This window comes from Aerococcus mictus (genome assembly GCF_003286595.3).
GTDB classification, from domain to species: domain Bacteria; phylum Bacillota; class Bacilli; order Lactobacillales; family Aerococcaceae; genus Aerococcus; species Aerococcus mictus.
The window spans coordinates 978,679-1,094,021 of sequence record NZ_CP132985.1 but is presented as its reverse complement, the minus strand read 5'-3'; the positions used below and the strand labels follow the sequence as shown (position 1 = coordinate 1,094,021).

99 protein-coding genes, 2 tRNA genes, 1 pseudogene and 2 other annotated features (2 of these 104 only partly in view) are annotated in these 115,343 nt (G+C 39.4%); of the genes and pseudogenes, 7 read left to right on the top strand and 95 right to left on the bottom strand.

Annotation, left to right across the window (positions count from 1 at the left end):
* The 52 genes from DBT49_RS05100 to fabG form a co-directional block, all read right to left on the bottom strand.
* Positions 1-593, bottom strand: the 5' portion of a protein-coding gene (locus tag DBT49_RS05100; protein ID WP_070560206.1) for a tyrosine-type recombinase/integrase. 337 nt of this gene lie to the left of the window's left edge; only the first 593 of its 930 coding nucleotides appear in the window; its start codon is at positions 591-593; the stop codon falls past the left edge of the window.
* A gap of 165 nt (positions 594-758) precedes the next feature.
* A complete protein-coding gene (gene topA, locus DBT49_RS05095; RefSeq protein WP_111846231.1) occupies positions 759-2,849 on the bottom strand; it encodes a type I DNA topoisomerase in 2,091 nt (696 codons plus the stop codon).
* Between the two features lie 87 nt (positions 2,850-2,936).
* Positions 2,937-3,821, bottom strand: a complete 885-nt coding sequence (gene dprA, locus DBT49_RS05090) for a DNA-processing protein DprA (RefSeq protein WP_070560211.1) — start codon at positions 3,819-3,821, stop codon at positions 2,937-2,939.
* A gap of 49 nt (positions 3,822-3,870) precedes the next feature.
* Complete coding sequence (locus tag DBT49_RS05085; RefSeq protein WP_070560213.1) at positions 3,871-4,647, bottom strand: ribonuclease HII; 777 nt, start codon at positions 4,645-4,647, stop codon at positions 3,871-3,873.
* Positions 4,640-5,521, bottom strand: coding sequence for a ribosome biogenesis GTPase YlqF (gene ylqF, locus DBT49_RS05080; protein WP_284779189.1), 882 nt, complete (start codon positions 5,519-5,521; stop codon positions 4,640-4,642). The genes DBT49_RS05085 and ylqF overlap by 8 nt, the downstream gene beginning before the upstream one ends.
* A 72-nt stretch (positions 5,522-5,593) precedes the next feature.
* Positions 5,594-6,121 carry a signal peptidase I gene (gene lepB / locus DBT49_RS05075; protein ID WP_070560217.1) on the bottom strand — a complete coding sequence of 176 codons (528 nt, stop codon included), beginning with the start codon at positions 6,119-6,121 and terminating at the stop codon, positions 5,594-5,596.
* A 17-nt stretch (positions 6,122-6,138) separates the two neighbouring features.
* On the bottom strand, positions 6,139-7,755 hold the full coding sequence (locus DBT49_RS05070) for a S41 family peptidase (protein WP_224783868.1): 1,617 nt from the start codon (positions 7,753-7,755) through the stop codon (positions 6,139-6,141).
* A gap of 18 nt (positions 7,756-7,773) precedes the next feature.
* Positions 7,774-7,995, bottom strand: a complete 222-nt coding sequence (locus DBT49_RS05065) for a YozE family protein (protein WP_070560219.1) — start codon at positions 7,993-7,995, stop codon at positions 7,774-7,776.
* Position 7,996: 1 nt separating this feature from the next.
* Positions 7,997-8,629, bottom strand: a complete 633-nt coding sequence (locus DBT49_RS05060) for a YpmS family protein (RefSeq protein WP_070560221.1) — start codon at positions 8,627-8,629, stop codon at positions 7,997-7,999.
* A gap of 18 nt (positions 8,630-8,647) precedes the next feature.
* Positions 8,648-9,148 (bottom strand): dihydrofolate reductase, encoded by a 501-nt coding sequence (locus DBT49_RS05055; RefSeq protein ID WP_101560456.1) that lies wholly within the window; start codon positions 9,146-9,148, stop codon positions 8,648-8,650.
* A gap of 41 nt (positions 9,149-9,189) precedes the next feature.
* Complete coding sequence (locus tag DBT49_RS05050) at positions 9,190-10,131, bottom strand: thymidylate synthase (protein WP_101560457.1); 942 nt, start codon at positions 10,129-10,131, stop codon at positions 9,190-9,192.
* 74 nt (positions 10,132-10,205) lie between these two features.
* On the bottom strand, positions 10,206-12,122 hold the full coding sequence (locus DBT49_RS05045; RefSeq protein WP_070560227.1) for an ABC-F family ATP-binding cassette domain-containing protein: 1,917 nt from the start codon (positions 12,120-12,122) through the stop codon (positions 10,206-10,208).
* Between the two features lie 72 nt (positions 12,123-12,194).
* Positions 12,195-13,877 carry a formate--tetrahydrofolate ligase gene (locus tag DBT49_RS05040; protein ID WP_070560229.1) on the bottom strand — a complete coding sequence of 561 codons (1,683 nt, stop codon included), beginning with the start codon at positions 13,875-13,877 and terminating at the stop codon, positions 12,195-12,197.
* Positions 13,878-14,125: 248 nt separating this feature from the next.
* The gene (locus DBT49_RS05035; protein WP_070560231.1) at positions 14,126-15,196 is read right to left on the bottom strand and encodes a baeRF3 domain-containing protein; all 1,071 of its coding nucleotides are present in this window, start codon (positions 15,194-15,196) and stop codon (positions 14,126-14,128) included.
* A gap of 101 nt (positions 15,197-15,297) precedes the next feature.
* Positions 15,298-15,639 carry a type II toxin-antitoxin system PemK/MazF family toxin gene (locus DBT49_RS05030; protein WP_070560232.1) on the bottom strand — a complete coding sequence of 114 codons (342 nt, stop codon included), beginning with the start codon at positions 15,637-15,639 and terminating at the stop codon, positions 15,298-15,300.
* The gene (locus DBT49_RS05025; RefSeq protein ID WP_070560234.1) at positions 15,639-15,860 is read right to left on the bottom strand and encodes a type 2 periplasmic-binding domain-containing protein; all 222 of its coding nucleotides are present in this window, start codon (positions 15,858-15,860) and stop codon (positions 15,639-15,641) included. The genes DBT49_RS05030 and DBT49_RS05025 overlap by 1 nt, the downstream gene beginning before the upstream one ends.
* Positions 15,861-15,929: 69 nt before the next feature.
* A complete protein-coding gene (gene lepA, locus DBT49_RS05020; protein ID WP_070560366.1) occupies positions 15,930-17,756 on the bottom strand; it encodes a translation elongation factor 4 in 1,827 nt (608 codons plus the stop codon).
* Between the two features lie 214 nt (positions 17,757-17,970).
* Positions 17,971-19,131, bottom strand: coding sequence for a molecular chaperone DnaJ (gene dnaJ / locus DBT49_RS05015; protein WP_070560236.1), 1,161 nt, complete (start codon positions 19,129-19,131; stop codon positions 17,971-17,973).
* A 71-nt stretch (positions 19,132-19,202) separates the two neighbouring features.
* On the bottom strand, positions 19,203-21,020 hold the full coding sequence (gene dnaK, locus DBT49_RS05010) for a molecular chaperone DnaK (RefSeq protein ID WP_070560238.1): 1,818 nt from the start codon (positions 21,018-21,020) through the stop codon (positions 19,203-19,205).
* Between the two features lie 21 nt (positions 21,021-21,041).
* Positions 21,042-21,704, bottom strand: a complete 663-nt coding sequence (gene grpE / locus DBT49_RS05005) for a nucleotide exchange factor GrpE (RefSeq protein WP_083300516.1) — start codon at positions 21,702-21,704, stop codon at positions 21,042-21,044.
* Between the two features lie 4 nt (positions 21,705-21,708).
* Positions 21,709-22,779, bottom strand: a complete 1,071-nt coding sequence (gene hrcA, locus DBT49_RS05000) for a heat-inducible transcriptional repressor HrcA (protein ID WP_111872351.1) — start codon at positions 22,777-22,779, stop codon at positions 21,709-21,711.
* 307 nt (positions 22,780-23,086) lie between these two features.
* Entirely contained in the window at positions 23,087-24,043 is a 957-nt protein-coding gene (gene ribF, locus DBT49_RS04995; protein ID WP_013669069.1) for a riboflavin biosynthesis protein RibF, read from the bottom strand.
* Between the two features lie 27 nt (positions 24,044-24,070).
* Positions 24,071-24,982, bottom strand: a complete 912-nt coding sequence (gene truB, locus DBT49_RS04990) for a tRNA pseudouridine(55) synthase TruB (RefSeq protein WP_070560240.1) — start codon at positions 24,980-24,982, stop codon at positions 24,071-24,073.
* A 14-nt stretch (positions 24,983-24,996) separates the two neighbouring features.
* Positions 24,997-26,787 (bottom strand): DNA helicase RecQ, encoded by a 1,791-nt coding sequence (gene recQ, locus DBT49_RS04985; RefSeq protein ID WP_070560242.1) that lies wholly within the window; start codon positions 26,785-26,787, stop codon positions 24,997-24,999.
* Positions 26,788-26,990: 203 nt separating this feature from the next.
* Complete coding sequence (locus DBT49_RS04980) at positions 26,991-28,472, bottom strand: aldehyde dehydrogenase family protein (protein ID WP_070560244.1); 1,482 nt, start codon at positions 28,470-28,472, stop codon at positions 26,991-26,993.
* 87 nt (positions 28,473-28,559) lie between these two features.
* Positions 28,560-29,366, bottom strand: coding sequence for an ABC transporter ATP-binding protein (locus DBT49_RS04975; RefSeq protein WP_070560248.1), 807 nt, complete (start codon positions 29,364-29,366; stop codon positions 28,560-28,562).
* Positions 29,367-29,382: 16 nt separating this feature from the next.
* The gene (locus DBT49_RS04970; RefSeq protein WP_070560250.1) at positions 29,383-30,267 is read right to left on the bottom strand and encodes an ABC transporter permease; all 885 of its coding nucleotides are present in this window, start codon (positions 30,265-30,267) and stop codon (positions 29,383-29,385) included.
* Positions 30,268-30,348: 81 nt separating this feature from the next.
* A complete protein-coding gene (locus DBT49_RS04965) occupies positions 30,349-31,314 on the bottom strand; it encodes an ABC transporter substrate-binding protein (RefSeq protein ID WP_101560458.1) in 966 nt (321 codons plus the stop codon).
* Between the two features lie 811 nt (positions 31,315-32,125).
* A complete protein-coding gene (rbfA, locus tag DBT49_RS04960; RefSeq protein WP_013669767.1) occupies positions 32,126-32,479 on the bottom strand; it encodes a 30S ribosome-binding factor RbfA in 354 nt (117 codons plus the stop codon).
* Between the two features lie 21 nt (positions 32,480-32,500).
* Positions 32,501-34,765 carry a translation initiation factor IF-2 gene (gene infB / locus DBT49_RS04955; RefSeq protein WP_070560254.1) on the bottom strand — a complete coding sequence of 755 codons (2,265 nt, stop codon included), beginning with the start codon at positions 34,763-34,765 and terminating at the stop codon, positions 32,501-32,503.
* Positions 34,766-34,836: 71 nt separating this feature from the next.
* The gene (locus tag DBT49_RS04950; protein WP_070560256.1) at positions 34,837-35,118 is read right to left on the bottom strand and encodes a L7Ae/L30e/S12e/Gadd45 family ribosomal protein; all 282 of its coding nucleotides are present in this window, start codon (positions 35,116-35,118) and stop codon (positions 34,837-34,839) included.
* Positions 35,111-35,407: an RNase P modulator RnpM gene (rnpM, locus tag DBT49_RS04945; protein ID WP_070560258.1), complete on the bottom strand. Its 297-nt coding sequence runs from the start codon at positions 35,405-35,407 to the stop codon at positions 35,111-35,113. Before rnpM ends, DBT49_RS04950 begins: the two co-directional genes overlap by 8 nt.
* 11 nt (positions 35,408-35,418) lie before the next feature.
* Positions 35,419-36,786: a transcription termination factor NusA gene (nusA, locus tag DBT49_RS04940; protein WP_070560260.1), complete on the bottom strand. Its 1,368-nt coding sequence runs from the start codon at positions 36,784-36,786 to the stop codon at positions 35,419-35,421.
* A gap of 12 nt (positions 36,787-36,798) precedes the next feature.
* Positions 36,799-37,272: a ribosome maturation factor RimP gene (gene rimP / locus DBT49_RS04935; protein ID WP_013668712.1), complete on the bottom strand. Its 474-nt coding sequence runs from the start codon at positions 37,270-37,272 to the stop codon at positions 36,799-36,801.
* 106 nt (positions 37,273-37,378) lie between these two features.
* Positions 37,379-38,038 carry a P-II family nitrogen regulator gene (locus DBT49_RS04930; protein WP_224783873.1) on the bottom strand — a complete coding sequence of 220 codons (660 nt, stop codon included), beginning with the start codon at positions 38,036-38,038 and terminating at the stop codon, positions 37,379-37,381.
* Positions 38,039-38,070: 32 nt separating this feature from the next.
* Positions 38,071-39,531 carry a DUF1538 domain-containing protein gene (locus tag DBT49_RS04925; RefSeq protein WP_060778210.1) on the bottom strand — a complete coding sequence of 487 codons (1,461 nt, stop codon included), beginning with the start codon at positions 39,529-39,531 and terminating at the stop codon, positions 38,071-38,073.
* Between the two features lie 24 nt (positions 39,532-39,555).
* Positions 39,556-39,867, bottom strand: coding sequence for a P-II family nitrogen regulator (locus tag DBT49_RS04920; protein ID WP_049776761.1), 312 nt, complete (start codon positions 39,865-39,867; stop codon positions 39,556-39,558).
* A 211-nt stretch (positions 39,868-40,078) separates the two neighbouring features.
* Positions 40,079-44,392: a PolC-type DNA polymerase III gene (locus tag DBT49_RS04915; protein ID WP_070560262.1), complete on the bottom strand. Its 4,314-nt coding sequence runs from the start codon at positions 44,390-44,392 to the stop codon at positions 40,079-40,081.
* A gap of 51 nt (positions 44,393-44,443) precedes the next feature.
* Positions 44,444-45,706, bottom strand: coding sequence for an RIP metalloprotease RseP (rseP, locus tag DBT49_RS04910; protein ID WP_070560264.1), 1,263 nt, complete (start codon positions 45,704-45,706; stop codon positions 44,444-44,446).
* A gap of 12 nt (positions 45,707-45,718) precedes the next feature.
* Positions 45,719-46,510 (bottom strand): phosphatidate cytidylyltransferase, encoded by a 792-nt coding sequence (locus tag DBT49_RS04905; protein ID WP_111872350.1) that lies wholly within the window; start codon positions 46,508-46,510, stop codon positions 45,719-45,721.
* 15 nt (positions 46,511-46,525) lie between these two features.
* Entirely contained in the window at positions 46,526-47,266 is a 741-nt protein-coding gene (locus DBT49_RS04900; protein ID WP_070560268.1) for an isoprenyl transferase, read from the bottom strand.
* A gap of 252 nt (positions 47,267-47,518) precedes the next feature.
* Positions 47,519-48,079 carry a ribosome recycling factor gene (gene frr / locus DBT49_RS04895; RefSeq protein ID WP_013669985.1) on the bottom strand — a complete coding sequence of 187 codons (561 nt, stop codon included), beginning with the start codon at positions 48,077-48,079 and terminating at the stop codon, positions 47,519-47,521.
* A 4-nt stretch (positions 48,080-48,083) separates the two neighbouring features.
* Positions 48,084-48,800 carry a UMP kinase gene (gene pyrH, locus DBT49_RS04890; RefSeq protein WP_013669226.1) on the bottom strand — a complete coding sequence of 239 codons (717 nt, stop codon included), beginning with the start codon at positions 48,798-48,800 and terminating at the stop codon, positions 48,084-48,086.
* A gap of 82 nt (positions 48,801-48,882) precedes the next feature.
* Positions 48,883-49,758: a translation elongation factor Ts gene (tsf, locus tag DBT49_RS04885; protein WP_060778204.1), complete on the bottom strand. Its 876-nt coding sequence runs from the start codon at positions 49,756-49,758 to the stop codon at positions 48,883-48,885.
* 147 nt (positions 49,759-49,905) lie between these two features.
* Positions 49,906-50,691, bottom strand: coding sequence for a 30S ribosomal protein S2 (gene rpsB, locus DBT49_RS04880; RefSeq protein ID WP_060778203.1), 786 nt, complete (start codon positions 50,689-50,691; stop codon positions 49,906-49,908).
* A 174-nt stretch (positions 50,692-50,865) separates the two neighbouring features.
* On the bottom strand, positions 50,866-51,444 hold the full coding sequence (locus tag DBT49_RS04875) for a sugar O-acetyltransferase (protein WP_070560270.1): 579 nt from the start codon (positions 51,442-51,444) through the stop codon (positions 50,866-50,868).
* Positions 51,445-51,457: 13 nt separating this feature from the next.
* Entirely contained in the window at positions 51,458-52,672 is a 1,215-nt protein-coding gene (locus tag DBT49_RS04870; protein ID WP_083300517.1) for a CapA family protein, read from the bottom strand.
* Between the two features lie 37 nt (positions 52,673-52,709).
* The gene (locus DBT49_RS04865; protein WP_070560273.1) at positions 52,710-55,928 is read right to left on the bottom strand and encodes a DEAD/DEAH box helicase; all 3,219 of its coding nucleotides are present in this window, start codon (positions 55,926-55,928) and stop codon (positions 52,710-52,712) included.
* Positions 55,929-56,122: 194 nt separating this feature from the next.
* Entirely contained in the window at positions 56,123-57,370 is a 1,248-nt protein-coding gene (locus DBT49_RS04860) for a thiolase family protein (RefSeq protein ID WP_070560275.1), read from the bottom strand.
* 50 nt (positions 57,371-57,420) lie between these two features.
* The gene (locus DBT49_RS04855) at positions 57,421-58,998 is read right to left on the bottom strand and encodes an acyl CoA:acetate/3-ketoacid CoA transferase (RefSeq protein WP_013669534.1); all 1,578 of its coding nucleotides are present in this window, start codon (positions 58,996-58,998) and stop codon (positions 57,421-57,423) included.
* Positions 58,999-59,034: 36 nt separating this feature from the next.
* A complete protein-coding gene (locus DBT49_RS04850; RefSeq protein WP_070560277.1) occupies positions 59,035-60,375 on the bottom strand; it encodes a GntP family permease in 1,341 nt (446 codons plus the stop codon).
* Positions 60,376-60,452: 77 nt separating this feature from the next.
* A complete protein-coding gene (fabG, locus tag DBT49_RS04845; RefSeq protein WP_013669418.1) occupies positions 60,453-61,190 on the bottom strand; it encodes a 3-oxoacyl-ACP reductase FabG in 738 nt (245 codons plus the stop codon).
* A gap of 220 nt (positions 61,191-61,410) precedes the next feature.
* On the opposite strand from fabG, the gene DBT49_RS04840 reads away from it, so the two are divergent.
* Positions 61,411-62,358, top strand: a complete 948-nt coding sequence (locus DBT49_RS04840) for a LysR family transcriptional regulator (protein WP_064292385.1) — start codon at positions 61,411-61,413, stop codon at positions 62,356-62,358.
* A 72-nt stretch (positions 62,359-62,430) separates the two neighbouring features.
* Here DBT49_RS04840 and DBT49_RS04835 read toward each other — a convergent pair whose 3' ends face one another.
* Positions 62,431-63,219: an enoyl-CoA hydratase/isomerase family protein gene (locus tag DBT49_RS04835; RefSeq protein ID WP_060778196.1), complete on the bottom strand. Its 789-nt coding sequence runs from the start codon at positions 63,217-63,219 to the stop codon at positions 62,431-62,433.
* Between the two features lie 167 nt (positions 63,220-63,386).
* Here DBT49_RS04835 and DBT49_RS04830 point away from each other — a divergent pair, with 167 nt between their 5' ends.
* Positions 63,387-64,523, top strand: coding sequence for a pyridoxal-phosphate-dependent aminotransferase family protein (locus DBT49_RS04830; protein ID WP_070560279.1), 1,137 nt, complete (start codon positions 63,387-63,389; stop codon positions 64,521-64,523).
* Positions 64,524-64,606: 83 nt separating this feature from the next.
* Here DBT49_RS04830 and DBT49_RS04825 read toward each other — a convergent pair whose 3' ends face one another.
* The 17 genes from DBT49_RS04825 to DBT49_RS04745 all read right to left on the bottom strand — a co-directional run bounded on the left by DBT49_RS04825 (position 64,607) and on the right by DBT49_RS04745 (position 84,061).
* Positions 64,607-64,936, bottom strand: a complete 330-nt coding sequence (locus DBT49_RS04825; protein ID WP_070560281.1) for a branched-chain amino acid transporter permease — start codon at positions 64,934-64,936, stop codon at positions 64,607-64,609.
* The gene (locus tag DBT49_RS04820) at positions 64,933-65,616 is read right to left on the bottom strand and encodes an AzlC family ABC transporter permease (protein ID WP_070560283.1); all 684 of its coding nucleotides are present in this window, start codon (positions 65,614-65,616) and stop codon (positions 64,933-64,935) included. The genes DBT49_RS04825 and DBT49_RS04820 overlap by 4 nt, the downstream gene beginning before the upstream one ends.
* Positions 65,617-65,806: 190 nt before the next feature.
* The gene (gene hpt, locus DBT49_RS04815) at positions 65,807-66,343 is read right to left on the bottom strand and encodes a hypoxanthine phosphoribosyltransferase (RefSeq protein ID WP_070560285.1); all 537 of its coding nucleotides are present in this window, start codon (positions 66,341-66,343) and stop codon (positions 65,807-65,809) included.
* Positions 66,344-66,454: 111 nt separating this feature from the next.
* On the bottom strand, positions 66,455-66,994 hold the full coding sequence (thiW, locus tag DBT49_RS04810) for an energy coupling factor transporter S component ThiW (protein ID WP_070560286.1): 540 nt from the start codon (positions 66,992-66,994) through the stop codon (positions 66,455-66,457).
* 279 nt (positions 66,995-67,273) lie between these two features.
* Positions 67,274-68,323 (bottom strand): PTS transporter subunit IIC, encoded by a 1,050-nt coding sequence (locus tag DBT49_RS04805; RefSeq protein ID WP_070560288.1) that lies wholly within the window; start codon positions 68,321-68,323, stop codon positions 67,274-67,276.
* A gap of 669 nt (positions 68,324-68,992) precedes the next feature.
* Positions 68,993-69,958: an ABC transporter substrate-binding protein gene (locus tag DBT49_RS04800; protein ID WP_070560290.1), complete on the bottom strand. Its 966-nt coding sequence runs from the start codon at positions 69,956-69,958 to the stop codon at positions 68,993-68,995.
* A gap of 976 nt (positions 69,959-70,934) precedes the next feature.
* Positions 70,935-71,591: a lysophospholipid acyltransferase family protein gene (locus tag DBT49_RS04795; RefSeq protein WP_070560292.1), complete on the bottom strand. Its 657-nt coding sequence runs from the start codon at positions 71,589-71,591 to the stop codon at positions 70,935-70,937.
* A 94-nt stretch (positions 71,592-71,685) separates the two neighbouring features.
* Entirely contained in the window at positions 71,686-71,904 is a 219-nt protein-coding gene (locus tag DBT49_RS04790) for a YneF family protein (protein ID WP_013669734.1), read from the bottom strand.
* A 92-nt stretch (positions 71,905-71,996) separates the two neighbouring features.
* Positions 71,997-72,944: an RluA family pseudouridine synthase gene (locus tag DBT49_RS04785; RefSeq protein ID WP_101560461.1), complete on the bottom strand. Its 948-nt coding sequence runs from the start codon at positions 72,942-72,944 to the stop codon at positions 71,997-71,999.
* Between the two features lie 4 nt (positions 72,945-72,948).
* Entirely contained in the window at positions 72,949-73,398 is a 450-nt protein-coding gene (gene lspA, locus DBT49_RS04780) for a signal peptidase II (protein ID WP_070560296.1), read from the bottom strand.
* A 22-nt stretch (positions 73,399-73,420) separates the two neighbouring features.
* Positions 73,421-74,011 carry a ribonuclease H1 domain-containing protein gene (locus tag DBT49_RS04775; protein ID WP_070560298.1) on the bottom strand — a complete coding sequence of 197 codons (591 nt, stop codon included), beginning with the start codon at positions 74,009-74,011 and terminating at the stop codon, positions 73,421-73,423.
* A gap of 67 nt (positions 74,012-74,078) precedes the next feature.
* Positions 74,079-74,149, bottom strand: a tRNA-Gly gene (locus DBT49_RS04770).
* Between the two features lie 74 nt (positions 74,150-74,223).
* Positions 74,224-78,072, bottom strand: coding sequence for a helicase-exonuclease AddAB subunit AddA (gene addA / locus DBT49_RS04765; RefSeq protein ID WP_168163210.1), 3,849 nt, complete (start codon positions 78,070-78,072; stop codon positions 74,224-74,226).
* A gap of 2 nt (positions 78,073-78,074) precedes the next feature.
* Positions 78,075-81,683: a PD-(D/E)XK nuclease family protein gene (locus DBT49_RS04760; protein ID WP_070560302.1), complete on the bottom strand. Its 3,609-nt coding sequence runs from the start codon at positions 81,681-81,683 to the stop codon at positions 78,075-78,077.
* A gap of 23 nt (positions 81,684-81,706) precedes the next feature.
* Entirely contained in the window at positions 81,707-82,831 is a 1,125-nt protein-coding gene (locus tag DBT49_RS04755; RefSeq protein ID WP_111818470.1) for a Nif3-like dinuclear metal center hexameric protein, read from the bottom strand.
* A complete protein-coding gene (locus DBT49_RS04750; RefSeq protein ID WP_070560306.1) occupies positions 82,821-83,531 on the bottom strand; it encodes a tRNA (adenine(22)-N(1))-methyltransferase in 711 nt (236 codons plus the stop codon). Before DBT49_RS04750 ends, DBT49_RS04755 begins: the two co-directional genes overlap by 11 nt.
* The gene (locus DBT49_RS04745; protein ID WP_070560308.1) at positions 83,528-84,061 is read right to left on the bottom strand and encodes a GDSL-type esterase/lipase family protein; all 534 of its coding nucleotides are present in this window, start codon (positions 84,059-84,061) and stop codon (positions 83,528-83,530) included. Before DBT49_RS04745 ends, DBT49_RS04750 begins: the two co-directional genes overlap by 4 nt.
* Before the next feature lie 107 nt (positions 84,062-84,168).
* Here DBT49_RS04745 and DBT49_RS04740 point away from each other — a divergent pair, with 107 nt between their 5' ends.
* Positions 84,169-84,480 (top strand): hypothetical protein, encoded by a 312-nt coding sequence (locus DBT49_RS04740; protein WP_070560310.1) that lies wholly within the window; start codon positions 84,169-84,171, stop codon positions 84,478-84,480.
* A 62-nt stretch (positions 84,481-84,542) separates the two neighbouring features.
* Here the strand turns inward: DBT49_RS04740 and glgA are convergent, their stop codons facing one another.
* The 8 genes from glgA to DBT49_RS04700 all read right to left on the bottom strand — a co-directional run bounded on the left by glgA (position 84,543) and on the right by DBT49_RS04700 (position 93,357).
* Positions 84,543-85,985 (bottom strand): glycogen synthase GlgA, encoded by a 1,443-nt coding sequence (gene glgA / locus DBT49_RS04735; RefSeq protein ID WP_070560312.1) that lies wholly within the window; start codon positions 85,983-85,985, stop codon positions 84,543-84,545.
* 43 nt (positions 85,986-86,028) lie between these two features.
* Positions 86,029-87,183 (bottom strand): glucose-1-phosphate adenylyltransferase subunit GlgD, encoded by a 1,155-nt coding sequence (gene glgD, locus DBT49_RS04730; RefSeq protein WP_070560315.1) that lies wholly within the window; start codon positions 87,181-87,183, stop codon positions 86,029-86,031.
* On the bottom strand, positions 87,170-88,309 hold the full coding sequence (locus DBT49_RS04725) for a glucose-1-phosphate adenylyltransferase (RefSeq protein WP_070560317.1): 1,140 nt from the start codon (positions 88,307-88,309) through the stop codon (positions 87,170-87,172). The genes glgD and DBT49_RS04725 overlap by 14 nt, the downstream gene beginning before the upstream one ends.
* A 74-nt stretch (positions 88,310-88,383) precedes the next feature.
* A complete protein-coding gene (gene glgB / locus DBT49_RS04720) occupies positions 88,384-90,372 on the bottom strand; it encodes a 1,4-alpha-glucan branching protein GlgB (protein WP_070560319.1) in 1,989 nt (662 codons plus the stop codon).
* Between the two features lie 250 nt (positions 90,373-90,622).
* Positions 90,623-91,003 (bottom strand): lactoylglutathione lyase, encoded by a 381-nt coding sequence (gene gloA, locus DBT49_RS04715; protein WP_060778174.1) that lies wholly within the window; start codon positions 91,001-91,003, stop codon positions 90,623-90,625.
* A gap of 315 nt (positions 91,004-91,318) precedes the next feature.
* Positions 91,319-91,403 (bottom strand) — tRNA-Leu (locus DBT49_RS04710).
* Between the two features lie 156 nt (positions 91,404-91,559).
* Positions 91,560-92,438 (bottom strand): DegV family protein, encoded by an 879-nt coding sequence (locus tag DBT49_RS04705; RefSeq protein WP_070560321.1) that lies wholly within the window; start codon positions 92,436-92,438, stop codon positions 91,560-91,562.
* A 178-nt stretch (positions 92,439-92,616) separates the two neighbouring features.
* Positions 92,617-93,357 (bottom strand): esterase family protein, encoded by a 741-nt coding sequence (locus DBT49_RS04700; protein WP_070560323.1) that lies wholly within the window; start codon positions 93,355-93,357, stop codon positions 92,617-92,619.
* A 340-nt stretch (positions 93,358-93,697) separates the two neighbouring features.
* On the opposite strand from DBT49_RS04700, the gene DBT49_RS04695 reads away from it, so the two are divergent.
* The 4 genes from DBT49_RS04695 (at position 93,698) to DBT49_RS04680 (ending at position 98,147) form a co-directional block, all read left to right on the top strand.
* Positions 93,698-94,057, top strand: coding sequence for a YolD-like family protein (locus tag DBT49_RS04695; protein WP_070560325.1), 360 nt, complete (start codon positions 93,698-93,700; stop codon positions 94,055-94,057).
* Between the two features lie 117 nt (positions 94,058-94,174).
* Positions 94,175-94,606 carry a MarR family winged helix-turn-helix transcriptional regulator gene (locus tag DBT49_RS04690; RefSeq protein ID WP_070560326.1) on the top strand — a complete coding sequence of 144 codons (432 nt, stop codon included), beginning with the start codon at positions 94,175-94,177 and terminating at the stop codon, positions 94,604-94,606.
* Between the two features lie 14 nt (positions 94,607-94,620).
* Positions 94,621-96,348 carry an ABC transporter ATP-binding protein gene (locus tag DBT49_RS04685; protein WP_070560328.1) on the top strand — a complete coding sequence of 576 codons (1,728 nt, stop codon included), beginning with the start codon at positions 94,621-94,623 and terminating at the stop codon, positions 96,346-96,348.
* Positions 96,348-98,147, top strand: a complete 1,800-nt coding sequence (locus DBT49_RS04680; RefSeq protein WP_070560330.1) for an ABC transporter ATP-binding protein — start codon at positions 96,348-96,350, stop codon at positions 98,145-98,147. The genes DBT49_RS04685 and DBT49_RS04680 overlap by 1 nt, the downstream gene beginning before the upstream one ends.
* Positions 98,148-98,208: 61 nt before the next feature.
* Here the strand turns inward: DBT49_RS04680 and DBT49_RS04675 are convergent, their stop codons facing one another.
* The 17 genes and pseudogenes from DBT49_RS04675 to rpoD form a co-directional block, all read right to left on the bottom strand.
* A complete protein-coding gene (locus DBT49_RS04675; protein ID WP_070558005.1) occupies positions 98,209-99,249 on the bottom strand; it encodes a class I SAM-dependent methyltransferase in 1,041 nt (346 codons plus the stop codon).
* A 73-nt stretch (positions 99,250-99,322) separates the two neighbouring features.
* The gene (gene rpmA / locus DBT49_RS04670) at positions 99,323-99,604 is read right to left on the bottom strand and encodes a 50S ribosomal protein L27 (RefSeq protein ID WP_013669098.1); all 282 of its coding nucleotides are present in this window, start codon (positions 99,602-99,604) and stop codon (positions 99,323-99,325) included.
* Between the two features lie 18 nt (positions 99,605-99,622).
* A complete protein-coding gene (locus tag DBT49_RS04665) occupies positions 99,623-99,958 on the bottom strand; it encodes a ribosomal-processing cysteine protease Prp (protein WP_070558008.1) in 336 nt (111 codons plus the stop codon).
* A gap of 2 nt (positions 99,959-99,960) precedes the next feature.
* Positions 99,961-100,269 (bottom strand): 50S ribosomal protein L21, encoded by a 309-nt coding sequence (rplU, locus tag DBT49_RS04660; protein ID WP_013668659.1) that lies wholly within the window; start codon positions 100,267-100,269, stop codon positions 99,961-99,963.
* Positions 100,270-100,284: 15 nt separating this feature from the next.
* Positions 100,285-100,364, bottom strand: a sequence feature (ribosomal protein L21 leader region).
* 85 nt (positions 100,365-100,449) lie between these two features.
* On the bottom strand, positions 100,450-101,361 hold the full coding sequence (locus DBT49_RS04655) for a dihydroorotate dehydrogenase (protein WP_070558010.1): 912 nt from the start codon (positions 101,359-101,361) through the stop codon (positions 100,450-100,452).
* Entirely contained in the window at positions 101,354-102,652 is a 1,299-nt protein-coding gene (locus DBT49_RS04650; protein ID WP_070558011.1) for a dihydroorotase, read from the bottom strand. The genes DBT49_RS04655 and DBT49_RS04650 overlap by 8 nt, the downstream gene beginning before the upstream one ends.
* Positions 102,652-103,566, bottom strand: a complete 915-nt coding sequence (locus tag DBT49_RS04645) for an aspartate carbamoyltransferase catalytic subunit (protein WP_070558013.1) — start codon at positions 103,564-103,566, stop codon at positions 102,652-102,654. The genes DBT49_RS04650 and DBT49_RS04645 overlap by 1 nt, the downstream gene beginning before the upstream one ends.
* Before the next feature lie 48 nt (positions 103,567-103,614).
* On the bottom strand, positions 103,615-106,791 hold the full coding sequence (carB, locus tag DBT49_RS04640; protein WP_070558016.1) for a carbamoyl-phosphate synthase large subunit: 3,177 nt from the start codon (positions 106,789-106,791) through the stop codon (positions 103,615-103,617).
* 42 nt (positions 106,792-106,833) lie between these two features.
* Positions 106,834-107,913: a carbamoyl phosphate synthase small subunit gene (locus tag DBT49_RS04635; RefSeq protein WP_070558018.1), complete on the bottom strand. Its 1,080-nt coding sequence runs from the start codon at positions 107,911-107,913 to the stop codon at positions 106,834-106,836.
* 287 nt (positions 107,914-108,200) lie between these two features.
* On the bottom strand, positions 108,201-108,872 hold the full coding sequence (locus tag DBT49_RS04630; protein WP_070558020.1) for an amino acid ABC transporter ATP-binding protein: 672 nt from the start codon (positions 108,870-108,872) through the stop codon (positions 108,201-108,203).
* A gap of 27 nt (positions 108,873-108,899) precedes the next feature.
* Positions 108,900-109,529: an amino acid ABC transporter permease gene (locus DBT49_RS04625; RefSeq protein WP_070558147.1), complete on the bottom strand. Its 630-nt coding sequence runs from the start codon at positions 109,527-109,529 to the stop codon at positions 108,900-108,902.
* A gap of 39 nt (positions 109,530-109,568) precedes the next feature.
* Positions 109,569-110,273: pseudogene (locus DBT49_RS04620) on the bottom strand (amino acid ABC transporter substrate-binding protein); the annotation flags it as partial.
* A 175-nt stretch (positions 110,274-110,448) separates the two neighbouring features.
* Positions 110,449-110,661 (bottom strand) — a binding site (T-box leader).
* A gap of 72 nt (positions 110,662-110,733) precedes the next feature.
* On the bottom strand, positions 110,734-111,255 hold the full coding sequence (mreD, locus tag DBT49_RS04615; protein WP_070558021.1) for a rod shape-determining protein MreD: 522 nt from the start codon (positions 111,253-111,255) through the stop codon (positions 110,734-110,736).
* 14 nt (positions 111,256-111,269) lie between these two features.
* Positions 111,270-112,208, bottom strand: coding sequence for a rod shape-determining protein MreC (gene mreC, locus DBT49_RS04610; protein WP_070558023.1), 939 nt, complete (start codon positions 112,206-112,208; stop codon positions 111,270-111,272).
* 247 nt (positions 112,209-112,455) lie between these two features.
* The gene (locus tag DBT49_RS04605; RefSeq protein ID WP_101560462.1) at positions 112,456-113,190 is read right to left on the bottom strand and encodes an amino acid ABC transporter ATP-binding protein; all 735 of its coding nucleotides are present in this window, start codon (positions 113,188-113,190) and stop codon (positions 112,456-112,458) included.
* Positions 113,191-113,419: 229 nt separating this feature from the next.
* Positions 113,420-114,784: an aspartate kinase gene (locus DBT49_RS04600; RefSeq protein ID WP_070558027.1), complete on the bottom strand. Its 1,365-nt coding sequence runs from the start codon at positions 114,782-114,784 to the stop codon at positions 113,420-113,422.
* Positions 114,785-114,967: 183 nt separating this feature from the next.
* Positions 114,968-115,343, bottom strand: the final stretch of a protein-coding gene (rpoD, locus tag DBT49_RS04595) for an RNA polymerase sigma factor RpoD (RefSeq protein ID WP_070558029.1). 830 nt of this gene lie beyond the right edge of the window; 376 of the gene's 1,206 nt are visible here — the last part of the coding sequence; its start codon lies off the right edge, out of view — the gene reads right to left on this strand; its stop codon occupies positions 114,968-114,970.

Below are 115,343 nucleotides of genomic sequence, written 5' to 3'. Positions count from 1 at the left end.
CGGCCAGAATCTAAGTATTCCTCCAATGCCTTTTTACAATAGGAACCAAAAGGAACATAGCGATCTTTGCTCCCCTTACCATGCAGTAAGGCAATAGAATTTTTAAGATCCACTTGCTTTATGGTCAAATTCGTACATTCACTCACCCGAGCACCAGTCGCATATAAGAATTCTAACAGCGCTATATTTCGCTTATCCAGGGCTCGCGGCCCCTTAGCCGCCTCAAACAAGGGATCTAACTCAGCTTCATAAAAAAAATCGGGTAATTTTAGTCCCGTTTTAGCTGCTTGAACATAGGTAAAAGGATTATCTTCCAGCAGACCTTGGTCAAGAAAACGATTGAAAGCGGTTCTCAAACTGCTTAAATGACGAGCTAAACTTTTACGACTCAATCCCTTTCTTTGCAGATGACTTAAATAGAGGCGAATATCTCGGTAGCTTAACTGCTCGAAATCGCTTATTAATAGTTCGTCCCTAAGAAAGGAGATAAAATCGTCAAAATCGCTTAAATACGCCTTTAAGGTCTGATCACTATAATGTTTCTCATCTTTTATATATTCTTTTAACCTTTTTCGATAACTTTCAAAAGTCATAAAATCCCTCTTAGCTCATATAATCTACCATATTAAAGGGCTTTTTTCAAGTAATTGTCGGAATTTTCAAAACATTTATAAAGTTAATTTACCTTTTACTGAGTGAAAATAAAAAACCTGTAATCCTTTTTGATTATCAGGTTTCGTATTCTGTCAGCAAAAGCTCTAATCATCGCCTTTTTGGACATCTTCTTTATAGTCACAATTGCTACAAATCACTTGTTTAGAGCCGCGTTTTTTCTTTTCAACCAAGTAATGGTCACATTTAGGACAGGACCGCCCCACCGGTTTATCCCAGGAAACAAAATCACAATCAGGATAACGGGAACAACCGTAAAAGATTCGTTTTTTCTTCGATTTCCGTTCGACAACTTGTCCTTCCTTACAGGTTGGGCAATTCACGCCGATTTCTTTAACAATGGCCTTAGTATTACGGCAATCAGGAAAATTACTACATGCATAAAATTTCCCATAACGTCCTAATTTAATTACCATTGGATGACCACAGACGTCGCAATCAAAGCCTGCTGGTTCGTCTTTAATTTCGATTTTTTCCATTTCTTTGTCAGCTTTTTCAATATCCTTACTAAAAGGTTGATAGAAAGCATCAACGACGTCTATCCAATTCTTATTACCGTCTTCTACATGGTCTAATTCATCTTCCAAGTTAGCGGTAAATTGTGGATCAACGATATCAGGGAAAAATTCAGAAATTAAACTATTAACAATCTCACCTAATTCAGTGGGTTCAAAGCGTCTAGCTTCTAATTTAACATAGTAGCGCTTAATCAGGGTTTCTAAAGTTGGAGAGTAAGTAGAAGGACGACCAACCCCTAATTCTTCTAGAGTCTTAATTAAGCTTGCTTCAGTGTAACGAGCTGGTGGTTGGGTAAAATGTTGGTTAGGAGTTAATTCTTTACTCTTTACCTTTTCACCGTTTTCTAGTTCTGGCAAGAGATTATCCTTTTCATTATTATCCGGATAAACTCTAAGGTAACCAGTAAATTTAATTTTTGATCCATTTGCCCTAAAGCTCACATCATTTTGAACCAGATCACAGGCCACCGTATCATAGACAGCTGGTGCCATTTCGCTAGCCATAAAGCGAGACCAGATAAGACTATATAGCTTGAATTGGTCTTTACTGAGATAAGCTTCAACGCTATCGGGATGACGAAAGGCAGAAGTCGGTCGAATAGCCTCATGGGCATCTTGGGCTCCTTGTCCGCTAGCCCCGCTAGTCCCCTTACCGATATATTCCTTACCGTATTTGTCTTGGATAAATTGGCCGGCTTCTTGTTTAGCACCATCAGAAATCCGGGTGGAGTCAGTACGCATGTAGGTAATTAAACCCACTGTCCCTTCACTGCCTAATTTAATCCCTTCATATAACTGTTGAGCAACCATCATGGTCTTTCGCGTTCTAAAGCGTAAGCGTTTGGAAGCTTCTTGTTGGAGGGAAGAAGTCGTAAATGGCTTTTGCGGATTTCTTTTTCTTTGCTTTTTGGTCAAATTTTGAACTTCAAATTGATCACTAGTGATATTAGCCATTAATGCTTTGACATCATCTTCATTTTTTAGATCAATCTTTTTCCCTTTAAATTTGGAGGCATTGGCCTTGAAAGTTTCTTTTCCTTTTTGGAATACGCCTTCAATGCTCCAATATTCTTCAGGCACAAAGTTACGGATTTCCTCTTCGCGGTCAACGACCATTTTTAAGGCAACGGATTGCACCCGACCAGCGGATAAGCCCTTCTTGACCTTAGCCCATAAAATGGGGGACAAGTTATAGCCCACCAAGCGGTCTAAGATCCGTCTAGCCTGCTGAGCGTCCACCAAGTCCTTATCAATGGCGCGTGGATTGTTGATCGCTTCTTTAACCGTATCCTTGGTAATTTCATTATAAGTGACCCGGATATCTTCTTCGGGATCTAATTTTAAAATATGGGCTAAGTGCCAAGCAATCGCTTCTCCTTCTCGGTCCGGGTCAGAAGCTAAGTAAATATTATTTGCTTTTTTTGCCTCTTTTTTAAGATCTTTGATCGTATCTCCCTTACCACGAATTGTAATATAATGGGGATCATAATTATTTTCAATATCTATTCCCATTTTACTTTTAGGAAGATCTCGTAAGTGGCCCTTACTTGCCACCACTTTATATTTACGTCCTAAGTATTTCTCAATCGTTTTTGCTTTCGTTGGTGATTCGACAATCACTAAATCTTTTTTAGGTGTTTTCTTTCTTTTTGTAGCCAATAATATGCTCCTCTCTTCTTGGGAGATTTAAACGCTTCATATCATAGGCGAATTTTTTAACCTTGTCAAATATAAGATTTTTAGCTGTTAAATAAAAAAAGGATAACGATAAGTCTCTAAGATATCATCCGCTTCGCTAATCAGCTTGGCCCCTGCCTGAATTAAAGCATTAGTGCCTTGAGAACGGACACTAAAAATATTACCTGGAGTAGCCAAAACCTCGCGATTGGCCTGTAAGGCATAGTTAGCAGTAATTAAACTGCCCGATTTTTTCTTAGCTTCAACAACCCAGGTGGCTCTAGACAGTCCCGCAATCACTTCATTTCGATATGGGAAATGCCACTTTTTTACCCCGGTAAAACTAGGCAGTGGAGAGACCAGCAGGTGATTTTTAGCAATAAAATCTTGCAAAGCGCGGTGTTCTTTAGGGTAAACCTTAGCTAGACCGGTCCCTATCACAGCGATGGTTCTTCCTGAATTTTGAATACTGGAGCGGTGGGCAAGGCTGTCAACGCCACGAGCCAAACCGCTCACGATAACTAAAGAGTTAACAAGATTTGGCATCAGCTTATCAATAACTTTTTGGGCATAGTTACTACAATCTCTCGCCCCAACTATAGACAAACAATCAGCTTTTAACCAGTCAATATTGCCTTGACAAAATAAAACCAAAGGCGGCTTATGACTTTCTTTTAAAAGGTCTGGGTATTGAGGGTCAAAGTAAGTGATGGGAAAAATTTTCTCTTTTTCATAATAGTTTTGATAGAAAGACCAAGGTCTATGACTCAAAAAGCGAAGGAGTTTTGGATAATATTTTCTTCCTTTTAAATAATGTCTCAGCACCTCTTGATAATCAGGATTCTCTAATAAGCCTTTAAACACCTGGACTCGGTCCTCATAACCCACTATGGCAGACTCCGTTAAATGAATGAGTACTTGCCTAGCGCCATGATAATTCCTTTCATCATACATATAACCACCCTTTCATAGCCTATTCAGCCGGAAAAGGATGACAATTTCATTAGAAATAGTCCTTAATTGGTGCAAAACTTCTCCGATGGATGGGACAGGGGCCATAAGTCTCTATTGCTTTAAGATGTTCCTTGGTTCCATAACCGACATTGCGGTCGAAGCCATAAGCTGGATATTGCTTAGCATAATCACGCATGATTTGGTCACGATATTCTTTAGCGATAATGCTAGCAGCAGCGATTGCGCTTACCCGGTCATCCCCCTTAATTAGACTACTATGAGGAATATCTAAGGACAAATCGACAGCATCAATTAAAACATATTCTGCTTGGGGACTTAATTTCTTTATACTATTCATCATTGAGCGTTTGGTGGCATTTAAAATATTGTAGCGATCAATAGCCTCATTATCTTGAACATTGATAGCTATAGCGACACTATTTTCTTTAATCAGAGGAATTAAGTTTTGCCGTTGGACTTGACTAAGTTGTTTAGAATCGCGCAAATCAAACAGGGGGCGCTTAGGCTTTAAAATGACTGCGGCAGTGACCACTGGCCCTGCTAAGGGACCACGTCCGACCTCGTCTACTCCGGCAATATATTGAAAGCCCTTAGCATGTAAGTCAGCTTCAATTTGGTTCATATAACGTATATGTTCTTGACGCTCTGACTCCTTAGTCAAACGACGATCATACTGGCTTAAAGCCTTGATAACGCCCTGTCGCTGGTCTAATCGCCAGCTAGCCACTAAGTCAGTATCAATGGCTGATAGGTCCTGTTTCAGGTAGTCTTTTATCGCTTGTACAGTTAGCTTATCTTTAGTCATCAGCCGATCCTTTCTCAGCTTGTTCCAGTCGATAATCTTCATAACGATCAAGGGTCATTGGCGCAATTTTTCCACTACGAAATTCACGAATTATCCAGTCGCTAAAGCGCTCATAGTCATCTTTCATTCCCATTTTACTTGTCAATGACATCATTAATTCAGGATAAGGCGGTTGGGCTTCCTCTTCTGATAAATTAAAGAACTGACAAAAGTCTTCCATATAATAATCCATCATAAATTGCATGGCATAAAGGGCAATGTCATCACTATAGTAATGGGTGTCTTTAATAGCTCCTGTCAGAGCGAGATTCATCCCCACCAGTGGGTCTTCAAATTTAGGCCAGAGGATGCCAGGGGTATCCAATAAGGAAAAATCTTTATCAATTTGTACCCATTGCTGTCCTTTAGTAACACCAGGGCGATTCCCTACTTTTGCTGTTTTCTTATGGGTCAGTTGATTGATCAGGGTAGACTTACCCACGTTGGGAATCCCTAGTACCATTAAACGTATCGTTTTTTGTTTCATGCCCTTGTCTAGCCATTTTTGCCGCTCGCTATCAGTTACTTCCAAGAGGTAGTGACGTAACTTCTTAATTTCTTTATTATTTTTACTGTCGATAGCAATGGCATCGGTATCTTTGTTTCTTAAGTAATTTAGCCACAGTTTATTTTGAATCGGATCAGCTAAATCAGCTTTATTTAAGACAATTAAATGTTTTTTCTGTTGAATAATTTGATCAATCAAAGGGTTTTTACTGGCAATGGGAATACGGGCATCACGAATTTCTACTACCCAATCCACACTCTTTAATTGTTCTTGAACTTGTCTTTTAGCCTTGGCCATGTGGCCAGGAAACCATTGTATTGTGCTCACTTTCTTCACCTTCCTCATAAGAAAAGGCAGCTACATCTTTGAAACTGCCTTCTCATCCATTCAATTATTCTATTACTCAATTCGGCCAGCTTCATCAAAAGGCCAAATCCTCCAATTAACTTCTCCGTAAATGAGATCACCAGCTACTGGCCCAAAAGCACGGCTATCCTTTGAAACTGGTCGATTATCTCCCATTACAAAATAGGAATCTTCGGGAACTTTTTCAATGGTAAAATTCTCAGTCACTAATTTTCCGGGATTTTCGGCTTTTAATTCATTGAGATAAGGCTCATTATAGGCTTGGTCATTAATATATAATTGATTATCACGATATTCCACCTTATCTCCTGGCATACCTATAACTCTTTTGATATATTTGTCCCCGCTATTATCCGGAGCATCTAATACAACGATATCAAAACGATCCACATCTCCCAGACGGCTAACGATGAGATGCTGGCCATCCTCCGTTGTGGGATTCATAGAGGCCCCTCTAACAGTAAATTGAAAACCGATGAAATGGCGAATCCCTAGATAGAGTAGGAGGGCAACCGCTACAATAATAATGATTTCTCCAATACCACTAAGAAATTTCTTCATTAATCTAAAACCTTCTTCTATTGTGCATGCTCAAGTAAATAGTCAACAGCTTTATCTTTTTGGGTATCGTGGGCTAGAATATAGTCTCTTAGCGCACGAGTTAAGGCTTGCGCAGTTTCATCATTCACTTGACCGGTTTTTTCAAGCTCATGATCTGCTTGGAAAGCACCCAGGGCTGTCTGAGTCTGTTCATCAAATTTTCCTTGTACTTGATCAGATTCCAGATAGCCTAATAAGGCAAGTTGCGCTTGGATATTTTTTATTTTATCAGATTCTTCCCCTAATTGGTAATTTTGACTGCCATCAACTAAGGAAAGTTCTGAGTAATCTGGTAATTGGGCTTCGATATCTGGACTAATGCCTTGCTTATGAATCCAGGAACCGTCAGGAGTTAGCCAATGGGCATAAGTTATTTTTAATTGGTCCTTATCATCCAATTTGACCACTGTTTGGACGGTACCCTTACCAAAACTTTGACTGCCAATGACTGGAATATGGGCAGATTGCTGTAAGGCACCTGCTAGAATCTCAGAAGCACTTGCACTCCCCTTATCAATCAAGATGACACTGGGTTCATCAATTTTAAAGTCCCCCATCTTGCTTTTATCGGCTTGAATCTTCTTCCGATTGCCTTGGCTATCTTCAATTTGAACAATAGTATCTCCGTCGGCTAAGAAGTAATTTGAAATTTGAATTGCTGAACTGAGTAATCCCCCAGGATTGCCACGAACATCGAAGATAAAGGACTTAACGCCTTCTTCACGCATACTCTTAATCGTTTCCTGGACATCTTTAGCGGTAGGTTCAGAGAAAGAAGAAATTTGAATGAGACCAATTTCGGGATGGCCTTCAATTTTGTGACTATAGACCGTCTGCAAGGGAATCTCTGCTCGAGTTAAGGACAGCTCTTGTTGGTCGCCACCACGTTCAATCACTAGTTGAACCTGGCTTCCCGCTTCTCCTCGGATCATATTAGCCGCTTCTTGGGCGTTTTTCCCTTCCAAGGATTCACCGTTAACACTTTTAATGATATCGTCGGTTTGTATGCCTGCCATTTCAGCTGGGCTGCCCTTAATGGGGCTAATGACCACAATTTGATTATCCCTTACTGTAATTTGCGCGCCAATGCCTTCAAAATTAGCCTCAATGGTTTGATCTAATTGAGAAGATTCATCGCCATGCAAGTATGTCGTATAGGGATCATCAACGGCTTCTGTCATCCCTTTTAAGGCACCATCGATTAATTTTTCACGGTTCACATCACCAATGTAGCCATCAGTAATTAATGAAAATGTTTTTTGTAGCTTACTAATTTCCTGGGTAGACATGGTATTTTGGGCGTGGATTTGCCAAGGCAATCGTCCTGTGGTCAAATAATTGGTGGCAAAAAAGGTCAGTATGGCTGTTAGAGCAATGACTAATAAGCTTGATAAGAATCGCGTCCAAGGGGGTTTAGTGCTAAATTGACCCTCGGCCTTTGCCTCATCAGTGTTTTCTTCCTGCTCTAGCAAAATTTTCTCTTTTATTTCAGAGTCTGCTTGAGCTTTTGAAGCATGGGAGGATTGACCATCTTCTGCTTTATTTATTTCATTATTGTCTTGATTATCTGCTGGTTTTTTATTTTCATCCGTCATATTTTCACTTCCTAGTCATTAGTCATTGTTGAGATAAGCTTGCCACAATTCATCAAATTGAGAAACCCACTGAGAGTAGCGACTATTTAACTCAATATAATCACTAATACTAGCAAAATCAGTAGCAGTTTTGGGGAAATCTCCATCAAGATAGATTAATTCAGCCAATTGGCTCTTGGGATCTTGACTTGTCCCACTACTATTGCGGTGTTTTTGAATATATTGATAAAATGGCTTCACTTTAATCTTTCTCTCCCAACTGGTCTAAGATTTGGCTAATTTTCTGCTCAGGAATTGCTAATTGTAAAACAATTTGATCATTAGTCAAATCGATTGTTTCAACTTCAAAGGCAATGCCTTCCTTAGCTAGTAATTCTTTTAAAGAAATAATGATCGATTCTGATGCAGTATCAATCGCTAAAGGCAGGTCACTAGGAATAATCTTGGAAAGAATGGGTAAAAAGAGATTTAAAGGAAGATCTAAGGATAGTATTGAAAAATTAACTACTTTCAAACTAAGATTGCCACTGGAATGGATCTCAGGGCGAGTAGTTAAGGTGTAAGCAAGGAATTGGTTTAAAAGCTGAATTTTTCCTTTAATAACGATTGCGTCCTGATTATTTTCCAAAAGAAAAGGCAGGTCTTCTTGGTTGAGAAGATGAACCAAGTGGTCAACAGTCATCGCTAGTTTAACTGGAACCATTGCCTGGTCAGAACTCTTGGGCTGATTTACTTGGACTTGGTCTTGGTAGGTATTTGCTTGACTATTTTGATAGATATAAAAATATACAGAAGCAAATAAAATCGCCAAAAAGGTAAGCAAGCTTAGAAATGCAATTTTCCATGGATTTCTTTGCTTCTTTTTATTCTCCACCGTAGAACCTCCCTAGTCTCATTTCTTTCTTTCCCAGAATTCGAACTGGTAATGATAATTCGATTCGCTATTAAGATCTTGGTCAACAACCGCATAGCGCCTAAATTGACTCAGATCAGGATTAAAGCTAGTATCCCCCTCAACATTTTCAGCGATATTAGTAATCCGAAGCTCGTCCAAATAAGGCCAGAACAAGCGGTAGATTTCTGCGCCTCCGATAACCATAACATCTTCGTCTTTAGCTAGCTCGATAATCTCATCCTTCTGATTAATGATTTGAACCTGATCCTCATTATTAGCGTTAACCCCCGGCAAGCTTTTCTTACGGGTCAGAATGTAATTTTTACGTTCTTTTAATGGGCGGTTTCCCATCGACTCGAAGGTTTTTCGGCCCATAACTACAGTCTTATGCAGGGTTTCTTGCTTAAAAAATTTCATATCTTCGCTAATATGCCAAGGAAGTTGGTTATTTTTTCCTATAATACCATTAGCCGCATGGGCCCATATAGCTATTAACATGATAGCCTCCTTTTATCCATACACTTTCAATCAGCCTAAATCTATACAGCCACTGGAGCCTTTATCGGAGCCTGAGGGTGATAATTATTCAATACGATATCATCCTTTTCAAGGTCAAACATGGATTTATCACTTTTTATTTCAAGCTGAGGTAATTGACCTGGTTGACGACTTAATTGTTCTTTTACCTGGTCGAAATGATTATTATAGATATGAACATCACCAAAAGTATGAACAAAGTCTCCGACTTCCAAGCCAACTTCACGGGCAATTAAATGAGTTAATAAAGCATAGGAAGCAATGTTAAAAGGAACCCCTAAAAAGACATCGCCACTTCTTTGGTAGAGTTGGCAGGAAAGCTTGCCGTCATTAACGTAAAATTGACTTAAGGTATGGCAGGGAGGCAGGGCCATATTAGGAATATCTTCTGGATTCCAGGCAGATAAGATAATCCGGCGAGAATCAGGGGTATTTTTAAGCTGCTCTAGAATATTAGCAATTTGATCGATAGAACCTCCATCACGAGTTTCCCAATCCCGCCATTGTTTGCCATAGACATTACCTAATTCACCATATTCTTTAGCAAAGTCTTCATCATTAAGAATCTTTTGACAAAAGTCTGCTTTAACGTTTAAATATTCGGCTTTAAATTCTGAATCCTTTTCTGCCCGCAAACCAAAATTGGTCATATCTGGGCCCTGATAGTCCTCACTGTTTATCCAGTTTTCAAAGGCCCACTCATCCCAAATATGGTTATTATTTTCTAATAAATAACGAATATTGGTATCTCCTCTTAAAAACCATAGAAGTTCACTCTTTATCAGTCCAAAGGCCACCTTCTTAGTCGTCAAAATCGGAAAACCTTCTCTTAAATCAAAACGCATCTGATAACCAAAAATTGAACGCGTGCCAACACCAGTACGGTCGGACTTGTCATGGCCCTTTTCTAAAATGGTCTGTAACAAGTCTAAATATTGCTTCACTACTTTTCCCTCCAATAATTATATTAAGGCTTCATAGTACCACAGAGTATCTCTCAAAATTTTCGTATCTTAGCTTAAGGTTTCAATTCACTCAAATAATCCCAATATTCCATTTTTTCTAGCAAATCATTTTCTTTGCTTTCTTTTTCTTTTTGCAGCTCAGATAACTTTCCGTAGTCGGATCCATTTGCTAGCATATCATTTTCTATTCTTTGGATATCAGTCTCTAACTGATCGATTTGACTCTCAATAACTTGCCAATCTTGCTTTTCTTTATAGGTCATTCTTTTCTTACTACTTTGACTAGTGTCAGAAGCATTACTTTTATGTAGATCATCACTTTTTTGGACTTGACTTTGTTTTGGAGAATGGCCACTTTTGGCTTTTTCTTTATGCTCCCTTTCATAGTCCGTGAAGTTTCCAAAAAATAGTTGACAAGATTTGTCCTTATGAACAATTAATAATTTATCAACCGTTTTATCTAAAAAGTAGCGGTCATGGCTAACCGTCAACATCGCACCCGGAAATTGAGCCAGGTAATCCTCTAAGACTGTTAAAGTATCAATATCTAAATCATTGGTAGGTTCGTCTAGGAATAAGACATTAGGCCGTTCCATTAATAAGCGCAAAAGATACAAACGTTTCTTTTCTCCACCTGATAATTTAGCAATTAACTGTCCATGACTTTCCCGGTTAAATAAAAAAGTTTCTAACATTTGCGATGCTGACAGTTTACGTCCATCATCATAGACAATTTCATCAGCAACTTCACTAATATAGTTAATTAGTCGCTTATTTTCTGGTAAATCAGTAGGAACTTGTTGGAAATAAGCAATCTTAACAGTAGGTCCAATGTCAATCTGTCCGCTTAAAGGAGGGATTATTCCCGCAATGGTATTTAGTAAGCTGGTCTTACCGACACCATTTTCACCAATAATACCGATGCGGTCCCGATTTTGGATTAGTAAATTAATATCTTCAAGTAAAGGCTGGCGGCTATCATAACCCACACTAACGTCTTCTAGAGAAATAACTTTTTTCCCTAAACGTTCTTGATCAAAGTCTAGTTGAACGGAACCTTGAAGAGACCGGTGCTGATTTAAATCTTCTTTAAGATCATTAAAACGATTAATACGGGCCTGTTGCTTGGTAGATCTGGCCTTAGCCCCTTGGCGCATCCAGGCCAGTTCCTGCTTATACAATTTCTTTTGCTTGGCTTGATTAGCGGCTTCAACATCTAACTCAACGGCACGTTTGTTCAAGTAATCTTGGTAATTTCCCTGGTATTCAGTCAGTTTCCCTCTATCTAAGGCAAATACCCGTTGGGCTACCGTATCCAGGAAGTAACGGTCATGAGTCACAATAACCACTGATTTTTTATAATTATTAATATAATTTTCCAGCCATTTGACCATTTCAAAATCCATGTGGTTAGTCGGTTCATCCAACAATAAAAGATCAGGTTCATCAATTAATACTTTAGCCAATCCCAACCTGCGTTTTTGGCCCCCGCTTAAATGCCCTACCTTTTGATAGAGATCATTGAGTTCCAACTTAGTAAGGATAGTTTGAATGTTTGTATCTAACTGCCAAGCATCTAAGCGATTCATTTCGCTTTCCCAATGTGAAAATTCCTTTTGTTTCTTTTCATCATTAGGATCTTGAGACAGAGCCAGTGTCGCTTGTTCATAGGCTTTAACTGTTTTGACTAAGGGACTATCTCCAGAATATACCGCTTCAAAGAGGCTTTGCTGATCATCTAAGTCTGGATTTTGACTAACTAAACCGATGGAATAATCGTTACTATGTTCAATCGTTCCGCTATCCAGATGATCCTTACCGGCTAAAATTTTTAATAAGGTGGACTTCCCTGATCCATTGGGGCCGATCAAGGCAATATGGTCGCCTTCACGAATTAAAAAAGATACCTCATCAAGTAACTGTTTGATGCCATATGTTTTACTCCAATTTTTAGCTAAGTAATCTTGCAAAATAATCGCTCCTCTTTTAACTTCTGTTCCATTCTAGCACAACTCATAGACTTGGGCATAGTCAGCGAATTGCTAGAAAAGTCCACTAATCTTTCCTTGATTATCAATGGACATCTTGAGAGCAGCTGGTTGCTTAGGTAAACCTGGCATGGTTAAAACGTTACCCGTCAAAGCAACAATGAAGCCTGCCCCTAGCTTGGGAACTAACTCACGAATATGTAGGGTGAAATTCTCTGGAGCACCTAGCAATTTAGGATCATCACTCAGGGAGTATTGGGTTTTTGCCATACATACCGGTAAATGATCCCAGCCGTTTTTCTTAATAGCCGCTAATTGTTTCTTAGCCTCGGCTGAATATTCAACACCCTCCCCACCGTATATTTTTTGATTAATTACTTGAATTTTTTCTTCAATACTCATTTCATCAGCTTGATAAAGGGGTTGAAAGTGAGTATTTTGCTCTCCATCAATGGAGTCGATCACGGCTTGACCAAGGTCAAGCGCCCCTTGGCCTCCTTTTTCCCAGACATCTGCCAAGTAAGAAGGCGTCTCCTCTTTTTGACAGAGCTCTTTTATCAGTTCAATCTCTTCGTCAGTATCGTCCTTAAAGTGATTAATAGCTACTAAAACAGGGACTTGGTAGGATTTCATAATTTGAATATGTCGACCTAGGTTAGCAAAGCCTTTTCTAACTGCCTCGAGTTTTTCCTCTAAAGCTGCATTTTTATCCAAATCAGGATTGCCGTGATGTTTTAGGGCTCTTGCAGTAGCCACGATAACTACGGCATCGGGAGATTTTTCTAAGATAGGAACTTTGATATCCATAAATTTCTCGGCCCCTAAGTCAGCTCCAAAGCCAGCTTCAGTGATCACATAATCTGCTAAACGAAGAGCCGTATCGGTTGCAATCACTGAATTGCAGCCATGGGCAATATTAGCAAAAGGTCCCCCATGGATCAATGCTGGCGTATGTTCTAGGGTTTGCACTAAATTCGGTAAAATAGCATCCTTCATTAATAAGGCCATGGCACCTGAACAGCCTAAATCTTTTACTGTAACCGCTTCTTGGTCTCGAGTATAGCCAATCACAATTTTATCGAAGCGTTGACGTAATTCATCAAGATTTCTAGAAAGGCAAAGGATTGCCATAATCTCTGAGGCAACGGTAATATCAAAACCATCTTCGCGTACATAGCCATTACCAGGACTCCCCAGGCCTACCACAATATGACGTAACACCCGGTCATTCATATCCATGACCCGTTTCCAGGTAATCCGTCGGCTATCAATACCTAACTGGTTTCCCTGTTGAATGTGGTTATCAATAATTGCTGATAGAAGATTATTAGCTTGAGTAATCGCGTGTAGATCACCGGTAAAATGTAAATTAATATCTTCCATAGGCACTACTTGGGCATAGCCTCCACCAGCTGCCCCGCCTTTTAATCCCATTGTCGGTCCCAGTGAGGGTTCTCTTAGGGCAATCATGGTTTTTTTATCTAAGCGTCTTAGGGCATCACCTAAGCCAATAGTCAAGGTAGATTTTCCTTCGCCTGCAGGGGTAGGATTAATCGATGTTACTAAAATTAGCCTACCTTTTTTATTATCTTTTAATTTTTCAAGGGCTTGATGGTTAATTTTAGCCTTATCATGGCCATAAGGAATCAGATCCTCTTCGTTTAAATTGACTTCTTTGGCAATCTCTTTAATAGGTAAAGACTTATTAGCTTGTGCAATTTCGATATCCGTTAACATGTTATAACCTCATTTCACTGCTTAGTAGTTAAATTATACTATAGGAATTTAACTTGAGCCTTAAGAAAATAATTTTCTATTTTAAAATTAAAAACTTAAGCTTTGACTATGTCGATCAGGAAAAGGAGCTCCTATTTTAACTACGGTATTAGCCAAGAAAAATGGTGTCGACGAGGAATTTGAGTCCTCAATCAACACCAGAATTTCATATCCAGTTAAACTTAGTCCCTATTAATAAGCTCATTCTCCTAATAACGTAACAAGGCATAAGTAGACGTCTCTGAAACAGAGCTAGCAGGAATAACTGAAATCTCCCCACCATTTATAATGGTTTGATGGATTAATTCATCAATCAAACTCGCATAAGTCGACGTCTCTCCATAGAAAATTACTAGCTCAGCAATCCTACCTTCTTTAGCTGCTAGCTGAATATCCTCAACTTCTTCCATAAGAAGAGAAGCTCCCCTAGCCTCTTCAATATTATCTTCTATGCTTTTAACATTGTCTTTGGCTAGTGGTGACAGAGTCTCAGCTAAAAGCGCTTTAATTCTTTGGTGGTTTTCGCCGCTAATTGGCTGCTCAATCGCTGTATCCAAGTAAACCTTCGATGAAGATTCCTTTTTAAAGGCAGCAATATTCTCCTTGGTTCCAGCTAATAATATTTTTCTTTCCACTTCCTTAGCCAGTTTGTCGAATTCTTGATCTAGGTATCTGAAATATTTATCTCGATCTCTTTCAACTTGGGCTGATTTGCTTTGATTAGAATGGATAGACCCTTGACCCCTAGATGTCGTTTGTTTGTTTTCGGAATCATTATCGTCATAAATATCGTAAAATGAACTTTTGATTTCATCAATCTCAGTCGGTTCATAGGAATACTGGTCAGCTAAATATAATTGGACTTGGTCTTTAGCAATATCGGCCAAAATCACATCAAAAGCTTCCTCATAGTAAGCTAATAAGGGAACCAAATGGAAATAATCTCCTACATAGGCGATTTCCTCTTGCTCTTGCCGTAATCTAAAGATCTCAATCAACTGATCACTAGCTAATATCACCAAGCCCTCTTTATTTTTTTGCCAAAAATCAACTTTTTCATCAATTAACTTGGATAAGTGATCAAAAGTCCTTTGCCAATCACTATCGGGATAATTAGTCTCTAATTGAGTCTTGACTTCATTGAGTAAATTTTCATAACGGATAGGATCTTGCTGATTTTCCGGAGCAGCTCGATGAGTCGTCATATATATGGAAATTTTGGGGCTAGTGGTTTCTTCATTTGCTTTTACTAGACGCGGTAAACGTTTGTCAACAGTCATAGTAGTCTCCTTTCCCTTAAGCGCTTCAACTTCTATATCTACTATAAAATAAATATTGGCTTTTTACTAACGGAAAGGTTTACTTTAAAATAATCAAGTAGTTAAAAATCAAAATTATATTGAATTAGTTGTTTAATAAGATGGAAATCTTTTTTAGACAATCTTTCGATGTATTGAATTTCTCTTCCACCAGCTTCAGTCACATCTAAAGAATACATTTGCTGGGTCATCACTTGACCTGTAGTTTGGTAGCCCTTTAGTCTTAAATGGGTTTTAAGTTTCCTTTTTGTATTGGTTATCGGGCAGACAATGACAAAATGGGTGGCATGGTTATAGTCATCGGAGGAAACGATTAAAGCTGGCCGGCGTTTTTGAATTTCGTGCCCCTTGGAAGGGTTAAAATTAATCCAGACAATGTCTTTTTGCCGTGGTTGGTAGGCCATCAGTCCACCTCCTTGTGATCGTAATCATCCCAGGCTTCTCCCAGGTAAAATTCCCCATCACAAGCATGACGATAAGGGTTATCTACCCGGGGAAGTAAAATAAAGCTATCTTCTTGGTCATCATTTTCCTTTAAAGTCCATTGACTATATTCTTTAAATATTTCTTCATTTGGCAGCAGTAAAGCAGGCCCCTTTTCAGTGTGAATAATTTTTAAATCCAAGACTTAGCCTCCTCATGTTTAATTCTTCAGGTGAAAAAAGACCGCCTAAGCAGTCTTTTTTCTTTAACTCTATTTCTCATCATCCATATCCAAGATGGCCAGGAAGGCTTCCTGAGGCACTTCAACAGATCCTACTGCCTTCATGCGCTTCTTACCTTCTTTTTGTTTCTTCAACAGCTTCTGTCTTCTGGTGACGTCACCACCATATAACTTGGCAGTAACATCTTTTCGATAAGCCTTGATCGTAGTGCGAGCAATAATTTTATTCCCAATGGCTGCTTGAACAGGCACTTCGAACATTTGCCGTGGAATCACTTCTTTTAATTTTTCGGCTAGTTTACGCCCACGGTCATAGGCAAAATCACGGTGGACAATAGTACTCAAGGCGTCGACAGGTTCTCCACTCAGTAAGATATCGAGTTTGACTAAATTGCTCTTTTGATAACCGATCAGTTGATAGTCAAGCGAAGCATAGCCCTTGGTGCCGGATTTTAGACGGTCAAAAAAGTCAAAAATCACTTCATTCAGGGGCATTTCATAAATAATATTCACCCGAATATCATCCAGGTATTCCATGTTGACAAAATTTCCCCGCTTTTGTTGGGCAAGTTCCATGACATTTCCAACAAAATCCTTAGGTACCATAATTTCAGCACGGACGTAAGGCTCTTCAATCCAATCGATTTGGGTATTATCTGGCATTTCAGAAGGGTTGGAGACTTCTACCATTTCCCCATCGGTTTTATAAACATGGTAAATAACCGATGGTGCGGTCATGATTAAATCAAGGTTGAAATCACGTTCGAGTCGTTCTTGAGTAACATCCATATGGAGCATACCTAAGAAACCACACCGATAGCCAAAACCTAAAGCTTGGGAAGATTCCGGCTCAAAGGTTAGAGAGGCGTCGTTTAATTGCAGCTTTTCTAAGGCTTCTCTAAGGGCAACATAATCAGCAGAATCTACTGGATATAGACCACTATATACCATAGGCATCATGGGACGATAACCAGGTAAGGCTTCTGCTGCAGGACGATCCGCTAAAGTCACAGTATCGCCCACCTTAGTATCTTGGATAGTCTTGATACTTGCAGTAATATAGCCAACATCCCCTGCCATTAAATAATCCCGACTAATGGGGTGAGGCGACATAATTCCTAGGTCAGTGACATCAAACTGCTTACCATTACTCATTAATTCAATGGTATCACCAGGTTTTACTATGCCGTTTTCAATCCGCACACTAAGAACGACTCCCCGATAAGAATCATAGACGGAGTCGAAAATCAATGCCTGGAGAGGCGCTTCGATATCCCCTTGGGGAGCAGGTATTTTAGTCACAATTTGTTCCAGGATTTCTTCAATACCAATCCCAGTCTTAGCACTACACAAGACCGCCTCGCTTGCATCAATACCAATAATATCCTCAATTTCAGTTCTGACATATTCAGGATTAGCTGCAGGTAAATCGATCTTATTGATGACTGGCACTAACTCTAAATCATTATCCACTGCTAAATAAGCATTTGCCAAAGTTTGAGCTTCAATCCCTTGAGCCGCATCAACCACCAAAAGCGCCCCTTCACAGGCTTGCAGACTCCGTGATACTTCATAGGCAAAATCGACGTGCCCAGGAGTATCGATCAAATGGAAGATATATTCTTGGCCATCTTCTGCTTGGTACTCTAATTCAACGGCATTTAGTTTAATAGTGATGCCACGTTCTTGCTCTAAATCCATGGAATCAAGTAGTTGATCATGCATTTCCCGGTCGGAAACCGTCCCAGTCTTTTGCAAAATACGGTCAGCTAAAGTTGACTTACCGTGGTCAATATGGGCCACAATCGAAAAATTTCTAATGCGTTTCTGTCTTTCTTTTAATTCATTAATATCAATTGCTTTTGTCACTCGTTTGCTCACTTCCTTATCTAATCTATAAAGAGTTCACCCTTCATTATAACATATACCCATGCAGAGTTCAGATGATATCTAAAACAAAGCATTAAAAAAAGTTCTAGTATAGCTAAAGCAAAAAACCGTAACCTTCCTAGGCAGAAGATTACGGTTTTTAGATGATTAAAATCAGTTAAAAATTTCAACCTCATTTTGCTTATGAAAAGGCATCTTTAATCTTATCAAAGAAATTCTTCTCTTCTTCAGTGACATTATTTCCAGATGCCTTAGCATAGTCACGAAGAGCAGCCTTTTGTTTGTCATTGAGATGTTTAGGTGTAATGATCTTAATATTGACTAATTGGTCCCCATTGCGATCACGGTTTAATACTGGGGCGCCTTTGCCACGTAAACGAATGGTATCTCCGCTTTGTGTACCTGCAGGAATCTTAAGGTTCACTTTGCCGTGAACGGTTGGAACCTCAACTTCATCACCCAGAGCGGCTTGGGCAAAGTTTAGAGGCAAGTCAATACTGATTTGTGACCCTTTGCGTTGGAAGATATTACTTTTAGCTACACGGAAAACCACATAGAGGTCCCCAGCTGGACCCTTATTGTAGCCAGCTGAACCTTGTCCGGAAAGACGAATCGATTGCCCATCTTCTACACCGGCTGGGACCTTCACTTTAACCGTATGGCTCTTCTCTTCTCGACCGCTTCCTTGGCAATTAGTACATGGGTCTTCGATAATCTTACCTTCACCTTGACACTGGCTACAGGTGGTTTGGCTAGCCATTTGACCAAATGGGGTATTTCTTACTTGTTGAACGACCCCTTGCCCATTACAGGTTGGGCAAGTTTTCTTCGACGTTCCTGGCTTAGCACCAGAGCCTTCACAAACCTGGCAAGCTTCTTCGCGTTTATATGAGATCGTTTCTTCTTTACCAAAGATAGCTTCTTCAAAGCTTAAATCCATGGTGTATTGTAAGTCATCCCCACGGCGAGGTGCAGTCCTAGACCGTTGACTAGCAGACGAGCCAAAGCCACCGAAGCCACCTTGACCACCAAAGAACTGATCGAAGATATCTTCAAAGCCAGAGAAACCTTGTCCTGAGTAGGATTGATAACTTCCGTTGCCAAAGCCACCGAAACCACCATTTGCACCAGCATGACCAAACTGATCGTATTGTTTCCGTTTGTTTTCATCACTTAAAACTTCATATGCTTCCGTTACTTCTTTATATTTTTCTTCAGCACCGGGATCATGGTTTAAATCAGGATGATATTTTTTTGCTAGTTTACGGTAAGCACGCTTGATATCTTTCTGGCTGGCGTCTTTACTGACACCTAAAATGTCATAGTAATCTCCTTTAGCCATATTTTACCCCCTTATCCTCGATACAATAGTTTGTCCCTGCCTTAAGACAGGGACAAGCCTACTATAGTCGATTATTTATCGTCATTTACTTCTTCGAAGTCACCTTCAACGGTACCATCATCATTATTATCTTGATTTTCATTTTGGCCTTCTGCTTGGTTAGCTTCGTAAAGTTTTACCGTTAATTGTTGAAGAACTTCCATTAATTCGTCCTTCTTAGCCTTCATCTCATCAGTATTTCCAGCTTCTTGGGCAGCCTTTAGTTCGTCTTTTAATTGGTTGGCTTTATCGATGTCTGCTTGATCTGCTTTACCTTCAACATCTTTAGTAGTTTTTTCGGTTTGATGGATGATTTGTTCAACTTCATTCTTCAATTCTGCTTCTTCTTTACGCTTGTTATCTTCTTCAGCGTTAGCTTCAGCATCTTTCATCATGCGGTCAATTTCTTCATCGGTTAAACCAGAATTAGATTGAATGGTAATCGCTTGCTCCTTACCGGTGCCTTTATCTGTGGCTGAAACATTAACGATCCCGTTTTTGTCAATATCAAATTTCACTTCGATTTGAGGGACACCACGAGGAGCTGGGTTAATATCGGTTAATTGGAAACGACCTAAAGTCTTGTTGTCAGCAGCCATAGGACGTTCACCTTGTAAGACGTGGATATCTACAGCGGGTTGGTTATCTGCAGCCGTTGAAAAGACTTGGGATTTAGAGGTTGGGATAGTCGTGTTCCGATCAATTAATTTGGTGAAGACCCCACCCATGGTTTCAATACCTAAGGATAGTGGCGTAACATCGAGCAAGACAACGTCTTTAACGTCACCAGTAATCACACCACCTTGAATAGCAGCACCCATAGCAACCACTTCATCAGGGTTAACACCACGGTGTGGGTCTTGGCCAGTTAATTCTTTAACATGGTCAACCACTGCCGGAATACGGGTAGAACCACCAACTAAAATCACTTGGTCAATATCTGACTTGGATAAGTCAGCGTCAGCTAAGGCTTGTTGAACGGGTTTAGTGGTCCGGTCAACTAAGTCATCAGTAAGTTCGTTGAATTTTGCCCGAGTTAAGGTTAATTCTAAGTGTAATGGACCACTTTCACCAGCAGAGATGAATGGTAAGCTGATTTGTGTAGAGGTAACTCCGGATAAATCCTTTTTCGCTTTTTCTGCAGCATCTTTGAGACGTTGCATAGCCATTTTGTCATTGGAAAGATCGATCCCATTATCCTTCTTAAATTCTTCAACTAAGTAGTCCACAATGCGTTGGTCAAAGTCATCCCCACCTAATTTATTATCGCCGGCAGTAGATAAAACTTCAAAGACACCGTCACCGAGTTCTAAGACAGAAACGTCAAAGGTCCCGCCACCTAGGTCAAAGACTAGGATTTGTTCGTCTTTATCATCTTTGTCTAAACCATAAGCTAAAGCAGCTGCAGTAGGTTCGTTAACAATCCGTTCAACTTCTAAGCCGGCAATTTTACCAGCATCTTTGGTTGCTTGACGTTGGGCGTCATTAAAGTAAGCTGGCACAGTAATAACAGCTTTACTTACACTTTCTCCTAAGTAATCTTCAGCGTAGCCTTTTAGGTATTGTAAGATCATAGCAGAAATTTCTTCTGGGGTGTAATCTTTGTCATTGACATGAACCTTGTACCCGGATTCCCCCATATGACGTTTAATCGAAGCAACTGTATTCGGGTTTGTCACCATTTGGCGTTTAGCGACTTCTCCTACTTGAATTTCGCCATCTTTAAAAGCTACTACAGAGGGTGAAGTGCGATTGCCTTCTGGGTTAGTAATAATTACTGGTTCTCCACCTTCTAATACTGAAACGGCAGAGTTTGTAGTTCCTAAGTCAATTCCTATAATTTTACTCATTATTTATTATCTCCTTTTTTATTATTGTGCAACGACTACCATAGCTGGTCTTAAGACACGGTCTTTGATGACATAGCCTTTTTGATAGACTTCAACGATAGTATCTGATTCTTGACCGTCATCAGCAGGAACAGATGAAACGGATTGGTGGAAATTAGGATCAAATTTTTCACCTTTAGGATCAATCGTTTTTATTTCTTCATCATTAAAGGCACTTTGAATACTTTCCAATACCATTTCAATGCCGCGTTTCATACTGCGACTTGCTTCATCATCTGCTTCAATAGTCAAGGCCCGTTCTAAGTTATCAACTGCACCTAAGAGTTTTTCAGCTAAATGTTGGGAACGGTATTTAGCAGCATCTTGTCTTTCCTTATTATTTCTTCTTTGAATATTCTTAATTTCCGCAGATAAGCGAAGAATTTGATCATTTTTTTCTTCAAGTTCTTTCTTTATGCTTTGAAGTTCACTCTCTTTATCATTCTCATGGACTTCTTTATCTTCATCTGCGGTTTTATTTTTCTCATCATCAGCCAGGTGTTCTGACTCATTATCCTTATCGGCTTTATTATTTTGATTTTGTTTCAAATCTTGAGCCTTGTTTTTATCCTGGATAGACTTTTCATCTTCAGTTATATTTTCTGGGTCAACATCCTGATTGTTCTTATTATGAACTTTGCTCATCTGTTTACCCCTCCTCTTTATCATTTTTATAATATGAATCGATATAGTGATTGAGCTGTAGTCTCACACCTTGAAATAGTTGAGCCATTCGCAGGTAAGACATATTTTCTGGGCCGAGAATAGCCACAGAAATCGTTTGTTGATCATTATTACCACCAACAAAATTGGTAGCCATAATAGATAAATGATTGAGGCCATCAGCCTGCATGTCCTTACCTACCTTCACTTGAATCCCTTGATCACCAGGATCAATGAGTGTATCTAATAAGTTAGGATTAGCAAATAGACGATTTAAATTCTCTACCTGTTGGTAAGCATCACTTTGATAGAGATGATTATAGAGATTTGCCTTACCTTTAGCAAAGACGCGTGAAGCATCCATTTTTTTAAGTAAATCTTCGATTATACTTCCTTCATAAAGTAAGCGTCGAATTGATTCATCGAAATAGGACATATAGTTACTTTTAAGGCGTACAAGAACGCTAGGAAGACTTAAACCAATTAAATCACGGTTAATAATATTTGCCATATCCTCTAAGGCTTCCATAGATACACTGTCTGGCAAACGATAAATTTGCGTTTCCACTGTCCCTTCTTCTGTCACTAAGACAAGCATCACTTGCCGGCTAGTTACCGGTACAAAGCGAAAGCCAGCTAAGTGATAATGGTAAGCGTCAGGTCCTAAAGAAATCGCCACATAGTTCGTTAGCTCAGCTAAAAGTTCAGTTGAGCGATTAACGATTTCATCTAAGGCCAAGTAAGGTGATTGAAATATTTCACTCACCTTTTCATTTTCCGCTTCACTTAATCCACTATCGATAATTCCACCATTCTTGGGAAGAATATAATTAATGTAGAAACGATAGCCGGCTTCAGTGGGCACTCTTCCGGAAGACGAGTGCATCTTTTTAATCAAATCAAGTTTTTCAAGTTTTGCCATATCATTTCTAATAGTTGCAGAACTTGCCTCAAGGCCAGTCAGTTTTAGAATCGATTTAGAGCCAATCGGTTCTTCACTTTGACTATAGGCGTCAATAATTGCTTTTAAAACAATAATTTGTCTTTTACTTAACATCTTATCACCTCTTTTAGCACTTGACAGCTCCTTCTGCTAACATATCTATATACTAACATGGTTAAGTGCATATGTCAATAAAAGTCAAACTGTTTTTCAAAGAATTTCCTAGTCATTACAATTCCTATTTTGACCTTTAGCAAAACAATTTCATAGGTAATGTTAAAAGATAGCCCTTACTTAGTAATAACAGCTGGCAGTGATAACTTACTAGCGACTCAACCTTTACCTTGGATCGGTCCCTAGCCTCATACAAAAATGACAAAATAAAAAAAGTTGGCAAATCGACACCAACTTTTTAGAGAATTTAGTTTTGATAATTTTCATATTTTTGTAGACGACTTAGGCAGTCACTTTTATCTTGATTCAACTGTTCCACCATAGCCTCTACACTAGAGAATTTCTTTTCACCCCGTAAATATTCGTACCAAAATACCAGCATTTCTTCACCATAAATTTCTGACTCAAAATCAAACAAGTTAATTTCAATGGTCTTGTCATTATCATCACCAAAAGTGACATTATATCCAATGGAAGCCATCCCCCAGAATAGCTGATGGTTGATTTGACATTGAACCAAATAAACACCAACTTTGGGAATTAAAGTACTGGCCTGGGTATAGATATTAGCCGTTGGAAAGCCTAGGGTACGGCCTCGTTTAAAGCCGTTAATGACCAAACCACGGAAGAAATAAGGATAGCCCAGCGCCTGGTTAGCTTCTTCCAATGATCCCTCAGTTAGCTCCTTGCGAATCTGTTTGGAAGCAATTTTATTATTATTTTCATTCAATACGGGGACTTCAATAATTTTGAAGCGATCTTCAGCATAGTCTGGCAAGTTTTTCATATTAGCTATGGCTTTAGCTCCATAGGTATAATCAAAGCCCGCAACAACTACCTTAGCATTTAAGCCAACCAGATAATTATCAACGAAAGCTTTGGGGCTTTGATTAGAAAAGGCACTGGTATAATCAACTAAGTAAACCCGATCTACCCCAAAAGTCTCAAGTAAAAGCATCTTTTCTTGATTTTGCGTCAGGTATTTCATTTGATTAGGGTGAAGGTCTTGATTAACAATTAAAGGTGAAATATTAAATGTCATCACTGCTAATGGAAGCTTGCGTTTGAAGGCTTCCTTCCTTGCAGCTTTAATCACTGCTTGATGGCCACGGTGGACACCATCAAAAAAACCCAAAGCTAAAACGATGCCCTCATTATTTTTAAGATTCTGATCTATGGGATGATGAATGGTTATTACTTGCATAAGACACCTCATTGTTAAAGTCATCAGTTATATCAGCATTTTTAACGGTTTCATTTGTTCTTCATCACTGGGATGTTGTCCATAAATAGCCATGAGTCCTTGCTGGCCATAAAAAGCCACCGGCAATTGGTCTCGATATTCTTCGGCCAAATTATTTTTATTTAAAACCGCCCCGTTGCTGACGAGTTTTTCTAATTTGCCACTAATCTCAATATGAACTAAGTCTTGGATCAAAAAATCGATGGGAAAAATAAAATCATTTTTTCCTTGACTAATTTGATCTTCAATTTCAGATAAAGTAAAGCATTGTGATTGGGTAAAGGGGCTCGAGGCTATCCGACTAAGGTCAGTCATGGTCGCAGCATAGCCTAGTGCCTCTCCTAAGTCTGAAGCAAGGGTCCTCACATATGTCCCCTTGCCACACCGGACGCGAAAATTAAAACTTTGCACTTGCTGGCCTTGATCGTATCGGCAGGGCTTTATAAGGTCAAATTCATAGACATTAACCAGTCTTTTCGGGCGGTCAACCTTCTCACCATGGCGGGCATAGTCATATAACTTTCGACCGTTAACCTTAACAGCAGAATACATGGGAGGGACTTGAGTAATTGTACCTAACATGCTATCCATAGCTTTTTGAATAAGCTGTCCATCGACAGCTTCCTTCACAGGCGTTTGGCGAACAATTTTTCCGTCCAAATCTTCTGTTTCTGTTTGAAAACCTAAGGTAATTTCTCCTTGATAGACCTTTTCCTTATCAGTGATCCAATTAGCCATTTTTGTCGCCTTATTCACACAAATTGGCAATACGCCACTCACATTGGGATCCAAGGTACCGGTATGTCCCACCCGTCTGGTCTTTAACAATTTACGTAAGGCATTGACACAATCGTGACTAGTCATCCCTCTTTCCTTCCATAAAGGAATTATGCCATCCATGGCTTCACCTCCTATTATTTAATACTTACAAAATCTTCGATTAACTGACAGAAGTCATCTGCATATTTATCTGCCTTTACTGGACCTACCCCGCTAATATCAAGAAATTCATGATAGTTCTTAGGCTTTATTTCCACCATATCAAGAAGACTCTGGTTATTAAAAATAATATAGGCAGGAACATTTTCTTCACTAGCTAAACTATAGCGTAATTCACGAAGTGCTTCAAATAATTCTTCATCTTCTGGCGATAAATGATCAGTCAATGATTGAGCTTTCTGACTAGTCTTCGTTTTATTTTCTGATCGAATATAGGCAGATTCTTTAATATAAAGGCACTTATTTCCTTTTAGAATAGGTAGCGCCTTTTTCGTAAGGCTAAGTCCCTTATATTCATTAACCGCCAAGGCCCCTTCAGAAATTAATTGAGAAATAATATTCTTAATTGTTTGCTCATTCATGTCTTTTAACAAAGCATAGGTTGATAATTGGTCAAAATGTTTCTCTTTAATTTTTTGGAGTTTTTTACCTTTTAAAACATCTGTGACTAGGGTCATGCCATAAGGATAAGCCATTCTAACAATACAAGAGAGGATCATTTGTCCTTCTCGACTGACATCAACCTTTTTGACTTGCTGCAAACAATTGGAGCAATTTTGGCAATGGTCAGGAGCTTCCTGACCGAAGTAGGCTAAAATGTGTTGTCTCAAGCAGGAAGAGGTCGTTGCATAATTAATCATATCATTTAAGCGACCTTCACTAGTGGGATCATTGCTTTGACTAATTAAAAATTTAGCGGTCAAGATATCCTTGGGGCTGTAGAGAAGAATGGCTCTAGCCGGCAAGCCGTCTCTGCCTGCCCGGCCTGCTTCTTGGTAGTAACTCTCTAAATTAGTGGGCAAGTTATAATGGATCACCCGCCGAACATCAGGTTTATCAATTCCCATCCCAAAGGCATTGGTTGCTACAATGATATTAGTACGCTCATAGATAAAGTCATTTTGCGAAGCCATACGGTCTGCTGGGCTCATTCCCGCATGGTAAGCGCTCACCGGAAGGCCTTGGTCACTTAGCCATTCACTCAAACGATCAACAGTTTTTCGAGAAGAAGCATAAATGATAGCTGCTTCTTCTTTATCTATTAAATCCATTACAGTCTTCTTCTTTGATTCTGGTTCCATTACCTCAAAAGTCAGGTTGGGACGATCAAAGGAATTAATGAGGACATAGGGGTTCTCAAGAGCCAATTGATGAATAATATCCTGTTGAACCCGATTGGTAGCTGTGGCTGTAAAGGCACTGACAACCGGTCGGTGATTTAACAGACCAATAAAGTTAGCAATCTCTCTATAAGAGGCTCTAAAGTCGTGTCCCCATTGGGAAACACAGTGGGCTTCATCAATAGCTATTTGATCTAAGGGTAAGTCATTAGCTAATTGTAGAAAAGACTCGCTCTTTAACCTTTCTGGTGATATATAAATCAGCTTGACATGTCCAGAATTGATCCTTTCCAGGACAGCAAAATAATCCTCACTGGATAGACTGGAGTTTAGATAGACACTATGAATTCCATGTTCATTAAGACTATCTACTTGGTCCTTCATTAATGAGATTAAAGGAGAGATTACTAAAGTAATACCAGGTAAGATTAAAGCAGGTAATTGATAGCAAATTGATTTGCCTCCGCCAGTGGGTAGAATCCCCAAACTATCGCGACCAGCTAGAATACTCTCAATGAGTTCCTTTTGTCCGGGGCGAAACGTTTTATAGCCAAAATATTTTTCCAAAGCATGCTCAATTAGCATAGAAACCTCCCTCTCCATCACGTTTTTTTATTATAACAAATTTTCTAGAGGCTTAGGGATATTTCACCTTTAAGATGCAAAGAAAAAAGACTAGAAGTGCTACAACTTGTCTCTTTAACCAAGTGAAGTAGCACTTTCTAGTTCTTGTTGTTTTACTATTTAATTAGCTTTTCTAGGTCTGCATCGATCAACTTAGCCAATGATTAATACATTCCTGATCTGCCATCAGCTAAATTAATATAGATATTTTTTGCTTGGGTATAGGCATTGAGAATCATTTTATGAGTTTCTCGACCAATCCCTGAATCCTTGTAGCCCCCAAATGGTGCCCCAGCTTCAAAGCTATTATAGGTATTAATCCAAATTCGTCCCGTTCTTACTCCACGAGCTACCTTAAAGGCGGTATCTAAATTTTTAGTAAATACACCTCCTGCTAAGCCATAGTCACTATCATTAGCAATACGGATGGCGTCGTCGACGTCTTTAAATTTAATCACAGTAGCAACAGGGCCAAAAATTTCTTCTTGCGCCACCCGCATACTATTGTCTGCCAGAAGTAAGGTTGGTTCAAAGTAATAGCCCTTTTCAAGGTCTCCTTCTGAAGCTGAATGACCACCGGTAATAATTTCAGCTCCTTCATCTAAAGCTACTTGAATGTATTCGCTCACCTTTTGATGTTGCGCTTGACTAGCTTGGGCACCTAATTGGGTGTCCTTTTCCCAAGGCAAACCAACTTTCACCTTTTTAAATTCTTCTTTTAAGCGACCGATAAATTCATCATAAATCGATTCTTGCACTAAAATTCGTGATCCTGCTGAGCATACTTCCCCTTGATTGAATAAGATACCCAATTGAGCTCCTTCTAAGGCTTGTTCCATATCCATATCTTCAAAGAAAATATTGGCCGATTTTCCGCCTAATTCCAGGGTAGCTGGGATGAGGTTTTCAGCTGCTGAAATCCCTACTTGGCGGCCAACCGAAGTTGACCCGGTAAAGGCGATTTTATCAATATCTGGATGGTGTTGGAGGTATTCCCCACTCTTTGAACCGCTCCCAGTAATAATATTTAATACACCCTTTGGTAAGAGATCATTGATTAATTTAGCTAACTCTAAAACGCTTAGAGAAGTGGAAGAGGAGGGTTTTAATACAATGGTATCCCCCGCTGCTAAAGCTGGCGCTATTTTCCAGGCCGCCATTAAAAAAGGAAAGTTCCAAGGAATAATCTGGCCGACAACGCCAATTGGTTCCCGGAGAACCATGGATAAGGTATTGTCGTCTAACATTTTAAAACTATCTTCCTCGCTACGAATAACACTAGCGAAGTAACGAAAATGGTCAGCTGCTAAAGGAATATCAGCTCCTTGGGTTTCTCGAATCGGCTTACCATTATCCAGGGTTTCAATTAAAGCCAAACGCTCTTGGTTATCTTCGATAACATCTGCAATTTGATTAAGAGTTTTGGCTCTTTCTTTGACATCCGTTCTTCCCCATTTTGGAAAGGCTTGGCGGGCAGCAGCAACGGCTTGATTGACATCTTCCTCAGTGGCATCGGTAATTTCAGCTAATTTTTCGCCATTTGCTGGGCTATAATCTTCAATCGTGTCTTGCCCACTGCCATTAGTCCATTCACCATTGATTAACAATTGATAACGCTTTTCAAGTTTAAGGTCTTTAATATCCATTGTTATCTCCCTTCATCTCAGAATACAGTTAAAAATGTAATCTCAGTATACCTAAAAAGTGCTTTCATTAAAAGGATTTGGCTTTACTTAATTAGCTAATAATAACTCATCATTATTGAGACTTTCACCGACATTATGATGGAAGAGTTGTAGTAAGTCGTCAATACTACAATTTTCTTTCTCTTCTCCAGAGATATCAACAACTACTTGGCCATCATGAAGCATGATTAAACGATTGCCATAAGCTAGCGCATCATTCATATCATGGGTGATCATTAGAGTAGTCAGTTGATATTGGCTGACCAAGTCTTGGGTTAAAGACATTACCATTGCACTTGTGCGCGGATCTAAGGCAGCCGTATGCTCGTCAAGAAGTAATAGTTTTGGAGTTTGTAAGACAGCCATAAGTAAAGTTAAGACTTGACGTTGGCCCCCTGATAAGGAACTTACCCGTTCTTGCATCCGGTTTTCTAAACCCATGCCTAAGGTACTTAAACGGGAGCGAAATTCTTCGCGCATATCTTTTGTAATAGATGTTTGAAAGCTGCGCTTGTGTCCTCGCTTATAAGCAATGGCTAAGTTTTCTTCTACGCTAAGGGATTTCGCTGTGCCCATTTGTGGGTCTTGAAAGACCCGACTAATCATTTTTGCGCGTTTATAAGCTGGTAAAGCAGAAATTTCACGGTCGTCTAAATAAATCTGTCCAGAGCTCAAAGGAATCGTTCCGGCAATAAGATTCATCATGGTTGATTTTCCTGCGCCGTTGCTGCCAATAACACTAATAAAATCGTTATCTTTAATCGAAAGATTTAAATCTTTAATGACCTGATGGGGTTTACTCGATTGCGTTTGAAATACCTTATTTAAATTCTTTAATTGAACTAATTCATTCATGATCATTTTCCTTTCTTTAATCATTTAAATGAGCGCTTTTCTTAGTCTTCCATTCTACTTGTGGGCCCCATAGGATAATTGCTAAGACTATGGCGGATAGTATCTTGATATCACTTGGTAAAATCGGAATATATTTCATGATTAAGTCGATAATTACTCGGTAGATAATCGCACCCAAAATAATTGACAATAAACGACTTGGTAATTTTACTTGGCTTAATAAGACTTCGCCAATCACAATGGCAGCTAGACCAATGACGATGGTTCCGGTTCCCATTGATAGGTCAGCATAGCCGTTATACTGAGCGATTAAAGCCCCTGATAGAGCAATCAAGGCATTGGAAATCATGTAGCCCACTAATTGCACGTGGTCCGTTCGAATCCCGTTAGCTTCTGCCATTAAGGCATTATCACCAGTTGCAATTAAACTCAATCCGTACTCAGTGCCCATAAAAATCACAAGTCCTAAAACAATAACCATGACGGTTAATAAGCCTAGTAAAAATGGTGACCATGTTGTCGATAAGCCTAAGTTCTCTAAGGAAGTTAACAAAGTTTTTTCTCCTAGTAAGGGAGTATTAGCTTGACCCATGACCCTTAAATTAATGGAATAAAGTCCAGTCATGGTCAAAATTCCTGCTAAGAGGGTCGGTATTTTCATCTTTGTGGTCATAAAACCTGTTAGAAAGCCAGCCAGAGCACCGGCTAGAAGAGCCGCTAGAACCGCTAAAAAGGGATGAACCTGATTAACTAATAATTTAGCACAAACTGCCGCCCCCAGAGGGAAACTCCCCTCTGCTGATAAGTCGGCTAAGCCTAAGATTCTAAAAGTAATATATACCCCAATGGCCAAAATTGACCACATCATTCCCTGCGAAACACTAGATATCATTAAATCCATTCTTTTTACACCTCTTCTAAATATGCCTTATCTGGCTATTTAACTTTCATTTCCTTTAATAATTATTGATCGCTTTGATTACTATTCCTTCAAACGCGCCTTTAATTCTTCACTATCCATTCCCAAGGCAGCAGCCATTTCATCATTTACCTTAACGACTAGTTCCTTAGACATTTCTACTGGAGTTTCTTCAGGCTTTTTATCGCCCTTGAGAATATCCACTGCCATATTCCCGGTTTGTTGTCCCAATTTATAGTAGTCTACCCCATAGGCACATAAGGAACCTTCGATAGCAGCATCGAAAGCGGCTACGGATGGTGTCTTGGTCTCCATTAAGACTTTACCGATCGTTTGAATGGTATTAGCAATGGTGTTATCTGTTGGAAGGTAAATTCCATCTACTTTTTCTGCTAAGATTTTAGTCGCTTGTTGGACTTCATTAGTTGATGTCACCGTCATACTTTCGACCTTTAAGCCCTTGGATTCGATATATTCCTTGGCTTGTTCATATTGGACTTCTGAGTTTACTTCACTTGAGTTATATAAAATCCCGATGGTTTTGATGGATGGATCAGCCTTTAATAATAAATCAACAACATCACCGACAGGAGCCATATCACTAGTACCGGTCATATTTTTACCCGGTTTTTCCATACTTTCAACTAATTTAGCGCCGACCGGATCAGTAACCGCGGTAAATAATTGCGGGGTCTCCTTGTCAGTATTGAGCATGGCTTGTGCAGCTGGAGTAGCAATACTTAAAACCAGGTCCTTTTTTCCCTTTAATTGCTGGGTAATGCTTTGCAAGTTCGATTGATCGCCTTGGGAATTGTGGAATTCAATCGCTAAATTCTTCCCTTCTTCATAGCCGGCTTCTTTCAGGCTATCTTGGAACCCTTCCTTGGCTCTTTGTAGGGAATCATGTTCCATATATTGGATAATCCCCACATCCACCTTATCATTACTACTTTCCTTGCCTTGATTTGAACAAGCGGCTAGTGTACAGGTTAAGAGACCTGCTGCTAGATAACGTAAATATTTTTTCATCATTTTTCCTCCATAAAACTAAATAAACACAATTGATTTGCTATTTTTTCTGACAGCTAAACGGACCTTCCATACTATCACTCTCCCAAAAGGTATAAAAAAAGCCCACCTAGTTTGGACAAAACTAAATGGGCTTATTAATAGCATATATTAATGGTGGTGCCACCCATTTAGAATTTATCCATTCTATGAGGGCTAGACACGCTTAAGATCCTTAGCCATCATAGATACAAACTTAAGTTTGACGTTTGTATCTATGATGTTTCATAGTACAAACGCTATCTAAAATAGCTAAAGTAAAATCGTACATTTTGATAAGTAGAGCATGCGCTCTGCTTGATAAGATATTTAACTGACATGATCACATGCTCCTTTCTTAAGCTGTTGAAGTAATATTAAACAATTTTTAAGGCAGAGTCAACTCTTAATTTAAAATATAAGTTTATATTTTCTAGATTTTTAAATTTGATTTTTTTAATAAAAGAGCGAAAAGACTTATTTAAGGGTATTCTTGGAGAATATTTTTTTAAAATCGATCTATTATTTTGATCGATCTTGATCATTATTTCAAAATATGCTCTGATTTCTTAATCCACTCGGCTAATCTTTTATTAAAATTTCATTTCTAAGTTTCAGTTTAAAAGAAAAAAGAGGCCTACAGATACACAGCCTCTTTTCAAAATATATTTCAAGCGCTGAGCAAGCTTTCGTTGGAAGAAGATGGTGAAAAAATCTCTTTGAAAATTTTGACACATTTTTCTTCCAACGGTCTTGCTCTTTGACGCGCTTGTCACAGTCTCTTCTAAGAATATTAATCTTCTTTATTTAACTGAGCCAATAACTGGTCAATACGTTGACCATATTCGATCGATTCATCCCGCTTAAAGACAACTTCTGGTGTCTTATAAATACGTAAGCGTTGACCTAACAACGAACGTACTAAGCCACTGACCTTATCAAGTCCCTTTTGCACTTTTTCATGCTCACTTTGTGAATCAGATAAGGTGGAATAATAAATGGTAGCGTTTTGTAAATCACCAGTTAAATCAACATCAGTAATGGTAATATTTTTGACACGAGGATCTTTCACTTCTTTACGCAGAATCGAGTTAACTTCGCGTAAGATTTCTTGACTAACTCGCTCTACGCGACGATTCGTAGACATAAAACCACTCCTTGTTAAATATTAACGCTTCACTTCTACCATATGGTAGGCTTCGATTTGATCGTCCACTTTAATATCATTATAGTCTTCAATCATCAATCCACATTCATAGCCTTTGTTAACTTGTTTAACATCATCTTGGAAACGGCGTAGTGAAGATAATTGGCCTTCATAGATAACAATATTATCGCGAATTAAGCGAATTTTACTGTTTCTTTCGATATATCCATCCGTGACATAACCTCCACCGATAGTTCCTAACTTAGAAACATGGTAGGTTTCCCGAATCGTTACATAACCCGTAATTTCTTCTTTATATTCTGGATCTAACTGACCTTTCATTGCATCTTCAACTTCTTGAAGCGCGTTGTAAATCACGTTATGAAGACGAATTTCGACTTCTTCTTCTTGGGCTTGGGTTTTAGCTGTTGGTGTTGGTCTGACATTGAAACCAATAATAACTGCATTGGAAGCTGCCGCTAAGGATACATCACTCTCGTTAATGGCACCGACAGCACCATGAATAATATCAACCTTAACGCCTTCAACATCAATTTTCTTCATACTGGAGGCAATAGCCTCAACAGAACCTTGGACATCGGCCTTAATAATAATATTAACGGTCTTCATTTCGCCTTCTTTAATGGTATCAAACAGGTTATCAAGGGTCACCTTATGGGTTTGATGGCGGCGTAATTCTTGAGCTTGTTGGGCACGACGTTCACCAATATTTCTGGCAGTCTTTTCATCATCAAAGACCACAAAACGGTCGCCTGCTTGAGGAGCTTCTTGTAGACCGGTAATTTCAATTGGCGTTGAAGGACCTGCTGATTTAATCCGACGACCTTGGTCGTTAGTCATGGTACGAACCCGTCCATAAGTGTCTCCTACAACAATAGCGTCTCCTTGGTGTAAAGTCCCTTCTTGAACCAAAATAGTCGCTACGGCACCACGATGGGCATCTAATTCCGCTTCAATCACAGAACCAAGGGCGTTGCGATTAGGATTGGCTTTTAGTTCTTCAACTTCAGCCACTAAGAGAATCATTTCAAGTAATTCATCAATATTTTCACCAAACTTGGCTGAAATATTAACAAAAATGGTATCGCCGCCCCATTCTTCTGGAATCAACTCATATTCGGTTAATTCTTGTTTAACGCGGTCAGGGTTGGCCTGTGGTTTATCAATTTTATTAACTGCTACGATAATAGGTACTTCAGCTGCCTTAGCATGGTTAATGGCTTCAACAGTTTGTGGCATAACACCATCATCAGCTGCTACAACAATGACGACAATATCGGTAACGTCAGCTCCACGTGAACGCATGGTAGTGAAGGCCGCGTGTCCCGGAGTATCTAAAAAGGTAATTTCTTTGTCATTAGCATGGACTTGGTAGGCACCAATATGTTGGGTAATGCCACCAGCTTCCCCTTCAACCACGTTAGCGTGTCTTAAGTAATCTAGTAAGGTAGTTTTCCCGTGGTCAACGTGACCCATAATGGTTACAACGGCTGGACGTTCTTGTAAATTATCCGCTTTTTCTTCTTTAGCCTCTTCAAAATAATGGTCGAAGTCAGTAGGATCAATGATAACCTTTTCTTCAGCTTCAATGCCATATTCAGCTAAAATTAATTGAATAGTATCTGAATCTAAAGCTTGGTTTTGGTTGGCCATAACACCAAGCATCATCAAACTCTTAATAATATCAGCTGGAGACCTTTTGATTTTTTTAGCTAACTCAGCAACGGTCATGCCATCAGTAAATTCAATTTTTTCTGGGCTTTCTTTTTTCTTGCGGCTAGGAGCCGAAGAATTATTATGTTGGACTTTTTTACGTTGATTATGTTTTAAATGCTTGTCCTCATATTTTGATTGTTTGTTATTTTTACGGCGATTCTTTTTATTGTTTTTCTTATTGGCCTTTTTATTAGTGTTTGATTGGCTGTTCTTGCCGGATTGACCGTCCTTCTTTTTATGGTCTTGGCCTTTTTCTTCTTGCTTATTCGCTGGTTTTTTCTCGCCTTTGTTATGATTATGCTTTTCTTGTTTTTTACCAGCTTTTTCAGACTGAGATTGCTTATTACCTTGTTTCTCTTGGCTAGACTCTTTTTGCTTAGGCTGACTTTTTCCCTTTGCAAAATACTTTTCCATGGTTTGGATATCTTCATCTGTCATCGAAGACATATGGCTAGTGTAGGATAATCCAGCCTTTTTAGCACTAGCTAATAACTCCTTACTAGAAATATTTTTTTCTTTTGCATATTCATAGACACGTTTTTTTGACATGTCATCACCTTCCTTAATCTTATCGCTTCATGATTTGTTCTCTCCTATAAGAAATATCACTTGAAACACAATCAATTAAATTTTTTAGCAAAGCCTTGATTAGTAAAAGCGCAAATTGACCGCTTCTTACCGAGGGCTTGGCTTATCTCTGCTTGGGTAAATTCTAAACTCAAGGGAACTTGGTAAAAATCACATTTGTTCTTAATGGTTTTTAATGAACGCTCACTTAAATCTGTCGCTGCGATGACGTGAAGTGCCTTACCCTTTTGAACGGCTTCAATAACGCTGCTTTCTCCACTGATCAAGCCACCGGCAACCTGGGCAAGCCCTAAAAGATTTAAGCGCTTATTCATTGCCATATAGCTCTTTTCTAGCTTTCATATGATCAGCGTAATCCTTTAATTCATTATAAAAAGCGTCATCAATGCTAACTTCCAAGTGCTTGTCCAGTAGGTGCTTATCCCATGCCTTTTGAACTATGTCAGGGTCGGTCGCTACATAGGCACCGCGTCCATTCATTTTCCCACTCGGGTCAATAGCAACTTCGCCCTCTGGTGTACGGACAACCCGAATTAACTCTTTTTTTGGAAATTGCTCATTAGACACCACACACCGACGCATCGGTATTTTGCGCTTTTTCATAAATATCCCCTCTATTCTTTTTCGAGATCTTGACCTTCATCCAACAATTCATCGTATGTCACTTCATCGGATTCTTCAACATCTGAAACAATTTCTTCCATATCATCAGGATGGATATTTTCTTCATCGTAATTTTCGAAACCAGCTTGGTCATCTGCTGAAACTTCTGATAATAAAGGATCAGTTTCCTCACTAACTAGAGAATCAGAGGCTAAGGCAGCCGGATCACTCATGAGTTCTTCCCCTGCGTTAACATCGTTTAAGAGGCTTTCGACTTCTTCACTCTCAGCTTCAAGATTTTGATCTTGTAAAAATTTTTCTTTGTATTCTTCAGAATCTTGATAGTCTTCATACTCAGTTTCAGACTTAATATCAATCTTATAACCCGTTAACTTAGCTGCTAGACGAGCGTTTTGCCCTCGCTTACCGATGGCTAAAGACAAATGATTGTCTGGAACAACGACTACACAAGCCTGTTCATTAGGAACAAAGTGAACAGCGAGAACATCAGCAGGATTTAAAGCATTAGCAATGAGAACCGCAGGATCCTCATCCCATTCGATAATATCCATATTTTCGCCCTTCAGTTCATTAACCACTGTTTGCACCCGGCTACCTCTAGGCCCCACACAGGTCCCCACCGGATCCACATTAGGGTCATTAGAATAAACAGCTAGCTTAGAACGATCGCCTGCTTCTCTAGCAATTGCGCGAATTTCAACGGTCCCATCGTAAATTTCGGGAACTTCTTGCTCAAATAAGCGTTTTAGCATATTAGGATGGGTACGACTCACGTAAATTTGAGGTCCCTTTGTGGTATTTTCGACCCTTTCCACATAAACTTGGATACGGTCATGGGGTTGGAAATACTCTCCAGGGATTTGTCCCTCAGGAGTCAAAACTGCCTCAATTTTACCTAAATTCACATAGATATAACGCCGGTCTTGTCTTTCCACTGTCCCCGTTAACAAGTCATCTTCATAATCGATAAATTCTTCATAAATGATTTCACGTTCTGCTTCACGTAAACGTTGGGTGATGACCTGCTTGGCTGTTTGTGCTGCGATACGCCCAAAATCTTCTGGAGTGACTTCAAAGCGAATTTTATCGCCAATTTCGTAACCCCGATTGATTTCCAAAGCATCCTCTAGGGATACTTCTAAATTAGAGTCCATCACGGTTTCCACCACTTCTTTTACAGAATAAACGTGGAAACTCCCTTTTTTATCATCAAAAACAACTTCGACATTTTGTGCCTGGTCAAAATTTCGCTTGTAAGCAAAGACCAATGCTGATTGCACAGCATCTATAATGGTATCCTTTGATATACCTTTTTCTTGTTCTAACATTTCAAAGGCTTGAATTAGTTGTTTACTCATTTCTATCCCTCTTTAAAATTCTATTGCCAAACGAATTAAAGACACGCTTTTACGCGGAAAGTCTTGAACTAAACGTCGGGTCTTATCTTTTACTTCTAAAGTAAAGTATTGTTCACTAGCTTCTAAAAGGCGTCCTTCAACAAATTTGCTACCATCAATTTCATGATAGAAATTTAAATGAACCCATTTACCAATTGCTTGTTGGATGGCATTGTCATTATTTAAAGGACGTTCCGCTCCAGGAGAAGATACTTCTAGGTAGTAAGCTTGGGGAATAGGGTCGTCTTCGACATTGTCTAAGATTTCAGAAATCTTTTCACTTGCTTTTACACAATCAGCGATCGTTATGCCGTCATTATTATCTATGTAGATGCGTAAATACCAATCCTTACCCTCTTTGGAAAAAGTGATATCAAATAATTGATATCCCATTTCATTAATATCAGCTTCAATTAATGCTTTCACTTGGTCAGTAACTTTAGCCATACTTCCCTCACTTTCTACTCATGAAAAAGAGTGAGCGCTAGCGCTCACTCCTTCCTTCCTATAACAACACTATTATCTTAACATATTTTTCATTAACTAGCAATAGCTAGGCTTTTTTGCCCTGACCTATCAAGCCACTGACACTTGAGATCGGCAAGGAAAAAATTAGCCCATGTCCTGGCTCCGTAATTTTCATTGTCTCTGAAATGTTATCTGTTACTTGTTTAATTTTATTGGCGGGAAGAACCATCCAAACAATCTCTTTTTCGGGTTCAATTTGAATGGAAAAAATGCTGGATTTTTCATGGGCGCCACTTCCACGACCGTGTAAAATCGTTGCTCCCTTAGCTCCTTCGTCACGGGCAGCATCAACCACTTGATCAGCTAAATCCCTTTGTACTATGGTTACCAGGAGCTGGTCTTTGTTTTTCTGGTCTGCCTCATTAAAGAAATAACTATGGTTTTGATTGCCTAAATAAGAAGACACATCAAAAGAAAATAGGACACCTGTCCCCTTTTTCTTTAATTTCAGGGCATCTTCTAAATGGGCATGGATTTCCGCTTCTTTTTCTTTTGGAACAATGGTTAAAAAGATTTCACGTTCGGTTCCTTGTAAACCCAAGGACCGCAATAAGTTGCTTTGAACAGTCCCGTAGGCTCTAATAATCGTTCCACCTGATGCACCAGCTTGTTTGGCGCGCTTCAATAAACGGCTAGCCATCCCTTCTTTAACAATGGCTAAAAATAAAACTGGTTCTTTATTCACTTTTATTCCCCTTTCTCCATCAGCGCTTATACTTAATCACTTGTCTTTGTTTGAATCTTAAATATTAATCCGAGTAATTCTACCATGATCACCGGAATCATAGCAACAAAAGCAATCACACCAAAGGCATCTAATGCATTTGCATTGGGGAGATAGTCAGCTGCTCCTTGGGCAAAGGCTAAAATAAAAGTAGCTGTCATCGGACCAGAAGCTACCCCACCAGCGTCAAAAGCGATCCCAGTAAATAGATTAGGGACTTGGTAAGACAAGAGGATGGCCAGGGCAAAACCAGGTAAGAGGAAATGCCAGACCATTAACTGGTCACTGGAAATTCGTAACATGGATAAACCGACTGCTAGAGCCACTCCTATGGAGAGTGCAATCATAAGGATTTTATTAGGAATATATCCACCCGTAACATCCTCAACTTGGTCTCCCAAGACATGGACAGCAGGCTCAGCGAGAACAACAACTAAACCAAGAATAAATCCAGTAATAATTAACCATAGATTTCCTCTTTCAGCCATGGCTTGACCAAGGAATTTCCCCATATCCATGAAACCTTCATGAACGCCAACTAGGAAAATAGTTAAACCAATCACCGTATAAATAATTCCTTTAAAAATATCCATCAATTCTTCTTTATCAAGTTGGAAATGTCTCCAGTTCATATAGATAAATAAGAGAACAATCGGGATAAGGGCAATAATCGATTCAACTAGAGTCGGCAGAAAACTGGATACAATCGCATAAAACACATTTTGTGTCGGTTCAACCACCGATTCAGCCGGTTGAATATTACTTTGCGATAATAGAATCAGTAAAAGGGTCGCTAAGATTGGCCCAGTACTCATGGCGCCAACCAGACCAAAGGCGTTGTCTTCAGCGTCCTTTCCCCCCATCCTTTGGGCAAGGGAACCTGACAAGGCTAAAATAAAGGGAGTGGTTAATGCCCCTGTAGTCGCGCCAGAAGCGTCAAACCCCATAGCAATGTTAGAGTCTTCAGAAAAAATAGCTAGTATTAAAATAATTCCGTAAACAAGTGCAAAGAAATGCTTTAAAGCAATTCGTTTCAAGAGTCGAAATACTCCAAATGCAATCATGATCCCCACACCAATAGAGACTGATAAGACGACTAGTTGCTGACTCAAGGCACCTGAAGTCGCCTCTTGAATTTGCAGACCCAGTATCAATAAGTCTGGCTCAGCGATAGTCACTGCAAAACCAATAATAAAACTGATTACTGCAATGACCTTAACCGAACTATTTCCGGCAACATAGTGACCTAAGTGATTTCCAATTGGGGTCATCCCCACATCAATACCAGTTAGAAAAATCGTCAGCCCTAACATGAGTAAAATCGCCCCGATAATAAAAGCGAGCAACATATTAGCCGGCACATCAACCACAAAAAATGATAGCACTAATACAATAGCCACCACAGGTAATACCGAGTAAGCTGTTTCTTTAAAACTATCAATTAAAACATCCATAGACGCTCTCCTTTCTTACAGATTTTATTCAATTTCGCGCAATAAACCGGTCGTATTATTGACAGGTAGGGAAAAGGTAATTCCTGAATTTGGTGATCTCAGGTTCATTTTTTCAACAATAGCCTGGGAAATGGCACTTACCTTTTCACTATCTACCACCATTAAGACAATATCTTTTTCTTCTTCAATGGTGACATCAAAAGCGGCTTCATAATCTTTATAACCCGCTCCACGTCCCTTAACGACAGTAGCTCCGACAGCTCCCGCTTCCCGGGCAGTTTTGATCACATCGCGACCATATTTATGGTCAACAATGGTAATAATCATTTCTTGCATCATAACAGCTCCTCTCTTCAAAAGATTCAGTCACTTTAAAAGTGAATATGAACAAATAAAAATAAGTTTACTTTGATCGTAACATAGCAAACAAGCGATTAGCTAGTAAAAGGCTCTTTGCTTGCAAAGCTAGAAGAACCAATATAATAAAACAAGGCTGTCGAAAATAACAGCCTTGTTAAGTATTACGCCTTTTAATTGCTTATCTCTATTAAAAATCAAATAGAGATAATTGATTTTCTTCCGGTAAGCCATTTAGTGCATTGCACTCATCTAAATGATCGATAACTGATTGGCTGACCTTACCACGAATCTTCAGATCTTCTTTTGATAAGAAAGGAGATTCTTCCCTGGCTTTAACGACTTGTTGAGCCACGCTGACACCTAGTCCAGAAACAGCACGGAAGGGTGCAATTAAGGTATCATCTCCTTCGATAACAAAGTCTTTAGCATCTGATTTCTCTAAATCAACCATCTTAAATTTCAAACCACGCTCCCACATTTCATTGACTAATTCTAGCACAATTTGTAGGGACTTTTCTTTGGCACTGGCATCATTACCCTTAGCCTTTATCTCTTTAAGGCGGTCCTTGTTCGATTCTAAACCGCCAGCCATGGCTTTCAAATCAAAATCTTCAGCCCTGACACTGAGATAGGCACAATAGTACCAGATGGGATGGTGCACTTTGAACCAAGCTACCCGCAAGGCGTTAATCACATAAGCAGCCGCATGGGCTTTAGGGAACATATACTTAATTTTTTGGCAGGAATCCATGTACCATTCTGGTACCTCATGTTCTTTCATAATCGCTTGATGTTCAGGTGACAGCCCTTTCCCCTTTCTTACCTTTTCCATAATTTGGAAGGAATCGCTCTTAGGGACTCCCATATGAATCAAATCCATCATAATGTCGTCCCGACAACCAATAACATCCTTTAATTCCATGCCCTTTTCACTAACCAAGGTTTCGGCATTCCCCAGCCAAACATCAGTTCCGTGAGAAAGACCGGAAATTTGTAGTAATTCGGCAAAAGTGCTGGGGTGAGTCGCTTCTAGCATCTGTCTAACGAATGGCGTACCAAATTCAGGAATACCCAGGGTCCCGGTTTTGGAAAAAATTTGCTCTGGAGACACCCCAAGGGAGTCGGTTCCATTAAATAGTTTATAGACTTCGGGATCGTCCATCGGGATATCTGTTGGCTCAATTCCCGAAAGATCCTGTAATTTACGAATAACCGTAGGATCATCGTGACCCAGGCAGTCTAATTTTAAGACATTGTCATGGATGGAATGGAAATCAAAGTGGGTAGTTCGCCAATCAGCAGTTTGCTCATCGGCAGGGTATTGGATCGGGGTAAAATCATAAACGTCCATGTTTTCTGGAATAACAATAATCCCACCCGGGTGTTGTCCAGTTGTTCGTTTTACCCCGGTAGCCCCTTTGGCGAGGAAATCTTTTTCGGTTTGCCTTAAGTTTAAATTATGGTCTCGGTCATAACCTAAAACATAGCCAAAAGCGGTCTTATCAGCAACAGTAGAGATGGTTCCGGCTTTATAAACGTGGTCCTCCCCAAAAAGGACCTTAGTATAGTTGTGGGCTTGAGCTTGATATTCTCCGGAGAAGTTAAGGTCGATATCAGGTACCTTGTCCCCATTAAAACCTAAGAAGGTTTCAAACGGAATATCATGACCATCCTTAGACAATGGCTGACCACATTCGGGACAATCCTTATCTTCTAAGTCAAAACCAGATCCAATTTCGCCATGGGTATAGAAATGGCTGTAATGGCAGTTCAGGCAGACATAGTGTGGTGGAAGAGGATTAACTTCAGTGATACCTAACATGGTGGCAGCAAAGGAAGAGCCTACTGACCCCCGAGAACCAACAATATAGCCATCCTCATTCGATTTCCACACTAACTTTTGCGCAATGTAATAGATCACCGCAAAACCGTTACCAATAATACTGTCCAATTCCCGTTCTAATCTTTCTTCAATCAGTTCAGGTAAATTCTCACCGTAAATTTCATGAGCCTTAGTAAAAGCATCATTACGAATGGACTCTTCAGCACCATCGATATGGGGGGTATACAACTTATCGTGAATAGGTTCCACAAATTCAATGGTATCAGCTATGGCATTAGAATTAGTGACTACTAATTCAAAGGCTTTCTCTTCGCCTAAAAAGGCAAAATCATCGAGCATTTCTTTGGTCGTTCTGAAATGGGCTCTAGGAAAATATTTAGAGCGGTTAGATTTTATTGAATTGATCAAAATTTCCCGGTAAATCTTATCTTCGGGATTAAGATAATGCGCATCTCCTGTCGCTACCACTGGAATACCAAGTTCATCACCAATGTCCACTAAATCGTTAATGATATTTTCTAAAGCCTCATTATTGATAATATCTTGATTACGTAAAAGAGGCTCATAAGATGCTTTGGGTTGAATTTCGAGGTAATCGTAAAACTCAGCAAATTTCTTAGCGGTTTCCTTTCCTTTCTGCATGGCAGCAGTAAAGACTTCTCCTTCTGAACAAGCGGAACCAATCAATAGATGCTCACGGTGTTCCTTTAGGAGCGAGCGAGGAATACGCGGAACCCGGTGAAAATAGTCAACATTAGAGGCACTCACTAATTTAAATAAGTCCTTAAGCCCCTTTTGATTTTTGGCTAAGATGGTCGCATGGAAGGGGCGTCCCTTTTTATAGGCATCTCCTTGACCTATATCACGGTTCAACTGATCATGGTAAACCATATCATGAGATTCTTTGGCTTCCTTAACAAAAATCCACACCAAAGCACCCGTTGAAGTCGCATCGTAAATCGCCCGGTGGTGATGTTCTAGAGAGACGTTAAAATGCTTAGACAAGGTGTTTAAACGGAAGGATTTCAAATGTGGGTAAAGGTAGCGAGCTAATTCCAAGGTATCAATCACTGGATTTTCTATGGTAGGTAAGCCATTTCTTTGATAGGCAGCATCAATAAAGCCAACGTCAAAACTCGCGTTATGGGCGACTAAAATCGTTCCTTGACAGAAGTCCAAGAAATCCTGCATCACTTCGGGTTCAGGACGGGCATTAGCTACCATACTGTCGGTAATGCCTGTCAATTCGGTGGTAAAACTAGATAAGTGATGGCCTGGGTTTAAGAACTCAGAAAACTCTCCGACCACATTGCCTTTATGCATTTTTACCGCACCAATTTCAATAATCGTGTTATAAACTGCCGATAAACCGGTCGTTTCCACGTCAAAAATAACATAAGTCGCATTTTCTAATTCAACGTGGCCGGGATTATAGGCAATGGGAACACCATCATCAACGACATAGGATTCCATACCATAAATCAGCTTGACTCCAGTGTCTTTAGCTGCTTGACTAGCTTCAGGAAAAGCCTGGACATTACCATGGTCAGTAACAGCAATAGCTTTGTGCCCCCATGCGGCCGCCTGCTTGACAAAATCTGTCACAGAATTCGTAGCATCCAGGGCACTCATATTCGTGTGTAAGTGAAGCTCTACACGTTTTTGATCTTCTGGCATGGTATCTTGACGTGGTTCCTTTTCAATGGCTTCCAGGTCACGTGCATTAACAACGAGGTCTCTAGCAAAGCGGTCATCCATTTGGATATCACCTCGAACACGTAGCCACATACCTTCCTTGATACTATTGAAGATGGCAATATCTGCGTCACTATTAGAGAATTTTTGTACAATAAAGGCCGAGGTATAATCTGACATTTTTAAGACAAGAATACAGCGCCCGGTTCTTAATTCCCGTATCTCAACATCAAAAACAACACCCTCCATTACAGCACGACGCTGCTCTTCAGTATAGCTTTTCATCATTTGAACTTGGTCACTAGGAATAGACCGACCGATTCGAATTTGATCTGGAGATTTAACTTGCTTAGCATTTGAAGGGGCTTGCTCACTACGCTCCTGGACAAGCTTGGCTTTTTCTTGTTCTTCCTTCTCTAGCGCTTGACGTCTAGACTGGTATTGCTCTTGCCGCTCATTCGCTTTAGCTTGATCAACAATAACCTTCAGACTTAGCTTATCGAAGCCGTGGCGCTGATAGCAATCCAGGATCGCCTGAACGTAGTTAGTTTCAACATATTCGCGAATGGGGTCATTTTCTACATAAAGGAACATCTTCCCCTGGTTAATTTTAGGAGGATTAGCATATAAAACTTGTTGAGCCATGCCATCTGACAAATTCAAGCATTCCAAAATCACTGGCCAATAAGCACTCACTTCTTGGTCACTAGCTGTACTTACTTGACTGATAATAACTTTCAATTTTACTTTGGCTATGGCTTGAAAAGTATTGGTTAGTTGGGCATAAAAAAGTTGATAAGCAGAAAAAGGTAAGCGTTCTGGGAAACGAATATTGAATTGATAGCAGCGAGAGACTTGGTGAACAATCACCTCTTCAATAGACCCCTGCTTAATATTTTCATCATCACTCTGCCAATGCATTTGCCTAAGTAAAGTTTGAAACATCTCTTCGTTAGAAAGCATTTCATTCTCCCTTCAAAATAAAGAAACCCTCAAAAGGGCTTCTCTTTTTATTTAAAATAATCGTAAGATATCGTTCCAGGTCACGGCAATCATTAAGACCATTAATAAGACAAAACCAATCAAATTAATAATTCCCTCTGTCCGTACACTTAAAGCTTTCCCCCGTATGGCTTCAATAATATTGAGAAAGGCCTTACCCCCATCAAGGGCTGGGAAAGGCAGGAGGTTCACTATGCCTAAATTCACAGTCAGATAAGCCATTAATTGTAGCACAGCAATAAAGCCGACTTCTACAGTTTGAGAGGTCGCCTGGTACATATAAACCGGACCACCAAAGTTATTAATATCAAAACCATTAACGACCATGGAAGCTATTGCGCTAATAATCCCAACGACAATCGCCCAAGTCGCTTTAAATCCATAAGCGATTTTAGCCCCAAAGGACTTATTTTGAGGTGCACGTACTCCGATTTGCCCGATTTTTTGACCTTTATCTGTTTCGACCGCTCCCACTTGAACAGCGATAGATTTTTGCTCTTGGTCACGTTCAACGGTAAAATTGACTTCTTGACCCGGGTGTTGACTGACAATTTTTTGCATGTCAGTAAAACTATCGATCTTCTCATCATTAATCTTGATGACCCGGTCTCCGCTTTCTAATCCCGCTTCTTGAGCAGCTGAGTTTTCAACCATCTCCCCTAATATTGGAGCATTGGTATAAACACCGCCTTGAAGAAAGGCGATAAGGATAAAGGCTAAGATACCTAAAATAAAATTATTCATTGGGCCCATGATATTAGTTAACAGGCGGTTAATTAAAGGGGCTGATTGGAACTGCTTGTCAAGCGGAGCAATTTTCACTAGGCTACCATTTTCTTCCAAAATATAGGCTTCTGGACTAACAGAATATTTTTTGGATTCAGTTTCACCAAATGGGACCCCATGAATATACATAGCCTCAGACAAGTCACTATCCATCACTTCCAATGGTAGAGCCTCAATATCTTCCTCATTACTGTCTAAGCAAATTAAATCAATCACTCGATCATCATTAAAACCGACTTTAATTTGTCGCCCTGGTTCGATGACTTCATCCATATCTTCAAGACCAGCCATACGCACATAGCCACCAATTGGTAAAAGACGTAGGGTATAAGTGGTTTCTTCTCCTTCATGATGAAAAATACGTGGACCCATACCAATAGCAAACTCACGAACCATAATCCCTGACCGTTTAGCCATGATAAAGTGGCCAAATTCATGGAATATCACGATAACACTGAAAATAATAATAAAAACGATAATTGCTTTCATAGAAACTCCTTACTACAAAAATGCCACTAAATAATGGAACATTGGCAGAACAATCAATAGACTATCAAATCGATCCAGTAAGCCTCCGTGTCCTGGTAGTATTTTTCCACTTTCTTTCACTTTAAAGTAGCGTTTAATGGCTGATTCAATGAGGTCGCCAAATTGCCCCAAGAGACAAAGAGCAATCGCCAAGATAACCACTGAAAGGAGTGGCAGATTCAAACTACCATCAAAAAAATTGAGGCAAAGACTATAGATGATCCCTGCCAATATCCCACCTATCGAGCCTTCGATGGTTTTATTAGGTGATATTTTAGGCGCTAACTTATGGCGGCCAAAATGAACGCCTGCTAGATAAGCAAAACTGTCATTAAACCATATAATACCAAAAGCAAAAATGACAGCAAAAAGTCCTAACCGTCGTGTCATAATCATATAATGATAACCAATGCCTACATAAACGGCTGAGACAGCTAAAGCACATAGGCGCTTAAAATCCATCTGTTCAGGAAAATAAACCATGGCTATAAACAAAAAAATGATTCCAGCATAGAAGAGATCCATTACCGTTAGAGAATGGGGAACAAAAGATAAGACCCGGTCTGGCAGTAAGACAACTAACATCATCAACTGGGTAACTAGCCCCTCAAAAGAAAAAAGCGGGACATTCATCATTTTTAGTAATTCACTCAAACTAACGATTCCTAACAAGACAACTAAAGCTTCAAAATACCCTCCCCCAATAAGCAAGAAAGGTATAAAAATTACTAAAGCGATAATTGCAGTAATCGTACGCGTCTTCATAGTCATACATCCATTCTATTTTAGGCCCCCATAGCGTCTTTGACGGCTTTGGTATTCGCCAATACATGATAAAAAGATTTTTTTGTCAAAATCAGGCCACTTAGTATCAATAAAATACATTTCACTATAGGCCAATTGCCAAAGTAAATAATTACTTAACCGGACTTCCCCACTCGAGCGAATTAAAAAATCAGGGTCATTGTAAGGTGCAAGTTGTTGGGTCATGAGATGATGGCTGATCGTGTCTTCATCTATCGAGTCAAGATCTAAATCCCCAGATTTAACTTCACCGGCAATTTCCTTTACCGCCTCAACTATCTCAGCTCTACTCCCATAATTAAAGGCAATATTGAGGATTAAGCCAGTGTTATCCTTAGTCTTATCTATAGCATTTTCAATAGATTGGATAGTGTATTTAGGCACTGAGCCTTTATTCCCCATAATTTTAACCTGAACATTATTCTCTATCAATTCGGGCAAGAGTTCTGCTTCCATTAAATTAGGCAATTTCATGAGATAAGACACTTCACTACGAGGGCGTTTCCAATTTTCGGTAGAAAAGGCATATACAGTTAATATCTTGACACCGATTTGACTGGCCGCTACAGCGACGCGGCGAATGGCTTTTAGGCCCTCATGGTGTCCATCAGTACGCTTTAGACCACGTTCCTTCGCCCAACGACCGTTACCATCCATGATAATTGCAACATGCTGGGGAATTTCTAAATTAGGATCAAAAGGATGCGTTTCGTTCATAATGTTTCCACCTCAAATATAAATACTAGTTATATTGTACCGATTAGTCAGGAATTTTGTAAATCTCATTTCTCAAATTAATACCTATTTTAACATGTAAGGAGAAAAAAGCGGGAAGAATTACTTAAGAGTATCTCGCTGAATTCTAATCGCTAACAATAGGACTTAATAAAAGAAAAAGTGACTTCATATTCACCTCTTTAAAATATAAAGAAGGAATAAAAAGTCACTAATTCAAGCAATAAGTAAGGATTAACTATTTAAAATTTCATCTTCTTTATCGCTAGCAATTTTTTCCAAACGTTCAGTTACTTCATCAGTAATTTTTTGGACTTCTTTTTCATTACGACGAGCATCGTCTTCAGTGATTTCTCCGTCTTTTTCTGCTTTCTTAATGGTATCATTAGCATCACGACGAATGTTTCGAATTGCAATTTTGGCGTCTTCTAAATCACGACCAACTAACTTAGACAATTCTTGACGACGCTCCTGAGTTAGCGCAGGAATGACTAAACGAATTTTTTCCCCATCATTAGTAGGAGCTATACCTATATCCGACATTTGAATGGCACGATCAATATTGTCTAAGGCACTCCGGTCATATGGTGTCACCATTAACATTCTTGGCTCTGGAATGGTAATTGATGCGATTTGATTTAAAGGCGTATCAACCCCATAATATTCGACGTAGATACCATTCAATAAACTGGCATTGGCTACACCAGCACGAATCTTGCCGAGTTCATTTTGCAATGATTGCTCGCTCTTCTTCATACGGTTTTTTGTTTCCGTAAACAAGTTATTAATATCCATTATCCTAACCCCTTACCGTTGTTCCGATTTCTTCCCCTTCAACAACACGACGAATATTTCCACGCTCGTTAAGGTTAAAGACGACAATCGGAATATCATTATCCATACTCAAAGAACTTGCTGTTGCATCCATGACCTGTAGGCCCTTGGTAATCACTTCTGTGTGAGAAAGCTCTGAGAATTTCTCTGCATTTTGATCGACTTTTGGATCAGCTGTATAAACACCGTCTACTCCATTTTTAGCCATTAAAATAACGTCCGCTTCAATTTCTGCAGCGCGTAAAGCAGCAGCTGTGTCTGTGGAAAAATATGGATTCCCTGTTCCGCCAGCAAAGATGACTACCCGATCTTTTTCTAAATGGCGCACGGCTTTGCGACGAATATAAGGTTCAGCAATTTGTCGCATCTCGATCGAAGTTTGAACCCGGGTAGGCACTTCTAAGTTTTCTAAGGCATCTTGCAAGCCTAGGGCATTCATTATCGTAGCTAGCATCCCCATATAATCTGCTTGGGCCCGTTCCATACCAATTTCTTCGCCCGTTTTTCCACGCCAAATATTTCCGCCACCACAGACAATGGCTATTTCAACCCCTAATTGGTAGACATCCTTGAGTTCTTGGGCAATTTTTTTCATTGTTTTAGGGTCAATTCCAAAATTATTGTCGCCTGCTAGGGCTTCCCCGCTCAATTTTAAAACGATACGTTTATATTTTGTAGACATGATTCGCTCCTTAACCTTCTAATAAAAAGGCTGGGCTTAACCCAACCTATTAGTATTTTCCAACAAAGTATTTGCTGGATGATTAACGCATTTGACTTTGAACTTCAGCTGCGAAATCTTCTTCTTTTCTTTCAATTCCTTCACCAACAGCGTAGCGACGGAAATCTTCTACAGAAGCATCTTCTTTGTCTAATAATTCTTTAACAGTCATGCTGTCATCGAGTAAGTAGTCTTGGTCATTTAAGCAAACTTCAGCATAGAATTTGTGCATACGACCTTCAACCATTTTTTCAATAATCTTTTCAGGCTTACCTTCATTTTTAGCTTGTTCAGTCAAGACTTCACGTTCATGATCACGTTCTTCTTGGGGAATTTGCTCTTCACTAACATATTTAGGTGCAATCCCACTAACATGTAAGGCAAGATTTAAAGCTAATTGGTCATCAGAACTATTGACTAAAACAAGTGTAGCAATTTTCCCACCCATGTGGACATATTGTCCGAACACTTGGTCATCAGTTTTTTCAAAAACAGTGAAACGACGGAAGTTAATCCGTTCACCAATAATCGCAGTCTTTTGAGTAAGGTAGTCTTCTAAGGATTCGCCGTTAATTTCAACTTTTTCCTTAGCTTCTTCCATATCTTGTGGCTTATATTGTACTAAGGCATGTCCAATTTCATCGATAATTTCAGTGAACTTGTCATTTTTTGCAGCAAAATCAGTTTCAGTATTTACTTCTAAAATAGCTGCAGTATTGCCTTCAATATAAATCTTTGCCAAACCTTCAGCAGCAACACGATCCGCCTTCTTAGCAGCTTTCATTTGACCAGATTCACGTAAGTAATCGACAGCCTTATCGATGTCCCCATCAGTTTCTTGAAGAGCCTTCTTAGCGTCCATCATACCCACGCCAGTTTGATCACGTAATTGTTTAACTAACTTTGCACTAATTGCCATATTTTATTTTCCTCCTAGAGTGAATTCATTTCAAAAAAATAGCTATCTCATAAGTAAAAGCTACTTGAAGCTTGAGTTACCTAAGAAGATAGCTATCTACTCTTTTATATCTTACTATTTTTAGCGTTTTACTGCAACCGATTTAGATTATTCTTGGCCTTCTGCTTCTTCGTTTTCACTAGCAAATTGGGCAGCAACTTTTTCTAAATCTTCGTCTGTTGCTAATTCTTCGCTTGCATCTTCGTCATCTTCACCTTGGTTACCTTCAAGTACAGCGTCAGCTAAAGTACTTGCAATTAGGCGGATTGCACGAATGGCGTCATCGTTTGAAGGGATGACATAGTCAATATCATCAGGGTCACAGTTAGTGTCGACCATAGCAATGATTGGAATGTTTAATTTCTTAGCTTCGTTAACTGCAATTTCTTCCTTACGTGGATCAACCACAAAAATTGCATCTGGTAAGCTAGGCATATCAGCCATACCACCAAGGTTGTTCTCTAATTTTTCACGTTCTTTATTTAATTCAGAAACTTCTTTTTTAGGAAGAACATCAAAAGTACCGTCTTCTTCCATACGATCAATATCACGCATGCGTTGGATACTCTTTTGGATGGTGTCCCAGTTAGTTAACAAACCACCTAACCAACGATGGTTAACGTAGTATTGACCACAACGTAAAGCTTCTTCTTCAATGGCTTGTTGTGCTTGCTTCTTGGTTCCAACAAATAAGATGTTACCACCATTAGCAGCAATATCACGAACCACGTTGTAAGCCTTGTCTAATAATTTGACAGTTTGTTGTAAGTCAATAATATAAATGCCATTACGTTCGGTAAAAATGTAACGGTCCATTTTAGGATTCCAACGACGGGTTTGGTGACCGAAGTGAACCCCTGCTTCTAATAATTGTTTCATAGTCACTTGTGACATATCTATTACCTCCATTTGGTTATTTTTCCGCCTACGCTTCCAAGAAACGCTACTCATGCTAGAGCACCTGGCGTTTCAATCCACGCAGTGTGAAATAAATATATGTTAAACACATACTGAGCTATTATATATCATTATCAAGTAGAATACAAGGCCTATAAGGCTATTTTCAATTTAATCCGCTAAATCTTCATCTTGATCAATATAACGAACCACCTTAGCCGGCACCCCGACAGCTAGGGCGTTGTCCGGAATATCCTTAGTTACCACGCTGCCAGCTCCAATCACTGCACCAGAACCAATACTTACGCCAGGCATCACCGAGACATTGGCTCCTAGCCAACAGTTTGCCCCAACTTTAATTGGAAGAGCCCGCTCTAGGCCCTGGTTACGCTTTTTAATTTGTAGGTGGTGCTGTGCCGTATAGAAACCGCAAAAAGGGCCAATAAAGCAGTGGTCTCCTAAACTAATTGGTGCACCATCCATAAAGTAGGCAGAGTAATTGATAAAGCAATCATCACCAATACTGACATTAAAGCCATAGTCCACGTAAAAAGGCGCCAGTAATTGAGACTTATCCCCGAAATGAGCAAACAATTGTCGTAAGAAGGCCTCCTTTTGCTGAGAATCTTCGGATAGACAATCATTATATTTCTTAGCTAAGCCTTGAGCCTTTTGCCGCATAGCTAATAGCTCCTCATCATAATTAGCATCGTACCATTGACCAGCTTTCATTTTTTCGCGTTCAGACATTTTACCTTCCTTTTCATTCCTTAGGCAATTGTAAATTGACATGGTCAAGCGTTTCTTGGTAAGCGCGATCAACTCTGGCTTGAGTCGCATGATCTAATTGACCATAATACTTCCCGCCTTGAACCCAATCTTCTAAGACATAAACTGTGTAATCATATAGATCGAAGCCGTGCCCTCTTTTGCCATTAGGAGTGCGATTAACCCAGGTAGGATGGGCTTGAATAGTGTCAATCTTGGTGGTGTCTCCCTGCTTAGTCAGGCTAACATCCATCAGCACCCCTCTTTCCGTCCAAGGGTTGTCAACGGTTTCGATCCGTTGATTAGATAAGAAATTCCCCATGGAATAAATAATAAACTTATTTTCACCATTATGGTTGACCACTTCACTTGGTTGAATGACATGAGGATGGCCCCCAAAGACGAGATCAGCTCCCCAGTTAATCATCTTATGGTAGAGAGCTTTCTGTTCTTCATTAGGTTGTAACTGGTACTCAATACCCATATGCGGCATAACAATGGTTATATCCGCATTTTGCTCAGCAAAGTTAATTTCTTCCTTCATTTTTTCTTCATCAAGATCACTCATGGAAGCCTCATATTCTTTCTTGGAGAGATTTTGTTCCATACCGTTGTAGCCATATGCATAATTCAAAATGGCTATTTTAATGCCATTGACCTCTTTAATTAAGAGTTGATCAGTGGAACGTGGTGCCTTAGTATATACTCCGATCGTATCGATCCCTAAATCATTAAAGGCTTTTTGAGTTGAAGCCACACCTTCTGACCCCATATCCAAAATATGATTATTTGCTAAGGCCATCACATCATAACCAGCGTTCTTTATAGCTGAAGCGACTTCCACCGGAGCATTAAACATGGGATAACCGGTTAGCTCACGTCCTGGTGTGATGGTGCCTTCGTAATCACCAATCACCAAATCTCCCTGGCCTAACCAATCTTTAACGTAACGGAAGTTATTATTAAAATCATAAGTCCCATTTCCCTGCTCAGCAGACCAATAAACGATATCGTGGTAAAGTAGGTCCCCATTGCAAAAAATGCGCGCACTACTTGTTTTTGAAGAATTATTCTTAGGATTTAAGCTAAACTCCCAGCTTTGGCCATCCTTAGAATGCTTTAATTCTTGATAAAGAAATGCTCCTGAAATGACAATTAGTAGGGCAAAGAAAACACCTAAAAGCGCTTTTAACAGTCCTTTGATATTCATCATCTACCTCCTCTATTTTATACTTGACGTTTCACTTTTAACTTGCAGGCATATCTAAAATAAAGCGCAAGTCATCCATGGTTAAGTGGGAACTTTCTCCCATTTCCTCATCTTGGAAGAGTTCATCGAAAAGATGGCGTTTTTCTTCTTGTAATTCAGCAATGCGCTCTTCAATCGTTCCTTCGGTAATGAATCGGTAAACCTCAACATCTTTGGTCTGACCGATTCGGTGGGCCCTGCCGATAGCTTGTTCTTCAACAGAGGGATTCCACCACAGATCATAAAGAAAGACAGTATCTGCACCGGTCAGATTAATTCCTACCCCGCCAGCTCTTAGGGAGATTAAAAAGACGGATCCTTCACCTTGGTTGAAGCGGTTGACTTGATCTTGGCGTTTTTCTTTATTGGTTTTCCCTTCAATAATAAAATAGTTAATCGCTTCTTGGTCTAAATAATCCTGCATGATCGCTAGCATCGATGTAAATTGTGAAAATACCAATATTCTACGATTATTACTTAAGGCCCGTTCTAACATCCGCTTGAAATATTCAAATTTTCCACTCGTTCCTTGGTAGTCAGAATTAACTAAGGCTGGGTGGCAGCAAATTTGTCTCAAGCGGGTGATGGCAGCAAGCATTTCCATGTGTTTGTGAGAACCATTGCCATCATTATCTTTCAGGCGATCGCGAATATCTTCCAAGTAAGCAAGATAAACCGCCTTTTGATTTGATTCTAAGCTAGCATAGCGATTATGTACGGACTTATCAGGCAATTCCAATTGAACTTCCTGTTTGGTTCGACGTAAGACAAAGGGGCTAACCAATTTACGAATGCTTTCAATGGACATGGCCTGAAATTCTTTCTTCTGTGGCAGTAAACCCGGTAAGATCATTTGCATCAAAGCCCAAAACTCATTTAAATTATTCTCTAAAGGAGTCCCTGATAATCCGATCCGCATGCCGCTGTCCTGGTTAACAACTGATTGGTATAAAACCGTCCGTTCATTCTTGAGTGCTTGAGCTTCATCTAGAATCAAGACATCAAAATATTCTTGGTGGTAGGCTTCTTGGTCATTACGATAGGAATGGTAGGAACAAATCCAGATGGCCTTGGGATTTTCCTGACGAATTTTTTCTCTTTCCTCAACACTACCATCTAATACCACAACCTTCACCTCTGGAGCAAAGCGTTGAATTTCATATTTCCAATTATAAATAACAGAAGCTGGCGCTAAAATGAGCACATTGGCTTGAGGCAGTTTATCAAAGTAATCCAACAGGAAAGCCACTGTTTGAACAGTCTTCCCCAGTCCCATTTCATCAGCTAATAGCCCACCTAGGTTATATTTAGCCAATTGGCCTAACCACTGAACAGCATATTTTTGATAAGGAGCTAATTCAGTTTTTAAGCCTGGATTGCTTTGGTAATCTGACCGAGCTGGGTGGATGATATCTTGGTAGAATTGTTCAAAATCCACTGCCTGGCCTAAGGCATCTGCATATTTTAGACTTTGGTAGGCAGGAACTTGCCCCCCATTTTCCCAATGCGTATTGCCAGAACGCAGCTGTTTTAACATCTTATTCTGTTGAGGAGTAATGATTTTCTTCAAATCAATAATTTTTCCACTATCTAACTGCAGGTATTGGTCGTTTTGCTCGATAGCCTTTAAAATTTCATTGACTTCATCGTCATCAACATCATCCAGGGTGAAATTAATCGTTAAGAAGCGATTCTCTTCATTTTTACCAGTTTCTACTTTTAATTGCTTATCGTTATTTTGCCATTCCTCTAATTGTTGACTATAAGTCACCGTCCATTCATCAGGGAAGAATTTCTGACAATCGTTTAAAGCTTCCATGGTTTGATTAAAATTATCAAATTGACTAATAAATTGATTATCTGATTTTTCAAAGGCTAATTTGATAAGTTGTTGCTCGGATTGAATTTCGCCCTTAATATCTCTTAAGATAATACCCTTTTCTGGCAAAATATTTTCTCCTGGAGTATCAGATAACTGGTACTGGCCATAATGATAGATTAAATCAGCTTGTAAGAGACGATCACTGACATCTAGGGCTATCTCTACTTTCAATGGTCCCATTCCTGAGGCGAAACTTAACAATACAATATTATTGATAAGACCATGGGCAAGAATTTGGTAGCCAAAACAAGAAATAAACTCTTCAACCTCATCCGCACTAAGCTGCCACTGGTAGGAATGGTCAGCAAATGTTCCTTGCAACAATTCTAAATCATCAAAATAGCTTTGGTCAGCTTCAATTCTATAGAGATTGTAGCCATCGAAGATCATTTGGTAGAACTTATATAAGCGCATCCTAGGATTCATGATCACTAGGTAATTTCCATCCTTGTGCTGGAGTTCAAGTAAGACTGGCCGTTTGTCTTGATAAAAGTTAAGCTCAACTAAGTCATCATCGAGATAAAATTGGATATTGTCGCCATCTTGATTTGATTCACTGTGCTCTTGATAAAAATCTATCAACATGGCCAATTGCTTCTGAGATAAGAAATCTCGTTGGGGGCTTTGGTGAGATGTCGAAATATTTAATCCTGCTTCTAGGCGGTGATTGTTATTTTCCTTAATCAAAGCTAATTGGTAAAGCAAGTCATAAGTATCAGCATTAAAGGCTTCTTTCATGAGCCAGACCGCCTTATCGTGGCGGTTGGAGAGCCGATATGAGCCCGCATTTAAAAGTTGTCGATAAAAATCCGTAAAATCTTGGACATAGTAAAGTTGATCATAACCGACTTTTAGTCTTAAATAGAAGAGTCTTTCACTCGATAATTGATATTGGAGTCCAGTCATATCGTAAATTTCGAATTGAACCTTTAAACGATAGGTCTTGACTTGATCCTGGTCACTGAGCTTGTAATCCATTCTTTCACGGTAGGAAGTGAGTAATTTATCGATTGATGGATGCTGGTCCATCACATTTTCTGGATAATGAAATAGAGGTTTCTTGGAATATGCCATGGCACGCACCACATCATGGTCACGTAAAAACAATTCCACTGCAACAGTATGTGGGCAGTAAGATTTTTGTTGCCAGGTGATACAACGACAAATATCTTCTTCTTTACCAGTTCCATCTAAAATAACGATGTATTTTTCATCGTCAAGAACTTCTGCGCGCCAAATAGCTTCATTTTCATTAGGAATCACTTTTAGCACACGGTCCTGGTTAACTAGCTGCCTACCTTCCTCAATCATTTTTGTTGGTATACTCCAACGCATAAATTCACCCACTTTTTATAAATAATTAACTTCTTTGAATTAACTCATTATACCATACCAACGTAAAAGTGAATAGAATATCCAGCTTTAACGCATATGTAGAAACCTGTCATTATTAAGATTTAGATCCTACAAATAAGAAAAACTCCTAGGAGGAGTCCCTAGGAGTTTATATTTTAAGCTAATGATTTAAATTAACCTTGGTAGTAGCCGTTTTCAAGTAAGAGAGCAATACCTTGTCCACCACCGATACATGCTGAAGCAATCGCGTAACGGTATTCTGGATGGTTCTTGAATTCATACAATAGAGATGTAATGATACGTGCACCAGACATGCCTAATGGGTGACCTAAAGCAACTGCACCACCATGTGGGTTGAAATGATTCTTGTAGAAGTCAGTATCTTCTTCAATACCAAGTTCAATCAAGCAACCAATAGTTTGAGCTGCAAAGGCTTCATTAATTTCTAAGATATCAATGTCTTCTTTAAGGTCCATTTCTTGACGCGCAAGAATGTCTTTAATCGCTTGAACCGGTCCTAAGCCCATGTACGCAGGGTCACAACCAGCAATTTGGTAGTCAACGACGCGAGCCATGATTTCTAAGCCACGTTCTTCAGCAACTGATTTGGTGGTCATAATTTCAAAAGCACCACCGTCATTTAATCCAGAAGCATTACCTGCAGTAACAATACCATCTTTTTCAAAGGCTGGGCGTAATTTAGCTAATGATTCCATCGATGTTCCTGGACGTGGATGGCCGTCTTTTTCTACGACGTTAACTTTTCCTTTACGTCCTTTAACTTCTACCGGAATGATTTCTTGAGCGAAACGTCCGTTTTCAATAGCTTCTGCAGCTTTACGTTGGGATTCTACTGCAAATTGGTCAGCGCGTTCACGAGTAATTCCGTATTTACGAGCAACATTTTCTGCAGTGTTCCCCATGTGGTTAACACCAGAATCTTTACCAGAAGCAGAGCTATGGCCAGCTAAGTTAGCATCAATTAAAGGTTTATTGCCTCCCTTTAACCCCTCATAACGAGCGGATTCTGGTAGATAGAAAGGCGCACGAGATAAAGATTCTACCCCACCAGCGGCAATAATACTTTTATTGGAGAATAGTAATTCTTGTGCGGCTGATACAGCGGATTGAATACCTGATCCACAGATACGGTTAATAGTCATACCTGTTGCAGTATTTTTTACTCCTGCATCAATTCCGATAATGTTACCTAAATTATTGGTTGTTTGTGATCCAGTGACATGACCAACAATAACTTCTTCAATATCTTCAACGGCAACACCAGCACGTTTAGCAGCTTCTGTAAGAGAAATCACCCCTAATTCATCAACTGGTACTGTCTTTAAGTCGCCTAGGTAAGCACCAACAGGAGTCCGTGCGGCACCAACAAAAACAACTTCTTCATTTTTAGCTTTTAACATTCACTAAATCCTCCTTTAATTTCAAGGCCTTTATTATACAACATATCTAATTATTTTTTAGATTTTGCATCAATAATTTCTTTAAGGCCGCCCCATTCTTCTTTAAAGATATCAGGATTCATTTCTTTCAAGTCTTCGGCAATTTCAGGTTCAAATTCCATTTGGTCGAGAACATCTTTTTGGAGGTCAATTCCTGGTGCAATTTCAATTAAACGAACTTTACCTTCATGTAAGTCAAAGACAGCACGTTCAGTGACGTATAAGATATTTTGGTCGTTTTCTTGAGCATATTTACCAGAGAAACTTACTTGTTCAACTTCTTTCAAGAATTTAGGTCCACGACCTTGTTCATCAATGACTAATTTACCGTCTTCGATGTGTGATTTACCACCAACAGTTAAGGTACCTACAAAGACAAGGTTCTTAGTGTTTTGAGAAATATTAATGAATCCACCTGGACCAGGAACTTTAGGACCAAATTTTGTAACGTTATTGTTACCATATTGGTCAATTTGCCCAATTCCTAATACAGAAAGGTCTAAACCGTTACCATCGTAGAAGTCAAATTGGTTAGCCATAGCAATGGAAGCATCAGCATTACGTGAAGCACCAAAGTCTAAGCCACCAGCAGCACTACCACCCCAGATACCCATCTCTAGAGTTGTCACATATTCGTCAGCAACGCCTTCTTCTTGGGCAACAGAAGCCACCATGTCAGGCGTACCGATACCTAAGTTAATCACAGAATCAGGTTGCAATTCCATAGCTGCACGACGACCAATGACCTTACGTGATGAAAGTGGTGCAGGTTTAACGCTGTCCACTGGAACATTGATTTTTCCAGCTAATTCTGGACTGTAGTAGGTTCCCATGGTTTGGTAGTGATATTCAGGGTCAGCTACCACAATATAGTCAATTAAACCGCCTGGTACCACAATACTCTTAGGATCTAGAGAGTTGTTTTCAACAATTTGTTTTACTTGAGCAATAACGGTACCACCTTTTTTCTTGGTAGCCATTGCTAATTCAAGTTGTTCAAGAATACAGGTCTCATCTTCAACGTTCATGTTCCCTTTTTCATCAGCAAATGATCCACGGATAAAGGCAACGTCAATATCAAAATCTGGATATTTCAACCATTCTTCGCCACCAAATTCCGCTAGTTCAATAAGTTCTTCAGTGGTTTTTTCAGTTGCTTTAGCCCCTTCTAAACGAGGATCAACATAAGTTTGTAAACCAACTTTAGTTAAGAAAGGTTTGTTCCCAGCAATAGCGCGATATAGTTGAGTAAATACACCCTGTGGTAATAAGTAGGCTTCAACTTCGTTATTAACCACCTTATCAACCATACCAGGTGAAGAACCAACGTGACCAGCAATGATACGTTTTACCAAACCATCTGCTAATAAGTGGTCAGCACCACGGCCAGGTTTGTTGTTACCAATACCACATGACCACATGAAAGTGATGTCTTTGGGATGTTGTTCTTCTTCGTAACGTTCTTTAACCCCTACTAGTAAGTCTTCAGGTAGGCCCCCTAAACCAAAAGTACAAGTAGCTAATAGATCGTTATCTTTAATTAAATCAGCTGCTTCACGTCTTGAAATAACTGGTTTCTTTTTACCCATTTATCTCTCTCCTTTTCTATAAATACATTTCTTTTCTTAATATAAAATTGTTGAAGCAATTAACATAGCGATTAAGGCAAGCAAGTGACCACCATTAACCATTATAAACTGATGCATGAAAGCATTTTTTAAACTTAAGCCAGTCAAGTTGTTAAAGGTGATTGTCACTCCCGAATGAGGAACCACTGTAATCACAGCTGATGCAACAACTGCAATACGGTGAATCAATTCAGGCGCAATTCCCATCTCTAAATACGTTGGTGCAAAGTTTTGCATGACGATCCCCAGAGCCCCAGAACTAGAACCTGTAATCCCGCCAAGTAAAGCAGTTGCTACAGATAGTCCAATTAAAGGGTTACCTGGAATAGACATAATCGCATCTTGAACCACACTGAAGCCAGGAGCACTGGTTAATACTGATCCAAAAGCTACTGAGCTTGAGGTAGCAAAGGCTGATGGGACAGCACTATTAGCTCCATCATTCAATAATGAAGTTTGTTTTGGTAAATATTTCCGATATAAGAAGGCACTTAATAAGATACCCACAGTTAAAGCAATCAAAATAATATTCGGCACATCACTGAAGATTAAAATAATCGCAACTAAAGTAACCAATGGTAAAATGGCTAATAAAATTGGAGGGATATTTTCTTCATCTGTTTCAGCGTCAAGGTCAGCTTCTTCTCCAACTGATTCCCCTTCACCTAGATAAGAATAGAAAGTTTCTCCCTTAGCTAGACTCCGATTTAATTGAAACTTTAAGTAGGTCAGTCCAAAAGCAACCACAGTAATAACACCAATCATACTCAACACAGGAGCTGCTGTTAAAGTAGTCCCTAAGTAAGTCGTTGGTACCGCGTTTTGAACTGAAGGTGTCCCTGGTAGCATAGACATGGTTACGGTTGCCATTCCCAAGAATAGTGGAATAGGTAATAAGGACCAATTCACATTTAACTTTTTAAAGATTGGTCGAGCTAATGGGACTAAGGCAAACATAACCACAAATAAACTAATCCCACCATAAGTTAATATTGCTGCAATACCAGCGAAAGCTACTAGCACAATAAAGGGATTATCTAAACCAACTTTGGCCAAAACCCAGTTAGCGATCGAAACTGTAGCATTACTTTTTTCCATATATTGAGCCAGAACTGCGCCTAATAGGAAAATCGCAAAGTTTTTAATTAAGAAACCTGCAAGACCGGTCATATAAGAAGGTGCATCACCAATTAATGACCCAAAGATGTCCATTTGGTTGGTTAGAATAACAATTAATGTGGCTAGAGGAGCAGCAATAACAATGTTTAATCCTCTAACTGATAAATAAATAATTGCGATAATCGCAAGAAATATACCGATTACGCCAAGAATTTCCATATATTTTCTCCTTGCTGTAAAAAACATGATTAAAGGAACGGTTAACCGTTCCTTTAATTTTTATGCAGCGAGCAACATTACATGTTCATACCACCGTTAACTTGTAGTAATTGACCAGTGATATAACCTGAATCTGGTGAAGCTAAGAATTTCATTGCATTGGCAATATCTTTTGGATAACCAATACGTTTTACCGGAATACCATCAATCATATTTTGTTTGATTTCTTCTGGAATAGCATCGGTCATTGGGGTTTCAATGAAACCAGGTGCAACGGCATTAACGGTAACACCTTTTGCAGCACCTTCGCGAGCGATTGTCTTAGTCATACCAATAATACCTGCTTTTGAAGCGGAGTAGTTGGTTTGACCGAAGTTGCCTTCAACCCCTGCTAGGGAAGAAGCGTTTACAATCCGTCCATACCCTGCAGCAGTCATACGGATAAATGCTGCTTTAGAATAGTTAAATACACCTGTTAAGTTAGTTGCAATAACTTGGTCCCATTGTTCTTTAGTCATTTTCTTCAATGAAGCATCACGGGTAATACCAGCATTGTTGATTAAGACGTCAACTTTTCCGTATTTTTCAACAACATCTGCAATAATTTCCTCAGCACGGTCGAAATCAGATACATCTGCTTGATAAGCAACTGCTTTACCATTATTTTCATTAATGGCTTCTGCTGTCTTTTGTGCAGTTTCCTCATTGAAATCAACAATGACTACTTGAGCACCATCTTGAGCGAATTCTTTAGCGATTTCAGCACCAATACCTTGGCCTGCGCCAGTAACTACAACAACTTGATCGTTAAACATTCGATCTTCCTCCTTTGAAATAGCTAATGTATTAATTTATAGTTATAACAAGCTAAGTAACTACAAACCATTTCTTTTACATGCTTATTATATCGGAAAAGAAATGAAAATAGAAATAATAGATGAAAGCGCTATCAATAACTATATTGTTATAGCTGGTAAATTATGCTATACTATACACACCGTTAAGCATGCACTGACTATTTGGAGGTTTCTAAAAATGTCTAACATAACACCCTTAGTACTCATGGAAACAATTGTCGCCGAAGGTAATATCACTGCTGCTGCTGAAAAACTCTATGTCTCCCAACCTTATTTAAGTAAAATGTTAAGTCGTTTAGAAGGTGAGTATGGATTAGAATTTTTCACTCGTTTACCGCGTTCGGTTCAAATCACTTATGCCGGTGAACGTTATTTAGACCATTTGCGCAGAAAGCATGAAATCGACCTCGATATGCTAAGTGAATTTGATATGATCTCAAAAAACAAAAAAGGGAAAATTAAATTAGGAATTAATCCGGCCCTAGGTAGTAGTATCTTGCCTTTAATTATTCCACCCTTTCTTGATAAAAATCCCGAAATTAAATTTGAATTTTATGAAGAGGATGCCGATACCATTGATTCTTTAATCGAAAATCACATGATTGATATCGCTTTTGAAATGGCTCCTATGGAAAACAATGCTTTTCAACATCACTATGTCTATAGCGACCAGATGTATTTGATTGTCCCTAAAAATAACCCACTCTACCAAGAAAAATATGGAAGCGAGATCACCCATTTCCCCTACGATATTGAAAAATTAGATAATCTCCCCCTCGTCTTACTCCCCCATAATTTTGGCTTAAGGCGCTTAGTGGATTTATTTTATAACCGTAAAAGGCTAAAACAAAATGTCATTTTGGAAACTTCCACTGTCTATTCGGCAGTCGGTTTAACAAGAAAAGGGGTAGGGGCTACCTTTGTACCAGTTACAGGGATGTCTTGGCCAACTTTTAATGACTGTAACGTCTTTGTTTTTGATAGTGATATTTTTAAGTGTGACTATGTATTCTCTCATCGTCAAGATCGTTCCCTAGCACCAACCATCGTTGAATTTATTCGATCATCAACGGATATTCTTCGCGAACTCAGTCCAAAATTTACCTTCTCCACCAATAAAGACTAATAAAAAGCTCCCCGACTTATACAAAGTTTGGGGAGCTTTTCGCTTGTAAGCTACGCCTTAATTTCTAAATGACTAACGATTTTTGTAGTTAGGTTCCCGTTTTTCTTTGAAAGCTTTAATCCCTTCAGCAGCATCTTCAGTTTTGAAGTTGTCAATAAAGACTTCGGTTTCAAAGGCTAAAGCTTCATCGATAGGTAGGTGAGCGCCATCATTAATGGCACGTTTAGCTGCTTGTAAACCTTGTGGGGAGTTCTTAGCCATTTTTTCAGCAATCTTAGTTGCTTCTTCTTGCAGGCTGTCAGATGGAAAGACATTTTGAACTAAGCCAACTTCTTTAGCTTCTTCAGCTTTCAATGGTCTACCGGTATAAATTAATGATTTCGCATTAGCAACACCAATTAAACGTTGAAGTGTTTGGGTACCACCCCCACCAGGGATAATACCGATGCCAATTTCTGGTAAGGCAATATTTAATTTTTCACCAGCAATCCGATAGTCAGCAAAGAGTGACATTTCACAACCACCACCGCGAACAATGCCATCATAAACATAGATTACGGGTTTTTTAGCATAGTAGAAGCAGGAGTAGTTACGTTTAGACACTTTACAGTAATTTTCAATTCCGTTTTCTTCCTCTTGAGTTGCTAGCATTTCATCGAGATCCATCCCAGCAGAGAAGATTTTTCCTTCTTTTTGCATAACCATTGTGAAGTAAATAACACTTACTTCATCGTTGTTATCCATTTCATGAACAGCGTCTTCAATCAATTGTAAGTGTTCCATTTCCAAGATGTTTAACGGGTCATTTCTTAGAATAATTTTCCCCACTTTATTCTCAACTTTAGTCTCAACAACTGACATTTGAGTCACTCCTTCTAAAAATATTGTGTTTGTTTTCACAACTACATTATCTCACGCAGAAAGCCCTTTCACAAATTCCTTTTCTTTAGTATAGCGATAACTATTTCTTTATGTCAAATGTTTGCTATACTTGAGATAATGATTACTCACTAGAAAGGTATGATCGTATGTTAAACTTGTGTCCCGGACCCACTCATATCTCCCAAGCCGTTCTTAAAGCCTATGGTCAAGCAAAAACTAATCCTGATATTGACCACAAGTACACCCAATATCAACGTCAAGTTGAAAACCAGATATCACAGTTATTACATACCAAAGCTGTCTCTTTTTTTATGGTGGGTGAAGCCCTATTGGCTCTGGAAGCTGCTGTCAATTCTATCATCCAACCAGGAGACCGGGTTTTGGTGATTAGTAACGGGGTTTATGGTCAAGGTTTTCAAGACTTTGTCAACTTTGTTCAGGCAGAGGTAGTGCTCTATGAAAGTGACTGGCGCCGTGGGATTAATTTGAATGACTTAAAAGCCTTTCTAGAAAACGACCACGATTTTCAGGTGGCAACTTTCGTCCATTGTGAAACCCCCACCGGCATCACTAATGATATTCATGGCATCGGTCAAATCTTAAATAGCTATAATATTCTTTCTATAGTCGATTCAGTTTCCGCAATTGGCGGAGAATATATTAACTTTGACCAAGCTAAAGTGGATGTCTTACTAGGTGGTAGTCAAAAATGCTTTTCCGCTCCTGTAGGCTTGGCTAGTGTCACCCTTTCCAAACGTGCCATAGAGCATATGGAAAATCGTCATTCCCCTATCCCTAGCTTTTACGCCAATTTCCAATCTTATCTCAGCTTTGACGATCCGCATTTCGACTTTCCTTATACAATGAATGAACAGGCCATTTATGCCATGGATGTAGCTATTCAACAAGCGATTGACAGTGATTTTGCCAACAAGCATCAAAAATGGGCTGAAGCTACCCGACAATTATTTAAAGAAGCCGGTTTAGAACTCTATGCTAAAGACCATGCTTCCAATACATTAACCAGTGTTTTACTCCCTGAATCAGTTTCAAGCCTGGATGTGATGAAATTAGTGAGGAACGAAGGTATTTTAATTACTAAAGGCGATGGTCCCCAAGGCGAAAGGCTGCTCCGAATCGCCCATATGGGTAGTAATATGGAAGTCAAATATTTTCAAAAAATGTACCACGCCCTAGACAAAGCCTTTCATCATTTAAATATAGAATACCAAGGCGAGCTAGAAGAAAAGTTTATGTTAAGTGACATTGCTAAAAACTATTAAAAAAACGGAGATTCATAAAAAGTGAATCTCCATTTTTTATTACATTATGTTATTAACTCTTCCCTAGCTTAACTTTTAAAGAATTACGGGAAAACCACTTGAACTAAGAACATATAAGACAGGGTTCCGCCAGCAATACTCAGTAAAGAGCGGTTAGTCTTAGCCTGAAACAGGATTGTCACAAGGATGGCAATCAGCTCAGGCAAGGCGTAAGGATAAGCCAAGGGGGTACTTGATTGTAAGGAATAAACCACTAAAAGGCTAATGGCAGCGGCAGGAAGGACTTTCCCCAAATAAGTGACAAAGCGAGGAGGAACTTGGTTTTTCGAAAAAACCACAAAGACAATAAAACGGGTTAAGGCTGTTCCCAAAGCCAATAGAATAACCGTTAATAGCTGTTGGTTAAAGCTCATCTTTCTTCCTCCTCACGTATAAAAATAAAAAAGAATATAGCAATAATAATTAACATTGCAGGAATCAAGAAGCTGTTGGGGCCGAAAATAAATAAACAAATTAAGCCAGTAGCTAGGGCAAGGATTTGTGGCCTATGGTTAGCGCTTCCTTGCCATTGGTCGACAAAAATACTTACAAACAAGGCTGTTAAAATAAACTCAATTCCTCTTAAGCTAAAGCTGATAAAATTCCCTAAGAAAATCCCCAGAACTGTTCCAATAATCCAGTAAAGCTGGTCTAATAAACTGATCAAAAAGTAGACCCAAGACTTGTCAATATGATCGGGAACCCTAACCGAAGCTGTCAGTGAAAAGGTTTCATCAGACAAAGCAAAAATACTATAGTATTTTTTCCAACCTAGGGACTGATAACTTTCTAACATGGTAATGCCGTAAAACATGTGTCTTGCATTCACCATAACAGCTAGCATAAAAGCGGCAAAGGGATCATAGGCTCCCAATAAGACATTTATGCCGGCAAATTGAATCGAGCCCCCATAGACAAGTAGGCTCATTAAAATAGTTAACCAGGAGTGAATTCCTGAACTCGTTGCTAATAAACCAAAGGATAATGACAAGAATAAATACCCCATCATAATCGGGATCGTTTTGGGAAAGGCAAATTTTAGCGCTTCTTTCATCTACAAACCTCTTTTCTACGTTAAATGATTCTATCTTACAGGATAATATAGTTGTAAAGGAAAATAAATCACAGATAGCTCATCCAGTCATGATCTTTTCCAATCAGTCCTGATAGCCTTAGCTAACTTAGCTAATAATAAGAAAAACTGGGACAAATGCCCAGTTTCTCTTATAAGTAAAAATATGTGGTTAAGAATAGACTTCTTCTTTTAAAACAGCAATATTAGGATAGTTTCTCAATTGGCCCTTATAGTCTAGGCCATAACCGACAACAAACTTATCCGGAATTTCAAAGCCGATCCAGTCAGCCTGAAAGTCCTTTTTGCGTCGACTCGGTTTATCTAATAAAGAAACGGTTTTTATGGAAGCTGCCTGGCGGGATTTTAAGACCTTATACAGATAACTTAAAGTTCTCCCGGTATCTACAATATCTTCAACAAATAAGATATGACGCCCTTTTGCAGGGACCGATAAATCCTTTATTATCTTTACTTCGCCACTGGATTCAAAGGCATCACCGTAACTAGAAACATCCATAAAGTCAATTTCAAGAAGGATATCCATTTGTTTCATTAAATCAGCCATAAAGGGCATGCCCCCTTTTAAGACACAAACCAGTAAAGGATTCTTATCCTGATACTCTTCGGCAATGTCCTTAGCTAATTCTTCGATACGTTTTAATAATTCCGCTTGGGGAATAAGTATTTCTTCCATTAAATTATCCATTAAAAAGCTCCTAATTCTCTAATCTCTTATTCACTCTCGTGATCTTATAATAACAGATAATAGCTATAGGCGCAGAAAAAATTGAAAACTTTAGCTTTAACTATGACGAATTTAAGCCTTTTTCTTAGAAGAGTCATAAACATTGACTCCTAGGCGTTTTTGCATTTTATAAAGCAAACCGGTTTGCCGCAAGGTGGCTAAGAAAAAATAAGCTAAGACACCACCAATAATTGTTGCAATTAGAAAACTAGGAACATAAAACAGCCAAGTAATTCCTGTTTTTCCCAATAGAAGCGCCATTACTGGATAGGAAGCAATAGCTCCGATAATCCCGGTACCGATAATTTCACCAATTACACAAGCAAGGATAGAGCCATTAAAGAGACGATATAGTATTCCCGAAAGCACAGCACCAAAAACTTGGCCAGTGAGCGCTAACGGAGGCACCGAAAAAAGACTCATCCGGATAATTGCAGTCAGAATAGCATTTAATAAACTATACCAAGGACCCAATAAGACCGAACAAACCACATTAACAAAGTGGGCAGTAGGAGCAAAGCCCTCGACTCGAAAAATCGGTGAAATTACCACCCCAATGGCCACAAACATCGCTACCGTTACTAAAATCAATGGACTTGATTTTTTACTCATAAAATCCCTCCTAAAAGATAAAGGAGAGCACAAAAAAAGACTACCTACGCAAGCATTACCTTGATCAGGTTACAGGGTCGATATAAATCCTCTCAGCCGTGGCTCCCCTAATGAATAGTATTTTACCTACTCATCATATGTCACAAATAAAAATTAAACAAGCCTTTTCACCTATCTTTTGGAACACGTTTTGATTAGATAGTTCGCATTTTAAAAAGAGCCTGAGACTTTTGTCCCAGACTCTCTTTCTCAAATGTACTGACCTCTCACTATCCGTTCTTAGTGTTCTGGCGCATGGTAAACATAAATACTTTCATCATAAATCCCCATACGGGTAAAAGTCTGATGAGTAATAATAGAAATCGCCAAAGGCACTACCACATAGGTTAGGCAGAGGACCAGGATATTAACCACGACATTACCATCCATAAAATAATAAGCGTTGATCGGTCCAGAAAAACCTGTGATACCAAAACCAGCTGATTCTGTAGTCCCCTGAATATTAAATAGATACCCAAACAGCCCTACTACCCCTGCATTAATCACAATGGGTAGGGTCATTTTTAGGTTTTGTAAGTAGTTGGCCATAAACAATTTTGGACCAGCAAATAATAATGAAAAAGTAATTCCATTACTATTAACCCGCGATGAGGCATAGAGAAAAGTAAATACAACCGCTACAATTCCTAAGTTAGCTGCCCCAGCCGCTAGACCACTTATGGATACCGCGTAAGCAATCGCCACACTAGACAAAGGCGTAACGATAATAATGGCAAAGGCAATAGCGATTAAAATAGCCATAATTAATGGTTGAATCTCTGTGAGGTGAGCAATCCCCTGGCCTAAAAGTAAAGTCAGTTGACTAACCAAGGGTAGGATTAAACGACCAATAAAACCTGGTAAAATTCCTCCCAGTAAAGGAAGAACCACAATGTTGAGACTTTGCCATCGATTGTTATAAAGTTTAATAAAAATAGCAGCAATAAAGACGGTGATAATGGTGTTAATTAAGTCTCCCGTTCCCTTAAGTGCCCAAGTCCCATCGACTAAGCGAGCTGCCCCACTCCCTAAAAAAGCAGCTCCTGCTAATGCTGCAGTTTCCATGCCCTTCATATTTAACTGCAATGCCGCAAATAGACCGACTAAAAAAGGTACGGCAAATTGAAAGGCTTGAATAGAGCCAGCAAAGTCAGCCAAAAAGCCTGGCGTACTGAGCCAAGACCGAGTTAATGCGCCTAATATGGCACTAGGAATCAAACCGATAACAATACCTGTTGATGCCCCATTTAAAACTTGATTAAAGATATCCTTAATTTTTAAATTCTGCATAAATTAACCTTCCTGCTTTAAAGTATTTTTAATATCTTATCATGAAAACATGATAAAATCTTGAGAATTTTACTAAGATGCCAATTAAATAAAAAGATTATTTACTTTTACATTATATATTAATACTAAAAAAGGCAGCACTTGGCTGCCCTAATTTACATGATCCAATGATTTTAGATATACGCCAATACTTCTTATATGACAAAGCAATATACATTGTTACCAGAATGATTTCTTTTATAAGAGTTTTTAAGATACATGGTCGTTTACGCAGGTCAGACGTTTTCACTTCACTTTGAATTTCTTCTTTGCTTCATTTGTTGAATGAAACTAGAATACTTTCAGCTAGGGGTCATAAGGAAAGACCAGAATTTTAAACGAGTTTGTTAAACCACTTGCTCTCTTAATTAACTGTTAATCGAAACTCTTTTTTAATGAAAATGACTTTAATTGGCTAATAATATAAGAGAGAAAGCACCCTAGTGAGAAGTTTTCTCTGCCAATACGGCGGCTTAACCTATGATTCTAAAAGTAATCTATCCCCATTTGCAGGATAGATTATATACTATTTGCAAAACTCTAGATATCATTAAGCCCATTTTTCTTGACTTCTTCTAAATACATCTTGTATGACTATTTATCTTTCATTTTTCTAAATAATTTTATTCACTATCCATTTAAACGAACCTTCAAATCCTCACTGTTCATTCCCAGGGCAGCAGCCATTTCATCATTTACCTTAATGACCATGTCCTTAGAAGATTCCACTGGAATGTCTTCTGGTTTTTTATTTCCTTTCAGAATATCTACAGCCATATTTCCAGTTTGTTGGCCTAATTTATAGTAGTCTACCCCATAGGCACATAGGGAACCTTCGATAGCGGCATCGAAAGCAGCAACTGATGGTGTCTTGGTTTCCATTAGGACTTTACCAATGGTTTGAATGGTATTTGCAATGGTGTTATCCGTTGGTAGATAGATGCCATCTACTTTTTCCGCCAATATTTTTGTCGCTTGTTGCACGTCGTTAGTTGATGTCACCGTCATACTTTCAACTTTTAAGCCGTTGGATTCGATATATTCCTTGGCTTGTTCATATTGAACTTGCGCGTTCATTTCACTTGAGTTATACAAGATACCAATCGTTTTTATGCTTGGATCAGCCTTTAATAATAAATTAACAACATCGGCAACAGGGGTCATGTTACTAGTGCCGGTTATATTTTTACCGGGTTTTTCCTTACTTTCAACTAATTTTGCACCGACGGGATCAGTCACTGCCGTAAATAATTGCGGGGTCTCCTTGTCAGTGTTCAGCATAGCTTGTGCAGCTGGAGTAGCAATACTTAAAATCAGGTCCTTTTTTCCTTTTAATTGTTGGGTAATGCTTTGCAAGTTTGACTGGTCACCTTGAGAGTTATGGAATTCAATCGCTAAATTCTTGCCTTCTTCATAACCGGCCTCTTTCAAAGTATCTTGGAAACCTTCCTTAGCTTTTTGTAGGGAGTCGTGTTCCATGTATTGGATAATCCCCACATCCACCTTATCATTACTACTTTCCTTGCCTTGATTTGAACAAGCGGCTAGTGTACAGGTTAATAGACCTGCTGCTAGATAACGTAAATATTTTTTCATCTTTTTTCCTCCATTATTCGATATAAAGCGGTTAACTATCTATTTTTTCTGACTGTTAAACGGACCTTCCATACTATCACTCCCTTAAAAGGTATAAAAAAAGCCCATCTAGTTTGGAAAAAACTAAATGGGCTGAATAATAGCATATATTCATAGTGGTATAGCCCATTTAGAATTTATCCATTCTATGAGGGCTAGACACGCTTAAGATCCTTAGCCATCATAGATACAAACTTAAGTTTGACGTTTGTATCTATGATGTTTCATAGTACAAACGCTATCTAAAATAGCTAAAGTAAAATCGTACATTTTGATAAGTAGGGCATGCGCTCTGGTTGATAAGATATTTAACTAACATAATTACATGCTCCTTTCTTAAGCTGTTAAAACAATAATAAATATTTTTAAAGATAAAGTCAACTTATAATTTAAAATATAAATTTTATTTGCTAAAAGTAAGCTGTAATATGAGGTGCATAAAGGTGAGTAAGTCAAATAAACAGTAATTCTCTATACTTAAGAGTATCATAAATCGAGAAATGGTAAGCAACCGAGTAACCATTACCACTGTCGTTTTGAAATCTGCTTTAAATTTCTGAGACATAGGCCATTACAATTTTCCCCTTTTAAATTGTTTATAAAATTCCAAACCCATTGCTATTCCAATAGAGTGCTTTAATGCTATCATTTGGAGCTCTACAAAATAAAATATGAAAACTGACTGGATTAATTTCTAACACTTTTAAACAAAAGTTTTTAGTGAATCAATTCTTTTCTTCAAATCATTTCTTACCTAGGTGATATAAATATGTTTAAAGATAATCTATATTAATAATCTTAATAAAAAAGCCATAACTTTTTGAGCTATGACTTTAACTATAAAAATTTTCATCAATACTATTTGACAAAGAAAAATTATTCTCTCGCTTTTAAATTTTACCTAGGCACAACGCTAACCTAGCCACAATAGGATTTTTTATTTACGATTTCGCTCTCGAATAGCTTTTTCAAGGTCATAATGATAATTAGGATCAATTTCCCGATCGATTTCTTGAAAAGCCTGCCCAATTTGCTGGTCGATTTCCTTGAGTTCTTCTTTTGATAATTTCTTACCAGCAGGCAAATAGATGGGTTTTCCCACTCTGAACTTTACCCGATTTTGTCTCTTTCTTGAAAAGAGTCCAGAAATATGAATCGGTCCTTGGTAGGCAACAGGTAAAATATTAACTTTGCCCATTTTTGCTAATACAGCTGCCCCATCCTTAATTTCTGTCGAATAACGGGATCCAGTAGGAAAAAGTCCAACGTTATCTTCACCCTTTTTGAGTTCTGTTACTGCCGATTTTAAGGAAGCCATGCTAGGATTTTCTCGATCGACTGGCATAACGCCTAAGTGGTCTAAGCACCAATTCACCAAAGCAGATGAGAATAGTTCCTGCTTGGCTAAGAAATGAACCGGTTTAGGTAAGGTATGGATACCGATAATGACCGGATCAAGTATACTACGGTGGGGAGCAACAATTAAATATTGTTGGTCAGGATCATAGTCTTCATGATAGGAAAGCTCCGGTTTCCCATTAACAATTCGAATTAAGCCTTTAACCAAGTAAGCCATAAAGTTATAAAACCACATTTTTGTCACCTCGCTAGGATTTTCAAGCATCAGCTAAACTAGCCTTAAAAAACATAAACAAATAGAGGCTGGAATTCCTCCAACCTCCTAAAGATTATTTTTTCGTTTTTTTCATGGAATTAATAATTTGTTGGACACGTTTTTCAGAAGGTTTTTGACCCATTTGTGCCATCATAGTCCGAATCATATCAGCTGAAATTGGTGGGTTATCTTGGAAATAGTTCATCATATAACGACGAGCAATAAAGAAACCTAAGATCATACCGATAATCAAAGTAATAATGATAATAATAATCCAAGCGAAATTTGACATGAATGATTTCCCCCTCTATATAAACATCTTTTTAATTGTACTAAAAATTATCTGACTTGCCAAGTTTAAGAAAATTATAAGCTCCGAGGCTTTTACTCCTCCAAGTGTAAATCATAGTTGGGTAAGACCTTATCTAATATAGTCATAAAGCTCTTAGGCGGCTTAACCTGAAAGCGAAGTTTTTCTTTGGTGATTGGGTGATTGAATGATAATTCATAGGCATGGAGACACTGTCCCTGCTGACTAAAAAATCGCTGCTGATAAGCTTTAGCATAGAGTGGGTCATCGACAACAGGATGGTCCAAGTAAGCTAAGTGGGCCCTGATCTGGTGGGTACGGCCAGTTTCCAAGTTTAAGCGCAGCAAGGCATAGTTTTCCACTTGAGCGATTTGCTTGAAATGGGTCACTGCTTCTTTACCTAATGGATCGCCTACATAGCGCATCCGGTCTTTAGGATGACGGCGCAAGGGAATATCAATCGTCCCCTGCTTATCCGGTAAATGACCATAAATCAGGGCAAGGTATTTTCTATCCACTTGATGATTAGCCAAGTCTTCCAGCAAAGCTTGATAAGCTTGGTCTGATTTTGCGACTACCATTAGACCACTGGTATCTTTATCCAGCCGATGAACAATTCCTGGTCGATAATAATCGCCTAAGTCACTCAATGTAAAATGATTTTTTTTGGCATAGGCTAATAGGGCATTGACCAAGGTTCCACTTAAATGGCCCTTGGAGGGATGAACAACCATTCCTTTGGCTTTATTAATCACTAGCAGGTTTTTATCTTCATAAACGATGTCTAGGTCAAGCGACTCTCCCACTATCGGAATTTTCTCCTCTTCTTCAATCGCTAAGGAGATCTTATCCATAGGGTTTAAACGGTAACTGGGCTTAACTACTTGCTTATTCACTTTCACTTGACCCGTTTTAATCCATTGGGCGATCTCACTACGGCTATAACTATCTAAACGCTGACTCAAATAACGATCCAAACGCAGACTCTGATCATCATGATATTCATAGCTTTTCTCAAGCATGAAATCACTCCTCTTTTGATTCAAAGAATAATAAATAAATGATAAAGAAAATTACTCCCAAGCTTAAACAAGTATCCGCGAAATTAAAAACGGGAAAATCCATAAACTCTAGTTTAAACATATCCACAACATAGCCCAAGCGAACACGGTCAATAAAATTCCCAACAGCCCCTGCAAGCAACAAGGATAAGCTAGCCACATATAAGGGTTGGCGAACATTATCATGGTGGTAATAATAAATGATTAGGCCACTGACAAGTAAAGTAATGGGAATAAATAGCCACATATGACCAGCAAGCATTCCCCAGGCTGCCCCACGATTTTGTAAATAATGTAAGGATAAAAGATTAGGAATAAATGGGATCGTTTCATTTAAGACAATATGATTCACCGTCCACGCTTTTATCATTTGATCAATAATCACTAAGATAACGCTTAAGAGATAAAAAAACATGACAGAACTCCTTTAACTTATTTTAGTTAAGTGCACCCTTCTTAGCAAGCTGATCAGCAATATCATTATAGTGATCGTTTGAGTGGGCCTTGACCTTAACAAATTGAATGTTAATTTCTTTTTCTTTATCTAACATGAATTGGCGATATGCCTGAGTAAAGTCATTTTTGGCTTGCCAATCACCATTGACCCATTTTTCAATTCCTTGATAATCAAAATGAATAAGGACTGCTTTAGCTTCTAATTTAATTGCCGCCTTTACAGCTCGCATACTGGCCATCATTTCCCCTGCAACATTACGCATTTTGACTAATTCAGGATCATCGCCACCGCCAAAGAAGGTATATTTTTCGCCTTGGTAAATGAGAATGCCACCAAAGCCATAACGATTATTGGCAGTCATGAAACTGCCATCAACATAAGCTAGAACTTGGTCATTGGAATCTACCTTGACAGATTGACTACCTTGATCACTTAAAAAGTTTTCCGCCTCTGCTTGACTACTAAAGGATTTATAGACGGCATTGGGGTACTTATCGATGGCTTTTTTACAAGATGGCCAATCAGTGAAAATTCCAGTTTTCCGCCCTTTTTTTACCGCATAGTATTTCACATTATCTCTCCTTTTAAATACAAATAAAAAGTGAGACAAGCTAGTCTCACTTTAATAGTCAATATAAAGCGGGTGACGAGAATCGAACTCGCGACGACAGCTTGGGAAGCTGCAGTTTTACCACTAAACTACACCCGCAGAACAAACATGCTCTTTTCAACAAAAGTTATTATAGCATGTTTATCCCCTCTAAAGCAAGATTTATTTAATTTTTATTCCACCGGGAAAGTCTCTAAAGAATCAAGGGCTATCAAGACCGCATAATCCACCGGTCGTTCTAAAATTGAAGTTAAGGCTTCCTTATAAAGTGACATTTGGACCCGATAGCGTTTCAACAGGACTTGCCTTTGCTCTTTAGCGGGTAAATAGCCAATATGGTCGGTTTTATAGTCAAACAGCCATACCTGGTCATTTTCATCGATGAGAAATCCATCAATAATTCCGTGAATGAGGACCTTATCATTGGGGGCTAGCCCAGTAGAGGACTTTAGTTGGCGATAAGGCAGTAAATAGGAAAAAGGCTGTTCCCGGTAAACTTGGCTCTTAGGGTGAATAATTCTTTTACCCATAGTCGTTTCAAAGAAAGCTAATAGCTGCTGTAGATCCGCTTCACTTAAACTGCTTTCTTCGAGTAGTCCCTTATCAACTAAGTCCTTATAGCTTGCAGCTAGTGAATCGAAACTTGGCATGGCCTTTAAGTCAATCGCTTGTAGGAGTAAATGAATGGCTGAGCCATGCTCACTGGGACTATGCGTGGTTTGACTCTGAATAAATTCTGGGGCGGGATAGTGACTCGGAGTAAATCGCAGACCTTGCACTGCCTCGCTCTGACTATTTGAATAGCGCCACTGCATTTGACGGCCATCTTCTGGTTCCTCAAACAGCCGCTTTAATTCCGACACTGACTGATAACTACTCGTCTGACTAGCTGCCTGATAGGGATAGTCATAATCCAAGGGCGATGATATGATGTCTGTTTGAAGATTCTCCGTCTTAACGCTTGCCTTTTCAGGCGCAAGTTGAATATTTTGAAAGGCTGTCCGACTTAAGAGTTCTTCCTCATTGATCACCTGGATATGAAAATCCGTAGTCACGCTTTGATAGCTGGATTGAGGCGCCTGGTCATAATGACTTTTATTTCTAAAATCCGGATGGCGGGCAATTGCAGTTCCGATCCATTTTTGGATATTATCGCTTTGATTAGAAATAGCGCGTAGACTCTCATCGATGATCTGATTTTTTTGACTCAAGTCGGCCCATTTAATCCATTGATCAAAAGTTTTATCTCGGTCTTCTGTCGCGCCTACTAGATAAAGTTTTTGCTCAGCCCGGGTTAAGGCCACATATAACTTACGTTGTTCCTCGGCACTAAGTTCAAGACGCTCAAAGTGTTCAGCCAGCAAACGAATCGGATTGCTATAGCTGATGCCATTGAAACGGTCTTTAACCTTAACCCCAATACCAATTTGGTCATTAAGCAAAAGTTCATTCTTTAAATCGTCGACATTAAAGCCTTTAGCCATATTAAAGTAAAAAACAACCGGAAATTCTAGCCCCTTGCTAGCATGGACAGTCATTAATTGGACTGCATTTTGATTGAGATCGATGGTTTGGGGGCTTTCTAAGTCCTTCTCGCGTTCCTGCATTTTTTCAATAAAACGAATAAACTGAAAAAGGCCCCTGAATTGGTTTTTCTCAAAATCATAGGCTCTCTTATATAAGCCGTGTAAGTTACTTTCACGTTGTAAACCATTATTCATCCCACTCACATAGTCTAAATAGCCTGTATCTTGGTAGATTTGCCAAATTAATTGGGCGATCGAGTGCTCTTTGGTGAAAGTGCGCCAGGACCGGAGCCAATCGAGCAGTTGTTGGAGTTTATCGAGCAGGTCATTATCCTTTTCATTTTGGTGAGATTCAATATAAGATTGGACCGCATCAAAATAACCCCCCTCCCGCTCAACCATCCGTATCTGAGCCATTTCTGGTTCAGTCAAGCCGATAATTGGTGACCGTAATACAGCTGCCAAGGGAATATCTTGGTAAGGATTATCAATTAACTTCAACAGCTCTACCATGGTCATAATTTCAGTCCGTTGAAAATAATTTTGCTTTTTATCTTGCATAATCGGAATATCGTATTGAGTGAAAATATTTTCTAAATCTTGATAAAAAGTACGATTACTCCCCAAAATAACAATATCACTATAGCGCAGCGGGCGCATCTTATCTTCACTAATTGCATCCTTATCATAAATTTTAAAGCCCTTTTGCAGGAGTGAAGTTATTTTTTGGGCAATCACTTCTGCTTGGAGTTCGGTTCGAGACAGTTCTTGATTGCTATCTAAGCTTTGACGGTAATCCTCATTTTCTTCCATTAATAAGACTTCCGTTTGATAGCCTTCGAGGTCTGGGTACCAAGTGGCTCCTACACTTAACTGTCCTTCAGAAAGATAATCGACTCCACCGATTTTTTCGTCCATTAATTGAGAAAAGACAAAGTTGACAAAGCTTAATATCTCAGGGCGACTACGGAAATTTTCCGCTAGATTGATTCGATAAGAAGGCTCCTCAAAAGGCGGCGTTTGATCGTCAAAGTTAGCATAGCGCTGGTATTTATCCATAAATAATTTAGGGTCAGCATAGCGGAAGCGATAGATGCTTTGCTTCACATCCCCTACCATAAAGCGATTATGAGAACGGTACTCTTGACTAACCGCTTGAATAATTGCCTCTTGCAGGCCGTTGACGTCTTGATACTCATCGACCATGACCTCCTTAAATCGAGATTGATAATAAAGCAGGGCTTCATTCTTGTCAGGATCAGTCGAACTTAGAATTTGATAGGTATATAATTCAATGGCTTGAAAATCCAGCTGCTTTTCTTCAAGCATTTTTGCTTGCATGCGATCAATGAATAATTGACAAAGACGGACAATGGCTGAAGCTAAGTCATAGCTCTCTTCAAGCATTTTATTTGTGGTTTCTTCATCAAAGGCTAAAAATTTGTAGAGGTCAGTCTGGTTGATTTTAGCATTTAATTGCAAGTCTTTTAGTAGTTGACTATAAGCAGATCTTAGGGCCTTTTTTTGATCCATAGCTGGAGACTTGGCCTTAACTTTGTAGTTAATGAAGGCAAATTTGGGGCGGTCATTAAAATACTCATAGGCTGCTTGATAGTCCTTGTTTTCTAGGAGGTCTTTTAAATGAATAAAAAACTGCTTTTGCTCTTGGATGCCGGCAATTAATTCCTGAATGCCTTCGCCTCTTTCATCTCCTTCTAGGCCTTGACTGGGAATGCTTTCTTCATAGGCAGTAAAGGCTTTGATATAGCGATTTTCTAGTAGCTGGGATAAATAAGGGACCAGCTCCTGACGGTAAAAATTACTTTGGGAGTATGTTTTGTCAGCTTGATAATATTTTAAGGCTTCTTGGAGCCACTCTTTGGGTTTGGCGTGAGACCGTGCCTTATTATACAAAGCAAAAATTAACTGGCTGAGTTTATCATCACTAGCTTGCCGGCCATCTGAATAATTGTTGCTGAGAATAATAAAATCATCATGGTATTGGCTATATATATCACTTTCGCTATCTAAAAGGTCTTCTTTTAATTTTTTCCAAACTTTCTCATAAAAGAGTAACCATTCTGTCTCATCGGTCACTAGGCGAAATTTGGGGTCCAGATAAATTAGATAATAGTAGCGATTAATCACTTGCCGACAAAAGGCATCAATGGTCGAGATATTCGCTTGAGGCAGGGCTTGAACTTCCCTTTGGAGATGGAATCTTTTTTGACTATCTAGCTCACGATTAATTTCATCTTTTAGGCTTTTTTCAATCCGTTCTTTCATTTCCTTAGCCGCTAATTCTGTAAAAGTAACCACTAAGAGTTCGGATAGCTTACGCCCACTTTTCACTTGATTAATAATTCTCTCAACCAATACCCGGGTTTTTCCTGAGCCAGCTGAGGCTGAAAGTAATAAATTATGCTGGTTTAAATGAATAGCAGACCATTGTTGGTCCGTATAAGTTGCATTTTTCGGTTTAATTGGTATTTCCACCCTTATTCTTCCTCCTCACTTGTCTCATTTAATTTATTTGCGATCATTTGGAAAAAGGCTTCCTTAGAGAGCTTTAATCGGTCACGATAGTGTTTGCCTGGCTCGGTTAAGTCAAACTGAGCAATACTTTTATAGGCTGTCGTCGAGGGAAGATATTTTTCATCTTCCAGGGGCCGTAATTGAATATCACCACTCATGATATTTTCTGAACTGTTATAGATAACTTCTTTTATATAGTCTAATAAGGCTTGGAATTCTTTTAAGGTCAGTATTTTCCGCGACCTATTCTTATCAAAATCGCCGTCTTTTTTCAGTCCATAAGCATACAAGTCTTCCCCATCATAGCCCTCTTCCATAATGTCCTCGAGTAGTTGCTGGCTAGCTAGAAAATATTCATTACTTTTTAATTCCTGACTTAAATCAACCGTACCGCTAGCATTTTTTTCCATCATCTCAGCATATTCGCTTTGATTTTCAATCTTTTTCAAAGGAGCACTCATCTTTTGGTAAAAGGCTCCAAATGGAATAATCTTTTTATCGGGATTTTGGGCTTGAAATTTTTCCAAACAGACTAATAAATATGTATATAACTGGATATTAGTCCCTTGGAAAATATCTCCAAGACTGATAGCTCTTGATCCTGATTTATAATCAGTGATTTGACTAACTAAGTAATCTTGCCCCTTAAACTGCCAATTAAAAGTATCAATGCGGTCAATAATTCCCCGCAGGTGAACCCTAGTCTGGTCAGAAAGATTAAAGGAATAGGATTGATCCGCCTTCATCCCAAAACTTGCTTCATTGGCATGGTTATACCACTTGGTCTTATTCATTTTTATATCAAATTGTTTGATAAAACGATTAAGGTTAAAGTTTAATTGTTCTAATTGGTAATTATAAAACTGGTTGGCAGAAAAAATATCATAGGCTGGATCCTTTAAAGTAGTATTAAGCGCCTGGCTAAATAATTCATCAAATGAATCATCCGACTGTTTCTTTAGGTCATAATATTCTTGCAGTACCCGGTGGAAATAACTTCCTGTCAGGCGCTCATCAATTTTAAAGATGGGTCGCTCTCTTAACTTTAAACCGTACTGTAAAAAGTAAGAAAAAGGATCCTTATTATACAATTCTAAGCTTGAGACGGATACCGCCAGTTGAGATCCATATAGGGCCTTTGCTTCCTCTGAACTTAAATTGACCACTTTATTTTGGTGGTTTAGTCCCTGGAGTACTCTGAGGCTATAATCCCGACTCTTAGTCTCTTGGCTCAAAGCTTCTTTAAGTGCTTCCCATCGGTCTGAAACCGCCAAGTGCTGACTTTTATTGCCTTGATAAACTTGGATCAAGTAATGTAATTGACTACGCCAATTTCCAAAGACTAGAGAGTCTTTCTCAGACATTGGCAAGGCTAGTGATTTTTTATCCCAAACTTCGAGGTCAAAGCGCTCAATTAAGTAAGCTAAATAGGGAGAAATATCTATCGTTTTATCCCCTAGTTGATTATAGGGAAAAGACAAATATAAGCGCTCGCTAGCAGATAAAAAGAGTTTATAGGTAATAAATTTTTCGTTATTTGTCTTGACTTGGCTACTTAGATTCAAGCCTTCATTGACGTTAAAATAGTGATTTAGAACCTCACGATCTTCATCCGTCAGTAGGCTATGGTTTTGATAGGCCTTAGGTAAATTAGACTTGGTCAAAGCCATAACAAAGGTTACCTTTTTATGTTCTGAACGTTGACTGTCAATTCCTCGAATTGTTACTGAATCTAAGGTTGGGGGAACCATATTATATTTTGTCTGGTTAAAGGCACTGGCCAAAACTTCTTGAAAATCTTGAATTTTAAAGCTTTGATCCTTAAATAAACGATCATATTGATCAAGCACTTTGATAAAGGCTTGCCAAGCTTGTTCATGGTGCCGTCCCTCATCTAAGCGGTTATTAAGGGCATTATTTTGGGCCCAAAGCATTAATTGTTCAGGAATCTGATAGTGGACTAAAAATTGATAGAGGGCCAGCAAAGCTTCATGATTATTGCTTGCTTGGTCAAAAGCTGTAAAAAGGCCATCTAAGGCTTCAGCAAGAAAGGCTTTGACTTGATTAGCAATTTCCTGAGTTTTTTGATCTGATTCACTAGCAACCACTTGCCCGTAATCATCCACCCTTAAATATGACCAAGTGACCCCTTTTTGCCACCATTGTTTACCCTCATAGCCATTTTGTAGCACCACGTTTTCTGTGAGATCGACTTCTCGACGGAAACTTTCGACTTCAGACCAGGGATCCTCAGAATCATGCAAGGGCAATAACAGTTCAGTTCGTAACAGATTAAAGATATCCTCATAGCGCCAATCATAACGGTAAATGCGAATAAGCGCATCAATAAATAAAAATAAGGGATGGTCTGCCATGGATTCACTATCGTCAAGGAAATAGGGAATATTATTCATCTTTAAATAAGGCAAAAGCTGTTCTCTTACTTGATCAAAGTCCCTAGTCAAAATTTGAATATCCTGATAACGATAGGCTTGACAACTGACTAAATGATAAATTTGGTTAGCCACTTGTTCTGCTTCAATATAGGGGGTTTGGCAGGACCACACTTGGAGCAGATTTTTTACTTGGTCTTGCTCTTCTTTGGAAATAGTAGCGTAGGCTGCCTTGTCATTCGACCAGTCTTTCACTAGGGTCTGGTCAAGTAAGTAAAAGCCTGGATCAAACTGTTCATTAATCTTACCCACACGATCAAGCATCAGGGGACAATCGATAGCTTTGGCTAATTGGACTAAGTTATTATAGCTTTGCCGACTCAAACTAAATAAATCTTGCCCTTGAAATTCAGCCTTCATTGCCTTTTTACTATCCAGGGTTAATATTACTTCTACTTGGTCACAAGCCGCCAATAAGTCGCCAAGGATATCAAATTCATTAGCAGTAAAACGGTAGAAACCATCAACGACCACTCTAACCTGAGATAAATCGGTTGTCGCCAGGTAATGCTTTAATTGTTTGTAGAGAGCTTGTTCGGTAAGAATTTGATCGGCTAACTTGTTTTCAAAGCTTTGATAGATAAGAATAAGTTCTCTTAATTTATCTAATTGATTATCTAATAGGGGATCTTGGCCGTCCACCTCTGCCTCTACTGTATGGTAGATTTCAATTAAACGTTGACTACTGATATTTCCCTGGTCAAATTCCTTAAACAATTGGGTTAATTGTTCTTGAAACCCAATATAGCTACTTTCGCGGCGAAAGATAAGTAAATCTTCCTGCAAGTCATTTAAGATTTGCTTGATCAGCATCATTAGGCCAATATCATCTAGTCCTGATTGAATGGGCTCTTGGTTTTGTTCTAAAAAATACCAGGCCAATCGTTTAAAAGAAAAGACCTGTAAGCGCATCATGGCAACCCCATCACCACTAGCAGGCTTACTTTTATAAGTTTGGATATTATCAAGAATAATTTTCTCCATATCAAACTTCATATGTTCGGGAACTAAATAAAAGACCCGGTGATTTTGATCAGCCGCTAAGAAGCTTGCCATATCTCTCAATGTGCCCTCACGATTATCCTTAGTTTCTAAAATACGTGTGATTTGTAAACGCATGCTAACCTTCCTTTAATAGACTCCTACAAGAAATGAAAAGGATCAGTGTTGACCTCTGAAGGGAAGACAGCCAACCCCAAATGATTGGTTTGGCTCCACTGGGTCAACTCGTCTAGGACATAGGGAATACAAATAGCTTCCATATGGTGACCGGGGTCAATTAGACTCAGGCCACTTTCATAGATATCATGGGCAGTATGGTAATCCGCGTCAGCCGTAATAAAAACATCAGCCCCGGCTGCCTTGGCTGCTTGATAATAGGACGAACCTGCCCCACCTAATACGGCTACCCGGTGAATGAGAGCCTTGTCATCCTTAGTCACAAAGCGAATTCCTTCTAAGTGAGAAAGATCCTTAATTTTTTCCACATAATCTTTAAAGGAAATTTTCGCTTTTAATTCCCCAATTCTACCCATACCAATACTTTGATAATCATTATTCTTCTCATAGATTTCAACGACCGGTTCTTCATAAGGATGGTATTTTTTTACCAAGTCACAAACTTTCTCCTTTTCCCCTTCCTTGACAGTTAGGGACAGGGCAATTTCCTCAAGCTCAGTTTCTTGATCTACTTCACCAATTTTTGGTTGCGCCCCTTCTACAGGAATAAAACTTCCTTGACCAGTCCATTGAAAGAAACAATGCTGGTAATTTCCAATAACAGAAAGAGGATAGGCACTAAGCGCCTCTTTGAAGGCAGGCAAACTCTCCTTGGGTAAAAAAGTGACCAGGCGGTAATTTTTTTCATGGTAATGAGCAGCAAAAACCTCGGCATTTTCTATCCCATAACGTTCAGCCAACCAATCATTCATTCCAGGCTGACTACTATCAAGATTAGTATGAGCACTGTAGACGGCAATTTGGTGCCTAATCAGCTTGGCATACATGGCTTGTTGGGGATCATCCTCGCTGAGGCGCTTTGCTGGTCTAAATATTACCGGATGGTGGGAAAAAATAAAGTCAACTTGTTTCTCTATGGCCTCCTCAACCACCTCCGGACGGACATCTAAAGTCACTAAAACCCGCTTGACCTCTTGATCTAAAGAACCAAAATGTAAGCCAATAGGATCGCCTTCAAGCGCATAGGCAGTAGGAAAACGGTTTTCAAAATACTGGACAAGGTCGCTGACGGTTACTTTATTGGTCATCACTATCACCCTCCAAGGCTTGTTTGATCATTGCTAACTGTTGACTAAATTGCTGACGTCGTTGGCTAAGCGCTTCCCCATTCATTTGTTGAAGGATGCTCTCTACCTTGTGTTGGCGCCGGGTCCACTTTTTCCTAAAAATAGCTGGATTACTATTCTTGGTATAAATACCTAGATAAAGTTGGCTGTCACTGAGAGCAGGGACCTTTCCGACATATTCGGCAGCAATAATTTCATAAATTTTTCCTGCGTCTTCTAAAATCTCTTCCCCTACAATTTGGTAGCCTTTATCCAATAACCATTGGCGCAAGAGGTATTCATCAATATTTGCCTGTAAAATTAACTTGGGATAGTCTAATTGCGACAAAATATCCTCACCAGCGAGCAAAATTTCATGAATGAGCTTTCCCCCCATACCTGCAATTATAACCGTATCGACTGGGTCTTCTTTTGTTAAGGTGGCTAAACCATTGCCCAAGCGGCAAGATACTAAGTCGCCATAGTGATTATCAAGTACGGCTTGACACATCCGCTCATAAGGTCCTTGAGCGACTTCACTACAAATAGCCCCCTTAATCAGTCCTTGGTCTAATAAATAAATCGGAATATGAGCGTGGTCTGAACCAATATCTGCTATATAACTTCCCTTTTCAACGTAATTTGCGATTCCCTTAAGTCGTTTGGAGAGTGTTTTGGTCATTGCTTAGCTCCTCTTCTAATGATTTTATCGATGCCTTCTGCCAACAACTGGTAGCCAGCTTGAGTCAGGTGGACCCCCTCGATGGTTAGCTCAGGTCGGCAATAATTATTTGCGTCGTAAAATCCTTGCCAATCCCAATACGTTAATGAATATTTTTTATCAAATTGACTTAACTTATTATTCAAACGATCAATGAGCACATTGGAGACTGAGGGATTTTCACTAAGATTTCGCATCACTAGGGATAAGATCAGCTGAGACTCAGGATAATGCTGGTTAAAATATTCGATATTCTTTTCAATCCAGTAGGTCGGATTCTCGATGCCTAAACCCTGCCATAATTCATTAATCCCGTACATTAATAAAATGGTATCATACTCTTCACTTAAATTATTATTTTTGATTAGCATATCGTAACCTTCTTCGGCAATGCTGCCGCTCACGGCCCGGTTATCAATTTTTACATTTCCAATCTGGGCGAAGGGAAATTTCGCTAAAACCGAGTGTCCATAAAATAAGAGTCCAGCCATTTGCTTTATCAACCTTTCATCATAATTTCTCTATTTATCTTAGCAAACTTTGCGTATAATGATAATGATCTAAAAATTACTTTATTCTTAAGGAGGTAAGGAATACAATGGGATTTCGCTTTAAAAAAGAAGAAATGGAAAGTATCGACGACTTATTTGACCGTTTAATCCAACCAGCTAACCCGCGTCAGGAAGATCAAACCGAAGACCAAGCTGAGGAGAAAGCAAGTATTTATTTGAGCCAAGATTTTATTAGAAAGTATACCTCTTTTGATAGCTTTGAAGAGTTTTCATTGCAGGCACCACTTCCTCTACAAGCCGCTGATCAATTAAACGAGGGAGATTCCTATTTGATGAACCAATTCGTCCGTCAACATAGTGATTTTGATAGCTGGCAAGAACTCCTTAATCATAGATAATAAAAAGGCCAATTCGAGTGATCATCTTGAATTTGGCCTTTTTGTTTTGTATGCTTTTCTCATTATTCATTAAGGAGTTGCTGATAAATCGTTAAATAATCCTTAGCTGGTTTTTCCCAGCGGAAATCACGAGTCATGGCCTGTTGAATCAGATAATGCCAGGCTTCTGCTTGGTTGTAATAAACGCCGAGTGCATAGTGGACCATGTTGGAAAAATCCCCCGCATCAAAACGTTTAAAACTAAAGCCATTGCCTTCTCCGGTAAACTGATTATAAGGAATAACCGTATCCTTCAAGCCCCCTGTTTCATGAACCAGGGGTAAAGTGCCATAACGCATTGAAATCATTTGCGAAAGCCCACAAGGTTCAAAGGCACTCGGCATCAGGAAGAGGTCGCTCCCGGCGTAAATTTGCTGAGCTAATTGAGTATCAAAAGCAATATAGGCACAAAAGCGGCCCTTATATTGGTCTTCAAAGTAACGGAAAGAATGCTCGAAGCGCTGGTCACCTGTCCCTAAAATGAGGAATTGGGCTGAAGTGGTATGCAACAGTTCTTCAGCCTTAGCTTCTAGTAATTGCATGCCCTTTTGATCAGTTAAACGGCTCACCACGGCAAGAAGGGGCCGGTCAGGATCAACTGCTAAGCCCACCCGTTCCTGTAAGAAGGCCTTATTGGCTGCCTTCCCATCACGCACTGTATCCATGCTATAGTTTTTGGCTAAGGCAGGGTCTGTTTGCGGATTATTCAAATCATAATCAATGCCATTGATTATCCCGCGAATTTTAAAAGCATTAGCTCGAAGCGTTCCATCTAAAGCTTCCCCAAATTCAGGCGTTTGGATCTCCCGAGCATAGCTAGGGCTCACAGTAGTGATAATATCACTAAAGTTGATCCCTCCCTTTAGATAATTGACCCGGTTATTTTGTCGCACACCCTTATCATGGAAGAGGCTATCAGTAGTATTGAAATAATTTTTTAAATTTTCTCGGTCCGTCCAACCTTGAAAGCGCAAGTTATGAATGGTTAATACCTTGCGAATATTCTTATAGGCTTCTACCCAATGATAGCGATCAACTAAGAGGGCTGGAATCATGGCGCTTTGCCAGTCATTGACATGAATGACGTTAGGAATGAAATCAATTTTCTCCATCATTTCAATAACTGCTAGGGAGAAAAAGGCAAAACGTTCTTCATCATCACCATAACCATAGAGGGAATCGCGATCAAAATAATCTAAATTATCGACAAAATAATAGCTTAGCCCTTCTAATTGTAAATATTTAATACCAACATAGGCTCTCTTCTTACCCATGTCGACAGTAAAGTGCATTAAATCGGTGACATCTTCTTTATATTTTTTTGGCATGAGCGTGTAGTAAGGGAGGACGACACGAATATCTACCCCCTGGCGCTGTAATTCCTTAGGTAGGGCATAGGAAACATCGCCCAGCCCCCCTGATTTAAAAAAAGGAGCTGCTTCTGCAGAAACAAATAAAACCTTCATCATGTCCTCTTTTCTAAGTCTTCCAATCACCTGACAAAAAAGCTTAGAAGTCAGATCTCTTGATAACTTCATGCTTACCAATAACAATTAAATCGTCAGGTTTTCCTTCAATAACTGCTCCTGGTTCAACGGTCACATTCTTATCTAAAATGGCATAGGAAACCTTAGCTCCTTTACCAATTTTACAGCCTTGCAGGATAATAGAGTGACTAACTTCAGCTTCAGCCTCCACCACGACCTTACGAAATAGTTGGGAATGGAATACCGTCCCAAAAATTTCACAGCCCGTAGCTAATTGGGAATGCTTAACGTCAGCTCCTTTAGCGTAAAATGTTGGAACCCCATTGTGTCCCTTGGTATAGATACTCTGTTTATTTTGAAAGAGTTCGGTATAAGCTTCTGCCTCTAACATATCCATACTTGCTTGGTAGTAAGCATTGATCGAATCGATATTAGCAATATAGCCATGATGTTCAACGCCCACCGTCTTATAATCTGGAAGGAATTGGATCAAAATATCATCAAGGTTTTGATTGATGTCTTGGCTTTCTGCCTTTTCGATAATTTCTAACATGATTTTAGTTGGTACGATGGACATGTTCATATCATATAGGACGGTATCACTTTCAATTGGGGTAACCCCCTCAACTTGTAATTCATTAATATAGCCTGCTTCATCCAAGCTAACCAACCGCTCATTGGGATGATATTCTATCATTTGGCGAGGAACACGGGTATATAGGCGGGCAATATCAGCGTCAGAATCTTCTAGGGCTTCAATTAAATCATTAATAACCACATTAGCTAAGACACGCGATCCGGCAACATAAACATAATCCGCATGCGAGCGATTAATAAATGTCTCATGGTCATCATAAAAATCGCCACGGCGACTAGCTGCTTCATAAAGCGCTTGTTTATGCTCCATTTGTGAGAAAGTAAATATGCCACCCCGATAAGTATCCAAGTCCCAAGGTTTGCCGCTACGGATATGGTCATAGACAGAGCGACCTGACCGGCCGATAAAGAGGGCTGCCGAACGCATATTAGCGTAAGTGATACTAGATAGAGCAAAGTCTAATAAGCGGTAACGGCAAGCAAAAGGTAACATGGCAATAGGGCGTTGCTTAGTCAATGGGTAAAGATCGTTATCATTTTCAGTTAAGTTTAATATTGCGCAAACTTTATTTTGAACCATGCTCACTACCCCCTATTATTTCTTCATATCCAGCCACCTGAATATCATGTATTTCACCAACAAAGCGTGTATTATCCATCACTTCAGCATTTTCACCCAGAATCGCATACTTAATTTCTGCATTCTGGCCAATTTTTGCTCCTGACATAATCACACTATTTTCAATCAGACTTCCCTTGCCAATTGTGACATTTTGCGAGATAACTGAATTTATAATGCTTCCACGATTAATCGTTCCATCACAAATCATTGAATCTTCGACATGGCTTTCTTCTGACATGAATTGTGGAGGGGCAACCGCAACTTTCGAAAAGATGGGCCAGGTATCTTCACGAATATTCAGCGGATGGTTAGGCTCTAAGAATTCCATATTAGCTTCCCAAAGACTATCGATGGTTCCAACATCCTTCCAGTAACCATGGAAGGAATAGGCGTAAAGTCTTTCTTGGTTTTCAAGATAAGCAGGAATAACATCATGGCCAAAGTCTTCCATTTCCTCAGGGTCATTTACCAAATATTGGCGTAATAAGTCCCAATTAAAAATATAAATCCCCATGGAAGCTAAATTACTCTTAGGCTCAGCCGGTTTCTCTTCAAATTCAACAATACGGCCGGCCTCATCCGTATTCATAATGCCAAAACGGGAAGCTTCTTCCATTGGAACGGGGATGACTCCTACCGTACAATCAGCTTCGTTCTTTATGTGCTCTTGAAGCATGGCTTCATAATTCATTTTATAAATATGGTCACCAGACAGGATAAGGACATATTTAGGTTGATGTGAATCGACGAAGGCAACATTTTGATAAATCGCATTGGCTGTTCCTTTAAACCATTTTTCTCCTTCACTACTTGAGTAAGGTTGTAAAACGGCTGCCCCGCCATCACTAACATCCAGCCCCCAAGGCGCTCCATTCCCAATATGGTCATTTAAAACTAGTGGTTCATACTGAGTCATCACTCCTACTGTCGTAATACCTGAATTCGCACAATTACTTAAGGGAAAATCAATGATACGGTATTTTCCCCCAAAAGGGACAGCAGGTTTAGCGATATCTTGAGTGAGTTTACCTAAACGAGTCCCTTTACCACCAGCTAGAATCATAGCTAACATTTCACTTTTCATAGATTACGAGATTACTCTCGTCCCTCCTCTCTGAAATAAAAATTATTTCCTAGCTTTCTACAGCACTATACGGCCTAGGAATTGAATTCACTTAATTGATTTCTTGTTTGCTGACTATTGTCTTTGGCTGCTTTCGCTTGCGATTTGGCCAAAGCTTCTTCATCAATGGTGTCTGGTACTAGTAGTAAAAGCGATAGACTCGGCAAAACAAGTTCAATTGAATAGTCTTGTTTTTGGTGTGCTTTGTCTTCGGTCTGGAAGATCTCTTTCTGGTAAATCCAGTTACCGCCAAATTCCTTCATTTCACTATTTAATAATATTCGGTAACTGCCTGGCAAAGGCACACCCAGTCGATAATTGTGGCGTTCAACTGGGGTAAAATTAAATATACAGATGACACAATCGCTTAATTCTTCCCCTTTGCGGATGAAAGCCACAATAGTTTCATCAGGATTATCTGCCTCAAGAAAAATGATGCCTTTAGCTGATAAATCATAGTGATGAAGCGCTTTCTCACTTAAGTATAACTGATTTAATGTGGAAATGTAATCTTGAAACTCCAAATTATATTCCCTGGACAAGGTCTCCCATTCTAAGCCTTCATAAAAACGCCATTCTAAAAATTGACCAATTTCATTGCCCATAAAGGCTAACTTTTTGCCGGGATATACCATCCGATAGCCTTCCATTAACCGTAAATTAGCAAACTGACGATAGCGGTTATCCCCTGGCATCTTCCCTAGTAAGGATTCTTTTCCATGAACGACCTCATCATGGGAAAAAGGCAGAATAAAGTTTTCATCAAACATATACATGAAGGTGAAGGTAATTAACCGGTAATTATAGGAGCGCGAGAGTGGATCAAGCTTGAAGAATTTGAGCGTATCATTCATCCAACCCATGTTCCATTTAAAATTAAATCCGAGACCACCTTGGTCAATCGACTGAGTGACTCCTGGCCAAGCAGTACTTTCCTCAGCAATCATCAAATATGAGGGGTCACGCAGGAAAATTTCTTTATTCAAGCGGCGTATAAAATCGACCCCTTCTAAATTGACATTATTACCATAAATATTAGGTGTCCAGTCCCCTTCATCGTAGTCAAGATAAAGCATGTTAGAAACCGCGTCCACCCGTAAGCCATCAAAATGAAACTCTTCTAGCCAATAGATAGCATTGGATATGAGAAAACTTTGGACTTGATTTTTTCCTAAGTCAAAATTCAGGGTTCCCCAACGAATGTTCTTAGCTCGCCTGGGATCACTATATTCAAAAGTCGGCCCACCATCAAAGTTAGCCATGGCATCATCATTAATCACAAAATGACCAGGTACCCAATCCATGATGACTCCTATTCCTGCTTGATGAGCTGCATCCACAAAACGTTTTAGCGGATCAAAGTCATGCCCATAACGGCCAGCAATGGAGTAATAACCACTGACTTGGTAACCCCATGAGGCTTCAAGTGGATGTTCGGTAAGAGGCATAAATTCAATATGAGTATAGCCCATTTTCTTAACGTAGGGAATTAACTCCTTGCGTAAATCATCGAAACTATAAGCCCTACCATCCGCATGACGTTGCCAAGAGGACTGATGGACTTCATAGATGTTAATCGGGCTCTGATAAAGATTTTTTTGTCGCCTAGTCTGGAGCCATTTTTCATCATTCCAGCTATAATTCGTGGGATCTTGGATAACTGAAGCAGTTTTAGGTGGGACCTCACTAGCAAAGGCAAAAGGGTCTTGTTTTTCTTTAACCAATCCATTCCGTCCTTCAATGACAAATTTGTATAAATCCCACTCAGCAGCTTCCTTAATAACTGTTGTCCAAGCACCAGTTTCTCCGACTCGTTCTAGCGCTTGCGGCTGCCACTGGTTAAAATCGCCTTCAATCGCCACTGATTTGGCCTGGGGAGCCCAAGTGGTAAAGCGATAACCGTCTTGAGGAGATGAAGCCATTTTATGGGCTCCTAAGAAGCGATAAGCATGATAATGTTTTCCTTTATTAAAGAAATACATATTGTCTTCAATATTTTTTAAACTTAATTCTTGATTAGACATCTATCTCACCCCTATCTTTCTATACAAAAAAGGCGAGGAGAAATCTCCTCGCCTTCCCTAGACTAAGGGTTAATCAGTGTTCACATCACTCATTAACCAAGTACCTACTTCCTGTAGTGGTTTAAACAATAAACCGTGTACTCTCTATAACACTACATGGACTTATCTTATGCCATGTTGATGTCGATTCATCGCATGAAATAAGTCTATCATAGAGTATCCTATTAAACAAGGAATTTATTTAAATCGTCTATAAGACTCCATCCTGAATCACTTCAATTTTATACCCATCAGGATCAGTCACAAAATAGTAGAAAGGATCCATTCCAGGTAAGCCAGAAATATCAGTCAATTCGTAACCTTTTTCTTCATGTTGGTCATGAATAGCTTTGACGTCATCAACTAATAAGCCAATATGTCCATAACCATTCCCAAGATCATAGCCATCACTGTCATAGTTATAGGTTAATTCTAAACGCCAGCTGGAGCCTGGTAAGGCCATATAACATAAGGTAAATTCATTATCCGGAAAATCCTTTTTATCAACCACTTCAAATCCGAAAGCTTCTTGATAAAAAGCAATTGAGGCTTCTAAATCCTTCACCCGCACACAAGTATGATCAACTTTCATTGCTTCCATCCCTTCTATATTTGCTACATTTATATATGCTTTAATCTTACCCTATCTCACTAAGATTTTCAAAGTAAAGCTGCTATCCAAACACTTTTACTAGGCCAAACTTAATTTCTTTAACTCAGTTCTTATATTTTCTTTCCAAGTATTTAAAAAGAGCGTAATCTAACATATAAACTACTAGTAGGTGTTTGGAAGCTAAATACGGTAAATAGATTATAAAGCGGAATAGAGAGTAATAAAAAAAGCGGTCCTTAGAACCGCTCATTCATTTACTTCTATAAGCCTTTTGCATGTTTCTAAAATATTCTATGCGGCCAAGAGGACTTGAACCTCCACGGGAATTACTCCCACTACCCCCTCAAGGTAGCGCGTCTGCCGATTCCGCCATGACCGCTAAATTTGACTACCCATATATCATAACTTAATTGACACTCTTCTGTCAAGGCCTTTTTATCTTTTTTGGCAAAAGAAAGATCTTACTAACACCAAATATCCCATAATCCAATGATATAAAAAAGAGCCGCGAGTATAGACTCGGGCTCTCTGTTTCTTATTCTCCTTGTGGGCGACGACATGCTAGCGTTCCCATGCCAATACATCCTTGGCCTCCATGGGTCCCTAAGACAGGGGTCAAATAAGTCGTCATATAATCTAAATCAGGAAATTCAGCTAAAATTGCTTGTTCAAATTCTTTGACTTCCTCAGGGGCATTCCCATGAGCAAAAGCTAATTTTAGCCCTGCAGGATAGCGATCTTTTGCCTCTTGAACGAGTTCAATATAGCGCTTAATCACCTTACGTTTGGTTCTAACCTTATCAAATAAAACCACTTCACCTGCTTCATTGAAGTATAAAATAACAAATACTCTTAGCATGGTAGACAAGGCTGCTTGAAAGGAAGTTGCTCGTCCGCCTTTAACAATATTTTTCAAGTCTTTTAACATGACATAGACACGGGAGTTATCAGCAATCCATTGCATTTCTTCCGCTATGGCTTCAGGCTGCCGTCCCTCTTCTACCATCGCCATCCCCTCTTTTAAGATGTGAAGCATTTGGATAGAAGTTCCCTTAGAATCGATAATATAAGAGTTAAAGTGATCAGCATACTCCTCTAAAATCATATGGGCAGTCTGTAAGGTCCCGCTTATTTTAGAGGAAAGGAAAATACCAAAAACTGTGTCATATCCTTCTTCCACTAGCTGGTCACAAACTCGGTAAAATTCTACAGGTTGAGGTTGCGAAGAGGTTGGTAGTTCCTCACTGGTCTCCAATTTGTTGTAAAAGCGTTTGCTTTCCGCAGTATCTGTCGTGTCACCAAAGACCTCCCCATCAGGAAAACGTACCGATAATTCCACTTCCATGACATTGGCTAAATTCTTAATATTATCGGGAAGTGATGCCGTACTATCAATGATAAAAGCAGCCTTCATAATTTACTCAATTTCCTCCTTATATAAAATGGGTATTTAATTATCTTATACTAGCACAAAAAAACAATTTCGATAAGTAAAGACCATTGTCTATAAGAGACTAGTTATCCACTAATTATTGATAGCATTTAACGTCCGCCCTCAATGCCATTTTTTCTCCACTATGTCAATGTCTTTATCATAGGGGATACAAAACTTGCAGAAAATATGGCATTTGTTTGCGCCACCATGGCCAATCATGGGCCACATCTTCTCCCCAAGTATCAAACCAAGCAGGGATTTGTTTACATTCAAAGGCCTCTTTTAAGCTATAAAAGCTTGGTAGGCCATCTTCTTCCCAGGGGCCGAGTCCTGTACATACAATGATATCGCCTTGGCGGTAATGATCAATAAACCAAGGATCATTTTGCCCCCAAAGGAAATCGACTGGTGAGTTATGGTAAATTTCAAAATCGTCCTGGTAGCCTTTCATGAAATAACGAACATCATACACTCCACTTAGAGCAATCACAGTATCAATTACATCTGGGTGGTTTAAAAAAGTATTAATGGCATGGTAGGCTCCCATACTGCAACCGGTTGCGCCCATGGGGTCCATCCAATTCGAAACATGTTTAATTAAAGGCAGGGCTTCTTCAATAAAATAACGATCATAAGCCTGTTGGGCTAAGGCCATATCATGACCAGATTTATTGGATAACCAGCTCTGGTCATCATAGGAGGATAAGGTAAAGAATTGCACCTTACCATTGTCAATCCAGGCTTGGCAGGCCTCAATCATCCCAAAATCAGCATATTCATTATGAGAGCCGCCTGAAGAGGGAAAGACCAAAAAGGGCTTTCCAGCGTGTCCATAACGATTAATTGACATATTCCTTCCAATATTGTGCCCATAGTGGGTATAGCTTTCAAAATTCATAACTGTCTCCTTAATATTCACCTAAGTATCAAATTAGTAGAGCGAAAATCAATTGATTTTGACTTGCCTTTAATCATTGCTTCACTCATTAACAAAATTGCCAGCATTGCTAGGGGTAGACTTATCTGCTAAGCTAGAAGATCAGTCATTTTTTATCAGCTGGATAGTTTTCCTCATAGTATAGCACATTTTAAATCGAGATTATTAGGATTAGACAATATTTGGCAAGCAATCAATCAGTCTCTGCTCATTGGTTGGAACAGTTGACAAACGGAACATATGTTCCTATATTAGGAGATAGTACCCTGATTACTACTATTTGTTATAAGGAAATGATTCTATGCCCGAGCAAACGAAGCACAAAAAATTCCCCCATGCCTATCGATCCATGATCAAATGGCAGAGCATGTTCCTATCTGAACACCGAGAAGCCTTACGATCAAGACAAAAAAATTACGGCAGAGTCCATCCCCAGGCCTTGACTAGCCAGCAAATGACTTTGACCGAACTCCGCCAGAAACTTTTTCTGGCCTTGAATAGTCAACTTCCCTGCACCATTGTTTTGAATGAAGTCGATTCAGATGGCCACTATCGATTACTACATGGTTATATACATAGCCTAGACCACGAGTATTTTCTGATGAACCAAGAAACAATTCCTTTATCTCTCCTTAAATCTTGCCAGGTCATTCTAGATTAATCGGCTTATTTTATCGAATATTAAAAGCCTAAGCGCTTTACTTGTAAATACAAGTAAAAATGATTATCATGGATAAATGGACATTTTCAAAAATAAAATGCTTAGAAAGGAGTTACTATGGAGTTTGCCAAAGACCACCTAAGTACACTACTCTTTCAGGTAGCGACTTTAGAAAAAAGCTATATCGACAAACAGGTTAAAAAAGCTAATCTAAATATCATTCAAGCCAAGAGTCTTTACTATATCCATCTCTATCCCCAACTCATCCAAAAAGAGCTCGCAGATTATTTGGATAAACCCCATGCTACGACCAGTAATATTGTGACTAGTCTAGAAAGTAAAGGTTATCTTTATCGCAAACAAATTTCCGGGAATGAACAAAAGAAATACCTGTTCTTAACGCCACAGGGAGAAAAACTGGCTAAAGAAATCAAATTCATTTTTGACCAACTTGAAGAAATTGTGACTAACAATTTATCCTTAAATGAAAAAAAAAGAATCCAAGAATTACTCAAACGTATTCACAATAATTTACAAGAACAAAAATAAGAAAGGAGCCGCCTATGTTAAAAATATTAAAACGCATCCCCATACACTTAATCTTGCTTAGTATCTTCTTTGCATTTGCCCAAGGGCTTGCTGAATTAGTCTTACCAACTTTCACCGCTGGCCTAGTTAACCAAGGGATTGTCCCTGGGGATTTTTCTGCCATTACCCGAATTGCTATCCAGATGCTAGGTGTCACCCTAATCATTGTTGGTTCTGCCCTAGCAAATATCTGGTTTGCTTCACAAGCCTCACAAGGACTGGGAAAAGATTTACGAGATACCATCTACGCTAAAGTACAACGCTTATCGAAAGATACTTACGATCATTTTGGTGGTGCCTCTCTGATTACTCGGAGCTCAAGTGACATTATGCAAATTGAATTGACCACAATGATGGTCTTACGTATGTTTCTATTGGCTCCGGCTATGCTTATTGCTAGCTTAGTGATGGCCTACCGAGCAAGCGCCTTACTTAGTCAAACCTATCTGGTTACCATTCCCCTAGTTATTATCTCTTTAGCCTTAGTCCTCTATTTCGCCTCCCCCTTATTCCGCGCCATGCAAGCCAAGGTGGACAATATGAACCTTATCTTTAGAGAGGGACTAACTGGTATTCGCGTCATTCGCGCCTTTAATAAGAGTGACTATGAATCCAAGCGCTTTGCTAAGGCCAATGAAGACTATCGGCAAACGGCTGTCGGCGCGCAAATTCGCTTAGCTTTCCTACTCCCTGCACTACTCTTAATTTTGAACCTAACCACGATTTATATTAACTGGTTCGGGGGGCATTTAGTCGCCAACCAACAACTCAGCATTGGGGTTATTCTTTCCTTTGTTTCCTATACATCCATTATGGGAATATCCTTTGCCTTTATCGGCATGATGTTTGTTCTCATCCCAAGAGCCCAAGTTTCAGCTGAACGGATTAACCAAGTCCTCGATGCTCCTGAAAAAATTCATTCCCCTGCTGATGGTGGCAAGGCTTTTGACCCTGAACGGCAAGCTAGACTAGATTTTGACCATGTCAATTACAGCTATCAAGGGGCAGAATCTAATGTTTTAACCGATATTAATTTCTCTATCAAAGCTGGGGAAACCCTAGGAATCATTGGCGGGACAGGTTCGGGAAAATCAACCATCGCTAACCTCATCCTGCGCTTCTATGAACGTTCTAGTGGCGACATCAAGATTAATGGCGAAAAAATTGAAAGCTATAATCTTGATGCTCTACGTGACTATATCGCCTACGTTCCTCAAAAGGCCAACCTTTTCAAAGGAAATATTCGCTCTAACTTAGAATTTGGTAAGGGTCAGGCTAGTGATGAAGAAATTTGGCAAAATTTAAAAATTGCTCAAGCTGCTGACTTTGTGTCAAACTTATCCGATGGCATTGACCACCGAGTCGAGCAACGCGGTTCAAATTTTTCAGGAGGGCAAAAACAACGTCTCTGCATCGCCAGAGCCTTGATGAAGGATGCGGATATTTTAATCTTTGATGACTCCTTCTCTGCCTTAGATGCTAAAACAGATATCAACCTAAGACAGGCACTGAGTCAGTACGCCAAGGATAAAATTACCCTTATTATTTCGCAAAAGGTCTCTACAATTAGGGATGCTGATAAAATTTTAGTCTTAGAAGACAATGGGAGTGTGGCTGGCTTAGGTAACCATGATACTTTAATGGAAACTTCGCCATTATATGCTTCTATTGTGTCATCACAACTCAAGGAGGTGAGTGAATAATGGGAAGACGTACACCAAAATCAACTAGCAAAGCCCTTAAACGTCTTTTTAAATTTTTTGGTCACTATCAAAAATCATTCATTGCAGTTGTAATCCTTTCGGTGGCAGCAACGATAGCCGAAACCGTTGCGCCTAAAATTTTAGGACAAGCAACGACCTTGATTGCTGAAGGGGTCAGCCAAGGCCTACAAGAAATGAATGGACAAATGGGCTATAAGATTGACTTTACCGGGATTTTCCGTGTACTTCTCGTAGTCGCTGCCTTATATATTGCCACTAGTATTGGCCGCTACTTCCAAAATTATTTACTGTCACATGCCGTACAAGGAACAATTGCTAATCTCCGCCAAGCCATGCGAGATAAATTGAATAAGCTTCCAATTAGTACCATTGATCATTTATCGACCGGTGAAATTTTGAGCCGGGCCATCAATGATATTGAAAATATTGCCCGTACCCTGCAACAAAATATTGCTCAAACCATTATGAGCATTACCCAGTTAATTGGTGTGGTAACGATGATCCTCATGATCAGTCCCAAAATTGGGGGGCTTATGATATTAACTGTTCTATTTGCTGTTTTCCTAGTTAGCCGCATCACACCAATAACTCAAAGACTCTTTGCTGACCGGCAAAGAATTCAGGGAAGCATTAATGACCATATTGAAGAAGACTATAATGGTCAAATTGAAATTCGTGCTTTCAACCAACAAGGGCATAAGCGCGATCTATTTGAAGAAGAAACCGATGCTTATTATAAAACCTCACAACGGGCAGAATTCTTTTCTGGTTTTCTCTATCCCATGGTCAACTTTATCCGTAATTTAGATTACGTCTTAATTGCCTTTGTCGGGGGGATAGATATTTTACAAGGCCGTCTACCACTTGGGGACGTCCAAGCCCTCTTGCAATACAACCCACAACTTTACCAACCCATTTCCAACCTTGCTACTATCGTTAACCAAATTCAAAGTACCCTAGCTTCCGCTGAACGGGTATTTGAATTCCTGGATCTGGAGGAAATGGAAGTAACCCATAGCGACTACTCCGTTATTGATACTGATAAAAAGGTAATCTTTGACAATGTTTATTTTGGTTATGATGAAGACCATTACACTTTAAAAGATTATAATTTGGATGTTAATGAGGGCGAAACTATTGCTATCGTTGGCCCTACTGGTGCTGGTAAAACGACTCTAATTAACTTATTAGAACGCTTCTATGATGTCGATAAAGGTAGTATTAAAATTGATGGTAAAGATATTCGTGACTATTCCCGCGAGGATGTTCGTAAACAAATGGGAATGGTCTTACAAGATACCTGGCTATTTAACGGAAGTATTTATGATAATATCGCATACGGTGATCATAACCAATCTGTTTCAGAGGAAGAAGTTTATGCAGCAGCTAAAACCGCCCATGTCGATGACTTTGTTCGGAAATTGCCTGATGGCTACGACACCATCATTAATGAAGATGCTTCAAATATTTCTCAGGGACAAAGACAGCTCATTACGATTGCCCGTGCCCTAGTAGCCACACCAGATATCTTAATCTTAGATGAAGCAACCTCAAGTATCGACACGCGTACTGAAGAATTAATTCAGAAAGCAACCGAAAAATTACTTAAAGGACGAACCAGTTTTGTGATTGCTCACCGTTTAAGTACGATTCAGGATGCTGATCAAATTATTGTTATGGACCAAGGAAGAATTATTGAAAAAGGTAACCATGAAAGTCTAATGGAAAAACGAGGCTTCTATTACGGCTTGTATAGTGCCCAATTCCAAGAAGATTAACAAAAAGCTCAGTCTCTTTTACTGTGTCATAGTAAAAAGTAGACTGAGCTTTTTCTATATATTATTTTCCATTAACGATATGCTTGTCTAACCAATCATTAAATTGTGAAGTAAATTGTTTCATGTCGTCAACTGCTTTAAAATCAGGAATATTACCAATAAGGACCTGGTCACTTTGCTTGGCCCGGTCTCCTTGTTTTTGGACAATCAGGATACTTTTTTGCGAAAACTCATTTTGAAAAAGACTTTGGGGTAAATTAATAAAGGCTTGCAAATAAGCTGTTTCATTTATTCCTTGCATTAATTGCGGAAGCGTTGGATCGGTTAAAGTAGATTTGGGGACTAAGAACAAGCCCCAAGCATTGTCCTCTAAATAATGAATCCCCTGCTCAATTAACAAGTAATGGGCATAGGCATGGGAGCCTTCCTCAATAAATTTTGCCCCGCTCTTAAAGGTCTGGGCGACTTGGTCTTGAGGATAATAGCCTATCGGTAAATCAGCAATAATGACCTGGCAGGGATCAACCAACAAATCTCCCAAAGCATCAGCAAGGGTGAGTTTTGGACTTAAGCCAAGCAAGGCCATGGCCTTTTCGCCAATAGATAGCATCAAGTCATCATTATCAACTCCGGCCCCAAGGACTTGATAGTCTTGGTCCGTAAAAGTCTTCGCCACCAGTGACCATAAATTACCAGTGCCAAAGCAGGGATCAAAAAGATTGATAGACTTTTCTAGCGAATTTTGATTCGACTCAACTAAGCGAAAGGCCAAGTAGCCGATAATTAAGGCAATGGCATCAGGAGTGGCTTGATAATTAGCCTGTATTTCTTGCTTCTTTACTCCTTCAATCAATAACCATTGGATGATATTATGCTTGGTTTCCTGGTCTAAAGACTGCCACTGACTTTTTTGATAGAGATTATTTAATTCCTTAATCACTTGATCGTCAGGTGCTCCGTTAATTTGCTGGGCTGATCCTAGTAATAGGTTCTGTAATGTTTCATGAATAGCCTCAACATAGGTCATCTCCAAGGCCTGAGCACTTTTTTCGGTCGCTTCATGCAAATATGTAAAGGCTGATTTAATTCCTTCGGTATCCATAACCTACTCCTTTTAATTGTCTATATAATAAAAAAGGGCTGTGACAACTGTCTCAGCCTCTTACGTCGTCTGCTTAAGCTTCTTGGTATACAGAAACTTGTTTGCTGTTACGACCTTTACGTTCAAATTTAACCACACCATCACATAGTGCGAATAAAGTATCGTCTCCACCGCGTCCAACGTTTACACCTGGATGAATATGGGTACCACGTTGACGGTAAAGAATTGATCCACCTGTTACAAATTGGCCATCTGCCCGTTTAGCTCCTAAACGTTTAGCTTGTGAGTCACGGCCGTTAGCTGTGGAACCGCCACCTTTTTTGTGGGCGAAAAATTGTAAATCTAATTTTAACATGTTAGGTTCCTCCTTTGTTTACTTATTTAAAGATACCTGAAGATAGTCAGGTTGACTGGCACTAACATCATCTTTTAAGGCATAATAGCAACTTTTAAATAAGACTTCAGCAAGCTGGGCTTGGTTATCATCCAAGTCAGCGGGAATTTCGCAATAGAGATAACCCCCATCTGGATCTAAGTCAACAATTGGAGCAACTTGTGTCAAACGCTCCAAATTATTCACCAGGGAAAAAGTTAAAGTTGACACCGCAGCACACACTAAATCATGGCCATATTCCCCTGATAAAGCGTGTCCTAGCACTGTCATACTTACAAAGCTTCCATCTTTACATTTAAACTTTGCCTGAATCATACTTAAGCCTTAATTGAATCAATTGTTACTTTAGTATAAGGTTGACGATGACCTTGTTTAGAACGAGAGTCTTTTTTAGGACGGTATTTGAAGGTAGTCACTTTCTTTTCGCGACCTTGTTTTTCAACAGTCCCTTCAACTGAGGCACCTTCTACTAATGGCGTACCAATTTTAGTACTTTCACCACCAACAAAGACTACTTCGTCAAAGGTTACCTTATCTCCTGCTTCAGCATCTAATTTTTCAACAAAGATTACTGAACCTTCCTCAACTTTAATTTGCTTTCCACCTGTTTTAATAACAGCGTACATGCAATGCACCTCCTTATAATTACTTAGACTCGCCAAGATAAGTGATCAAACAATACTTGATACTTCAACTTATCGATGCGCGGTTGCAGTTCTGGTGCTTACAGAAATACAACAAGAGTAGTTTAGCAAAATTAAGCCCTAAGGTCAAGGATAAATCCTTAGCTTTTGCTGTATTTTACTTTAAATCACTTGAATATCTTTTAAACTCGAAATACCTAATTCCGCTAAACGAAACGGTAATTCTTTCGCTAAATCAATACAAATTCCTGGATTTTTAAAGTGTTGGTAACCCACTTGTACTGCGTTAGCTCCGGCCATAAACATTTCAATCACATCATCGACAGTGCATACGCCGCCCACCCCAATAATAGGCAGTTGGCTTTGTTGGCGGACTTGGTGAATCATTCTTAAAGCCAAGGGTTTTAAGAGCGGTCCTGAGATTCCCCCATAGCCATTACCTAGAACTGGCCTTTTTTCTTTAATATCAATACCCATTCCGAGTAAGGTATTGATCATAGTTAAGCCATCTGCACCAGCTTCTTCCAAGGCTTGGGCCATAGCCACCACGCCATCGACATTGGGTGACAATTTAACGTATACTGGTAAGTCAACTAGGGACTTAATTTTTTCGGTTAATTCCTTAGCAAATTGAGGATCCTTACCAAAAGCAAGGTCGCCCTTTTTCACATTCGGACAAGAAATATTAATTTCAAGAGCGTTAACTAAACCGGATTGATCAAATAATTGGGCGACTTGACAATAGTCCTCAACTGTATTTCCTCCCACGCTAGCAATGATGGGCAAGCTAGGATATTTTTCTTTGAGCTGAGGAAGTTTTTCCTTGATAACCACATCAATTCCTGGATTTTTTAAACCTACTGCATTAAGACTGTATTCATCATTCCACCACATCTTAGGATCAGGGTTGCCTTCGCGAGCTTCCAAAGTGGTGGTTTTTATCACTAAGGCGCCTAATTGACTTAAATCGAGGTCTTGGCAATTAGAGAAATCACCATAACCAAAACTCCCACTAGCGGGCATTAAGGGGTTAGATAAGGATAAACCGGGTAATTCCACTTGGATATTATTCATGACTATTTCCTCCCTCAGCTTGATAAACAATTTCTCCATCAACTAAACAATATTCGGTTCGTCCGTATAAACTGGTGTTATTTAGGGGACTATTACTACTCTTTGAGGCGTAGTCACTAGCCTTGACTTGATAAGGACGGTCGAGATTAAAGATACTAATATCAGCAGCTTGCCCTGGCCAGATGGTTCCTGCTGTCTCTAAATGGAATAATTGACGAGGTTGGTCAGTCATTAGGGCAATAAGCCTTTCTAAACTGAGTTTTCCTCGCTTAACTAATAGCGTGTATAAACTCATAAAGGCTGTTTCACTACCAACAATTCCAAAGGGGGACTTCAAGAAGCCTTGACTCTTTTCTTCTTCGGTATGGGGAGCATGGTCTGTAGCGATCAAATCAATAGTCCCGTCATTTAAGGCTTGGACTAGGGCTTCTTGGTCTGATGAGTTTCTCAATGGCGGGTTCATTTTATAATTCGCATCATCTTTTAAGATATTGCCATCATGGAAGAGAAGGTGGTGAGGAGCAACCTCACAAGTAATATTCACTCCATCCAATTTGGCTTGGCGAATCAAATTTAAACTGGCCGCCGTAGACACATGGCAGACATGGTAGTGAACCCCTGTTGCCCGAGCTAATTCAATATCTCTAGCCAATTGACTGCTTTCAGCCACCGATAAAATTCCAGGAAGTTCCATACGCTCTGCAGCCTTTCCTGCATTGATCACGCCATTATTAAATAAGGAACGGTCTTCTAGGTGAGCGCAAATGGCTAGGCCTTGCTCTTTGGCTGCTAGCATCGCTTGATACATGGTTGCAGCTGATTGGACGCCATGTCCATCATTACTCAAGGCAAAAGCGCCCTCCTCCTTCATCGCAGGAATATCAACAACCTGATCGCTAGTTAAATCCTTAGTAATGGGAGCATATTGATGGATCTTCACCTCACCATCACTTTGATTCTTTTGAATTAACTGGCTAAGTTTTTCAGGGGTATCAGGAACAGGATTGGTGTTAGCCATGGTACATACGCTAGTAAAACCTCCGCGAGCTGCTGCCCGGCTACCACTAGCAATCGTTTCTTTGTCTTCAAAACCTGGTTCTCGGTAATGGACATGGATATCAATAAGGCCTGGAGTCACCAAACAGCCTGAAGCATCAATCACTTGATCAACTTCATCTTGGTCGACCAAGTGTTGACCAAGAGCTTGGATCTTTCCTTCCTCAATAAGAATATCCATAGTCGTCAAAGAACCCTGACTATAAACCTTACCTGCTTGAATTAGGACTTTCATTATTTCTCACCCTCAATCACACTCTTTAAGATAGCCATTCTCATATAAACGCCATTTTCCATTTGTTGCACAAAGCGACTCTTTTCTGATTCTACTAGTTCACTAGCCAGTTCAACGTCACGATTAATAGGACCTGGATGCATTAATATGGCATGGTCTTGTAGCTTTTGATAACGGTCTAAATTAATTCCATATTTCTCATGATAACGCTTAGGGTCAAAACTCTCCTCCAATGGGTCATCAGAATGTCTTTCATGTTGGACCCGTAAGAGCATCACCACATCCATTTGGTCAATTAACTGGTCAATGTCTTGGTAGCTGCCATATTGGTCCATTTGGGGATCATACCAGGCTTCTGGACCCGAAAAGAATACTTCACTCCCCAATTGGTTGAGTAATTGGGCATTGCTGCGAGCTACCCGTGAATTTTTAATGTCACCAATAATTGCAACCTTCAAACCATCAAAGTGCTTAAACTCCTCATAGATAGTCATCATATCTAGTAAGCATTGGCTCGGATGTTGGCCACTACCATCCCCACCATTAATAAGGTGGATTTTGTGGTGGTGCTTATTAAGCTCTTTTAATAGGTCAAGATAGTACTCATTTTGAGAATGGCGAATAACTAATGCATTAGCTCCAATAGCTTCTAAAGTAATAACGGTATCATAGAGACTTTCGCCTTTATTGACCGAACTCTGACTCACTTCAAAAGGTAAGACTTGATAACCCAAGCGCCGTTCTGCCTGCTCAAAACTCATATGTGTTCTAGTTGAATTTTCATAAAACAAATTAGCCATAGTAATGGATTGGGGATGAACCGCTACTGGACTATTTTTAAAAGTTTCCCCTTGTCTAATAAGCTCCATTACTTCTTCATTGCTTAAGTCTTGTACACTGGTTAAATGTTCCATTCTTATCCCCCTAAAATTTTTCTAAAGTTTAACGATTTCTTGTCTATCTTATAATGCTTGAGTTGAGATACTGCGACTTTGTAGTACCTTCAGCATAGCTAAAGCGGTATCTAAGGTGGTAAACAGTGGAATATTATGTTCAATAGCTAATTGACGGATAATTTGACCATCCTCACCAGCTTCTTTTTGTCCACCGACAGTATTGATAATGGCTTGAATCTTGCCATTTTCAATTAAATTAGGAATACTATTTGCCTCATTACTGCTTATTTTAGCCACAGCTTTTACTTTTAGACCGTTATTGCTAAAGTATTGGCCCGTACCCGTAGTCGTTAAAATTTCATACCCTAAGCACTTAAAGCCATTAGCCAGAGTCAAGGCTTCTTCTTTCGAAAGGTCATCAATGGTGAAGAGAATGTTTCCAAACTGTGGCAGGTGTAAGCCACTAGCCTCAAAGGCCTTGTAGAGAGCTTCTTCTAAACTACGACCACATCCAATGACTTCACCTGTCGATTTCATTTCCGGACCTAGTAAACTATCTACTTTGGCCAATTTATTAAAGGAGAAGACCGGTGCCTTGATATAGACGCCATCTGCTTCTTTTGGCGAACTAAGATCGATCAAATCGCCAAGTTTTTTACCAAGAATTAATTGGGTAGCGACTTGAGCCATAGAAATATTAGTTACCTTAGAGAGGAATGGCACCGTCCGACTGGCTCTTGGATTGACTTCGATCACATAGACTTTCTCGCCTTGGACGATAAATTGAATGTTCATTAAGCCCACACAGTGCAAGGATTTAGCTAATTCCTGACTGTATTGAATGATGGTTGCTTGCACCGATGCACTTAGGTTTTGAGGTGGATAGGCAGCAATGGAGTCTCCCGAGTGCACTCCGGCGCGTTCAATATGTTCCATAATGCCTGGAACATAGGCATCTTCACCATCTGAGATCACATCAACTTCACACTCTATACCGAGGAGGTAATCGTCGATTAAGACAGGATGATCCTCACTAACTTCAACAGCGCTTTGGATATATTTATGTAATTCAGTTTCACTATAGACAATTTCCATAGCCCGACCACCAATGACATAGGAAGGACGTACTAAAACAGGATAACCAATTTCTTTGGCTGCCTTGACCGCTTCACTTTCATTCATTACCGTTTTCCCATTAGGCTGAGGAATATTTAAAGAATGAATCAATTGTTCAAAAAGATCACGATCTTCTGCGCGGTCAATATCTTCTACTTGAGTTCCCAGTAATTTCACTCCAGCTCTAGCCAGTGGCCAAGCCAGATTAATCGCTGTTTGCCCACCGAACTGAACGATAACCCCTTTAGGCCGCTCTAAGTCAATAACATTCATCACATCTTCAAAACTTAAGGGTTCAAAATATAATTTGTCCGATATCGAAAAGTCAGTGGAGACCGTTTCTGGATTACTATTAATAACTATGGCTTCATAGCCTGCATGTTTTAAAGCTTCAACACAGTGGACCGTGGCATAGTCAAATTCAACCCCTTGACCAATACGAATAGGCCCAGACCCTAAGACAATGACTTTTTCACGGTTAGAAACTTGGGATTCGTTGGCTTCTGCGTAGGTGGAATAGAAGTATGGGGTTTGCGATTCAAATTCCCCTGCACAGGTATCAACCATTTTATAACTTGGCAGAATGCCAGTCTCAAGGCGATATTTTCTCACTTCTTCTGGCGTCCAGTCCCATAGTTCAGCGATTTTTACATCGGAAAAGCCTTTTACCTTGGCCTTGCGCAAGCTGTACTGATCCCCTACATTTTGGCTTAATTCTTCTTCCAATTCCGCAATAACTAAGAGCTTATCAAGGAAGAAAGGATTGATCCCAGTCCATTGGTTTAACAAATCAATATCTACCCCACGGCGGACCGCTTCAGATAAATAAAAGAAACGATCATCTTGGGGATGTTTGATTTTTTCAGCTATGGTATCCATATCTAAGTCAGCAAAGTCACTAATTTCATTATGGATCACGCCAATTTCTAATGACCGGTAAGCCTTGAGCAGGCTTTCTTCGATATTTCTACCAATCGCCATCACTTCCCCAGTTGCCTTCATTTGGGTCCCTAGATGGCGGTCAGCATGCTCAAACTTGTCAAAAGGAAAGCGCGGCATCTTACATACCACATAGTCTAAAGCAGGTTCAAACATGGAATAGGAAGAACCAGTGACTGGATTGATCATTTCATCGAGAGTCAAACCAACAGCTATCTTAGCGGCTAGTTTAGCAATAGGGTAACCAGTAGCCTTAGAAGCCAAGGCTGAAGAACGTGACACCCGAGGGTTAACTTCAATCACATAATAGTTAGCTGAATGAGGGTCCAGAGCTAATTGGACATTACAGCCACCTTCAATCCCGAGGGCCCGAATAATTTTTAAGCTCACATCTCTGAGCATTTGGCTATCCTCGTCGGAAAGAGTTTGTGATGGGGCAAAAACAATGGAATCCCCAGTATGAATACCCACCGGGTCAAAATTTTCCATATTACATACTACCAAGGCATTGTCTTGGCTATCCCGCATCACTTCGTATTCAATTTCTTTGTAGCCGGTGATCGAACGCTCAATCAAACATTGGTGAACTGGAGATAAGGATAAGCCATGTTCAGCAATTTCCGCTAATTCTTCCTCATTGTCGCAGAGTCCCCCACCAGTTCCTCCTAGAGTAAAAGCAGGACGAACAATTATCGGATAGCCAATTTCATTAGCAAAGGCGATAGCTTCATCAACATGGTGGACGATTTTGGATTCAGGAATCGGTTCACCTAAGCTTTCCATTAACTCCTTAAATTGTTCCCGGTCTTCAGCTTGGTTGATGGCTTTTAAGTCCGTTCCTAAGAGTTCGATTTCTAAATCTTCTAAAACGCCAGCTTGGGAAAGTTCAATAGCCATATTCAGGGCTGTTTGCCCCCCTAAGGTAGGTAAGAGAGCATCAGGATGTTCTTGGTGCAGAATTTGAGTTAAAAATTCCAATGTCAAAGGTTCCATATAAACCTTATCGGCTACTTCACGGTCAGTCATAATGGTCGCTGGATTAGAGTTCACTAAGACCACTTCATAACCTTCTTCGCGTAAGGCTAAACAAGCTTGAGTCCCTGCATAATCAAATTCTGCTGCCTGGCCAATCACAATAGGGCCAGAACCAATAACCATTATTTTTTTAATATCATTACGTTTTGTCATATTTCCTCCTATTTTCTAACTCACTGATTAGATTTAAATAGACTATTTTGCTTGTTTACTTTCTTCAATTAACTTTAAGAAGCTGTCAAATAGATAGTCAGCATCATGGGGGCCAGGGCAAGCATCGGGATGGTATTGCACCGAAAAGGCGGGGTATTTTTTGTGACGAAGCCCTTCGACAGTATGGTCATTAATCTCTTCATGGGTGATTTCTAGGTCTGCTGGTAAATCTTCTCGACTGACAGCATAACCGTGGTTTTGACTAGTAAAATGAATTTGACCAGTCGCAAGTTCCCTAACGGCATGGTTAAAACCACGATGACCAAATTTCATTTTATAAGTTTTAGCCCCGTTAGCCTTTGAAAACAGTTGATGGCCCATGCAGATTCCAAATAAGGGATAACGCTTCTCTAATTCGCGGATGGTGTCTAATGCTTCAGGAAGATCATCAGGGTCACCAGGTCCATTGGATAAAACAATCCCATCTGGAGCTAGGGCGGTAATTTCCTCTAAGCTGGTATCATATGGAACCACGGTCACCTGACAATTGCGCTTGGATAATTCAGCTAAGATTGAGTGTTTTAAACCAAAGTCCATCACGATGACCCGGTAACCTTGACCAGGAATCGGATAAGCCGCTTGGGTAGAGACTTTTTGAATCAATTTTTGATCAAGTTCTGTATTCCTTAGGACTGCCAATAGATCACTCAAAGGGGCTTCTTTACTGGTTAAGTAAGCCTTCATAACCCCATGCTTGCGGATTTTCTTGGTTAATAAACGAGTGTCAATACCAGCTAGGCCAGGAATTTTTTTCTGTTTTAAGAAGGTATCGAGATTCATTTGAGACTTCCAATGACTGGGACGTCTAGCCCACTCATGAACAATGACACCAACACATGAAGGATTTAAGGATTCATAGTTATCATAATTAATCCCATAGTTACCAATTAAGGGATAAGTAAAGGTCAATAATTGACCAGCGTAAGATTGGTCAGTGATGGATTCTTGATAACCAGACATTCCAGTATTAAAGACCAGCTCACCAATCACCTCTTTGTCGTAACCAAAGCCTTCTCCTTCAAAGACACTACCATCTTCTAAAATTAATCTCTTTTTTGTCATTTCTTATCCTTTCGTTAGCTCTCACAGGAGCCTTTTAACGCCTATTTTTAGTCGATAGGAACTGAACAAGCCTCTTTTATCCACTTTTTTCCACTAAAAAAGCCTCCTATACAAGGAGGCTCGACGAAAAGACTAGTCATGTATAGACTAATCCCTTTTTTATATAAGTCTCCTTGCCTGCCTCACGGGACAGGTTTAAAGGCAAATTCAATTTTTTATACTATAGCACAATCTTTGATTACTTGGCAATCATTTTCCCAAAAATAATAATAAGTAATTAAGATGGCTTATTTAAATTCTTCAGAAGAAACAATCCGAGTACCAAAATCTTCACCAAATTGGGTATCGTGGGTAACCACTAAAATGCCCTTCCCTTGTTTAGCAATAGCTTGAACTAACTTTCCTACCTGATTAGCGGACTCGCGGTCAAGGGCTGAAGTCGGTTCATCAAAACAAATGATCTCTGGTGACAGCATCATGGCTCTAGCAATAGCAACCCTTTGCTTTTGTCCTCCTGACAAGGTAGATGGATAGGCATTGGCCTTATCTTTTAGGCCCACGCTATCTAGTAAAAACATGGCCTGATCGAGCAAATCGGACTTTGGCGCTAACTTTTGAGCGATAGGTGCTTCTAAGACATTGTCTAATACTGTAAAATTAGGAAACAATTGGTAATTTTGAAAGACCATGCCAATGGCGTTTTGATAACGGCGTTGACTGGCCTTATCACTGTATTGAACCCCTTGGGAAGTCTCTTGGCAGAGGACCCGGTCACCAATGGCGATATTCCCTTGGTCACATTTTTCTAAGTTATTGATCAAACGCATAAATGTCGTCTTCCCGGTTCCAGATGGACCCAGTAAAATAACAATTTCCCCTGGATCAATCCGGCAATTAAATTTATCAATCACCATATTACCGTTGTAAGCTTTTTTTAAATTAGAAACTATTAAGGCCATTAAAATCCCTCCTCTTTCATCGCTGGACTACCAGCTCACCCGATATTCAATTCTACGCAAGGCAAGGGTTACAAAGGCAGTGAAGATTAAATAGAACACCCCACAAACCAGATAAGGAATAATGGTTGCATAGGTGTTAGCAGCAATCGAACCAGCCCGTAACAATTCTCCAAGGCCAATCACATAGACTAATGAAGTATCCTTAACTAAGGCAATCACTTCATTACCGACAGATGGTAGGGTTATTTTCATCACTTGGGGTAAAATGATGCGACGAAATCCTCTTTGCCAGCCAATTCCTAAGACTTTGATACTTTCATATTGTCCTTGGGGTACGGAAGTAATCCCACCCCGAAAAATTTCCGCAAAATAAGCGGCATAATTTATCACAAAGGCAATAAGGGCTGCGGTAAAGCGATCCAAATTAATTCCTAAATAAGGTAGGCCGAAGAAAACCATCATCAGTTGTAACATGAGCGGACTCCCTCGCATAATAAAGACATAGCCTTCAATTAACCATTGAATCAGTTTGGGGCTAAAGACGCGCAAAATGGCGATAAGAAAACCTAATGGAAGACTAAGTATCAGTACCAAGGCAAATAAGACAAGGGTTAGTTTAAAACCACTCCACAGGGAGGGAAGTATTTTTTGAATAATATTCTCCTGGCTAGCCACTTGGCGGTTTTCTCCAAACCATTTGGCGACAATTTCATCATATTTCCCGTTAGCCTTTACTTGGTCAAGCCCTTGGTCGATCATTGTCTTAAGACCGCTAGCAGATTTTCGCATCGCGACTGCCATTTGCTCAGGCTCCTTACTGGGGTCCACGAAGGAGTCATATTTTTCTTCCCCACGAACCTCCATAATATAGTGACCATAAGTATAATCAGTGACCACAGCATCCACACGACCGGAATCTAAATCAGCAAAAACCTCATTATAACTGGAATAGAGAACCGGTTTTTGCGCCAGCTTTTGGTAGAGTTGATTGGGCCAATCCTTAATGTCTTCAGCTGTCGTCGAGCCAGACTGGGTCGAAATCGTTTTTCCAGGTAAATCGGAGAGTTCCTTTATGGGACTTTCTTTTTTGGTAATAACGATGTTTGGACTTTCCAAATAAGGCTGTGAAAAGAGCATCTGTTCTTCTCTTTCAGGGGTAATTCCGACACCATTCCAAAGTAAGTCAATATTACCACTATTCAATTCGGTTTCTTTCATTGCCCAGTCAATCGGCTGAAAGTCGAGCTCCCAGCCGTAAATTTCAGCAATAGCTTGGGCTAAGTCAATGTCAAAACCAACAATTTCATTTTGCCCATTACGGAATCCCATAGGAGCAAAGGTATCATCTAGGCCAATGACGACCTTATCGCCTCTTTTTGGCCCCTCTTCAACTGCTTCCATCCGCTCTTGAGGAGCTGTCTCTTCAGCTTCAACATGGTGGTTTGCCACCAACCCCAAAATAGTAACTAAAGCAAAAACCATAACCATCCAAGACTTTTTCAAGTCGAATCCTGCTATCATGACAAACTCCTCCTTTTCTTTTAATAAAAAATAAAACGCCCTCTTCGTTCAAAACGAAAAGGACGCTTTCGTGGTTCCACCTTTTTTCGCAACTACCTCACAATAATTGCCTCATGATGTTAGTAACATCGCGATGTAACGCTCGCTAGGCGAATAGCCTTTTAAACTATTAACTCCTGGGTGTGTAGCTAAAGTTTCTTTGTCTGTTTCCACCAGCCAGACTCTCTTTAAAAGAAAGCTTTTAGCCTCTTCCATTCACTGTCATTATGATATTAATTTTCATTATACTGATATTATTTGTATTTAGCAAGATTTATTTATTTTTAAAACCCAATAAGGATCAGCCCTTGACCCAATTTACTAAGCGATAAATAATCAGGTTGAGCAGAAAAATCACTAAACTATTAAATAATAGGGAGGGCCCTAAAAAGCTAGCTAAGAACTTAAGATAAGTGTCCCCGTGAATACGTAAGATCCTATAGAGCCAATAAATCACATTGTGATATAAAAGATACATGATCACAGCCCAGACCCAAATGCTATAAAAATTCAAGGGAAAGCGATTTTTTACCTGGTAGGATAAGTAAACGACTGCTGGAAACAGAAATAAATTAATTCCTAGAATTCCGTTATAGTATGAATCATATAGAAAACCAATAATAAAAGCCATCAAGTAAATCGTTCTTGGCTGGTTATAGTATAAGGGAATCAGGGTTAAGCTTATCAGTAAAAGACTGGGAATAATTTGGTAGGCATAGGTATCCACACTAGCTAGTAAGACGTTGACTAAAGCGCCATCCAGTAAGAAAACAAAAATTAAGAAAACAGGAAGGGTTAAATGATAGCGTATATAATCGAACATATCACTCTCTCCTCCTAATTTGCATGATTACTTGCCCCAGCTTGGCTGGCTTGAGCTTGGTGATTGGCTCCTGGAATTTCTTCAGCCGCATTAGGGTTCTCTGTATCTGGTTCACTTCTTTGAGACATAATCACAAAGACATGACGGATATCATTGAAATTCGCTGCTGGCTCGACATAAACACGTTTAGCTAAAGCAAATTCATCATCTTCCATTTTAGCCACTTTTCCAATGATTAAACCTTCTGGAGAAACGCCTCCCAGACCACTTGTGGTTACCAGATTCCCCTCTTTTATTTTAGCTTCCTTAGGAATTTGATTGACAATTAAGCGGTTATGACTGGAATCGTATTGGTCAATCACCCCATAAAATATCCCATCATCCGATTGGACACCAGCAGCAATTTCCACCGCATCTTCTTGGTCTGAAGTGACTAAGCTCACTTTTGCACTTGTAGGACCAACTTCGGAAACTCGACCAATGAGGCCTGAGTCAGTCATGACCGACATGTTCTCCTTAACCCCGTTGTTTGAGCCGACGTCAATGGTTAACTTGTCTAGCCAATTTTCAGGGGCTCTGGAAATGACTGAAGCTGCAATTACTGTCTTGCCAACCAGGGTCGGTTTCAATTTTAAAAGATTGGTCATTTGCTTATTTTCTTCTTTTAAAATCGTATTTTGAGCTTCTAAGCTCTGTAAAGTGGACAGTTGTTTTTTTAATTGCTGATTTTCCTGATAGGTGTTCTGTAAATTAGTCACAGAATCGCCAAATTGCATGATGGAATTTGTTGGGGTCGATATCAGGCGAGCTACCATTGCAGTAAAGTCATTCACCCAGGTCATGGGTTGGGGTAAACTTTCCTGTCCAAAGGTGGAAAAAGCAATCAGGCTAAGCGAGCTAATAACACTCAATAGCACAACCACAAGTTTTTTATTTTCAAAAAATTGGCGCAATTTGCTCCATCCTTTCCAAGTCGTAAATCAATAGTAGTAATATTGTACCATTCATTAATCAGAATTATAATGATTTCCTGTTTAATTATAATTTTTTTACCATAGCTTGAAAAGCCGGAATTACTCTTCTCCTCCTAAATTAAAAAAGAGGCTAGGATAATGACTCCGCCTCTCTTCTAAATAAAAATATTCTTATCTAAATGACTCCACTAGTTCATGCTAACTCCAAGGTCAGTTGTTTTATTAATTAGAGTACCTTTTCTAAGAAATCTTGGGTCCGTTGATGTTGGGGATGATTGAATAGGTCTTCTGGTTTCCCTGACTCGACAATGTAACCACCATCCATAAACAAGGTACGGTCAGACACTTCTTTAGCAAAGCCCATTTCATGGGTCACAATTACCATGGTCATCCCTTGTCTAGCAAGATCTTTCATGACTTCTAACACGTCACCAACCATTTCTGGGTCCAAGGCTGAGGTGGGTTCGTCAAATAACATTAAGTCAGGATCCATAGCCAAGGCCCGAGCAATTGCTACCCGTTGCTTTTGACCACCAGATAAGGAATTAGGATAAGCATCGGCTTTTTCTTTAAGGCCAACGCTATCTAATAACTCAAGGGCTTTTTGGTCAGCTTCTTCTTGACTTAATTTATTTAATTGTAGAGGTGCTAGAGTAATATTTTCTTTAACAGTCATATGCGGAAATAGGTTAAATTGTTGGAAAACCATTCCGATATTTTCACGCGCCTTGTCGATATCGATACTTTCATCAGACATATCAATACCATCGACTACCACACTACCCCCATCAATCGTCTCTAAACGATTAATGCATCGCAATAAAGTAGATTTCCCTGAACCCGAAGGACCGATGATGCAGACCACTTCACCTTCGCTGATTTCTAAGTTGATATCTTTGAGAACTTCATTATCATCAAAACTCTTCTTTAGGTTTTGAATCACTACTTTTGCTTGAGCCATGTGAGTAACCCCTTTCATAAGTTAGGCCAATAAAAAAGACTAAAGAATTTCTAATCTTTTTTATCAAAGTATTAGTAACATTTATTGTTACTTACTTTAGCCTATTCCTTCTAAGATAGCAAGCATTTTTTAAAATAAGTGATAAATCAATCCATAAAATTACTTTTAGTCAAAACAAATTCGACTTCTTTAGTGGCTTCTCTGATTTTCTTTAAACCTAACATGTAGATTAATCTTTTGCATCAAAAAACTCATCATAAATTGCCCGTACAGCTTCTGCTTCTTTATTTTCCTTGATACCAAACATCACACTGTTTTCGCTAGACCCCTGGTTAATCATTTCTAAGTTAATGTTAGCTTGACTAAGGGCCTTAGTCGCCCGGGCAGTAATCCCGATACTTGATTGCATGGATTCACCAACAATCATCAAGAGGCAAAGATTCTCTCTTTTTTCGACCTTGTCAGCTGCTGTGCGTGTCTGGATCGCTAAAAGCAGTTCATCTAATTCTTTTGCGGAAAGTTGCTCTTCTTTAAAGATAACGTCAATATCATCAATCCCTGATACCACATGCTCTACACTACAGTCGTATTCTTCAAAAACGCTTAATACTCGGCGCATAAAACCCACTTCGCGATTCATCATATATTTTGTAATATAAACAGAAGCAAATCCACCATGGCTAGCGATACCAGCAATTGGCCATTTATTTTCAGTCATTTTTTTCTCCGTAATCATTGTCCCAGGGGCTTCCGGATTATTGGTATTTTTGACTACGACGGGAATGTTTTCTGCAAAAGCAGGGTACAATGCCTCGTCATGAACCACAGTAAAGCCTGCATAGGAGAGTTCACGCATTTCTCGATAGGTTAAATTGCTGATTCCAACCGGGTTGTGAACGTGGGCCGGGCTAGCAACAAAGATGCTATCAACATCAGTAAAGTTCTCATACATAGAGGCCCCCACTCCATTGGCAACGATAGCTCCGGTAATGTCGCTACCACCACGTGAAAAAGTGACTAACTTACCTTCTTTGGTGTAACCAAAAAAGCCAGGAAAAACTAAAATTTCATCACGTTCTTTTAATTTTGCTAAATTGAGATAGGATTCCGCTAAGACCTTAGCATTGCCGGGTTCATCACTAAGAATCAAACCCGCCTCACCAGGGTTGATGTAGCTCGCATTCAAGCCACAAGTTCTGAAATAGGCCGCGATTAATTTAGCGTTATTATCTTCCCCACTCGCTTTGAGGGCATCGATAAAGTATTCCGGTTGACTTTTATCCATATTGAGGATGTCATTTAAAGATTTTTTGATTTCATCAATGACTGGCTCTTGTATTTCTAAGGCTTCTGCCATATCGCGATACCTTTCAACGATTTCCTTATAGGTTTGGGAGGTATCCACGCTGCCATTCAGTGTCTGTGAGGCTAACTCAATTAATAAATCGGTCACTTTTATATCCCCATCAAAACGCTTTCCAGGTGCAGAAACAATAATAATTTTTCGGTCCTTATCACTGGCGATGATATTCTTCACTTTTTTTATTTGCTTATCATTAGCTAGAGAGCTACCACCGAATTTTACTACTTTCACTAAGACATCTCTTCCTTCTAGAATGAACTAATTGATCTAAAGATAGCATGATTAATAATTGGATTCAACAGTGATCATTTTCCTTTCAATTGTGATCTAAAAAAGCGAAGGATAAAATAAAGGCATTCAAGCATTGGAAAAGGATCCAACATTTGAATGCCATTACTATTATCAGAGTTGCTTTTAGTCTTCTAGAAAATCTTTTAATTGTTTGAGACGACTTGGGTGGCGTAATTTACGTAAGGCCTTGGCTTCAATTTGACGGATTCTTTCTCGAGTCACCCCAAATTGTTGTCCGACTTGTTCTAACGTTTTAGTTTGACCATCTTCTAAACCGAAACGAAGACGTAAGACATTTTCTTCCCGATCAGTTAAAGTATCCAGCACTTCATTGAGTTGTTCTTTTAACAATTCCTGATTGGTATATTCATCTGGCTGCATGGCATCATTGTCTTCAATAAAATCGCCAAGATGGGAATCATCTTCTTCACCAATAGGGGTTTCCAAGGAAACTGGTTCTTGTGAGATTTTCATAATGTTTCTCACTTTTTCAGTAGGT

Bases quoted from the DNA above. Each gene is read 5' to 3' on its own strand.
- dprA (WP_070560211.1), bottom strand. From the start codon at position 3,821: ATGTATGATGAAAGGAATTATCATGGCGCTAGGCAAGTACTCATTCAT.
- DBT49_RS05085 (WP_070560213.1), bottom strand. From the start codon at position 4,647: ATGACTAAAGATAAGCTAACTGTACAAGCGATAAAAGACTACCTGAAA.
- lepB (WP_070560217.1), bottom strand. From the start codon at position 6,121: ATGAAGAAATTTCTTAGTGGTATTGGAGAAATCATTATTATTGTAGCG.
- DBT49_RS05070 (WP_224783868.1), bottom strand. From the start codon at position 7,755: ATGACGGATGAAAATAAAAAACCAGCAGATAATCAAGACAATAATGAA.
- DBT49_RS05055 (WP_101560456.1), bottom strand. From the start codon at position 9,148: ATGTTAATAGCTATATGGGCCCATGCGGCTAATGGTATTATAGGAAAA.
- DBT49_RS05040 (WP_070560229.1), bottom strand. From the start codon at position 13,877: ATGTTAACGGATATCGAAATTGCACAAGCTAATAAGTCTTTACCTATT.
- DBT49_RS05035 (WP_070560231.1), bottom strand. From the start codon at position 15,196: ATGACTGTTGACAAACGTTTACCGCGTCTAGTAAAAGCAAATGAAGAA.
- DBT49_RS05030 (WP_070560232.1), bottom strand. From the start codon at position 15,639: ATGGCCTACCAACCACGGCAAAAAGACATTGTCTGGATTAATTTTAAC.
- dnaJ (WP_070560236.1), bottom strand. From the start codon at position 19,131: ATGGCTAAAGGAGATTACTATGACATTTTAGGTGTCAGTAAAGACGCC.
- dnaK (WP_070560238.1), bottom strand. From the start codon at position 21,020: ATGAGTAAAATTATAGGAATTGACTTAGGAACTACAAACTCTGCCGTT.
- grpE (WP_083300516.1), bottom strand. From the start codon at position 21,704: ATGAGCAAAGTTCATAATAAGAACAATCAGGATGTTGACCCAGAAAAT.
- hrcA (WP_111872351.1), bottom strand. From the start codon at position 22,779: ATGTTAAGTAAAAGACAAATTATTGTTTTAAAAGCAATTATTGACGCC.
- ribF (WP_013669069.1), bottom strand. From the start codon at position 24,043: ATGCAAGTAATAACCATTCATCATCCCATAGATCAGAATCTTAAAAAT.
- truB (WP_070560240.1), bottom strand. From the start codon at position 24,982: ATGGATGGCATAATTCCTTTATGGAAGGAAAGAGGGATGACTAGTCAC.
- recQ (WP_070560242.1), bottom strand. From the start codon at position 26,787: ATGCTAATTGAGCATGCTTTGGAAAAATATTTTGGCTATAAAACGTTT.
- DBT49_RS04980 (WP_070560244.1), bottom strand. From the start codon at position 28,472: ATGGATATTAAAGACCTTAAACTTGAAAAGCGTTATCAATTGTTAATC.
- DBT49_RS04975 (WP_070560248.1), bottom strand. From the start codon at position 29,366: ATGAATGAATTAGTTCAATTAAAGAATTTAAATAAGGTATTTCAAACG.
- DBT49_RS04970 (WP_070560250.1), bottom strand. From the start codon at position 30,267: ATGGATTTAATGATATCTAGTGTTTCGCAGGGAATGATGTGGTCAATT.
- DBT49_RS04965 (WP_101560458.1), bottom strand. From the start codon at position 31,314: ATGAAAAAATATTTACGTTATCTAGCAGCAGGTCTCTTAACCTGTACA.
- rbfA (WP_013669767.1), bottom strand. From the start codon at position 32,479: ATGTCTACGAATCGTCGCGTAGAGCGAGTTAGTCAAGAAATCTTACGC.
- infB (WP_070560254.1), bottom strand. From the start codon at position 34,765: ATGTCAAAAAAACGTGTCTATGAATATGCAAAAGAAAAAAATATTTCT.
- DBT49_RS04950 (WP_070560256.1), bottom strand. From the start codon at position 35,118: ATGAATAAGCGCTTAAATCTTTTAGGGCTTGCCCAGGTTGCCGGTGGC.
- rnpM (WP_070560258.1), bottom strand. From the start codon at position 35,407: ATGAAAAAGCGCAAAATACCGATGCGTCGGTGTGTGGTGTCTAATGAG.
- nusA (WP_070560260.1), bottom strand. From the start codon at position 36,786: ATGAGTAAACAACTAATTCAAGCCTTTGAAATGTTAGAACAAGAAAAA.
- rimP (WP_013668712.1), bottom strand. From the start codon at position 37,272: ATGGCTAAAGTTACTGACCAAGTGAAAGCATTAATTGAAGCTGATATT.
- DBT49_RS04925 (WP_060778210.1), bottom strand. From the start codon at position 39,531: ATGGATGTTTTAATTGATAGTTTTAAAGAAACAGCTTACTCGGTATTA.
- DBT49_RS04920 (WP_049776761.1), bottom strand. From the start codon at position 39,867: ATGCAAGAAATGATTATTACCATTGTTGACCATAAATATGGTCGCGAT.
- DBT49_RS04915 (WP_070560262.1), bottom strand. From the start codon at position 44,392: ATGCTTTCTAACGAAGAGATGTTTCAAACTTTACTTAGGCAAATGCAT.
- rseP (WP_070560264.1), bottom strand. From the start codon at position 45,706: ATGAAAGCAATTATCGTTTTTATTATTATTTTCAGTGTTATCGTGATA.
- DBT49_RS04905 (WP_111872350.1), bottom strand. From the start codon at position 46,510: ATGAAGACGCGTACGATTACTGCAATTATCGCTTTAGTAATTTTTATA.
- DBT49_RS04900 (WP_070560268.1), bottom strand. From the start codon at position 47,266: ATGAACGAAACGCATCCTTTTGATCCTAATTTAGAAATTCCCCAGCAT.
- frr (WP_013669985.1), bottom strand. From the start codon at position 48,079: ATGGATATTAATAACTTGTTTACGGAAACAAAAAACCGTATGAAGAAG.
- pyrH (WP_013669226.1), bottom strand. From the start codon at position 48,800: ATGTCTACAAAATATAAACGTATCGTTTTAAAATTGAGCGGGGAAGCC.
- tsf (WP_060778204.1), bottom strand. From the start codon at position 49,758: ATGGCAATTAGTGCAAAGTTAGTTAAACAATTACGTGATCAAACTGGC.
- rpsB (WP_060778203.1), bottom strand. From the start codon at position 50,691: ATGTCACAAGTGACTATGAAACAATTATTAGAAGCAGGGGTTCACTTC.
- DBT49_RS04875 (WP_070560270.1), bottom strand. From the start codon at position 51,444: ATGTCTGAACGCGAAAAAATGAAAGCTGGTCAATGGTACGATGCTAAT.
- DBT49_RS04870 (WP_083300517.1), bottom strand. From the start codon at position 52,672: ATGAATATCAAAGGACTGTTAAAAGCGCTTTTAGGTGTTTTCTTTGCC.
- DBT49_RS04865 (WP_070560273.1), bottom strand. From the start codon at position 55,928: ATGCGTTGGAGTATACCAACAAAAATGATTGAGGAAGGTAGGCAGCTA.
- DBT49_RS04860 (WP_070560275.1), bottom strand. From the start codon at position 57,370: ATGTTAAAAGCTAAAAATGAAGAAGTTGTTTTTGTTGGTGCCGCACGG.
- DBT49_RS04855 (WP_013669534.1), bottom strand. From the start codon at position 58,998: ATGGGTAAAAAGAAACCAGTTATTTCAAGACGTGAAGCAGCTGATTTA.
- DBT49_RS04850 (WP_070560277.1), bottom strand. From the start codon at position 60,375: ATGGAAATTCTTGGCGTAATCGGTATATTTCTTGCGATTATCGCAATT.
- fabG (WP_013669418.1), bottom strand. From the start codon at position 61,190: ATGTTTAACGATCAAGTTGTTGTAGTTACTGGCGCAGGCCAAGGTATT.
- DBT49_RS04840 (WP_064292385.1), top strand. From the start codon at position 61,411: ATGTCTAACATAACACCCTTAGTACTCATGGAAACAATTGTCGCCGAA.
- DBT49_RS04835 (WP_060778196.1), bottom strand. From the start codon at position 63,219: ATGTCAGTTGTTGAGACTAAAGTTGAGAATAAAGTGGGGAAAATTATT.
- DBT49_RS04830 (WP_070560279.1), top strand. From the start codon at position 63,387: ATGTTAAACTTGTGTCCCGGACCCACTCATATCTCCCAAGCCGTTCTT.
- DBT49_RS04825 (WP_070560281.1), bottom strand. From the start codon at position 64,936: ATGAGCTTTAACCAACAGCTATTAACGGTTATTCTATTGGCTTTGGGA.
- DBT49_RS04820 (WP_070560283.1), bottom strand. From the start codon at position 65,616: ATGAAAGAAGCGCTAAAATTTGCCTTTCCCAAAACGATCCCGATTATG.
- hpt (WP_070560285.1), bottom strand. From the start codon at position 66,343: ATGGATAATTTAATGGAAGAAATACTTATTCCCCAAGCGGAATTATTA.
- thiW (WP_070560286.1), bottom strand. From the start codon at position 66,994: ATGAGTAAAAAATCAAGTCCATTGATTTTAGTAACGGTAGCGATGTTT.
- DBT49_RS04805 (WP_070560288.1), bottom strand. From the start codon at position 68,323: ATGCAGAATTTAAAAATTAAGGATATCTTTAATCAAGTTTTAAATGGG.
- DBT49_RS04800 (WP_070560290.1), bottom strand. From the start codon at position 69,958: ATGAAAAAATATTTACGTTATCTAGCAGCAGGTCTATTAACCTGTACA.
- DBT49_RS04795 (WP_070560292.1), bottom strand. From the start codon at position 71,591: ATGTGGTTTTATAACTTTATGGCTTACTTGGTTAAAGGCTTAATTCGA.
- DBT49_RS04790 (WP_013669734.1), bottom strand. From the start codon at position 71,904: ATGTCAAATTTCGCTTGGATTATTATTATCATTATTACTTTGATTATC.
- DBT49_RS04785 (WP_101560461.1), bottom strand. From the start codon at position 72,944: ATGCTTGAGAAAAGCTATGAATATCATGATGATCAGAGTCTGCGTTTG.
- lspA (WP_070560296.1), bottom strand. From the start codon at position 73,398: ATGTTTTTTTATCTCTTAAGCGTTATCTTAGTGATTATTGATCAAATG.
- DBT49_RS04760 (WP_070560302.1), bottom strand. From the start codon at position 81,683: ATGCGTTTACAAATCACACGTATTTTAGAAACTAAGGATAATCGTGAG.
- DBT49_RS04755 (WP_111818470.1), bottom strand. From the start codon at position 82,831: ATGACCAATAAAGTAACCGTCAGCGACCTTGTCCAGTATTTTGAAAAC.
- DBT49_RS04750 (WP_070560306.1), bottom strand. From the start codon at position 83,531: ATGACCAAAACACTCTCCAAACGACTTAAGGGAATCGCAAATTACGTT.
- DBT49_RS04745 (WP_070560308.1), bottom strand. From the start codon at position 84,061: ATGGCTGGACTCTTATTTTATGGACACTCGGTTTTAGCGAAATTTCCC.
- DBT49_RS04740 (WP_070560310.1), top strand. From the start codon at position 84,169: ATGGGATTTCGCTTTAAAAAAGAAGAAATGGAAAGTATCGACGACTTA.
- glgA (WP_070560312.1), bottom strand. From the start codon at position 85,985: ATGAAGGTTTTATTTGTTTCTGCAGAAGCAGCTCCTTTTTTTAAATCA.
- glgD (WP_070560315.1), bottom strand. From the start codon at position 87,183: ATGGTTCAAAATAAAGTTTGCGCAATATTAAACTTAACTGAAAATGAT.
- DBT49_RS04725 (WP_070560317.1), bottom strand. From the start codon at position 88,309: ATGAAAAGTGAAATGTTAGCTATGATTCTAGCTGGTGGTAAAGGGACT.
- glgB (WP_070560319.1), bottom strand. From the start codon at position 90,372: ATGTCTAATCAAGAATTAAGTTTAAAAAATATTGAAGACAATATGTAT.
- gloA (WP_060778174.1), bottom strand. From the start codon at position 91,003: ATGAAAGTTGATCATACTTGTGTGCGGGTGAAGGATTTAGAAGCCTCA.
- DBT49_RS04705 (WP_070560321.1), bottom strand. From the start codon at position 92,438: ATGAAGGCTGCTTTTATCATTGATAGTACGGCATCACTTCCCGATAAT.
- DBT49_RS04700 (WP_070560323.1), bottom strand. From the start codon at position 93,357: ATGAATTTTGAAAGCTATACCCACTATGGGCACAATATTGGAAGGAAT.
- DBT49_RS04695 (WP_070560325.1), top strand. From the start codon at position 93,698: ATGCCCGAGCAAACGAAGCACAAAAAATTCCCCCATGCCTATCGATCC.
- DBT49_RS04690 (WP_070560326.1), top strand. From the start codon at position 94,175: ATGGAGTTTGCCAAAGACCACCTAAGTACACTACTCTTTCAGGTAGCG.
- DBT49_RS04685 (WP_070560328.1), top strand. From the start codon at position 94,621: ATGTTAAAAATATTAAAACGCATCCCCATACACTTAATCTTGCTTAGT.
- DBT49_RS04680 (WP_070560330.1), top strand. From the start codon at position 96,348: ATGGGAAGACGTACACCAAAATCAACTAGCAAAGCCCTTAAACGTCTT.
- DBT49_RS04675 (WP_070558005.1), bottom strand. From the start codon at position 99,249: ATGGATACCGAAGGAATTAAATCAGCCTTTACATATTTGCATGAAGCG.
- rpmA (WP_013669098.1), bottom strand. From the start codon at position 99,604: ATGTTAAAATTAGATTTACAATTTTTCGCCCACAAAAAAGGTGGCGGT.
- DBT49_RS04665 (WP_070558008.1), bottom strand. From the start codon at position 99,958: ATGATTCAGGCAAAGTTTAAATGTAAAGATGGAAGCTTTGTAAGTATG.
- rplU (WP_013668659.1), bottom strand. From the start codon at position 100,269: ATGTACGCTGTTATTAAAACAGGTGGAAAGCAAATTAAAGTTGAGGAA.
- DBT49_RS04655 (WP_070558010.1), bottom strand. From the start codon at position 101,361: ATGAATAATATCCAAGTGGAATTACCCGGTTTATCCTTATCTAACCCC.
- DBT49_RS04650 (WP_070558011.1), bottom strand. From the start codon at position 102,652: ATGAAAGTCCTAATTCAAGCAGGTAAGGTTTATAGTCAGGGTTCTTTG.
- DBT49_RS04645 (WP_070558013.1), bottom strand. From the start codon at position 103,566: ATGGAACATTTAACCAGTGTACAAGACTTAAGCAATGAAGAAGTAATG.
- carB (WP_070558016.1), bottom strand. From the start codon at position 106,791: ATGACAAAACGTAATGATATTAAAAAAATAATGGTTATTGGTTCTGGC.
- DBT49_RS04635 (WP_070558018.1), bottom strand. From the start codon at position 107,913: ATGACAAAAAAGAGATTAATTTTAGAAGATGGTAGTGTCTTTGAAGGA.
- DBT49_RS04630 (WP_070558020.1), bottom strand. From the start codon at position 108,872: ATGGCCTTAATAGTTTCTAATTTAAAAAAAGCTTACAACGGTAATATG.
- mreD (WP_070558021.1), bottom strand. From the start codon at position 111,255: ATGTTCGATTATATACGCTATCATTTAACCCTTCCTGTTTTCTTAATT.
- DBT49_RS04605 (WP_101560462.1), bottom strand. From the start codon at position 113,190: ATGGCTCAAGCAAAAGTAGTGATTCAAAACCTAAAGAAGAGTTTTGAT.